Source organism: Mesomycoplasma ovipneumoniae (assembly GCF_024758565.1).
Classification (GTDB): Bacteria; Bacillota_I; Bacilli_A; order Mycoplasmatales; family Metamycoplasmataceae; genus Mesomycoplasma; species Mesomycoplasma ovipneumoniae_B.
The window spans coordinates 833529-948871 of sequence record NZ_CP079199.1 but is presented as its reverse complement, the minus strand read 5'-3'; the positions used below and the strand labels follow the sequence as shown (position 1 = coordinate 948871).

70 protein-coding genes (2 of these 70 cut by a window edge) are annotated in these 115343 nt (G+C 28.8%); 27 read left to right on the top strand and 43 right to left on the bottom strand.

What is annotated here, in order from left to right; translation table 4 throughout:
• From lpdA to KW512_RS03445, 7 genes are all read right to left on the bottom strand, one after another.
• Positions 1 to 1018, bottom strand: partial view of a dihydrolipoyl dehydrogenase gene (gene lpdA, locus KW512_RS03480; protein WP_258841405.1) — the 5' portion only. Its footprint begins 827 nt before the window's first position; 1018 of the gene's 1845 nt are visible here — the first part of the coding sequence; its start codon is at positions 1016 to 1018; its stop codon lies off the left edge, out of view.
• Positions 1018 to 1947, bottom strand: coding sequence for a 2-oxo acid dehydrogenase subunit E2 (locus KW512_RS03475; RefSeq protein ID WP_258841404.1), 930 nt, complete (start codon positions 1945 to 1947; stop codon positions 1018 to 1020). Before KW512_RS03475 ends, lpdA begins: the two co-directional genes overlap by 1 nt.
• Positions 1948 to 2751: 804 nt before the next feature.
• Positions 2752 to 5088 (bottom strand): ATP-binding cassette domain-containing protein, encoded by a 2337-nt coding sequence (locus KW512_RS03895; protein ID WP_309509540.1) that lies wholly within the window; start codon positions 5086 to 5088, stop codon positions 2752 to 2754.
• Positions 5088 to 6128 (bottom strand): ABC transporter ATP-binding protein, encoded by a 1041-nt coding sequence (locus tag KW512_RS03460; protein ID WP_069097827.1) that lies wholly within the window; start codon positions 6126 to 6128, stop codon positions 5088 to 5090. Before KW512_RS03460 ends, KW512_RS03895 begins: the two co-directional genes overlap by 1 nt.
• The gene (locus KW512_RS03455; protein WP_258841403.1) at positions 6128 to 7285 is read right to left on the bottom strand and encodes an ABC transporter permease; all 1158 of its coding nucleotides are present in this window, start codon (positions 7283 to 7285) and stop codon (positions 6128 to 6130) included. The genes KW512_RS03460 and KW512_RS03455 overlap by 1 nt, the downstream gene beginning before the upstream one ends.
• A complete protein-coding gene (locus KW512_RS03450) occupies positions 7272 to 8318 on the bottom strand; it encodes an ABC transporter permease (RefSeq protein WP_258841402.1) in 1047 nt (348 codons plus the stop codon). The genes KW512_RS03455 and KW512_RS03450 overlap by 14 nt, the downstream gene beginning before the upstream one ends.
• Positions 8319 to 8320: 2 nt before the next feature.
• Positions 8321 to 11134 carry an OppA family ABC transporter substrate-binding lipoprotein gene (locus KW512_RS03445; RefSeq protein WP_258841401.1) on the bottom strand — a complete coding sequence of 938 codons (2814 nt, stop codon included), beginning with the start codon at positions 11132 to 11134 and terminating at the stop codon, positions 8321 to 8323.
• A gap of 394 nt (positions 11135 to 11528) precedes the next feature.
• Between KW512_RS03445 and KW512_RS03440 the strand changes: the two genes are divergently transcribed.
• The 8 genes from KW512_RS03440 (at position 11529) to KW512_RS03405 (ending at position 18957) form a co-directional block, all read left to right on the top strand.
• Positions 11529 to 11654 carry a hypothetical protein gene (locus KW512_RS03440; protein ID WP_258841400.1) on the top strand — a complete coding sequence of 42 codons (126 nt, stop codon included), beginning with the start codon at positions 11529 to 11531 and terminating at the stop codon, positions 11652 to 11654.
• 808 nt (positions 11655 to 12462) lie between these two features.
• Positions 12463 to 13131 (top strand): 3-keto-L-gulonate-6-phosphate decarboxylase UlaD, encoded by a 669-nt coding sequence (locus KW512_RS03435; protein WP_258841399.1) that lies wholly within the window; start codon positions 12463 to 12465, stop codon positions 13129 to 13131.
• Positions 13106 to 14002: an L-ribulose-5-phosphate 3-epimerase gene (locus KW512_RS03430; RefSeq protein WP_069097831.1), complete on the top strand. Its 897-nt coding sequence runs from the start codon at positions 13106 to 13108 to the stop codon at positions 14000 to 14002. The genes KW512_RS03435 and KW512_RS03430 overlap by 26 nt, the downstream gene beginning before the upstream one ends.
• Positions 13986 to 14708, top strand: a complete 723-nt coding sequence (locus KW512_RS03425; RefSeq protein WP_069097832.1) for an L-ribulose-5-phosphate 4-epimerase — start codon at positions 13986 to 13988, stop codon at positions 14706 to 14708. The genes KW512_RS03430 and KW512_RS03425 overlap by 17 nt, the downstream gene beginning before the upstream one ends.
• Positions 14692 to 15570, top strand: coding sequence for an HAD family hydrolase (locus KW512_RS03420; protein WP_258841398.1), 879 nt, complete (start codon positions 14692 to 14694; stop codon positions 15568 to 15570). Before KW512_RS03425 ends, KW512_RS03420 begins: the two co-directional genes overlap by 17 nt.
• The gene (locus KW512_RS03415; protein ID WP_258841397.1) at positions 15563 to 16087 is read left to right on the top strand and encodes an MPN499 family protein; all 525 of its coding nucleotides are present in this window, start codon (positions 15563 to 15565) and stop codon (positions 16085 to 16087) included. The genes KW512_RS03420 and KW512_RS03415 overlap by 8 nt, the downstream gene beginning before the upstream one ends.
• Before the next feature lie 99 nt (positions 16088 to 16186).
• The gene (locus KW512_RS03410; protein ID WP_258841396.1) at positions 16187 to 17725 is read left to right on the top strand and encodes a hypothetical protein; all 1539 of its coding nucleotides are present in this window, start codon (positions 16187 to 16189) and stop codon (positions 17723 to 17725) included.
• Positions 17726 to 17730: 5 nt separating this feature from the next.
• Complete coding sequence (locus KW512_RS03405) at positions 17731 to 18957, top strand: YbhB/YbcL family Raf kinase inhibitor-like protein (RefSeq protein ID WP_258841395.1); 1227 nt, start codon at positions 17731 to 17733, stop codon at positions 18955 to 18957.
• Positions 18958 to 19724: 767 nt separating this feature from the next.
• Here the strand turns inward: KW512_RS03405 and KW512_RS03400 are convergent.
• From KW512_RS03400 to KW512_RS03380, 5 genes are all read right to left on the bottom strand, one after another.
• Complete coding sequence (locus KW512_RS03400) at positions 19725 to 21497, bottom strand: hypothetical protein (RefSeq protein ID WP_258841394.1); 1773 nt, start codon at positions 21495 to 21497, stop codon at positions 19725 to 19727.
• A complete protein-coding gene (locus KW512_RS03395) occupies positions 21448 to 22458 on the bottom strand; it encodes a hypothetical protein (protein WP_258841393.1) in 1011 nt (336 codons plus the stop codon). The genes KW512_RS03400 and KW512_RS03395 overlap by 50 nt, the downstream gene beginning before the upstream one ends.
• Before the next feature lie 842 nt (positions 22459 to 23300).
• Positions 23301 to 24554 carry an IS256 family transposase gene (locus tag KW512_RS03390; protein ID WP_258841392.1) on the bottom strand — a complete coding sequence of 418 codons (1254 nt, stop codon included), beginning with the start codon at positions 24552 to 24554 and terminating at the stop codon, positions 23301 to 23303.
• A 519-nt stretch (positions 24555 to 25073) separates the two neighbouring features.
• Positions 25074 to 26189: a tRNA 2-thiouridine(34) synthase MnmA gene (mnmA, locus tag KW512_RS03385; RefSeq protein ID WP_258841391.1), complete on the bottom strand. Its 1116-nt coding sequence runs from the start codon at positions 26187 to 26189 to the stop codon at positions 25074 to 25076.
• A gap of 17 nt (positions 26190 to 26206) precedes the next feature.
• Entirely contained in the window at positions 26207 to 27079 is an 873-nt protein-coding gene (locus KW512_RS03380) for an MAGa3780 family membrane protein (protein WP_258841390.1), read from the bottom strand.
• Positions 27080 to 27489: 410 nt separating this feature from the next.
• On the opposite strand from KW512_RS03380, the gene KW512_RS03375 reads away from it, so the two are divergent.
• Together KW512_RS03375 and KW512_RS03370 are read left to right on the top strand one after the other, a co-directional pair.
• Positions 27490 to 27807, top strand: coding sequence for a DUF3899 domain-containing protein (locus tag KW512_RS03375; protein ID WP_258841389.1), 318 nt, complete (start codon positions 27490 to 27492; stop codon positions 27805 to 27807).
• Positions 27808 to 27961: 154 nt separating this feature from the next.
• Positions 27962 to 29824, top strand: coding sequence for an Mhp366/Mhp367 family surface (lipo)protein (locus tag KW512_RS03370; protein WP_258841388.1), 1863 nt, complete (start codon positions 27962 to 27964; stop codon positions 29822 to 29824).
• Positions 29825 to 29842: 18 nt separating this feature from the next.
• Here the strand turns inward: KW512_RS03370 and KW512_RS03365 are convergent, their stop codons facing one another.
• Together KW512_RS03365 and nadE are read right to left on the bottom strand one after the other, a co-directional pair.
• Entirely contained in the window at positions 29843 to 30571 is a 729-nt protein-coding gene (locus KW512_RS03365; RefSeq protein ID WP_069097839.1) for a YebC/PmpR family DNA-binding transcriptional regulator, read from the bottom strand.
• Positions 30572 to 31312 carry an NAD(+) synthase gene (gene nadE, locus KW512_RS03360; protein ID WP_258841387.1) on the bottom strand — a complete coding sequence of 247 codons (741 nt, stop codon included), beginning with the start codon at positions 31310 to 31312 and terminating at the stop codon, positions 30572 to 30574.
• A gap of 93 nt (positions 31313 to 31405) precedes the next feature.
• On the opposite strand from nadE, the gene KW512_RS03355 reads away from it, so the two are divergent.
• On the top strand, positions 31406 to 31876 hold the full coding sequence (locus KW512_RS03355; RefSeq protein WP_258841386.1) for a hypothetical protein: 471 nt from the start codon (positions 31406 to 31408) through the stop codon (positions 31874 to 31876).
• A 912-nt stretch (positions 31877 to 32788) separates the two neighbouring features.
• Here the strand turns inward: KW512_RS03355 and ptsP are convergent.
• Positions 32789 to 34525, bottom strand: a complete 1737-nt coding sequence (gene ptsP / locus KW512_RS03350) for a phosphoenolpyruvate--protein phosphotransferase (RefSeq protein ID WP_258841385.1) — start codon at positions 34523 to 34525, stop codon at positions 32789 to 32791.
• 71 nt (positions 34526 to 34596) lie between these two features.
• Entirely contained in the window at positions 34597 to 35511 is a 915-nt protein-coding gene (locus tag KW512_RS03345) for a lactate dehydrogenase (RefSeq protein WP_258841384.1), read from the bottom strand.
• 263 nt (positions 35512 to 35774) lie between these two features.
• On the opposite strand from KW512_RS03345, the gene KW512_RS03340 reads away from it, so the two are divergent.
• The 7 genes from KW512_RS03340 to KW512_RS03310 all read left to right on the top strand — a co-directional run bounded on the left by KW512_RS03340 (position 35775) and on the right by KW512_RS03310 (position 44318).
• Positions 35775 to 37430, top strand: coding sequence for an ABC transporter permease (locus tag KW512_RS03340; RefSeq protein WP_258841383.1), 1656 nt, complete (start codon positions 35775 to 35777; stop codon positions 37428 to 37430).
• Positions 37430 to 38146, top strand: a complete 717-nt coding sequence (locus tag KW512_RS03335; RefSeq protein ID WP_069099788.1) for an ABC transporter ATP-binding protein — start codon at positions 37430 to 37432, stop codon at positions 38144 to 38146. The genes KW512_RS03340 and KW512_RS03335 overlap by 1 nt, the downstream gene beginning before the upstream one ends.
• Positions 38146 to 40203, top strand: coding sequence for an aromatic motif membrane protein (locus tag KW512_RS03330; RefSeq protein WP_258841382.1), 2058 nt, complete (start codon positions 38146 to 38148; stop codon positions 40201 to 40203). Before KW512_RS03335 ends, KW512_RS03330 begins: the two co-directional genes overlap by 1 nt.
• On the top strand, positions 40190 to 41131 hold the full coding sequence (locus KW512_RS03325) for an aromatic motif membrane protein (RefSeq protein WP_258841381.1): 942 nt from the start codon (positions 40190 to 40192) through the stop codon (positions 41129 to 41131). Before KW512_RS03330 ends, KW512_RS03325 begins: the two co-directional genes overlap by 14 nt.
• Positions 41132 to 41270: 139 nt before the next feature.
• Entirely contained in the window at positions 41271 to 42128 is an 858-nt protein-coding gene (locus tag KW512_RS03320) for a hypothetical protein (RefSeq protein ID WP_258841380.1), read from the top strand.
• 33 nt (positions 42129 to 42161) lie between these two features.
• A complete protein-coding gene (trmB, locus tag KW512_RS03315) occupies positions 42162 to 42767 on the top strand; it encodes a tRNA (guanosine(46)-N7)-methyltransferase TrmB (protein WP_258841379.1) in 606 nt (201 codons plus the stop codon).
• A 177-nt stretch (positions 42768 to 42944) separates the two neighbouring features.
• Positions 42945 to 44318 carry a M17 family metallopeptidase gene (locus KW512_RS03310; RefSeq protein ID WP_069097849.1) on the top strand — a complete coding sequence of 458 codons (1374 nt, stop codon included), beginning with the start codon at positions 42945 to 42947 and terminating at the stop codon, positions 44316 to 44318.
• A gap of 155 nt (positions 44319 to 44473) precedes the next feature.
• Here KW512_RS03310 and KW512_RS03305 read toward each other — a convergent pair whose 3' ends face one another.
• The 3 genes from KW512_RS03305 to KW512_RS03930 form a co-directional block, all read right to left on the bottom strand.
• The gene (locus KW512_RS03305) at positions 44474 to 47518 is read right to left on the bottom strand and encodes a DUF262 domain-containing protein (protein WP_258841378.1); all 3045 of its coding nucleotides are present in this window, start codon (positions 47516 to 47518) and stop codon (positions 44474 to 44476) included.
• 17 nt (positions 47519 to 47535) lie between these two features.
• The gene (locus KW512_RS03300; RefSeq protein ID WP_258841377.1) at positions 47536 to 48729 is read right to left on the bottom strand and encodes a DNA cytosine methyltransferase; all 1194 of its coding nucleotides are present in this window, start codon (positions 48727 to 48729) and stop codon (positions 47536 to 47538) included.
• A 266-nt stretch (positions 48730 to 48995) separates the two neighbouring features.
• A complete protein-coding gene (locus KW512_RS03930; RefSeq protein ID WP_258841376.1) occupies positions 48996 to 49106 on the bottom strand; it encodes a hypothetical protein in 111 nt (36 codons plus the stop codon).
• 275 nt (positions 49107 to 49381) lie between these two features.
• On the opposite strand from KW512_RS03930, the gene KW512_RS03290 reads away from it, so the two are divergent.
• Positions 49382 to 50500: a hypothetical protein gene (locus tag KW512_RS03290; protein ID WP_258841375.1), complete on the top strand. Its 1119-nt coding sequence runs from the start codon at positions 49382 to 49384 to the stop codon at positions 50498 to 50500.
• 433 nt (positions 50501 to 50933) lie between these two features.
• A complete protein-coding gene (locus KW512_RS03285) occupies positions 50934 to 51881 on the top strand; it encodes a hypothetical protein (RefSeq protein ID WP_258841374.1) in 948 nt (315 codons plus the stop codon).
• A 187-nt stretch (positions 51882 to 52068) separates the two neighbouring features.
• Here the strand turns inward: KW512_RS03285 and KW512_RS03280 are convergent, their stop codons facing one another.
• Positions 52069 to 52536 carry a hypothetical protein gene (locus KW512_RS03280; RefSeq protein WP_258841373.1) on the bottom strand — a complete coding sequence of 156 codons (468 nt, stop codon included), beginning with the start codon at positions 52534 to 52536 and terminating at the stop codon, positions 52069 to 52071.
• Between the two features lie 93 nt (positions 52537 to 52629).
• Here KW512_RS03280 and KW512_RS03275 point away from each other — a divergent pair, with 93 nt between their 5' ends.
• The 3 genes from KW512_RS03275 (at position 52630) to KW512_RS03265 (ending at position 55792) form a co-directional block, all read left to right on the top strand.
• Positions 52630 to 52965, top strand: a complete 336-nt coding sequence (locus tag KW512_RS03275; protein ID WP_258841372.1) for a hypothetical protein — start codon at positions 52630 to 52632, stop codon at positions 52963 to 52965.
• Positions 52966 to 53488: 523 nt separating this feature from the next.
• Positions 53489 to 54484: an IS30 family transposase gene (locus tag KW512_RS03270; RefSeq protein ID WP_258841371.1), complete on the top strand. Its 996-nt coding sequence runs from the start codon at positions 53489 to 53491 to the stop codon at positions 54482 to 54484.
• 129 nt (positions 54485 to 54613) lie between these two features.
• On the top strand, positions 54614 to 55792 hold the full coding sequence (locus KW512_RS03265) for an IS3 family transposase (protein WP_258841370.1): 1179 nt from the start codon (positions 54614 to 54616) through the stop codon (positions 55790 to 55792).
• Positions 55793 to 56057: 265 nt separating this feature from the next.
• Here the strand turns inward: KW512_RS03265 and KW512_RS03260 are convergent, their stop codons facing one another.
• Genes KW512_RS03260 through KW512_RS03225 form a run of 8 tightly spaced genes read right to left on the bottom strand, consistent with a single transcriptional unit; the run spans position 56058 to position 62461 of the window.
• A complete protein-coding gene (locus KW512_RS03260) occupies positions 56058 to 58001 on the bottom strand; it encodes a transketolase family protein (RefSeq protein ID WP_258841369.1) in 1944 nt (647 codons plus the stop codon).
• Complete coding sequence (locus tag KW512_RS03255) at positions 57976 to 59496, bottom strand: PTS ascorbate transporter subunit IIC (protein WP_258841368.1); 1521 nt, start codon at positions 59494 to 59496, stop codon at positions 57976 to 57978. The genes KW512_RS03260 and KW512_RS03255 overlap by 26 nt, the downstream gene beginning before the upstream one ends.
• Before the next feature lie 16 nt (positions 59497 to 59512).
• Positions 59513 to 59788, bottom strand: a complete 276-nt coding sequence (locus KW512_RS03250) for a PTS sugar transporter subunit IIB (protein WP_010321201.1) — start codon at positions 59786 to 59788, stop codon at positions 59513 to 59515.
• Positions 59778 to 60233: a PTS sugar transporter subunit IIA gene (locus tag KW512_RS03245; RefSeq protein ID WP_258841367.1), complete on the bottom strand. Its 456-nt coding sequence runs from the start codon at positions 60231 to 60233 to the stop codon at positions 59778 to 59780. Before KW512_RS03245 ends, KW512_RS03250 begins: the two co-directional genes overlap by 11 nt.
• A complete protein-coding gene (locus KW512_RS03240) occupies positions 60220 to 60534 on the bottom strand; it encodes a hypothetical protein (protein WP_258841366.1) in 315 nt (104 codons plus the stop codon). The genes KW512_RS03245 and KW512_RS03240 overlap by 14 nt, the downstream gene beginning before the upstream one ends.
• Complete coding sequence (locus KW512_RS03235; protein WP_258841365.1) at positions 60534 to 61202, bottom strand: hypothetical protein; 669 nt, start codon at positions 61200 to 61202, stop codon at positions 60534 to 60536. Before KW512_RS03235 ends, KW512_RS03240 begins: the two co-directional genes overlap by 1 nt.
• Positions 61195 to 61818, bottom strand: a complete 624-nt coding sequence (locus tag KW512_RS03230) for a hypothetical protein (protein WP_258841364.1) — start codon at positions 61816 to 61818, stop codon at positions 61195 to 61197. Before KW512_RS03230 ends, KW512_RS03235 begins: the two co-directional genes overlap by 8 nt.
• The gene (locus KW512_RS03225) at positions 61805 to 62461 is read right to left on the bottom strand and encodes a ribulose phosphate epimerase (RefSeq protein WP_258841363.1); all 657 of its coding nucleotides are present in this window, start codon (positions 62459 to 62461) and stop codon (positions 61805 to 61807) included. Before KW512_RS03225 ends, KW512_RS03230 begins: the two co-directional genes overlap by 14 nt.
• 340 nt (positions 62462 to 62801) lie before the next feature.
• Here KW512_RS03225 and KW512_RS03220 point away from each other — a divergent pair, with 340 nt between their 5' ends.
• Entirely contained in the window at positions 62802 to 66812 is a 4011-nt protein-coding gene (locus tag KW512_RS03220; RefSeq protein ID WP_258841362.1) for a ZmpA/ZmpB/ZmpC family metallo-endopeptidase, read from the top strand.
• 855 nt (positions 66813 to 67667) lie between these two features.
• Here KW512_RS03220 and KW512_RS03215 read toward each other — a convergent pair.
• Positions 67668 to 68315 carry a hypothetical protein gene (locus KW512_RS03215; protein WP_258841361.1) on the bottom strand — a complete coding sequence of 216 codons (648 nt, stop codon included), beginning with the start codon at positions 68313 to 68315 and terminating at the stop codon, positions 67668 to 67670.
• Positions 68316 to 68374: 59 nt separating this feature from the next.
• A complete protein-coding gene (locus tag KW512_RS03210) occupies positions 68375 to 68866 on the bottom strand; it encodes an Mbov_0400 family ICE element protein (RefSeq protein ID WP_258841360.1) in 492 nt (163 codons plus the stop codon).
• Between the two features lie 359 nt (positions 68867 to 69225).
• On the opposite strand from KW512_RS03210, the gene KW512_RS03205 reads away from it, so the two are divergent.
• Positions 69226 to 70698 (top strand): hypothetical protein, encoded by a 1473-nt coding sequence (locus tag KW512_RS03205; protein WP_258841359.1) that lies wholly within the window; start codon positions 69226 to 69228, stop codon positions 70696 to 70698.
• Between the two features lie 12 nt (positions 70699 to 70710).
• Entirely contained in the window at positions 70711 to 72168 is a 1458-nt protein-coding gene (locus KW512_RS03200; protein ID WP_258841358.1) for an LlaJI family restriction endonuclease, read from the top strand.
• Between the two features lie 1003 nt (positions 72169 to 73171).
• Here KW512_RS03200 and KW512_RS03195 read toward each other — a convergent pair.
• The 5 genes from KW512_RS03195 to KW512_RS03175 all read right to left on the bottom strand — a co-directional run bounded on the left by KW512_RS03195 (position 73172) and on the right by KW512_RS03175 (position 84440).
• On the bottom strand, positions 73172 to 74380 hold the full coding sequence (locus tag KW512_RS03195; RefSeq protein WP_258841357.1) for an Mbov_0400 family ICE element protein: 1209 nt from the start codon (positions 74378 to 74380) through the stop codon (positions 73172 to 73174).
• Positions 74381 to 74674: 294 nt separating this feature from the next.
• Complete coding sequence (locus KW512_RS03190; protein WP_258841830.1) at positions 74675 to 75139, bottom strand: restriction endonuclease subunit S; 465 nt, start codon at positions 75137 to 75139, stop codon at positions 74675 to 74677.
• Between the two features lie 40 nt (positions 75140 to 75179).
• A complete protein-coding gene (locus KW512_RS03185) occupies positions 75180 to 75806 on the bottom strand; it encodes a restriction endonuclease subunit S (RefSeq protein ID WP_258841829.1) in 627 nt (208 codons plus the stop codon).
• Positions 75807 to 75883: 77 nt separating this feature from the next.
• Positions 75884 to 77908, bottom strand: coding sequence for an HsdM family class I SAM-dependent methyltransferase (locus tag KW512_RS03180; protein WP_258841356.1), 2025 nt, complete (start codon positions 77906 to 77908; stop codon positions 75884 to 75886).
• A gap of 529 nt (positions 77909 to 78437) precedes the next feature.
• Entirely contained in the window at positions 78438 to 84440 is a 6003-nt protein-coding gene (locus KW512_RS03175; RefSeq protein ID WP_258841355.1) for an SGNH/GDSL hydrolase family protein, read from the bottom strand.
• A gap of 342 nt (positions 84441 to 84782) precedes the next feature.
• On the opposite strand from KW512_RS03175, the gene KW512_RS03170 reads away from it, so the two are divergent.
• Positions 84783 to 92711, top strand: a complete 7929-nt coding sequence (locus KW512_RS03170) for an FtsX-like permease family protein (RefSeq protein ID WP_258841354.1) — start codon at positions 84783 to 84785, stop codon at positions 92709 to 92711.
• 1361 nt (positions 92712 to 94072) lie between these two features.
• Here the strand turns inward: KW512_RS03170 and KW512_RS03165 are convergent.
• The 8 genes from KW512_RS03165 to KW512_RS03130 all read right to left on the bottom strand — a co-directional run.
• A complete protein-coding gene (locus KW512_RS03165) occupies positions 94073 to 96061 on the bottom strand; it encodes an Eco57I restriction-modification methylase domain-containing protein (protein WP_258841353.1) in 1989 nt (662 codons plus the stop codon).
• Positions 96062 to 96813: 752 nt separating this feature from the next.
• Positions 96814 to 100911, bottom strand: coding sequence for an Eco57I restriction-modification methylase domain-containing protein (locus KW512_RS03160; RefSeq protein ID WP_258841352.1), 4098 nt, complete (start codon positions 100909 to 100911; stop codon positions 96814 to 96816).
• Positions 100893 to 101840 carry a hypothetical protein gene (locus KW512_RS03155; RefSeq protein ID WP_258841351.1) on the bottom strand — a complete coding sequence of 316 codons (948 nt, stop codon included), beginning with the start codon at positions 101838 to 101840 and terminating at the stop codon, positions 100893 to 100895. Before KW512_RS03155 ends, KW512_RS03160 begins: the two co-directional genes overlap by 19 nt.
• 833 nt (positions 101841 to 102673) lie before the next feature.
• On the bottom strand, positions 102674 to 103630 hold the full coding sequence (locus KW512_RS03150) for a HaeIII family restriction endonuclease (protein WP_258841350.1): 957 nt from the start codon (positions 103628 to 103630) through the stop codon (positions 102674 to 102676).
• A gap of 13 nt (positions 103631 to 103643) precedes the next feature.
• Positions 103644 to 104666 (bottom strand): DNA cytosine methyltransferase, encoded by a 1023-nt coding sequence (locus KW512_RS03145; protein ID WP_258841349.1) that lies wholly within the window; start codon positions 104664 to 104666, stop codon positions 103644 to 103646.
• 1053 nt (positions 104667 to 105719) lie between these two features.
• Positions 105720 to 106340: a hypothetical protein gene (locus tag KW512_RS03140; RefSeq protein WP_258841348.1), complete on the bottom strand. Its 621-nt coding sequence runs from the start codon at positions 106338 to 106340 to the stop codon at positions 105720 to 105722.
• 749 nt (positions 106341 to 107089) lie between these two features.
• On the bottom strand, positions 107090 to 112693 hold the full coding sequence (locus KW512_RS03135; protein ID WP_258841347.1) for a P97 family adhesin: 5604 nt from the start codon (positions 112691 to 112693) through the stop codon (positions 107090 to 107092).
• A 227-nt stretch (positions 112694 to 112920) separates the two neighbouring features.
• Positions 112921 to 115343 carry the final stretch of a P97 family adhesin gene (locus tag KW512_RS03130; RefSeq protein ID WP_258841346.1) on the bottom strand. Its footprint extends 3049 nt past the window's final position, so the window shows 2423 of its 5472 coding nt (coding positions 3050-5472); its start codon lies off the right edge, out of view; the stop codon is at positions 112921 to 112923.

Sequence of the window (115343 nt, the reverse complement as noted above, 5' to 3'; positions counted from 1 at the left end):
CACCACCACCAATTATTACAATTGAATTAATTTTTTCTTCAAGATTAATTGCTTCTTTTGAAGTTAAAATTTTTCCGGATTGGTAACCTTGTTCAAAACCAGGTAAATTCAATTTACGGTCACGTGATCCAGTTGCAAGAATAATGTGTTTTCCACGATAAACTTTATCTTCAACTGCAATTTCGTGTGAACCTAGGAATTTGGCTTCACCAAAAATGCTTGTAGCTCTTGCTGATTTTACAATGGCCTTAACTCCGCCAACTAATTTGTTAACAACTTCAGTTTTTCGTTGGTGCATTTTTTCTCAGGAAACTTTTACATCAGTTTTTCCTTCAAGACCATAGTCACTAAAGTGAGTTACATAATCAAGAACTTCGGCAGTTTTTAACATTGCTTTTGTTGGAATGCAGCCAACATTTAAACAAACACCACCTCAGTATTCTTTTTCAACAATTAAGGTTGATAAACCACTTTTACCAGCCTCAGCAGCTGCAAGATAACCACCAGGCCCTGAACCAATAACAATTACATCAAATTCTTGATCAATTTTACCTTGGTAAACTTTACCAGTATTTACAGAAGAGCTAGGTTTTTCAGCTGGTTTTTCAACTTTTGGGGCAGCAGTTTTTGCTGGTTTTGGTGTTGATTTTTTTGGACCAAAATCAAAACTTAAAAGATCATTGCTTACTTTTACTTCACCAACAACACTTGCTCCGCTTGCTTCTTCCTTTTTCTCTTCAGTTTTAACTTCGGCAACATCTTCGGCAACATCGCTATCACCTGATCCATCATCAATATAATAAATTTCTTGACCAACGTGAATTGTATCACCTTCAGACATTAAAACTTTAACAATTTTTCCGGATTTTGGCGAAGGTATATCAGCGGTAATTTTGTCAGTTTCAACTGAGAACAACGAATCACCTTCATTTACTTGGTCGCCCTCTTTTTTGTAAATTTGGGCGACAACTCCTTCATGGAGTCCTTCACCAATGTCAGCAAATTTAAATTTATACATTATAAAATTCCTAAAATTTCTGGTTTTTCTAATAATTCTTTAACTCTTGCGGCAAAACGACCAATTGTAGCTCCATCAATTCAACGGTGATCAGCTGCAACTGTTAAGTGCATAATTTTGGCTGCAACAATTTGTCCATCTTTAACTTCGGCTGAATCAATAATTGCACCAACACCAGCAATTGCTAGTTCTGGATAGTTAATTACCGGAACACCATAAAGAGAACCAACAGATCCATAATTAGTAATAGTGAATGATCCACCTTGCATTTCACTTGGTTTGATTTTACGCTCACGAGCTGCTTTGGCTAGTCGAACAATTTCACTAGCAATTTCAACGATTGAAAGAGTTTGTGCATTTTTTATTACTGGAACCATAAGACCAGCTTCAGTATCAACGGCCAAACCTAAGTTTATAGTTTCAGGATAGACAATTTCATTTGCAGCTTCGTCGTATTTTGCAGCAATAATTGGGAATTCACTAAGTGCAATTAAAATTGCTTTTGCAATAAAAGCTAAAAATGTTAATTTTATACCAGTTGTTTTTTGAACTGATTCTAAAACAGATTTACGAAGTTTTCAAAGATCTGTTACGTCAATTTGGTTTACTAAATTAACGTAAGCCACAGAATTTCATGAATTTGTCATTGCTCTTGCAATCGCTTTTCGAATTGGAGCAATTTTTTCACGTCTTCCATCTAGTTTTGATGCTGGACTTACTGCGGTTGTTGAGGCTGGTTGGGTTTTTGGAGTAGGAGCCTCAACTTTTGGAGCTTCGACTGCAGGAGCAGGCGAAGATTTTAGAGAATTTAGATAATTCTCAACATCGGATGACTCAATTTTTCGTCCTTCAATTTTAAGATCAGCAAGATCGATATTTGCTTGCTTAGCCATCGCTCTTGCTTTTGGGGTTGCTAAAATTTTTGACATATAATTTCCAAACTAATAATTTAAAATATAAAGATTTTCGGGTTGTCTAGATAAAAAAATAAGGATACTTAATTAAAAATACAACAATTAATTATACATTAAAAATAGGCAAAAAAAAGAATTTTCTTAATTTTTCCTGCATAAAAGTTTTTTATCAACAAAAAAGTTTAGTATTTTAAATTTTTAGACTAAAAATTACTTATTTTACCTTTTTAGTTAAAACGCTGACAAAAACATGAAAAAATACAACTACTATTTAAACTCAATGTAAATAGAAAACTCGTTTTATTTGCAATGAGCCTAAAAAAATATGTGAAGTTTTGAAAGAACAATAATTAAAAGCCATAAATTTGTAGATTTCTAAACGGTCAAATTTAAGGCATTCCATCATATTTAAAAATATAATGGATAATTCGCATTTTTTGATTTTTTTATGGCAAAAAACATAACCAATTCCTCCTTAATTCAATTTCAAAATTTATTAATTATTCTTAGGTGTTTGTAATTATAACAGATTTTTTTCTTAGACCAAGCATTTTTTTTTTTTTTTTGTAAAAGGTTGATTTTAAAAAAATAAAAACCCCTTTGGTCAAAACTCAAGGGGTAATTAATTTGTTTAATCAATCTGTTTATTAAAGTTTATTTAAGGTTGCTTTTTTGTGAATGTTGAATTCTTTGAAGATTTTTCCAAAAGCACTGTTAGTAAATCCACGGTCGCGGGCTTTTTTAAATCAAAATGATCGGGGATAATATTGCCAAAATTTAGTATTTTAAATTTTTAGACTAAAAATTATTTATTTTTGGTTAGTTTTGGCTTTTATTTAAAGTTCAATTATCAAGTTGCTTTTTTGTGCCATAGACAAAATGGTTTTGGCTTAATTTTAATTCTTCAATAACATTAGGAAATTTTTGCTCTTCAAGATAAACATTATTAAATAAAATTGGACTAAAAGGGATGTGAGCATTTGAAATTTTCGGGATTGAATTTAATAAATTAATTGTATAAGGATGAGTTGGATTTTGGAAAATTTCGTCAGTTTTACCTTTTTCGACAATTTTGCCAGCATGCATAATTAAAACTTCATCAGCAAGATATTCAACAACAGAAAGATCGTGGGCGATAAAAATTAAGGAAAGGTCTTTTTCTTTAACTAATTTTTTTAACAAGTTAATAATTTGTGCCTGAATTGAAATATCAAGCGAAGCAATTGGCTCATCGGCAATTATAACTTTTGGCTCAACTATTAAAGCTCGGGCAATGGCAATCCGTTGACGCTGACCACCAGAAAACTCGTGAGGATAACGGTAGGCAAATGAGCGTAAAAGTCCAACATTTTCAAGTGCTTCGTAAATTAGTTCGCTGAGAATAAATTTCTTAATTGAACGCTTTAGCAAGAAAAATGAAGGCGCTTTTTTGATTCCATAAAAAAGTTGAATGTTTTTATAAACATTCCTAATGTTGACTTTTTCAACATTAAGCGTCTTAATTATTGCGATTTTTTCACTAAAACGGGTACTTATGTTGCCAATTTGGTCACTAAATTGGCCGACAGATTTAATTTTTGCAATAAATTTTTGGTGAATTGCATGAACTTTTTTCTCTAAGAGCGAAATTTTGCTAAAAAAATCAGTTTGGGCTTGTCTTTGAAAACTAATTTCTTTCATTTGCTCGCTGTGTCAATTGTTGTAATTTTGAATAAATTCGTTTTTAATTATATCATATTCAGCTTGTTTTTTTGCCAAAATTTCTTCTAATTGCGCAAGTTTTTTAATATTGTCAGCGTTAGAATTTCCTCTTTCTTTATTAATAGTATAAATATGTTTAAATTGGAGATATTTTGTTTTAAAGTTGACTTTTTGAGCAAAAATTTGCTTATTTTTCTTTGCAGTCTCAAGATAAGTATTTAATTCAATTTTTAAAAGATGACTAGAAATTTTAGCACGAAAATCTTTTGTGCTGAGGTAATTTTTTACGTTAGTTTTGTCAAAAATTACGTCTTTATAATTTTCAGAGATTTCTTTTTTAAAATTATTTAAAGTTTCGATAATTTGCTCAATTTGACTAATTTCCAAAAAGGAAAATAAATTTTTTTCCCAGATTTTTCGATTGTGATGGCGCAAAAATTTACTAATTTGGCAATTAATTATTGCTTGTTTTTTAAAAAAGGAATATTTTTCCAAATCTCTTGAAGTTAGAGCATTATTGTTTGCAATTTTGTACTCGTAGAAAAATTCGGCAATATAAGATGAAACTAAATTGTTTTGATCTGTGAATTTAGACAGTTCTTGACTGGCCTCTTTTTTTAAATTAAGTCCTGATTCATTGAGTGTTTTTTTGAAAAATGATTTTTGTGCTTTAATTAGTGACCTTAGATCTTCAACATCTTTGAGTGCTTGACGATATTCAGCCTCAACTTTTGCCTGCTCTTTTTTACGGTAAATTTTTTGGATTTCGTAAAAATAATCATGTAATTTTGCCACATTTTCATAAGCTAAATTATAAATACTGCCAAAAAGTTTTTGTTTGCGTTCAAAATAAAGTAAATACTGACCAAAAAATTCGTTATTTAAATTTTGATCACCAGTTTGTGGACTAAATTTTTCAAGTTCATCTTCAATTATTTTGATTTGCTCTTGTCAATAGGCAAAAAATTGCTCAAGTTCGTGATTTTGACCTTGAAGCATTAAAAGTTCAATTTCAAGATATTTTTTTTCAAGAGTGCGTTTAAAATGAAAAATTAGATCATTTCAGTCAAGAAAAATATCTTTGATTTTGGCTTTAATTACGCCGTTAATTACGAGTGTTTCTTTTAAAATTGAGTAAATATTTTTTTGCTGATTAAGTGAAGAAAAAGGATCTTGAAAAATCATTTGCATGTTTTTTCGTAAAAATAGGTTTTGCTTGCGTGAGAGTTTTTTGCCTGAAATAATTTGACCCAAAAGTTGAACTTGACCACCAAAATTTTCATAAAGACGAACAAGGCAGCGACCAATTGTGGTTTTTCCTGAACCTGACTCTCCAATAATTCCTAAAATCTGACCTTTTTTTAGCAATAAATTAATCCCATCAACAGCTTTGACGGTTGCAAATTTGTTTATAAAATATTTTTCTAATTTTTTTGTCTGTAATGCAATTTCCATTATAATACTTCTTTAAATAATTTTATTCTCATTTTTAATTCAGGATTTAGTTCAACTTTTGGCGCAGAAGGATGTAAAAGTCAAGTTGCAGCATAATGGCTCTCCGAAATTTTAATAAGTGGCGGCTCTTTTTCAAAATCAAGTTCAAGAGCATATTCATTTCTTGGGGCAAAAGGATCGCCAGCTGTTAGATTTCTTAAATCAGGCGGGGAACCACTAATTGTATAGAGTTCTTCTTTTTTTGAACCCTCCGGAATTGCCGAAATTAGCGCTCAAGTATAAGGGTGTTTTGGGTTGGTAAAAATATCTTGGCGAGTTCCTTTTTCAACAACACGGCCAGCATACATTACATAAATATAGTCACAAAATTTCGCAACTATTGAAATATTATGGGAAATAAAAATAATTGAAACTTTATATTGATGGCGAATTTTATCTAAAAGTGCCAAAACAGAAGACTGAACTGTCGGATCAAGTGCCGTGGTTGGCTCGTCAGCAATAATAATTGAAGGCTGAGCGGCTACTACCATTGCAATTACTACCCGTTGTTTCATTCCGCCAGATAAGGTATGTGGATAAGAATAAAAGCGATTTTTGGCATTTTCAAGTCCAAAAGATTCAAGTAGCTTAACTAAAAAGTCAATTTTTTCTTGTTTTGACTTAAAGCGTTTATCGTTTTTGAGGCCGTCAAGCAATTGTTTGCCAATTGTCCGGGTTGGATTTAGGGCAACTAAGGGGTCTTGGGGAATATAGCCAATTTTTTGACCACGGATTTGTCGTCACTGATAGTCTTTTTTGAAATTTGAGACATCAATGCCGTCAATTTCCATTTTTGTTGAACTTGTTTTTGCAAAATTATTGATTCCTAAAAGTGATCTTGAACAGACAGATTTTCCCGAACCTGACTCGCCAACAAAGGCAACAATTTGGCCCGAATAAACACTCAGATCAATACCTCTTATAACTTCAAGATATTCTTTTTTGCCAGTTTTGAAACTAACACGAAGATTTTTTACGTCTAAAATTCGTTTTTTTTCCATTATTTTCTGCCTCCAACACGAGGATCAAGCGCATCATGAATTCCGTTGGCAATAAATCGACTTGTAACTGCTAAGGCAACCAAAACCATTGAAGGTAAAAGCAGCGCAATTGGATTTTTGTCGGCCAAAGGAACTGATGAATTAATAATTAGTCCTAAATTAGCTGCTGAATCAGGACCTTCTTTTAAAAATCCAAGAAAAGCAAGTGAGGCTATTGTTGAAATTGATGAAAAAATACTTGCAATAAAAGTTGAGAGTAATTTTCCGAGAATATTTGGCAAAATGTGTGAATAAATTTGTCTGAATTTTGAAGCTCCAATTACTTTTGCTGCATAAATATATTCTTCGTCTTTAACAATAACAGTATAAGATCGGGCTTGATAAGTTGGAACTGTTCAGCCTGTAAGTGATAAAAGAATAATAATTGTGATTGTATGAGGTCCTCAAATTGCAATAAAAATAATAAAGATTATAATTCAAGGAATTGAGCCAAAAATGTCAATAATTCTAAGAACAATATTGTCAATTCAGCTTCCGATATGATAACCAAGATAAGTTCCGAGCGTAATTCCAATTAAAAATTGAATTAAAGCAATAAGAACAGAAATTCCAAGCGCATTTAGAGTTCCTTGTCAAGTTCTAAGTCAAATATCACGACCAAATTGGTCTGTTCCAACTAGTGAAATAAAATTCTTACCATTTTCAAGCGCACTCATGACTTGATAAGGATTGACGTTAATTTCTCAACGGTTTGGGAATAATTCTTTTGTTGTACCTTGAATTAGGCTAATATTTTTTTCAACTTCAATTGCCCGGATTTTTTCAAGAATATCGGTGGAAATTGTCGTTTTTATTGTCCCTAAAGTGCTCGGAAGTTGTTCATAGACAAGCGAAGGATCAGCGTTTGAAATTGGTTTATCGACACTATATGGGCTAAAAATTATTGTAAAAATCGCAATAATTAAAACACTAAGAAATAAAAACGTGGAAATAAGTGAGATTTTTGACTTGAAAAATTTTTGGACTGTATCTTTTCAGAGCTCAACAATTTTTCCTGTTACTTGGTAGTTTTTTTCCGAAAAACTAGCTAATTTTAGGAGTTTTGTCTGGTTTTCTTTGAGATTATATTTTTGGTTAAATTCTTTAGGATCGAGCATTTTTTTCCTCCGCGGCGCGATAATTACGTGCTTTTCAATTTTTAATTCGCGCTCAGTAACTTATTGGTGAGTCTTGACCAAAAGAAATTCGCGGATCCATAAAAACATAACTTAAATCACCAATAATATCAACAACTAATGACAGTGAAGTAAAGAAAATAATTGAAAACATTGAAATATTAATCTCACCATCAAAGGCAGCATTAACTAAAACGGTTGAAGAACCGGGAATTCTAAAGAATTGCTCAAGCACAATTGAACCTGAAAGGAGAATAATATAAGAAAAAATTAATGATCTTACAAGCGGAATTGCGGCATTTTTTAAGACATATTTGACAAAAATGTCTAACTTTGAAAGCCCTTTTGCTTTTGCGATCAAAATATATTCAGAAGACAAAACGCTAATAACTTGGTTTCGAACTAAAAAAACATAACCAGCAACCGAAGTAATACTAAAGACAAAAATTGGCGGTAAAAGTGAGGCAAAAGAAGTTAGACTCCCGTAGGTTTCGGCATCTTTAAACTCAAAAGGTAGTCCGATTTGAATTGCAATTAAAACAACAAAAGGTGCTAGGACAAACGAAGGAATTGCAACAAAAAAAGTTGAAATTCCCGAAATTGCTGCATCTTCAAGTCGATCACGCCGATAAGCAGCAATTGTTCCAAGAATCAGTCCTAAAGTGCTACTTATTAAAAAAGAAGGCAGCGAAACTAAAATTGTATAGCGCAAAGGCATGAAAAATAACTCTGGAATTTTGCCATCTTCACCGGTTTTGAACCGTGCGCCAAAATTTCCTTTGAAAATATCGGCTGTATAATAAGCTAGTCTTGTCAAAGTTGGCTGGTCAAAATAATATTTTGCATGTAAATCAGCAATTTTTTTAGCCTGGTCAGATCCTTTTGCGCCTTTATCGATAATATCGCCAAAAGGATCAGGCGAAAAATTAGCAAGTAAAACAAAAACTAAAATATAAATTGCAATAAAAGTTAAAAGCGCAAGTGCTAGACGTTTAAGAGTATATTTTAAAATCATTGCTAATTTGTTCCTTTTTTAGTTAATTTTTGGTGTTTTTCCTTTAGTGGAATAATCGAAATCATGTCAGGCGGAACATAACCTGAATAAGTGTTATTTGCATAAGGAATTGAAATATTTGGATTTTCTAAAAATGCATAAGGAGTCGAAGATGGTACATTCAAAAGATCATTAAGTCCAAAACCTAAAAGTGAACTTAATTCGGCGCTTAATTGAATTAGTTCTTCATCGGTATGTTCTTCTTGGTAAGATAAATTGAAAATTGCTGACTGGGCGTGAAAGTCAAAAGACGCTTTTTCTTGGTTGTTTTTTTGGTTTTCATTAATTGTATCGACAAAAGTTTTGTATGCCATAATTTTTTTAGTTGCATCATTTGGATCAGGAACTTCTTTGACTTCACCAGTAAAAAAATAGGTAAGATCTGGAGCCAAGTGTTGGTCATGAGCGCCAAAATCAGGTGAATTTGTGCCATCTTTTCAGTCTTTAAACTCTCTTATATAACCTTTTTTGGCAAATTTATCAAAAAAATCTTTAACTCCAAGAGCATAACGATACACGTGCGGATAAGATTTTGCTATTTTTGACTCAGGACCTTGGGCATAAATAGCTGATAACATTGCATAACCCACTCCGTTTCGCTGAATTTTACCGTCTAAAACCGATCCAATTCCGTCATAATCATAGCCTCAACCACCAAAATCAACCCCGCCAGTTCGAGTTAGTAAATAATTTGCCCGGCGAGTTCTGTCTGTTATTGGCCAAATTACGTTAATTTTGAGTCGTGGATCAAGATCCATTATCGCTTTTGCACCGTTAGTAACTGCGCCAATTTCTTTGTTTCCAGCATTTACAAAAAAACTGTGGTTGGTTCATTCGACTTTTTGGTCAGCAGGAATGTTATTTTTGGCATAAAAATCATCAAGTAGCGCTTTCATTCGCGCTTTTAACATCTCAAATTGGGGTGCCTGGAATTGTTTAGTTGCATCATTGACATTTTCAAAATTTTTCTTCTTTTCATCTTCAGGGTTTTTGGTGTAATAGATTTCCCCGGTTTGGTCAACAAGTTTAATTGTGTTTGCTTCTTGATAAAAATCTCGCGGCGTTTTTGAATCAGGTTTTGAAGTGATTTTGTTATCAGGAGCAACAAAATTGTATCAAGGCAAACTTGAGTTAGAAATTGATTGGGCTGTTGTGTATAAATTTCAGGCATTTGCGATTATTAGCCGAAATTCAAGACTTGGACCTGAGACAAGATTTTCGACAACTTTGGCATTTCCTTTTGCAATATCAGCAAGCGAAGCGCCAAAATTTAATTTTGCAAAATTATCGTTGAATCCATAGTATTTTTCATCAAAAGTCACACCAACTTCGGCTCTAAAATTTTGCTTTAGCGAACCTGGGACAAGTGCGGAATAATACCATTTGTGTAATTGGTCTTTATCTTCGGCTTTTTTGAGTCTTCAACCGTATCTTTCTTGATCACTTGAGACTAAATTTTTAATTGAATCATTTAGCGAATCAAAACCGATAGCCAATATTGTCTGTTCGCGATAAGAATTAAATTTGGCATTTTCAAAAGCAGAAGCGCTTGGATACTTTGAATAAAGAGTTGTAATTTTGTTAAAAACATAAGGTAATTGATCTTTTCAGCCAGTTCGCGGGTAATATTTATTGATTTTTCAAGTTTCGCGATTAGTTTCCTGACTAAGTTGGGTATAAGGTGAGACAAAAAGCTGATCTTTTTTAAAATCTTCGCCATACCAATAGGCTCCGTATTTCAAGGCCTCGCCAGTTTCGCCAAAACGGCCTGTTGGTTTTCCGTCTTTTATAGTTTGAGTGTCGCTGTTTCGTTTGTCGATAAATTCAGAAGGCGCCGGGAAAAGCATCCCACCAAGTAATGACTTTTGGTAAAATCCGTTAAAAAATACTTTGTCTTTTGAAGCGCCTTTGTAAAAACTTACCGATTTTTGCCCTTGAAAATTAGCGTTTTTGCCTTTGTATTGTTCAATATATTTATTTTCATCATCCAAATCAGCCAAGTCAAGTCCAAAAAGATCTAATAAATATCAGTTAATAATAGTATTTGTAAAATATGTTGACTTTGGATCAAAATTAGGAATTTTTTTCTGTGCTTCTTCGTCAATTTCTTTGCTTCCGCCAACACTTGCCCGATATTGTGGATCAGAGAGTCTTTGGGCTTTAAATCCGTAGTAATAATCTTCAGGTTTTAGAGTATATTGGCTTGGATTTCCTTGATAATCTACCCATTTTACGTCATTTTTTAAGAAAAAATGAATTGATTCAGCCTCATCAAGCGCCTGAACAAAAAAATCAGAATTAATTGAATTTTTTTGGTCTGATTTTAATTTAATAACAAGCGAATTGGTTGTCTGACCAGGTTCAAGATAACCTTTTTCATGAGCATCACTGTCAAAAACTAGCTCAGTACCGTCTTTTTTTCGTACTACAATCGCAGCGGCATTAACAAAAGACTCGTAACTATATGTTGGCTTTGTAATCGAATAATTAAAACTTTTATCAAGTTTTTCTTTTGATTCATCGCTAATTCCATCTTGTTTGATCTCAACACTATTTTCATAAACAGTTTGGACTAAATAAGAAGCCGTATAATACGAACTAGCGATTGTAGGCGAGGTAAAAGTGTTAGTTCAAGTTTTAAATGCGCCAGGAGCCGAAGTGGCAGAATTAACAGTCGTAATTCATTCCTGCCTTTCCCAAGCAGGTTGAATTGAGCATGAAGCTAAAACCCCTGCTGAAAAAACGCTAAGTACTGAACCGATAAAAAGTTTTTTCATTTCCCTCCTTTTTTAAAACAAAAGCTACTATCTTTTTTGATAGTAGCTTTTGTTTTTATCCTATATAACTTAATGTTATGAACAAATTGAGTCAAAAACTACTATTTCAAAAAAGTGGCAAACTTAAAATTAACATTGGAGTTAATAATGTTAATTTGTTTTGCTTTTTTAATAGAGTTTTTTGATTGCATCATTTTTTACCTGTATGAAATTATACACTTTTTTTAAAAATAAAGAAACAAAAAAAAATTATTTTTGTCAAGCATAAAATTTAGATACATATATAATAAATATAAATTATATATGTAATATTTTACTTTATTGTTTAGTAAATCTTCCTGTAAAAAATTAGTTTAAAAAAACACTTTAGCCAAAAAATTAATTAGCATTTTTAATGATTGATAAAAAATGATCTAATATTTCAAAAATTTCAATCATGATCGATTATTTTCCTGAGTTTGACAGTTTGATGGCAAAAATTCACTTTTTAGTGAATACAAATATGCAAAAATACCGCTAAATCCGTGTTTTTTGACGCTAAAATCCTAATTTTTATAATTTTGAAATTAACCTTCTGCAAAAAAAAAAAAAAATGCTTGGTGTAAAATAAAATTATGTTATAATAAAATTCACTTAAGAATAAATTAATAAATTTTGATATTGAATTAGGAAGGACTTGATTATGTTTTTTGCGCAATAAACTCAGATAATGCCATTTTTTCCATTATGGCTTTAAATATAATGGAATGCCATAAATTTGACCGTTTAGAAATCTACAAATTTATGGCATTTAATTATTGTTCTTTCAAAACTTCATATGTTTTTTTAGGCTCAATTTAAATAAAAACGAGTTTTCTATTTGCATTGAGTTTAAATAGTAGTTGTATTTTTTTATGATTTTTGTTATTGTTTTAAACTAAAAAAGTAGTTTAAAAATTTCATAATTTTGCTTTTTAAGTTAAAATTTTAGCTTTTTTAGTTTGCTTTATTTGATTAATAAGTAGATTTTTCCCTCATGATTGCTAGATTTAAAATTCAGTGTTTTTACCTTGATAGTTATTTTTCCTGAGTTTGCCAATAAAGTTAAAAAAGCGCCCAAAACTAAACCAGGACACTTTTTTAAGGTATCTCATCAAACTGGGAACTCGGGAAATTAGTTTAAAAAAAATACTTTAGCCAAAAAACTAATTAGCATTTTTAATGATTAATAAAAAAATGATCTAATATTCAAAAAATTTAAATCATGACCGATAATTTTGCCAAAAATGATCTAAAAATCTTAAAAAATTGTATAATTTATATATAAATTTATAAGGAAAGGAACAAACATGGCACTCCCACTTTTACAAATTGCACTCGATAATCAAACTATCGAAGAAGCAATATTAGTTGCTAAAAAAGCAGAAAAATATATTGATGTTATCGAAGTTGGAACAATTTTACTAGCTGCTGAAGGTAAAAAAGCTATTTCTGAACTTCGGAAAAGTTTTCCCGATAAAATAATTGTAGCTGACGGTAAAATAGCTGATGCCGGGAAAGTTTTTGGAAAAATGTTCTTTGAATCAGGCGCTGATTTTACAACTGCAATTTGCGCAGCTGAAACTCCGACAATTAAAGATTTAGTTGATCTTTCGCACGTTTATTCTGAAAAAAATGGAAAAAGTACTGAAATTCAAGTTGAAATGACAAATAATTTTACTTGAGATCAAGTTCAAGACTGAAAAAAAGTTGGAGTGCCACAAGTAGTTTGGCATCGAGCTAGGGATTCACAAGCAGCAGGGGTTAAATGAGCCCAAAAAGATATTGATATTGTAAAAAAACTCGCTGATTTAGGCTTTAAAGTTACAATCACTGGCGGAGTTGAAGTTGAGGATATTAAATTATTTAAAGATATCCCAATTTACATTTTTATTGCCGGCCGTTCAATTCGTGATGCCGAAAATCCTGAAGAAAAAGCAAAGGAATTTAAGGATGAATTTAAAAAATACTGACATTAATTTTCCTTTAGGAATTTACGAAAAAGCAATTGATAAACGTTTGACTTTTGTCGATAAAATTAAAGTGGCAAAAAAAGCCGGATTTAATTTTATCGAAATGTCTGTTGATGAAAGCGATGAATTTGCTGCTCGTCTTGATTTTTCTAAAAATCAAATTAAAGAAATTCGTGATGCTTTATATGAAAATGATTTTTATATAAATTCAATGTGTTTGTCTTTACACCGAAAATTTCCTTTTGGCGCAAAAGATGAAAATGTCCGCCAAAAAGCGCTTGAAATTATGGAAAAAGCGCTAATTTTAGCTAAAAATCTCGGAATTAGAATTATTCAACTTGCTGCATATGATATTTATTATGAGCAACCTCATCCTGATTCTGAGATTTTTTTCATTGAGACAATGAAAAAAATTGTTAAATTAGCAAAAAAATATAGCATCACAATCGCTTTTGAATCAATGGATACAAAATTTGCCGGAACAATCTCAAGACTGCTTTATCTTCAAAAACAAATTGGCTCAGGTGTGCTTTTATACCCGGATTTAGGTAATTTATCCCGTTTTTCTAATGATTTAGAAGCAGAAATCAAACTAGGAAAATCAGAAATTGTCGCCTTTCATTTCAAAGATACTCTCCCTGGAATTTTTAAAAATCTTGAATTCGGACAAGGCGATGTGGATTTTGTTTCTGCTTTTAGCTACATTTTAAAAGCACAAATTAGTGTGCCTTTTGTAATTGAAATGTGGCACAAAGAAGAAAATTTTGACCAAAGTTTGCCACTTTCTGAGAATTTGGCAAAACAAAGCCAAATTATCGCAAAAGCACGTGATTTTTTTATAGAAAAATTAAGGATTGCCTATGAAAATCAAAGATAGAGACGAACTAATTTTACTACAAAAGCAAGTTTTAGAAGCAAATCTTTTATTATATAACTCAAAATTAGCGCTTCATACTTGAGGAAATGTCTCAGCAATAAGTTCAGATCGATCTTATTATGTTATTAAACCTAGTGGAATTTCCTATGAAAAAATGAAATATTCAGATATGGTTCCCGTCGATCTTGAAAACAATGTTCTTGAGACAAATTTAAATCCATCAAGCGACACGCCAACTCATTCACTTCTTTATAAAGCCGACCCAAGAATTAAGGCTATTGTACATACACATTCTCCTTTTGCGGTTGCCTGAGCACAAGCAGGTAAAGAAATTCCTGCACTTGGAACAACGCATGCTGATAATTTTTATGGTTCAATTCCCTGCACTAATTCCTTAAGTGATGAGCAAATTAATGGTCAATACGAACATAACACTGGCGTTGTTATAGTTGATCATTTCAAAAAAAATAATCTCGATTTTATAGCCACTCCTGCTGTTTTAGTCAAAGAACACGGGCCTTTTTGCTGATCTAATAAATCTGCTGACGACGCTGTTAAATTAGCAATGACTTTTGAAGAAGTTGCCAAAATGGCTCTTTATACAAAAATAATAAATCCTGATCAAAGTCAAGCTAATTTAACACTGCAAAAAAAACACTATAACCGAAAGCATGGTAAAAACGCATATTATGGACAAAAACACTAATGAAATTAAAGTTGTTTTAAAAGATATTGATAATTTTATTTTTGATCTTGACGGAACTTTGCTAAAATCTAATCACGAAATTAGCCCTAAAACTGTTGAAGCAATAAAAAAATTGCGTGAAAAAAACAAAAAAATAATTTTTTGTTCAGGTCGCCCTTGATATTTTATAAAAAAATATTACTTTGCACTAAAGCCTGATTTTCCAATAATAAGTTGCAATGGTTCATTAATTTATGATTACAAAAAGGAAACTGTTGTTTTTAGCAAGGTTTTCTCTGGAGATCAAGTTTCACAAATTTTTCAAATTTTAGCCCAAAATCAAGTATTTTTCTTAATTTACACAACTAAAAATATGCTTGCTTTTAGCCAAAAAGATACAACTTGCCCTTGATTTGATTATCTTAAAAATCAAAATGAAATTTTTTCAGAAGCCGAACAGTTACCGCTAAAATTTTATGACTATCAAAGTTTGAATGATGATCAAATTTTCAATCTTGATGTAGTTAAATTTTTACTTATAAAACGTGATAGTGATCCTGTGCTTTTTGAAAAAGCCATTAGCCAACTTGAGAATGTTGAACAAATTTATCTAGTTCAATCCCAATCATCAGTAATTGATATTATGATTTCTGGCTCAAATAAAGGTCAAGGACTTAAATTTCTAGAAGAAAATTATCATTTAGATCTCAAAAAAAGTTTAGCTTTTGGTGATGCTCGAAACGATATTTCTATGTTTGAACAGGTTAGACTAGCAATTGCCATGGGACAAGCTAGCCAAGAAGTCCAAGATAAGGCTAATTTGGTTACCGACTCAAACGACAATGATGGTATAGCAAACTTTTTTGAAAAATATTATGAATAATTTGCGTCAAAAAATTTCTAATTTTAATAAAGTTAAAGTCAACCATCTATCAGATGGATATTGACTTGTTCCTAGTTTTTTCAAGATTTTTTCGCCGAAATTAACTGGATATGTTATAAAAAAAGCAAAAACTCTTGAAGAACTTGTTAATTTTAATGATTTTCAAAAAAAAGAATTAATTTTTAATTTTAACGGTGATCATAATTTTTATAATTTCAATATCCTAATGAAATTACGCCAAATTGATTTTCGTCTTGATATAAAAACTGTTTTAAAAAAACCAGATGATGCTATTTTTATTTTTTTCCCTGTTCAAAATTGTAAAATAGTTTTAGACAAACAATCGTTAAAACTAATTTACGACGGAATTATCCCATTTTTTTCAAAAGAATACTATTCAAATTTAGCTCATTATCAACGTGAAACATCCGCAAAACTACAAAATAATGATGTGTTTAAGGGATTTTTTTGAAGGCGAAATGGTTTTGAAGAAATTTATGTAAAAAGTGACTCATAAATTGAAAAATATGGTATCATTTTACAAATGTGAAAAAACTAAAAGAATAATCTTTGGTTCTTTTAGTTTTTTATTTAAGGCTTAGAAGTAGGTGTAAAAATGAAATGAAAATTTAAAAAATCTTTGGCTTTAATTCCTTTGTCTTTCCCACTTGTTGTTGTTTCATGCATCGAAAATCAAGGCCAAGATGTAAAAAACCCAGAAAAATATAATTTATTAACCGAAATTTTGAATATGCCCCTGCCAATTGAAACTCAAGAAATTGCAAATACTGCCTTTGCGGATGTAATTCACGCATTTAGCTCTGAGTTAGATTTTCAAAATTTTATTCCAAATGAACCTGATGATGTAATTAAAAAGAAACTTGAAAAACTTGCTAAAACTCCTAATTTTCCTGAAATTGTTAAAAAATATTATCAAGGTACCTCTTATTTAACAGCTTCTGAGTTTTTACAACGATGAAAACAATCACAAGAAAAATACTTAAAATCTGTGGATTTTAAGGCATATCCTGAATTTTTACCCGAAAATTTTGGATCAGGTATTGCTGTAAATAATTTGGAATTAAGAGAAGAATATTTATACTATAAAGTAATCCAAGAGCTTGCTAAACTAACTATTAAAAAGAAAAGAGAGGAAGAAGCTAAATCCCAAAACCAGCATTCAGGCCGAAAAGATGAAAACAAAACACAAGAAGATGAGCTAATTGCAGTCGGTTTTGCCTGGATTAAATTCATCGTTGAGTCGATAGAAGCAGCAACCAGACAACCTGTTTCAAATTCCTTTTGATGAAATTATAATTATAAAATCTTGAATAGACTTAATAAAAGTATTCAAGATACTTTCGAAGCTAATTTGGATCTTCCGATTCTTAATGATAAAGATTACCAAAAAAAAGTAGAACTAACAGAGAAATTAGAAAAATATTCAATAACAGGAAAAGATGGCCGAAAATATAAAGTTCAACCGCGTGCTTTTTTTCTTAATGACCAAAAAACTCATGCAGATGAGTCAACTAATACAATAAAAGATGCAATTTACCGTATTTATTGAATAATTGACCAAAACCCTGATACTCCTGAAGATAAAAGTCAATCTGAAAATCAAAGTCAAAATCAAAATGAACCTAAATCTACAAGCCAAAAAAACCTGATAAATCAAAAACCAAGCCTTTTTTCACAAAATTCATCCCAAAAAGTCGTAACTTTCCAACAAAATTCGCCTTCGCCAGTTCAAGGTCCTCAAACTAGAGAAGAAGCAGAAGCTCAACAAATTGGTTTAATTGATGATTTTGATAAATATAAATTAACTGACAAAATCGAAAAATATCCTTTTATAAATTCTAATAATTTCCATCGAGGTGGACTTTATAGTGCAACTTTGCTTGAGCTTGAAGATGAAATTAAAAAACAAGACCCTAAAAATCCAAAAATATTTTACGTTGAAAGACGAATAAATATTAGTGGTTTTCTTAAAAGTGGTAATCTTTTGCCTTTCCAACCTATTGATCTTGAGCAAAATTTAAAAAAATTATCACAAACTGAAAAATATGTCCAATTTGTTCGCGCACTTCGTCCCGTAGGTTCACGAACAAACCAACTTGTAATAGTTAATCCAAAAAATATTGATAAAGACTAATAAATATGATAAAAATTTATATTCCCGATGTTAAAAACGGCGTTTTAGACACCCAATTTGGTAATGGCAATTTAGGCAAAAAATACCCTAATTCAGTAAGTTTTCCTATAAAATGAGACAAAGTTAAAGGCGCAAAATCATATGCCCTTACTTTAGTCGACTATGAAGCAACTGCAGAATTAGGTTTTGTTTTTATTCATTGAGTTGCGGCCAATATTAAAAAAAACAAGCTAAAATGAGATGATTCTTTTTCGCGGCAAGATAAAATGTATCAATTTGAAAATTCAATGACGCGCCATGCAAATAATTATTTGCTTGATTCATTTTATCGACCTCATCCTGATGGAGTTTATTTTGGACCACTACCGCCAGCTCAAGATCATAACTATCGACTTGAAGTTCTTGCCCTTGATGTTGAAAATATAATTCCAGAAGATTTAAAAAATAAACCTTTATTTTACGATGATTTTCTTGATTTAATTAAAAATCACGTTATTGACTTTGGAATTACTTCGTTTTTATACCGTTCACATGGAAAAGTTGAAAATAATTTACTTGTAAAAAAACAGATTTCCAAAACCGAATTAAATGCACCGTTGCCCAAAGAGCAAGAAAATTTTTTTCTTGATTTTTTACCGATAAATTTTAGCTCATCAGCACTAATTGCCAGAGAAAATGATTATCATCTTTTAGATATTGAATTTTTAGGCAAACAAGGAGCTAGCCCATTTTTTAGCGCCCGAAATTTTGACATTGAAATTTATTCTGATTCTGATAAAATTAAGGAATATGTAATAATGGTAACTAGTTTTGCCGAAAATTTCTCGCTTGGCGTTGGACTAAATGTCTGAAATCGGGTTGGAATTATCAAACAAACTAATGAATATAAAACTATTTTAAATGCTGGAAAAAATAGTTTTGATCTTTTTGATAGCGAAATTCCTGTTTATAATAGTTTTGGTTCTTTTTGTGCTGATTCAATTGCTAAAAAAATTAATCTAGATTCTTCAGAAAAATTTGAATTTATTAAAGCAAAATACGGCGTTATTTATCTTCCTGGTCTTACAAACGGCCAAGGGAAATATCAACTTGAAATTTTTGGTATTGATCAAGTAATTGATTGGAGTCAAATTGCGCGAAATTTAACTAAACCTTTGACATCATTTGAAGTTCTTAGCGCAATAAAAGGAAAAGTTGTTGGCTATAATCGTACTTTTTTTAAATTAATTTAATTTTTTTAGGCTAAATAATCAAGTTTTTCCGGAATTTGTCAGTTTGATGGCAAAATTTGCTTTTAGTGAATATAAATATGCAAAAATACCCGTAAATCCGGGTTTTTTATTTTAAAATCTTAATTTTTATTATTTTAAAATTACCTTTTGCAAAAAAAAAAAAAAAATGCTTGGTCTAAGAAAAAAATCTGTTATAATTACAAACACCTAAGAATAATTAATAAATTTTGACATTGAATTAAGGGGGAATTAGTTATGTTTTTGCCATAAAAAACTCAGAAAATGCGAATTTTCCATCATGTTTTTAAATATGATGGAATGCCTTAAATTTAACTGTTTAGAAATCTTCAAATTTAAGGCTTTTAATTATTGTTCTTTCAAAACTTCACATATTTTTTTAGGCTCAACTTAAATAGAAACGAGTTTTCTATTTACATTGAGTTTAAATAGCAGTTGTATTTTTTTATGGTTTTTGTCAGTGTTTTAAGCTAAAAAAGGTAGTTTAAAAATTCATAATTTTGCTTTTTAAGTTAAAACACTAGCAAAAATTAAGACAGAGGGTTGAATTTAACACTTCAAACTAGCAAATGATATTCAAAAATCGCCCTCATCAAACTGGGAAACTCGGGAGGCACATTTTTGCAAGTAAACATAAATTCAACTGACAAAATTGCTATTTTTAAATAGATAAAAATGAAAAACAAGTTAAGAATTTTAAAAGTTAACTTGAATCTTTTATCTTTAAATTTGTTAATTAACCAAAAGATCTACGATTCACCTTCTATCTCAAAATATTTTTTGCTTTTATAACCGCGAAAATCTACTCTTGCAATTTCATTATAATATTCTGTTCTATCATCATTATCTCAAGAAAAGAGAAGGTGTTGTTGTAAAATTAATTCTTTTTCTTGTTGGCTATATAAATTAGTATTTTCTATAAAGTGTCTAAAAAACCCAAATTCATGGTCTATTTCTTTTAGATATTTATTCAACGCATCCCGATATAAAATTAATTCTTCCATAGATGATTCAATCACATTTTTATCTAAATCAATTTGCCTTGGTGATCTAGAAACGAAGAAGGCCGGATCATTGCCATCACGCAAAAAAATATCTTGTTCAAGTTTGACCAATTTTTGTTTGAAATAATATTTTAAAATTTCGTATTTACCTTGATAAATATCATCATATAAATTTGAATGTCCAAATCAGTAATAAATTTTTTGACCATCAACATACAATAAAATGAAATTTTTCAATGCAATTGGCAAAATTCATGCATCGCCATCCCCATAGGCGGACTTGTAATAAGGTTGAAATCAAAAAACTGGCTTTTTTGAGTCAAATTGGGAAATTATTTCATCAAAAAGGCCATATTCTTGTCCACCAAGGTAAAAAATTTCGAAATTTTCAGGTTTTAATTTTGCTCAGCTTGGCAGAATAAGAAAATCAGGTTCATCAGGATAATAAAAATCTAGATCTTCAATTCAATATTTTGGACCAAATAAAATTTGCAACAAGTAGATTAATTCAATTTTGTTTGTCCAATTATTCGCATGATCATAATAAATTTGGCCAACTTTAGCAAAAAGTTTGATGCAATACTTTCGATATTCTGGACCAAATTTATCAAATCAACTAAGAATAAATTTATCACGATTTTCAATGTTTAAATTAAGCTTTTTAATCCCGTATTTATCAAATTTTTTAAGCAAATTTTCATAAGTTTCAAAAGTAAATACATTTTGAATTGGTTCGATTTGGGTTTTTTCACCAAAATTATAATTCTCTTTTAATAACAAATTGTAGATATTTTCTACATTTTGTCCTAAATATGCTTTATTTATATCTACAAACTCTGCGCCATATTCATATCTATTTGATAAAAAATCAAAGATTTTTTCATGGTAATTTGCTAAATTTTTTGGCTTTGCATAAGGAACACTTTCCAGAATTTCCTTAATAATTAAAGCTTCAATTTCCTTTAATTCGGTTTTTGATTTAAATATTTTTCAAAAAATAGCCGGATAAGAGATTGAAAATTCGCATTTTACAATATCATCAAAGTTTTCAAAGACAACAACAACCTCTTCAAAACCTTTACCATCGTATGAATCACATGAAGAATAAAGTTCAGAGATAAGACGAAGATTTTCTTTTCCATTTTTTTCACAATATTCAATGTTTGCTCAACCGCCAATTAAACACCTAATATCATTATAAAAATGAAAATTATTGAGTTTTTTGGAAAAAAACGCACTTTTTGGGATATCTTCTAGTTTTAAATTATAAACATAATCTTCTTGTTTATAATTTAAACTAATAATTCTTTCAATTGGATTAGGATTGAAGCCGTTGCAAAGGTAATTGTATAAAAAAATTGGAAATGGAAAATCATCATATTTACAATCAAACGATAAATCAACATCGTCCTCAATCATGTTTGGAATTGAACAGCGACTTTTAATATTAATTTCTATATATTTTAGTTTAATTAATTGTTTTTTTGCCTTGGTTACTAAATCTAATCGCTTCTCCATATAAAAAATGCACCTTTTCAACATTTAACATTTTTTCTCTTAGTATAAATTCCTTCTTATCGAATTTTCCCTTTATCATTCTCGCTCTCCTTACATGATAACTGGGAAAATATATTTTTATGTATGATGGTATATTTTGATTTTTATCTTTATCTTTACTTGTATCATCAATATCAAACACATTTTTAGGGTCAGTTCAATCAATAGCATCACTAGCTAGACCTTCTCCAACAACAAAGTGATCTTTAGTAAAACCGATATCTTTATTTAAATTATTAGTTGGATCTCATGATCATCTATTTCTCACTATCAAATTTGCTGTATATTTTGTTTTTTCAGCCAAATTTTCCATAACTGATCTATTATATGAATAAAAATCAATAGGTGAATTTAGTTTCTTATCCATATTTTCACGGTCTTTTTCATCCATTTTATCATTTAGTGAACTAGGCAACAAGTTTTTAATAATAATTTTGGTTAATTCTGATTGGGCCAGCAAACTTCCAACCGCTAAAAGTCAGGCTGCAGGTTCTGGAATTGCTTGTTTACTAATAACAAAATGAGGTTCTAACTTTTCACTGTGAAAATTAAAAAATCAGGCAGGATGGATTCCAGTATATTGTTTTAATTTTTCCTTTTCTTTTGCTTTTACAATAGAAAGTTCTAAAGTTGCTGTATTTGCTATTTCTTTAATGCTAGGCTCACCTTTTGCTTTTGGTAATTTATCTAAGTCAACCACAATTGAGCTTTCAGTTCTTCAAGTAATAGGGTTATTATCAGCTGGCGTATGAACAGGGCTATAATCAGCTGGCGTATAGTAACTTTCACGGTTCCCAAATCATCTACCTACATCATCAACAACCTTTGGAAAAGTTTCGACAGCTACCGCAGCAGCTGTCGAAACTGCTACTGCGGCAATGGCAGCTGCGACAGCATTTGAAATAAATGGAATAAAAGGCAAGAGGAAAAAGAAGGTTTTTTCAACCCGTGTTTGTTTTTGAAGCTCTCTAAAGTCAAAAACATAACCTTCTAATTTTAGTTTTGGTACGCCTTCTTCAAAATAGATTTCAGCTTTTTTGTTAACAAATTCAAGTGAAGCACTATTTAAAATTACCTCACCTTCTTGATTAATTTGAATTTCAATATCATCTAGATTAGGATAGTCTGAATTAGTATTTGTTTTGTTTAGATGTGTTTTGGCATTTTTAATATTTGCATTAATAACAAGCGAATTTTGTTGGTTTTTTGCTGAAATAATTTGGACTAAATCATCAAAATTTACCGGTTTTTTTGAATTTAATAGATTTATATCTCGTGTTTCAAGTTTAAAGTCTGAATAGGTTTTTGTATTTTGAAAATGTCAAAGTGGACCAAAAACGCTTAGTGTCAGCGAAGTGAAAGCGAAAATATTAGTAATAAACTTAAAAAACTTTAACTTTTTTTCATGTTCTTTCCTTTTTTCGATAATTTTTTGTATTAAAATTTTAACATATATTAAAAAACTTTTTAGGAAAAATGCCTAAAAAAATTGTTTTTTAAAAGAATAAGTTATTATGTTAATCAATTGCTAAAAATAAACTGCACTAAAATTCAGGTATATTTTTCTGAGTTGCCCAGTTTGATGGCAAAAATTCATTTTTTAGTGAATACAAATATGCAAAAATAGCCGTAAATTCGCGTTTTTGAGGTTAAAATCTTAATTTTATTATTTTGAAATTAACCTTTTGCAAAAAAAAAAAAAAAATGTGGGAGTGTTCATAATCTTGTGTTTTAAATTTTTATGGATTTTTTTTAAATTGAAATCTAATTTAATTTTACATCATTTAACCGATTAGGAAAAATAATTTCTAATTGTTTTTTAATCATGAATCAATTTCTTACCTTTTGTCATTTTGTAGATGCGTTTTGGAGAGTTAAATAAGTTATTTTTGAAAGGTAATTTACACTTTGAATTCCGCCTTTTGTTTTTGTATTTTTCCTAATTATTCTATTCATTGATTCAATTGAATTTGTCGTATAAATTGCTTGCCTCAATTCATATGGATATTTAAAAAATGTCGTTAATTCAACGAAATTTGTATACCAAGACTTGATAATTGAAGGATATTTTTGACCTCATTTTTCCGCAAATTTATCAAGATTTTGCATTGCAAATTCTTGATTAGGCGCTTGATAAATCTTTTTCATATCAAGGACAAACTCTTTTTTGTCTTTGTTAGAAACTTTTAAAAGCGAGTTTCTAATTTGGTGAACAACACATTTTTGAATATCTGCTTGCGGGAAAACCGCTTCAATTGCTTGACTAATTCCGCTTAGATTATCGCAAGAAATTATTAGAACATCTTCCAGCCCGCGAGTTTTTAGTTCGCTAAAAACATCAAGTCAATTACTTGCTGATTCGGTATTTTTAATCCAAAATCCCAGTGCTTTTTTATTTCCGTCCCAATCAATTGCAAGAATAAGATAAAGTGATTTTTTGACAAAAATACCGTTTTCTTTAACATTAAAAAACATCCCATCAATGTACAAAATTGGATAGGATTTCTCAATTTTTTGCGATTTTCACTTTTCAATTTCAGGCAATAATTTGTTAGTAACTGAAGAAATTCAGGCATTACTTACTTCTTTTTTATAGATACTTTTTATTGTGTTAACAATATTTTCATATGACATTCCTGATGCAAAAAGTGAAAACACTTGTTCTTCGATATCAGCTAAACTTGTTTCGTATTTACCGAGCAATTTGTTCTCAAAAGTGCCATTTCGATCTCTTGGTATTTTTAGACGAAAACTATTATGATTATAATTCACAGTTTTGTCCGAAAATCCGTTTCGCTTATTCGGTTTATGCACGCCTTTTTTGCTTCGGTTGCTTTTTTCATAGCCTAAATGTTGGCTTAATTCCGCCCTTAAGAGCGCTTCAGTAAAAGTTTTAAACATATGCGAAATTTCGTTGTGAAAATCTTCTTTTTTTAATTTTTTATAATCAGCGTATTTGTCAACAATTTTTTTAGCTTCTAACTCAAATGGGGATAATGTTTTTTGCTGTTTTTTCATATTTTGGTCCTTTATGATAAATTTTATCAAAAAAATAAATTTACTTTAAAAACACAAAATATTTAACATTACCAAAAATGTTTGGTTTAAAATAAAATTATGTTATAATAAACATCACTTAAGAATAAATTAATAAATTATCGATATTGAATTAAGGGGGGATTAGTTATGTTTTTTGCCATAAAAAAATCAGAAAATGCGATTTTTCCATTATATTTTTAAATATGATGGATTGCTTAAATTTAACTGTTTAGAAATCTATAAATTTATGGCTTTTAATTATTGTTCTTTCAAAACTTCATATATTTTTTTAGGCTCATTACAAATAAAAACGAGTTTTCTATTTGCATTGAGTTTAAATAGTAGTTGTATTTTTTATGATTTTTGTCATTTTATCAATAAATTGATTTTTGCAAGTGTTTTAAAATAGGTAATTAACTTTTGCCAAAAAAGTTAAAAAAGCGCCCAAAACCAGATTTTTTAAAGATTATCTCATCAAACTGTCAAACTCGGGATTTTTTAACCTAAATAATCAAGTTTTTTACCATCACGAAAAATAAGTGATATTTCACCAGCTAAAACAACTTGATCTTCAAAATAAATCACAACTTGTTGACCAGGTGTTACTGCACTATAATTTTGATAATAAACATAAAAAGAATTTTGGTCAATTATTTTAATATTAACATCAACAGATTCTTGGCGGTATCGAAATTTGGCCTTTAAATTTTCAAGGGGAAAATTTTCTGTCAAAAAATTAGCATTAATTGCTAAAAGCTCATTTGATTCAAGTCAAATTTTTTGGCTTGAAGGAGCCGCGTACAAAATTTTTTCTTTAAGATTGTGGCCAACAACAAAATAAGGTTCATTCATTCCGCTTAGACCAAAACCTTTTCGCTGTCCGATTGTAAAATACATAATTCCAATATGTTTTCCGATAATTTCATTTGTGCTAATATCGACAATTGGACCGGGTTGAGCAGGAATATAATTTTGGAGAAAATCAGTAAATTTTCGTTCACCAATGAAGCAAATTCCGGTTGAGTCTTTTTTTGTTGCATTCATTAGCTCTAAATTTTTGGCAATTTCTCTAACTTCAGTTTTTAAATAATCTCCAAGCGGAAAAATTGTTTTTTTTAGCTGATCTTTTGAAAGTTGCCCTAAAAAATAAGTTTGATCCTTATTTTTGTCTTTTGGAGTAAATAATTTTCCGTTTTTTGTTTTTGCATAGTGACCCATTGCAATAAAATCGGCTTGATGAACATTAATTGCATAATCAAGAAAATGTTTGAATTTTATGTTTTTGTTACACAAAATGTCAGGATTTGGAGTTAAACCGGATTTATATTTTTGAATTAGATCGCTAAAAACTTCATCTCAATATTGTTTTACAAAATCTACTCGGAAAATTGGCAAATTTAGTTGCTCTGCAACTTTTTTTGCATCTTGCCAATCTTGCTCTTGTGGACAAATATGATTGTCAGCTAAATTTTTCTGACCTAAAAAATCATTGTTAAGGTCAGAATCTCAATTTCTCATAAAGACACAAATAACTTCATGCCCTTGTTTTTTTAGAAGGTATGCACTAACTGCAGAATCAACGCCACCAGATAGACCAACAACAATTTTAGCCACTTTTTAACAAATTACTCCTATTTTTTTGCTTTAGGTACTCAGAAAAATGTTTTTAAACGTTTAGAAATAGACTTTATTTCTCGGGTTAAACGCCAATTTGTTGCTTTAATTCCAAAAATATTAATATAAAAAAGTGAAATCATATATGGAAGAAAAACTACTGAAGAAGCCATTAACAAGTTTAAAAAAATTACGACTGAGTGGTTACCTCCTGAATAAAAAAATGGATGTAAAAAATTTATAAATGGATAAATAGTTAAACCTGTGTAAAAAAATACCATATTTTTTATCTCTTGAGTTCCGACTTTTTGAATTTCAGGCGCAACTCATTGTCTGAGTGTGAAAAAATACAGAAGCACACAAAAAATATAATAACAAACTGAATAAATAACCCCAAAACCTAAACCTAATTTACTAACTGAAAATTGTTTTCGATACCAAAAAAGCACAAATATTGCAAAAACTGGATGAAAAAAATGGACAGTTGATGTTGTTGCCAAGACTGATCAGGTCATATTTAAATTTCAAGCCAATACAGTTCAAAAAACAATTAAAACAATTGTTAAAATTACTGTAAAAACAAATAAAATTTGAAATTTTCGTTGAGTTGCATTAAGGACAAAAGTAAATAAGGTAATTCCATAAATTAGGTTTGACTGGTAAGTTAAGTAAAAAAAGGCACTAAAATTTTGGAAATAATTAGTAAAACTTATAAAATAATATTTGTCAAGAACAAATTCGCTATGGTTTTTAATCATCGAATACCCGATTAGCGAAATTGTAATTGAAAGAATTAGTAAGGAAAAAATTAATGAAATCTTTCGTTCTTTTTTTCAATTGGAAAAATGATCAAATTTTGTTGCTAGGTAAGTATCGTTATTTTCTATCATGACTAAATAATACATAAAATTATATTATAATTACTAAAAAATAGTTAAAAATTTTTATAATTTTTTAGCATATTATGAAATTATAAAATTTGTTATTGTTTAAACTATGAATGTATAAAATGTATAATTTTATTCAGTATTTTCTAAAAGACTGACTGCTAAAATTAAAATGGTAGAGTCATTGTAATAAAAGATGGCAAAAAAATAATTTATCTATTAACCGTTTAAAAATAAAAAAATAAATTTTTAGTATATAATATATTTAAAATTATTTTACTTGAATTCGACGGTTTATTATGAAGTTTATTTTCTCGTTTTTTTTCAGTGCTATTTTCAGACGGCAAATCCAGAAACGTTCAATTTTGGCTTTGATTCTTTGAGCGTTATTTTTAGCTGCCATTGGTTTTGTCATGGCCTTTGTTCAAAAAAAAGTTTGATATGATATAGTTTCAATTTTGGGACTTTTATCAATTTCAATTTCAGTTCTTGCAACGGTGTTAAGACTTGGTTTATTTAGTAGTTTTTCAGTTTCCTACCATAAATGGCGAATTCAATCCCAAAATAGGATGTTAGAAAAACGAGGATTTAAACCTGTTAGTCCAAAAATTGATTATAATTTTGTTAAGCAAAAACAAAAAGAACTATCTATTCTGCCAATTTTTCTGGGATTTGTTGTTGGTTTTGTGCTTTTAATTATCAGTTTACCGTTTCTAATTATTAACTCTTAAAAACTTAAAATATTTTTTAATCATTTTTAACTAAATATTGAATAATCTTGCCTTAGCATAAAATATAATAATATTTATTTTTTGAATGCGTTTTTTGTTATAATTTATATATTATAAAATTAATTATCAAAATAAGGAGAAGGGTGGTTTAGTTATGAAATCTAAATTTTTCAAATCTTTAGCTCCTTTGCTTTTTGTTAATTTTTTTATAGTTTCATGCGCTAATGTTATACCTTTGCAGCATAGAAAAAATAATGATGAAAGTGCTAAAAATCAAGTCATTACTGAAAAAAATGACTCAAAAAATCAAATTTTACCAAAATTAGGAACTCCAAACAATGATTTGGTGCAAATTGATGAAAATTTGAGCCCAATTGGAAATATCAAAACTATAAATGATTTAAATAATGATTTGTCATTAACCAATGAAAATAATAATGATGTCGTTGAAAATTATGCTCCTAAAAATAATCATAATTTAGCAAATTCATCAATATCAACAATTCAAAACCCGTTTTTAGATAAAGCTCAAATTGAAAATTTGAATCTTTTTTCTTTAAAATCTTTAGTCAAATCAAATCAACCAAAGCCAAAGCCTAAACCAAAACCTGAGCCCAAAATTGAACCTAAACTTGAGCCTATACTTGAACAAAATCCGGTGGTAAGATCAGAAATAAACCAACTTGTTGAAGATTTACCTATTAAAAAAATACCGATAATAAATGATAAGTTAGATATTTCGAAACTAAGTGATTATGACAACAAGTCCGCACAACAAATCGGATTTGATTTAAATTATAGAGTTCCAGCTAATACTTTTTCATATCAACCTTTTATCATAAAATCAAATGTCATAAAACAAGAAAATGACAAACATTTTCTTGGCGAAAAAAATGAAAACTTGAATATTTATCTACTTGATAAAATAAATACAGGTAGTGTTTCTGAAAACGAAAATGTAAAGCAAACTAATTTCGGTTACTTAAATCCTCGTTTCCGATGAAACTATTTTAAACCAGATTATTTTGGTTTTAGATCGCTTGACTATTCAGATCAAAGATACAAAGATATTTTCCAGAGAAATGTAAGATTTTCAACCGGAACAGCTATATTGCTTGATTCTCACGAAGGTGAAAGTGCTTTTTTAACAAATAATCATGTTCTATATATTAATAAAAAACCATTTTGAGAAACTATGGCCTTTCCTTTAATGCGTTTTTATTATAATGATAAGGTTAACAGTCTTGGTTCTTTGGCTAGTTCTGGAATATTAAGTTTATTTTGAATAAAAACTGAATATGATAGACAAGTTCAAGAATTAAGGACAAGACATGATCGAATTCCAAGAAGTCAGTTAATTTATATTGACCCAATTACGCAAGAAAAATTAACCAAATTTAACATTGATTTGCACAAAAGATATTTTCGAGAAGAACAAAAATTTGATAATTTTGGCAAAGATGTAGCAATATTTTACTTTAACCATGCTAAATTTAGAGAAGATATTAAAGGTATATTTGATTTTTACCAAGAGCATAAAAGATGGCTTTTATCATCATTTCGTTATTCAAATGGTGAAACCATTGAAAACGATATCACTAGATTTGATAGTCAATTTAAAATATTTTCTAATTTCTGAGATCATGTTCAACAGTTTCCACCGCTAAAAATTAGTGAAAAATCATGAAAAGACGGCGAAATTGACTATACAACTAAAATTGGTGGCTTTTGACCTCAGTTTGCATTTTCAAAAAATATGTTTAAAGGCGTTTATATTAAAAACGGTGCCCCTAATTTTTTTGTAACAAACGGTCCTGGTGCTTCTGGTTCTGGTGTTTATAACACAAATGGCGAATTAATTTTCATGAATCAGTTAATTACCGTAACAAAAAATCAAAAAAATCTTTATTATGACCAAAATAATTTAACATCACATATGACTACAGGAATTTTATTTCGTAATGATAAAATCGATTTAGTATCAGAAATTAAAAAATTTTATTATGATAAAAAATAAAATTTTAAAAAATTTTTTCTAAACTTTTAAATTGTGATAAACATTTTGAATATCATCATCTTCAAGAAAATTATCAATTTGATTTAGTATTTTTTCAGTACTTTCTTGATTAAGTTCAACTCAAGAATTAGGGAAATAACTAATTTCAACAGCGCTAAAATTTACACTAAAATTGTTTTCAATCGCTGATTTTAAGTCCTGAATTGCCCGCGGTTCACAATAAATCAAGTAACTTTCTTCATCTTCTTGAAAATCATCACCACCATTTTCAAGAACAAACATCATAAGATCATCGCCATTTAATTGATCAGTTTTGTCAATTTCAAGATAACCTTTTTGTTCAAATAAATAAGGGATTGAGTTTTGTTTTCCAATTTGCCCATTTGCACGGCGGAAAAGCGCTTGAAGTGAAGAAACTGATCGATTAACATTATCAGTCAAAATTGTGACAATTACACTAATTCCGTTTGATAAAGTTCCAGAATAAATTATTTCTTTAAAAGTTTGACCTTCGCCAGTTGCCCCTTGACCCTTGGCAATTGCTTTTTCAATGTTTGCTTTTGGCATTGATTTTGCCCGTGCTTTAGAAATAATTAGTCTTAAAGCTGGATTAGAATTAGGATCAGGTCCGCCTTTTGCTACTGAGACCATAATTTCTTTGGAAAATTTGTTAAAAATTTTTGCTTTTAGGGCGTCTTGGGCACCTTTTCGGTGCTTTATGTTAGCTCATTTTGAATGACCAGCCATTTAAAAATCTCCTAATTTTTTTGCAGGTCTTGGCACTGGATTACGTTTGTGGGCGCTTAAATTGTGTAATTTTTCAATTTTTTCTCTTACTTGATCACTAACTAAATTTGGATCTGTAAAAAATAGATCTAAATCTTTATAAGTAAATCCTAATTCATCTTCATCTTTTTGGTTATCTCAAAGATTTGCGCTTGGGGATTTTTGAATTATTGATTCGGGAATTCCAATTTGCGCACTAATTTGATAAACTTCCATTTTTGTCAAATTAACAATTGGCAATAAATCCACGCCACCATCACCGTATTTTGTAAAATAGCCAAGATACATTTCGGAAAAATTATCAGTTCCAAGAACTAAATAGTCCAATTCTTGGGCAAAAGCATATAAACTAATCATCCGAAGGCGAGGTTGGATATTGTAATTTGCCAGTTGGTTTTTAAGACTAAACAAGTCTTTTAAGTTCTCAAAAGCTGAACTTAAGTTAATTTCCTTAGTGGAAATTTCAAATTTTTTGACTAATTGGTCAATATCAGTTTTATCGCTGCTCATATCACGAATCGGCATAATAAGACCTAAATGTGAATTAGGGAAAGCTTTTTTCCCTAAAAACGCAACAAGTGCAGAGTCAACTCCACCAGAAATACCAAAAATCACGCCTTTTTTATTTGCTTTTTTTACTTCTTGGCGAATTCATTCTATAATATAATTTATATAATTATTTGTTTGTTCTTTATTTTTCATAATTAGAATAATTTCTTGTATAATTATAGCACAAAAATAATTTTTTAATATAAAATTTCATATAAAATATACAATTTTTCTAGGAGGATATAGATGCCGTATCAATACGATGCCGCTCAATTATTAAAATCAACTAAATCATGAGCAAATAAATTATTAATTGTTCGTTTAATTAAATTTGTTTTAGGGACTATAGTAATTATTGTATTTTTTGCTGGATTTACTGGTGCTGTAGGTGATATTGCCTTCAACCCACGAGATACTGGAAGAGCTCTCTATACAGCACTTTTTGTACCAACCACGATTGGAACTGTAACAAGTGTTTTTTATCTTTTATTATCACTTGCTTACTGAATTTTATTAATTATTTCCCCTTTTAAATTACATGATCTACCAAGACGAATGAACCTAAAAAATCCTCACCTTGTTTCAAAGTTTCAGGGAATTTTCGTACTTTCTATTATCGCAATTTTTCTTGGTTGAATTAATATAATTTATCTTATTATGCTTAGATCATTTATTTCAAAGTCAGAAAAAGAAATTATTGAAGATTCTCTTGACTAATTTTTTGTAATACATAAGACAAAAATTTTTTTTAAAATTAAAATAAAAAGGTGAAATTTCACCTTTTTATTTTAATTAAATAATATTGGGAATTATTTATGTCTTATTAAATCTAAATATTCAAGATATTTTACTACTTCAGTTTTGGTATCCTGAGTTTGCCGGTTTGATGGCAAAAATTCACTTTTTAGTGAATATAAATATGCAAAAATACCGTAAATCCGGGTTTTTTGACGCTAAAATGTTAATTTTTGTTATTTTGAAATTAACCTTTTGAAAAAAAAAAAAAAAATGCTTGGTCAAAAATAAAATTATGTTATAATAATTCTCACTAAGAATAAATTAATAAATTTTGATATTGAATTAGGGAGGAATTAGTTATGTTTTTATCATAAAAAAATCAGACAGCATGAATTATCCATTATATTTTTAAATATGATGGAATGCCTTAAATTTGACCGTTTAGAAATCTACAAATTAGGGCTTTTAATTATTGTTCTTTCAAAACTTCATATATTTTTTTAGGCTCAATGTAGGTAAAAACGAGTTTTCTATTTACATTGAGTTTAAATAGTAGTTGTATTTTTTATGATTTTTGTTGTTTTATCCATAAATTGATTTTGCCTGTGTTTTAAACTAAAAAAGTAGTTTAAAAATTTCATAATTTTGCTTTTTAAGTCAAAATTATAGCTTTTTTAGTTTGCTTTATTTGATTAATAAGTACATTTTTCTTTTCTGAGTGTTAGATTTAAAATTTAGTGTTTTTGCTTTGATAGTTATTTTTCCTGAGTTTGTCAAAAAAGTTAAAAAAGTGCCGGGAACTTTTTTAAGATTATCGCATCAAACTGGGAAACTCAGGAAAATAAAAAGGTGAAATTTCACCTTTTTATTTTGATTGAATAATATTAGAAATTATTTATGTCTTATTAAATCTAAAGATTCAAGATATTTTACTACTTCACTTTCGGTATCAAATTGCAATGCTTCATTTGCAATTTTAACCATTTGTTCGTAATTTAGTTCAGAAATTAGTTTCTTTACTTTTAAAACGCTACTTGTTGAAACTGAAAATTCATCAAGACCAAGACCTAATAAAAGTGGAACAGCATTGATATCACCGGCCATTTCACCACACATTCCAACTCATTTTTCGTGTTTATGAGCTGCATCAATTGTCATTTTGATTAATTTTAAAAGTCCAGGATTTAAAGTTTGGTATAAATAGGCAACTTTTTCATTCATTCGATCAGCAGCAAAGGAATATTGAATTAAATCGTTAGTTCCTATTGAGAAAAAGTCAACATATTTTGCAAATTGATCAGCATGAATTGCTGAAATTGGAATTTCAATCATAATACCAATTTTTATATCTTCACGTTTTGCAACTTTCGGATTTTCTTGACTAACTTCTTGATAAACTTGCTCAAAAATAGCTTTTGCTGCAAAAAATTCATCAAGAGTTGCAACCATTGGAAACATAATTGCTAAATTTCCAAATTCAGATGCCCGAACTAATGCCCGAAGTTGAGTTTTAAAAATATCGGTTTTATCAAGTGACAAACGAATTGCCCGATATCCTAAAAAAGGGTTCATTTCTTTTGCAAAATCAAAGTATTTTAAGGTTTTATCACCACCTATATCAAGCGTTCTGACAACAACTTTTTTAGGATTTTGTGTTTCAAGTACACTTTTATAGCTGAAAAACTGTTCATCCTCAGTTGGCCAATTTTGGTTGTCCATATATAAAAATTCAGAGCGGAAAAGACCAATTTCATCAGCATTTACTTTTTTTGCAGCATGTGAATCATCAACTGAACCAATATTTGCAGCAATTACAACTTTTTTTCCGTCAGCACTTTTTGATTCTTTATTTAAATAGTCTTGGAGTTTTGCTTTTTCATTTTCGTATTCTTGTTTTAAAATTTCAAATTCTTTAATTTCACTTTCGTTTGGGTTAAGAATTCCTTGTCCGAGATCACCATTAATTGCTAAAATATCACCATGCTCAACTTTTTCAAGAATATCACCAATTCCTAAAATTGCCGGAATTTCCAAGCTTCGTGCCATTATTGCAGAGTGAGATGTTTTTGAACCAATATTTGTCGCAAAACCTTTAACATATTCATTTAATTGCGCGGTGTCAGAAGGTTTTAAATCATCAGCAACAATAATTACATCTTCATCAATTGCGCTAAGATCAATTATTTCCAAATTTAGGATGTTTTTTATTATTCTTTGTGAAGCATCTTTAATATCAATGGCTCTACCCATTAAATATTCATCACCAGTTTCAAGTAAAAAATTAGTATGATTTTTTGCTGTTTCTTTTAGGGAATATGCAGCTGAATATCCACTTTTTATCATATTTATTGTGTCATCTTCCAAAACCGGATCAGTTGCAATTAAAATATGAGCATCAAGAATTTCAAGTTCTTCTTCAGCAAGTTTAGTTGCTAATTTTTTAATTTTTTCAATTTGTTCGACAGATTTTTGCACTCCGTCTTGAAAAATTTTGATTTCAGCATCAATATCAGTTATTTTTGCATCACTAATTTCAATTTTTTGTTCAGTAAGTTTAAAAACTTTTGCTATTGATATTCCGCTAGAAGCGCCAATTCCTTTAAATTTATATGAGTGAAATTTTGACATTATAGACCTCCTGTTTTAAAAAAGTTAATTAAATTATAAAATATTTTGCCTAAAATGCAAATAAATAAATATTATTGACTCAAATACTTATTAGTTAAGTCTAAAAGTTTATTTTTTTCCCAAATAAATTTAACTAATTTTTCGCGGTCTGCTTGAGTTAATTTAATATCTTTTATTTTAACTTGTCCAAAAATATCGATTTTTACAGGCAGAGAAAAAAAATCATCTCTAATATTATAAAAAGATTCAACTCAGCAATTTAAAAGGTGAAAATTTTGACTCTTATTTAAAATATCAAGCAAAATTTTGGACATAATTAGTCCTAGAAGTCGGCTGTGTGGCGTCTTTCTTATTAAATTTTCGATTATTTCAGCGTTTGTTTGGCTGACATAATCATCAATTTTGCTGATTTTATCAATGTTAGTGTCGTTTTTTTCAATATTGGAATCAATCAAAAATGAATGGCCATGATCGCCTAATACTAAAAAATCATTATCTTTTGCAATGTTTAAATTTAAACCATTAAGAAATAAATTTGCATGCATGTTTTCTAAATTAGGACCAATTCCAAATACTTTTTTGCCAATAAGCCCGCTAGCAAAACTAAAAATTTTACATAAAATTGAATTGTTATAACCTAAGACAAAAGCAATTCCGTTAAAATTAGAGTGTCGAACTAAATAACCAATTTTATAAATTTTTTCTGAATTTTCAAGCGCAAGATCAACCAGACTCATTCCAGGAACTAAATTTTGATTTGGATCAATTATCAAAATATTGGCTTTTTCCAGGGACGCATAATCTTCCAAAAATATTTTATTTTTGTATCCGCCGTGTTTTATTATTAGATTTAATTCCTTAATAATTTGATTTGTCTTTATAAAATTTTCGTCAATTAGTAAAAAATCAACATTTGTTTTTGCCAAAACCAAGTTATAAATTAAATTTACGCTAGTGTTTGTCACTCCGATAAGTGCTATAATCATATTTTATCCTTTTGTAAAAAATATTTTTTATTAGTTTGTGGTATAATATTTTAATATTTAACACAGTCGAGCTTAGACTCTAATTTTAAATTTTCACTATTTTATTATACAATAAATTAGTAGAAAAGTAGAAGAGGTTCGTTTTGCTACAAGTCAGAACAAACATTTTTAGATCAAATCAATATTTTAAATTTTTATTTAAATTAAGTTTTAAAAAGAAAGCAGTATATGTTTTTATAATTCTTTCTTTTTTAACAACAGTAATGTTGTCCTTAATTACAAAATTTTACGCAACTGAGACAAATTTTAGTCTTTTTTCATTTATAACCCTTTTTATAAATCTTTCATTAACGATAATTATATCATCCTATATGTTTTTATCTATTTTTAAAGATTTAGCAACTCAAAGTCTTGATATAATAACTTTCACAAAACCATATTCTCGTCAATATTTTATTGCGACAAAAATCTTGTTTTTAACATTTTTTGGACTTATTTGGTCAGTTTTTATTGACATTTTATTAATAGGATTTTATTTAATTAATTATTCATTCTTTGACCAAGTTAACTCTCCTTTATTATTTGGTTTTTTATCGCCATTTTTTTCATTTATTATTTTTGGTGGAATTACAGTAATTGTTAGTCACAAATTTAGTTCAAAATCATCGCTTGCTATCGCTATTTTTTCGTTTTCACCTTTTATTTTAATTGGTTCAACAACAGCTTTTAATTCAACTTCAAGCATTAACAGATTTGCTGAAATTCTTAATTTAGAACATAAAGGTTATGATTCAAATACAATTGCTGATGTCGAAAAATTTTACCTAAATGATAAACAAGATCGTTTTTTTATAATTCCAAAACAAGTTGACAACCCTAATTTTACCGATCGACAAATAAATTATATTCAACAAGCATGAAATGATTCTTCAGCTGCAGCCCAAATCTGGCAAGTAGCTTCTTATTTATTAATTCCTTATCAATTAATTAATATCTTTGAACCAAAAGACCGTGATGCAATTGAAAATGCTGCCGGAAATCAGGATAGTTTTCTGAAAAATTACATTTATTCAAACAATTTAGAATCAAAAGAAAAAAATTATCTTCTCTCAACAGTCCCAAGTCTACAAAGATACAAACTTTCAAATAATCAAGAGGTAATTTTAGTTCCTGGGGCTCTTAAAAATGATTCGCATTTTGAGGATCTTGAAAATCGAGAAATAATTTATGCTAATGAAGATGCTTCCAATTTTGAAAAAATACTTCCACAAGACTCACAAACTTTTGGGCTTACATCTGATCTTGTTGGTAAATTAAAGTGAAATTTAATAAAAGAAGTTGTTTCATCTAAGGTTTTTGACAAATACGCGCGCACATTTTTTGAAAGCTTTACAGAAGAAAATACCCAAAAAGATATTCTTGAAAAAATTTCTGCGGCAATTTCAACTGATAAAGAACTTTTAGATTTAGTTGATGAACAAACTGTTGTTCTTGCGAAAAATCCTGACATAACACAAATTGAAAACCAAGTTCAAAGAAAAATATATTTGGCTACCTCATTGATTTATTGACTTTATTTTAATAAACAAAATAGCTTTGTTCTTGATAATTTATTAAAAAATGACAAAAATAGTTTTGATCCAGCTCCATTTTTTGTCAAAATTGACCAACAAAATTATCAAATCGGCGGATTTTCTTCATTTAGCGCCGAACAAAGACTAGTTGATAACAAAGTGATAAAAAGATTTAATTTAGCAAAAAGCAACAACTTTTTATTCCAACCAGTTTTACAAATTATGGAAATAAAATCTAATCATCACGTTGTAATCAAAAATTTTTACCCGCTAATTTGAGCATTTATTTCAATAATTTTAGTTTATTTTATCTTTCGAATTTATACTAGAAAGGATTATAAATAATGTCAAATTGAGCTTTGGATGTTAAAAATTTAACAAAAATCTATCCTAAATCCGAAAAAGGTGCAAAAAATGTCACTTTTAAGGTCAAAAAAAACACAATTCATGCCTTTATTGGTGAAAACGGAGCTGGAAAAACAACTGTTATTAAGTGTATTGTCGATGCATACCAAAATTTTTCAGGAACAATTCTTATTAATAATTTTTCAAATAAATTGCCAGAAGCAAAAAAATTTATTGGTTATGTTCCGGAAAATTCAATTTTTCCTCCCGAACTAAATTCATACGAATTTTTGTATGAATTTGGACTAATGTCAAAAATGAACTCTAAGTTAGTAAAGGAAAAAATTGATTATTATTTAAAACTGTTAAAAATTGAAGATTTAGCAAAATTAAAGCCATTTAACTTTTCTTCAGGTCAAAAGCGAAAAATTATGCTTGTTCAGTCTTTAATTCATGATCCAGAACTAATAATATTTGACGAACCTTTTTCAAACTTAGACCCTTCAGCGCGGGCTGAATTTTTAGCAATTATTAAAATTTTACACAAACAAGGAAAAACAATTTTCCTTTCAAGTCATAATTTGCAAGAAATTGATTCTTTGATTGATAGTTTAACACTAATAAATAAGGGACAAATTTACTATTGTGGTCAAAAAACGGAAAATTTGCAAAAAATGTACCAAAAATATATATTAAAAACGGGGACTACTAAATAATGTTAAAGAAAAAATTACTAATTTTAGCTACATTACCAACGTCTTTTTTCTTTATTTCTTGCAGCGGAATTTATAATTTTTATGAATCTCAACCAAAACCCGAGAACAAATCTTTGCTTACAAATGCCAAATTTCAAGAATTTGTCAATTCAGTTTTTTCTACTAACGAACTTCAAAAACAAGACTATATTTCAAACCAAGTTAATCTAAATTTACCAACATTAACTAGCGAATTAAAATATTCTCTTATTTTTTCAAGACCTTATTTTAATATGTCAAGAGATGAATATAGAGAAACACGCCAAAATTCCCGATTTACAATTCATTCATATTTATCAAAAAATTGACTATTTTTACTAGAAAATATTGACAAATTATCTTTTATTTTCAATCCTTATACAGGTCGCTTTGTTAAAAATGCCGATGAAGAAAAAATAAATTTGCTAAAAGATAACAAAATCAGAATTTCAAATAAAAATTTTGATTTTGTTAAAATTGATAGAGAAGCTGATCAATTTGATAAAAATAGTGTTTATTATTTGATTTTTGACAAAAATAAATTTATCAGATTTACTGCTTTTGAAACTAATAATGAATTAAAAACAAAACTTGACTTTAATATGTTTGTGCTTGAAGATCAAATTGCTGATAATTTTTCTTTTGCTAATGCAATCGAAAATTGAGTAAAAACTGAAGAACAAAAGTATTTTAAGGATAAACTCGAAAGCGCACGAGAAAATCTAACCGATGCTTTTGAAGAAAAAAAGGCCGAATTAGAAGAACAAATTGCTAGATTTAAAAGTCAAAGCCAACAATCAGATCTTGGTTCTGAAGATGAAGAGGACGAAGAAAATTTTTGTAGTGCTGAAAATTTACAATTTTGCACGCCTGAGCAAAAAGCTTTCCTAGAAAGTACCAATCGTCGAGCATTTGGAAGAACCAGACGAAACGTTAGTGCCACAAATTTTCAAGACGTTAGTGTCACAAATTTTCAAGACCTACCTGGTGATCAAAATCAAGATCCTAGTTTAGAACTTGCTGAACTTGAAAAAAAATATAACCAAGATCTCTCAAATCTCGAAAACACTGTAAAAAATCAAATTTTTAATGAAAAAAATGATCTAACTGCGGCTAATTTTTTCTCAAACATCACCACTGATATTTCTACTTTTAACTCTCCTTATAAATTTCATAAATACAGTTTATATTCAATAGATTTGGAAAAAGGTAGTGATATTAGCACTAAATCTGAACAATTACCCGAAAAAGATTCGCCTTTTTTAGGTGATTATTCTAAATTTATTGACGAAAAACTTGATATTAAGATAAAAAATGAAACGCCTGAGGAATTCAATAATCGCCGTGTTTTTGAATATATTTTTCAAACTATTTGACAAAACAATGAAAACAAAAAAGTTCAATTTTTCAATTCTTACTATGCAAAAGAAAACATTGAAAAATTAGAATCTCAATGAAAAAATATTCAAGAAAAATTAACTAATACTAATCCAGATTTTGAGAGCGCAATTCAAGAATATAAGAGTTTTGTTGAAACAAATTGACTTTTTATTCTCGAAAGACTTGACAAACTTAGACTTGATTTTTATAAATGATACTCATTTCCCGATCAATTTGATGAAAACGGTAACCTAAAAGTTGCCCATAGTGACGAATTTAAGCAACTTGTTAAAGACCAAGAAGATCTTACAGAACCTTTTTATTATGCAAATAAATTTCTTGAGTCAATTTCTGAAGGAGACACATCAAGATTTGTAAGCAATTATAAAGATCTTTATATATTAAAACAAAATACATTAATAAATTTAAGAGTTGATTATTCAACTTCAGAACCAAAAGTAAGTCTAAATCCTTTTGTATATCATTTTCCTAAAACAAAAAATAAAATTTCGGCCAAAGTTCTTACCGAAATTTTCCACCAAGCACTTTATCATGCTTCTCAGGAAGCTTATCGTGATTTTGAAAATGATTTTGTAAAAAAATTCCGTTATAATTTGCCTGCGCAAATGTTTTTTAAGGAAAAAGATGAAAAAAAATAAAAAATTAGTATTTTCTGTTAATTTATTAACATTTTTATCAGTTGGTTTTTTAGCTAGTTGCACTCAAGCGTCTAATCAGCAAATTAATTATCAAACTAAATACGAAAAATTTGCAACAAATGATATCTCTAGCCCGGAAAAAGCCCAACCTTTTTTAGAAAATAGTATCATCAATCAGCTTTTAGATAAAATTTATGAAGATAGTGATTCAAAAGAGCAACTAATAAACCGAATTTTAACAATTAATTCTGAAAACTATTTGAACGATTTAATCTTTAATTTAAGCTTTTATAACTCAATAAACAACTCACCAAGTGATACAATAATTAGTGGTTTTGGAAGGGGTTCTTCCAACCCTGTTTTGTTTGAAAAAGCTAAATTTAGTATTAATGAATTGTTTGAAAACAATTGACTTTGACTTTTAAAAAATTTGAATTCTGCTGTTTTTGTTCGCGGTCTAGCAAATATCGACCAATTTCAGCAACAAAATGATGAACTAAATATCGGCCTAAGAAATGAAGCTTTAAAAAATAGTTTTTATCAACCTAGTTCAAATAAATTTATTGACATTGCAATTGTAAAATCACCTACTGAAATTGATCCAGAGACAAATATTGAAACCAAAAATTATCAAGTGTTTCTTCTAAATCAGGATAATTTTATTTTTAATTTAACTATTAAAAAACAACTTAAAGACCAAAAAATACTTAGTTTAGAAACCACTTTAAGTCCGTGAATTCAAATTTACCCTAAATTTATAGGTCAAAAAACTGAAAAATTCCCACTACAAGAATATGCAAGAATTATTTCAAACTACAGAAGCGGCGTTGAAGGTGTTAGCGTGCAACTTGTGGAAAAACTAATTTTTGAAGAAAATCTTGGTGGAAATGTTTTATATTATACTCTAGTCGATTTTCAGAAAAAATAAGATAGTTTATTAAAAAAAATTTATTTTTTTATTGCTTTTTTTTATTTTCATGTATAATTTTAAATCGATAGATAAAATTAATTTTTAGATTCTTTCAAGAAATATAAAAATACCTAATTTTTTAAAAAAAGGAGTAAAAATGGCATATTTAGACAAAAAAAGGAAAGATGGCTTATTGCAAAGCGACGCATTTTATAATGAGCTTTTTCTTGGTTTGTTTGGATTTGGTTTTTGGTATTTGGGTAGAATAAGTCTAGCAATTATTAGATTTACATTTACTCTCGTTGGTCTTTTAATGATTTTCATTTCGCAAATGATGTATTTAGGATCAACAGCCCAAGACGAAATTGCAAGAGATGTCCAAATTTTAACAATCACAGGTGGTGTAATTCTTGGCCTTTCTGCACTTTGAAACATAATCACTTTAATTATGATTTTCACCGCTGATCTTAGAGATGGAAAAGGTGTTAAAATTTTCCATTGAGGAACAGAAGTTGAAGATAACCCTGAACTAGAAAACGAATTTGACAATCCTCCAGTTGAACAACCACAACCAGTAACCGTGGCACCAATTGAAGCAGAACCTGTTTTTGAAGAACCATTAGACTTACAAGTTCAAACAACTGAGGAATATGTAGAACCAGAACCTGTTTTTGAAGAGCCAGAAATTTATGTTGAGCCAGAACCAGTTTTTGAGACAACTTACTACGAAGCACCAGCTGAACCAGTTTATGTTGAGCCACAAATAGAAATAGAACCAGAACCTGTTGTTAATTTAGAAGAAAATCTTGATATTGCAAGACAGATTGAAATGATTAATGCTGAACAAGTTCAAGCAAGTCAATTAAACATTGTTCACGAAATGGAAATTCCTGTTGATTTACACAATTTAAAACACATTCATCATACTACATTTACCATTGAAGAAATTGAGAGCGGAATTGTTGATGAGCATTTTGAAATTCGTGGACAACATGATATCAATTGCCATTCATAAAAAAAATAATTAAAAATAGTTTTCTATTTTAATATGCGACTAAGAAATATTCCAGATGCACTTGAAAGAATTCAAAAACATAATTTACTAGTTGAAAATCCAATATTTGTTGATGATTCTTGAATAATAGAAGTAGGAATGGGCAAAGGTCAAATGATTACAAAACTTGCCTTTGATAATCCTTCTAAAAAGTTTTTAGGTGTTGAAAAATTTCCCACAGCTGCTGTTAAATCTTTAAAATATGTTGATACTTATAATTTAAAAAATTTTTTTATCATTATATGTGATGCAAAAAATTTATTGTCAATGTTAAACGGAAAGGTAAGCCAGCTATGGCTTACCTTTCCTGATCCTTGACCAAAGAAAAAACACTATAAGCGTAGACTTACATACAAACTTTTTCTTGATATTTATAAAGAAATACTAACAAAAAACGGTCTTTTAAAATTAAAAACAGACAATCAAAAATTTTTCCAATACTCTTTAGAATCTTTAGAACAAAATGGTTGAAAAATAATTTACCAAACTAATGATTTGTTAAATTCTTCCCGCCATAGCGAAAATGTTTTGACTTCTTATGAAGAAAAATGAGTTAGATTAGGTTATAAAATACAGTATTTAGAAGCCACTTTTAATTAAGTCAGTATTTTTACTAATATTTTTTAGATTACTTTTTATTAAATTAGTGCATTAATTTAAAATAACTTTTTTTATATTTATTTTTTTTCAAAAAAAATATAGTTTTTAGGCTATAATTTGCTATAATACAACTTTTAAGCTATATACAATTAATTTAGTAAGGTTCACATATTTATAATGAAAAAATTTTCAGAAATTTTTGTCAAATATTCCAATAAATTCGAATCAAATAGGATAACAATTGAACCTGTCTTTTTTGACTCACAAATCCCAATGCTATTAAAAGAAGACCTTGCAATCACTGAATATCTTGGCCAAAATAAAGCATATATTAATTTAGGTTCGCGCACAAAAGAATTTACACCTTCAAGATTTCGAAAAATCGCACAAAAACTAGCTAGTTACCCACGAGATATCCAAATTGATTTTGATAAATTTCCAAATAGCTTCCTTCGTTATTTAATTGAAGTTGTTGCTTTTGTTCGTTCTGATATTTTTTCGCTAAGAGCAGAATATGATAAACAGCGAGCAAAATATCGTGATATTTTAGTTGTCTCAAGTTATTTAGAAGAATTGAAACCAATAATCAATAAATACCAAATAATAAATAATGCCGTAAATTATGCTCGATATTACCAAAATATCCCGCCAAACATTGCCTCTTCTGAGTTTTTAGCAGCTGAAATACAGAAAAAAATTTCACAAAACCCTAAATTAACTGTTAAGGTTCTTGGCGAGTCAGAAATTCGTAAATTAGGGATGAATTTACTTTTGGCTGTAAATCGTGGCTCAACTTATGATGCCAAACTTGTTGTTATTTCTTATGAAGGATTGCCAGGAAGCCAGTATAAAACCGCTTTTGTTGGAAAAGGAATAACTTTTGACTCTGGTGGATATAATATAAAAACTGGTATGTATATGAATGACATGAAATACGACATGTCAGGGGCAATAATTTGTGCTGCTGCTATTGATGCGCTTTCAAAATTTAATCCTCTAGCTAATGTTGTTGCCGTTTTACCACTAACAGACAACCGGCTAAATGGTGATGCAAATACACCTGATTCTGTTTGAAAATCAAAAAACGGTAAAACTGTTGAAATTAACAACACTGATGCCGAAGGTCGTTTAATTTTAGCAGATGCAATTACATATGCAATTCGTGAAGAAAATGCAACCGAAATTATTTCAGTAGCAACTCTAACAGGAGCAATTCGTGTTGCTCTTGGCGAAACTTTTACTGGCGCATTTGCTAATGATGATAAACTTTGAAAAAGTTTCAATGAAGCATCAAAAGAAGCTGGTGAATTAATTTGAAGAATGCCACTACATTTAGATTTTGCCCAAAATATTCGTGACTCAAAAGTAGCAGATCTAAAAAACACCGATTTTTCAGGTAAAGCTGGTTCATCATCTGCTGCAATGTTTATTGCTGAATTTGTCGAAGACAAACCATTTCTTCATTTAGATATTGCCGCAACCGCCTTTGTTCACAACCTTCCAACTGGCGTAATGGTCAAAACTCTTGTTGAATATATTTTAACAAAGTAAAAAATCTAAATTAATCTCACTAAAAAAGATAGCGCTTGCTATTTTTTTTATTATTTTTTAACTGTTAAAAATAGTTTTAATTTAAATTATTCGTGCTTAGAAACTGACAACCCCAGTCCAAAAATAGAACTTAACACTCTAAAAAACGCTTTAATTTATTTAGTTTTTTCTCTTTTATTAAAGAAAATTTCAAAATAAATCTCGAATATTTGCTCAGTTCTATTATTAATTAGTTGTTCAATTTTTTCAAAATCCTCTTTATATTTTTCAAGATTTTTAGGATCTTTATCAGCGGGTTCAATTTTATAATAAAGACCTTTAGGCCTATCTTTTGGACAAAGACTTTCTAATTTACTTCCGTTTTTATCAACCGCGCCTTGAATCAAAACATCTTGTATATTTTGGCAGATTGGTTCAGAATTTTTATTTTGCTTTCTTGAATTAGTATCTTTATGAAGAAGTATTAAGTTTCCGATTTTTTGTACTATTTTATTATACTTTTCTTGGTAACTTTTGTCGTTATTTATCAAAAATCCTATATTATAATCCTTGCTAGGTTTTTGTGGAAAAAAGTGATCAACTGAAATAGGATCGTCTGTGTTATTGTATAAATTCGTTAATTGACTTGTAAATTCAGTCTCAAAATGTTTTTTATATTTTGGATGAATTTCTCCATTTTTTCTAAGGCTAATTCGCACTCTCAAAATAACATTTTTTTTTAAATTTTTATCATTTTTGCCTTCTTTATCTATGAAGTTTCTAAAATCATCAAGATTAGCTTCATCACTTTCGTTTGTTAGCGATTCTACTAATTTGTGATAAAGTTCTTTGTCATTTCTTAAAAAACTTGGATTATTTTTTTGCTGTGACATTATCGTATAGATTCGTTTTCTTAATGATTGACCACGAAAATTGCTGTAATAAATAATTTTAGACTTTTCAATTTGAAATAAAACAGAACTAAATAACTCTAAATTTGCTTTTTCCTTTGTCAAGTTTAGACCGTCATTAAAAATTTGAAATTCTTTTATTGCACTTTCGATTATTAATGAATAGGGGTTGTTAGCACCTTTTTTTGAAATCATATTGATTTGTAAATTTATAAAAGCTAGTTCATTTCTATGAATTGTGTCTTTAAATTTTTGGATTAAAACTTTTATGCCATCGTCATTTATATCTGTTTGATTTGATAAAACATTTATATGTCCGACATATCCATATTCAAAGACTAATATCTTTTTAACAAATGTTTGTAACGTTTCTTCAGTTAATGCCTTGTTATTTGTTCATTTATTTAATAAATTATCAAGTTTCTGATATAAAGAAAATAAATTATTTTCTGTATTTTGGGTATTAAATTCATCGTTAATAAAATATTGTTGATTTTGTAAAAATACGCCTAGTTTATCTTTATTTTCCTTTTTTCCGCCATGATAAAAATATTGTCTTATCAGTTTGACATATGGAATTTGTTCTTGTTGGGATTCTTCATTTACCCTTGAAGCAATTAAATCAACCACGTCAATTGGTTTTGATTGAACATTTATACTAATAAAAAGTTTTGCAAATTGCTTATCTTTAATTTCTGAAATTCTAATTAATGTTAATAAAACCTTATCCAAAATAAAATTTGTAAAGTCATTTATTCAGTCTACTGAGTTTTTATTAGTTTTAATTTCATATAATTTTTCTATAATTTTTTGTATATTTTTAGAAAAAATAGGGTCGTCAATTTTTTCATTATTTTCAATAAATTCTAGCAGAGGGGTATATTGGCTATTGTTTTTAGAAAAGTTGTTCAATATTTTGCTTATTGTTTGATAAATGCTCGCCTGTTCTAAAAATATATTTTCGTCAGGATGGCTTGTCATCTTTAGTATACTAATCAAAATTAAGAGAATAGAAACAGTTCTTTGCTGCCCATCAACAATTCAAAACCCTTCGCTTGCTTTTTTTTCTGCAAAAATAATCGTGTTTAAAAATAAAAAATTTTCCTTTGTATCAAACTCCTTGAAAATTAGGTCAAAAAAATTCGCTATTAGACGACTATCTCAAGTATAATTTCTTTGAAAAAAAGGTAAATAGATTTGGTACTCATGAAATTTTTGTAAATATTCTTGTACTGTTATTGTTTCTGAAGACACATTTTTGCTTTTTTCTCTGTCTGAATCAATATTAATATCATTTTTGATATAATTATTTTTTATTTCAGTTTTCATTATTTCATTAATTCAGCTTTTATTTATAGAAGTTTTACTTTTTATTGGTTCATCATTTTCGCTTACATCTTCATCTTCGTCTTCATCTTTCACTTCGACAACTTCAAATTCATCTTTCATATCAAGAACTTCGCTATTATTTTTATTTAGTTTTTCGTCTTTTATTTCTAAATCTTCTGTGTTAATGAATTTAGACTCATTATTTTTTATTTTACTGTTAACTACTAAATTTTGGGGATTATTAATTTCACCCTTTTCTAAAATTTCTATTGTTTTTTGTAGATAATTTTCTATTTTGCTTATGAGGATGTTTCTTTCTTGATCATTTTTTATATCTTCCATTATTGGTTTTCAAAAGCCACCGAAACTTTCAATAGCACCTTTTATAACAGTATCATTTTTACCACTGTTTTTTACTAAAATTTCTTTATATTTGCTATCAAGATACAAAGCATCAAATGATAAAAGTAAATTAAAACAAATTAAATTTAATTTTTTATCAATCGCTTTGCTTGCTTTTTTGAATGAAGATATATATTTTTCAAATGAATTTAAAGCGATATTTTTAATATGATTATGCCTAAAAGTTGAATTTCCATCTCATTCATCACGATTCTGTTTGTAAAAATTGACTAAATCCTTGGTAATCTTAAGCCTAATAAAAGGAGGATAATTTTTTTTATTTATAGATACAATTTTAAGACTTTCAAGTATGGCAACACGTTGTCAAAACGTTGACTTGGCTATGTGTTTTTCTCGCTTTCAATCTTTAGTAGTAATTTTTTTGTGCGCAAATTGTGAGCAAGGAACTATTTTATTAGTATGTTCCACTTTATAATCTAAATGCTTTTTGTTAATTATTTGGCCTAAATCTTCTATAAAAGGTTTGATATATATAAATATAGAAGTACCAATTTTTCATGGAATTAAGTTATTATTTTTTGCACTTTTTCCATTTTGATTAGCTTTTTTCTTCGCCATAATTCTCCTTGTCGATCTTATAAATTAAATTTATTAGCGCTTCTAAAATTGTTACTATAATAGAATTTCCTGGCTTGGCGATATAATGATTCTTTTGTTAATATATTTTTTGAAATTAAAGGTTCTAACTTTTCAAAGTCACTATTTTCAAAACCCATTAATGAAAAAGCTTCACGATTTGAGATAAATCGATAATTAAGTTTTTTTTCTAAATTATTTTCGAATTTAATAATCCCGGTATTTGGATTTCTGTCTTGCTTGGTTGTCAAGGTTCTAATAATAAAATTTTTTGAGTCATTAATTTTTTCAACCTTCTCGACCATCATAATTCGCGATGGAGTAGCATTAATTAAAAAGCCAGCATTTTCACTATTTTTTTCATCAAAGTTAAAAATTGATTGAAAAATTTGTTTCCTTTTATCAAAATCGGTTGAAATGTCCTGACCTAAATTTAAGATATATTTTTTAAATTCTAAGTCGTTGGCAAAAGGTGTTTTTATTTCTTTTAGAAAACTAATAGCAAAAACTCGATTTCTTTTTTGAATTGAACCAAAATTGAGTCCATTTAATGTTGCAGTAAAAGTTTTATAACCTTCTTTTTCCAAAGTTTCTTTTCACTTTTTATATTGATTAATAAATTTTTTTGATATTAAATTAGGCACATTTTCCATTAAAAGATACTTTGGCTTAACTTTCATTCCCTTGATTAGTGAATAAACATTTCAAATAAGAGAACTTGTTGAATTTTTATCAAAAATACCATTAGCACGGCCCATGTTAGCAATCGAAAGACCTTGACAAGGAAAAGAATAAGTGACAAAATCAGGCGCTAAGCGATTAATTTCTTCTACATTTAAATTTATAATTGAACCTAAATTATTGCTTTTTATAATCGAAGCCACAAGAATTTTTTTAAAAGTTAAATCTTTTCTTGTTATTTGTGAAGGTCTTTTTGAATCTAGCGACAATTCAAATTTTCTTAAAAAAAAATTTATTTTTTCTGGTGAACTAAGTTGATTTTTTTTTAAAATTTTATCAACATCAGACAAAACATTATGATGTATTTGAGCATATGTAATAATTGACCGAGCATCTCAATCAACTGTGGCAACAATTTCGAAAAATTTTTTCTTGCCTTTTTGAAAATTAGCGATAGCTTTTGCTTGCGCCCCAATTCCAGAAAAGGTTTCTAATACCTTAATCTTAGACATTAGAAATCCTTTTTGTTTGGGTTTTATTAATGTTAACTATATATATATATATATATATATATATATAGTTCCAAAATTAACAATTTTTATCATATTAGTAAATTATACACAGTATATTAACTTTTTTTGGAAAAATAGCCTAATATCAAATATTTTTTTTATTATGAACTAAAGTTGAGATGTTTATAATTTTGAAACTACAGATTTAATTTCTTGATAAGTATCTAAATCAATAAGTCTAAAAAACGGGGTTAATTTGCCGTTTTTTAATTTTTTACCCTATACAAACCAACAATTTTGTTTTTGTAAAATAGAGGAGAACCTGACGAACCTTGCGTGTAGCTGATATCTTGAATAAAAACATTTTCTTTAGCCAATTCAACAGCTTTGTAATTTAAATAAAATAATGTTTTTAATGTTTTAGGCTTAAAATCTTCGTTTAATTGCGTGAGAAAACCTAGGGCTTATAATACTAAAATATGAGTAAAATAAGGATTTTTTTAAGCATTTGATGTTTGTATAATTCTTATATTTTTATGGTATAATAAATTATACAATTTTCTATAACGGGGGAAAATTAGGGTAAATTAATTAATATTCATAAGCGTATATTAAAAAAAGGCTAAATATTCATTATTTGATTAATTTAAAAATGAACAGAAAATTTAATTATGATAATTCCATAAAATTTATATCTCTTTTTTTATTGTCGATTTTTAAAACAATAATTTTGATTGTAGGTGTTATTTTAACTAGTATTAGCGGTGTTGATGGCGAACAAACAATTGGATCAGATTCGGCAACACCAATTGGAAGATTAAAAAATACAATAAGTTTTATATTTGGATTATTGTTTCTTGCCTCATTGGGTTTGCGTATCTTTTTTGCTTGAAAATTAAGGGATGATGAAGTCTTTAGACAAACTGGGCTAGATGTTAAGCAATATTCGATTGGTTTTGCGCTTATTCCTTTAATTACTTCAATTTTATTAATTACTAAGTCACTTAGAGACAAAATTTCAATTGGTAATGATTGAACTACAAGGCAATTAATACTTAAATGAAAAATCATTAATTTTATTAAGGATTTGGTTGTTCTTCTTTGACTTTCATCGATTGTACTTGCTATTGTTTCCTTAATTCTTCGCTCTGCTACAGATAATACAATGTTTGAAGAATTTAATGAAGTTGTTATTATAACAATCTTTATTGGGATTTTCTATTTTTTAATTCCATTTTATTTTTTGGCTTCCTATTCTCTTAAAATATATAGATTAATCAACAAAAGAGAAAAAACTTATTGGGAATCAGCTAGTTACGTTTTTTTCATGCCATTTTTTTACTTCAATGCTTGAAAAAATGTTTTGAGACTTTCTAAAAAATTAAAAATTGCAGAAAATACACTAGCAAGTCAAAATGAAGTAGAAACACAAGTAATTAATAACAAAATTAGTCGACAATTTTATCAATTTACAATTGTAAAAAATATATTCTATTTAATTTTTCTTATAGTTTTTACAGTAACAATGTGGCTAGCTATAACTAAAAATGAAATTTTTCGTAACACTGGTGTTAGTCTAATTTTCTTTACTTTATTTAATATTTCAACTATGACTTACCTTATATACATTGGACCTCGTTATTTAGCAGATTCTGTTAACATGCATTCCAAACGAGCTTGACTAATTTTATATATTTTAGACATTTTTGTTCCTACAGTTTCTATTTATAACCTAATAAAGTATAAGCAAAACAAGACTATTTTAGTTTAATTCTTATCATAATTTCATATCCTACTATTAATTTTTTATTAAGGAATTGTAAAAAATTATCTTATTTTAAAATACCTTTTTACATATACTGGTTTTACAAACTTAGCGTTTAGACAAATTATACTAACTAACCAACTAAAAAATATCAAATTACCCACCCGGTAAATTTAAAAATAATTGAAATATGACCAATTTAATTAATCTAATAAAAGAAAAAAAATTGAATGATAAAAATTCTAGAAAATTTTGAATTTTGTTTGTTTTGTCAATAATTAAAACAATGTTTTTTCTTTTGTTATTTGTTTTATATAGTAGTTCATATGAACATACCCCTAGATTTAGTCCTAGACTGAGTTCACATAGAGAAAATAATATTGACCTAGACTCTTTAATTGGAAAAGTATCCACGACGATACTTTTAATAGCTATTTTTTTGTTTTTCATTTCATTATTTTTTCGGATTTCTTTAGCTTGAAATTTAAGGGATGATAAAATTCTTAAACAATCTGGTATAAATCTTAAACAATTTTCAAATGCTTTTTTACTTTTCCCTTTAATTATGTCGATTTTATTAATTAACAACTCGTTTAGTCCAAAAAATACAATTGCCAATCATTGAACTACCAGACAACTAATAACTAAATGGAAAATTATTAATCGTTTTGTTTTATTAACTCTATTTTTTACCATATTATTGGCTATAATTTTTACATATGGGTTATCCTCTAGTGGTATTAGGCAAATCGATAATAATTTTATTAGAAATTTTGCAGATGTTCTACGGGCAATATTTGCTTTTACATTTTGGTTTGCGTGAATTTTACTTTTTTCATTAGCTTCTCATTTGTTCAAAATATATAAATCAATTGATAAAACTGAAGAGTCAAATCAAACATCCACTATTTTAGCTTTTTTTGCGAGTTTTTTGGGACGCTACGGTCGGTTGTTTTACAGAAACACCAAAACTGTAAGTTTTGATTCGAACATATCGCTTATAGAAAAAGAATTAGAAACAAAAGAAGAAATAATCACAGAAGAATCCAAAACCAAAACTAATTGAGAATTTTACAAATTCTCAATTATCAAAAATATATTTCATTTTATTTTTATTATCCTTTTTATGATAGCAGCCATAGTTTTACTAGTTGTACCTACTGATCAACTTATTGGTCAAAAAGTGAGTATTGGCATTTTGTTTGGTTTATTTAGTATTGCATTTTCACTTTATTTTTTTTACATAGTACCGCGTTATATTGCAAATTTTTCAAGTCTAACAAAAAATGGTTTTTATATAATTTTGTATATCTTAGACATTTTTGTTCCTATAGTTTCAATTTATAACCTGATAAAATATAAGCAAAATAAGACTATTTTAGTTTAAATTTTAGTTTTTTTGTTTTAATTAATTAGAATAAAATTCAGACAGGCATTGGTGAGCCTGTCTGAATTTCTAATATTTCGAGTTTCCTAGTTTGATGATGTAATCTTAAAAAAGTGTGCTGGTTTAGTTTATTCACCTTTTTATTTTAATTTTAAAAAAAAATTTTTGTCTTATGTATTACAAAAAATTAATCAAGAGAATCTTCAATAATTTCTTTTTCTGACTTTGAAATAAATGATCTAAGCATAATAAGATAAATTATACTAATTAAAGGAATAAAAATTGCAACAATAGAAAGTCCAAAAATTAGCTTAAACTTTGAAATAAAGTGAGGATTTTTTAGGTTCATTCGCATTGGTAGATCATTTAATTTAAAAGGGGAAATAATTAATAAAATTCAATAAACAAATGCTAATACACACCAAAAACCAAACATTACAAGTACAAACGTAGCTGCTTCTAAAATTGCTGAGAAAGCTTTTTTAGCATCTTCTGGGTCAGTGCTGCTCTGACCTGCACCAATAGCACCTCCAGCAAAAAGTAAAATAAGTGTTATAACACCTAAAGCAAATTTAACTATACGAATAATTAATAATATATTTGCTCATGATTTAGTTGATTTTAATAATTGAGCGGTATTGTTTTGATAAGCCATCTATATCCTCCTGGAAAAATTGTATATTATATATGGAAATTTATACTAAAAAATTATTTTTGCACTATAATCATACAAGAAATTATTCTAATTATGAAAAATAATGCACAAATAAATAATTATATATATTATATTATAAAATGAATTGCCAAGACTAAAAAAACAAATAAAAAAGGCGTGATTTTTTGTATTTCTGGTGGAGTTGGCTCTGCACTTGTTTCATTTTTAGGAAAAAAAGCTTTCCCTAATTCGCATTTAGGTCTTATTATGCCTATTCGTGATATGAGCAGCGACAAAACTGATATTGACCAATTAGTCAAAAAATTTGAAATTTCCACTAAGGAAATTAACTTAAGTTCAACTTTACAAAACTTAAAAGACTTGTTTAGTCTTAAAAACCAACTGGCAAAAATCATAAAAAAAATATAACTACTATTTAAACTCAATGCAAATAGAAAACTCGTTTTTATTTACATTGAGCCTAAAAAAATATATGAAGTTTTGAAAGAACAATAACTAAAAGCCCTAAATTTATATAGATTTCTAAACGGATAAATTTAAGGCATTCCATCATATTTAAAAACATAATGGATAATTCGCATTTGCTGATTTTTTATGGCAAAAACATAACTAATCCCTCTTAATTCAATACAAAATTTATTAATTTATTCTTAAGTGAGTTTAATTATAACAGAATTTTTTTCTAGGCCAAGCATTTTTTTTTTTTTTTTTTTACAATGGCTTAATTTTAAAATAATAAAAATTAAGGTTTTAGCGCCAAAAAACGCGGATTTTAAACTAGGACAAGAAAAATTAACACTAACGTGTTGGCTTTTTTGTTCGAGTTTATGGAGAAAGCTAACACGCAAAGTGTTAGCTCCTAAATCGAAGATAAAAATGCAACGTATAGTATAATAATATTATACTTGCATTTTTTTATTTTTGGAGTATCATGGAAAAAAGAAAATTTAAACATTTTAGTTTTGAAGATTTAGTAAAAATTGAGTTTTTATTGCAGCAGAACAAAAGTATTAGATTTATTGCTAGGCAACTCAATGTTGCACCCTCAACTGTATCAAGAGAAATTAAAAGAAATCTAAATGAATATGGAATTTATGAAGCTAATTTGGCAATAACAAAAAGGCGAAAAAGATATTATCATAGGTATTATTTTAGATTTGTTGTGTTAGGAAAATATGAGGAATTTAGCAAAATTTTTGCAATAAAATATGACAAAAAAGTCCATGGAGTTAAAGCGACATATTTTTATATAGCAGAAAATTTCCCGAACATTGAAAGGCCATCTTTAAAGACTGTTTTTAACTGAATCAAAACTAATAAATGGGTATTAGTTAGGAGTGACAGACTCAGAAAATATTACAAAAAAGGTGGAAAAAGAACCAGAAATGCCGTGCAAAGATTAGTTCCAGAAGGTTATGTAAAACCCATTTGAGCACGTGATAAATCCATAGATTCTAGGCAAGATTTTGGACATTGAGAGCTAGATTTAGTAGTTGGGAAAAAGGCCAGCGGACATGATAATATCCTAACTTTAGTAGAAAGAAAAACTAGAAAATTATTTGCTAAAAAAGTGCGAAATAAAAATCCTAGAGCCATCAATAAAGCCATCAAAGATCTTGCAAATGAAAATAATTTACATATCAAAACTATCACTTGCGACAATGGAATTGAATTTGAGGAAATTGCGATATTGGCATATTGATTAAAAGTAATAATTTATAAAGCAGAACCATATGCTTCATTTCAAAGAGGTTCTAATGAGCATGCAAACGGATTAATTAGAAGATTTTATCCAAAAGGTTTTGATTTCAACCTAATTAGTGATGATGATTTACAAAATACAATCAGTAAAATTAACTCAATGCCTAGGGAAATTTTTAATTGAAAATCCGCTTTAGAGGTCTTTAATGATAACTTAGTTATTTAAGATTTAAAAAAATCGCCGTTTGGCGATTTCAAAAATATCTATGTGTTGCATTTATATTTTTAATTTGGGAGCTAACACGCAAAGTGTTAGCTTTTTTAAATTTTCAAATGCAACAAAGGGAGAATAGTAATGTCAAGACACTTTAAAAAAGACGAGTTTGATATGATTTATAAAATTTATAATGAATTTGGATTAAAACAAACAATAAATTATATAAATGATATTTCGCCAGATACAAATTTTATAACCAGAAGTCAACTAGTTCGAAGAATCAAAAAAATTATTAGGTATTATAATAATGGTATGCAAGATCAATTATTAGATAAAAAGGGTGCAAGAAGAAAGCCAGGGAGTGGCAAACCTAAAAAACAAATTGAACCCGATTGAAACGAATTTACAAAAGAAGAATTAATAGAAATAGCTAAGAGATATTACGAAACCAACAAAGATAAATCAAAATCAGGAAAACTTAGTGAAGCCAAAACACTAAATATTCCCTACAGCAAATCTGCAAAAATTTTTAATGTATGCAGACAATCAGTGGCAAAATCTAAAACTAGAGTTATAAAAGTAAAAGAGCACGAAAATGACGCAATAATTAAAAAATCCTTTCTTGATAACAAAGGTAGATATGGTCGCTTAAGGTTGAGTGCTTATATTTATATAAAATATAATATTAACATTCACCCTCGAAGTCTTGGAAGACATTTAAATAGATTGAATTTAGTATGCAAAATTAGAAAAAAAAGAAGAAAGAGCGAAATTAAGAATACCAAATTCGCACTGCCGGATATTGTTAAACGCGACTACAATGATAAATTAAATAGAAATATTTTTGCTACTGATGTTACATATATAAAAGCTCCCAGAGATGTTAAGGAAAGCCACGTATTTTTGTCTGTAATAATTGAGCATAAAACTAAAAAAATCAGAGATTTTAAATTATCTGTAAGCAATGATCTTAATTTAGTTATGAACAATATAAAGACATTTAGGTCTATTGATAAAGATTTTGTTATTCATTCAGACCATGGATTTCAATACACTTCAAAAATCTATATTGACAAAATAAATAAAATGGGAGGAACTGTTTCGTTGTCTCGTATAGGAAATTCATTAGATAATAGGGAGGCTGAATACTGATTTTCAATTATAAAAAGTGAATGCTTAAACGAGTTAGATTACAGTAAAATAACTTTAGAAGATCTGAAAAAAATAATTGCAGATTATATATTTTGATACAACAACTATAGAATTCAATCGATTTTAAATTGAAAAACACCACAGCAATATGCTATGATGTTATAATAATATTAAACTGTTAATTTTTCTTGTCCTAGTTTAAACCGGATGCTTTTTTGAAATTACCTTATCAAACTGGGAAACTCAGGTTTCAATTTGTAACCTAATAAAATATAGACAAAACAAGACTATTTTAGTTTAAATTTTAGTATTTTTTTGTTTTAATTATCAGAATAAAATTCAGACAGGCTAGCTAACCTGTCTGAATTTCTAATATTAATTTAACTTTAGAGAGTTTTATAAACCAAATTTTTTAAAGTTTATTTTAAATTTACTTATTTTGTAAAAATTTTAAAACTTTTTCAAATAAATAATCAACATTGAAACCTTTTAATTCATAAACAATGTCTCCTGGAGCTGACTCGCCAAAGCCACTAGCAAAATGTCCAGAAAATTTTTGGACAGTAGCTAATTTAAATCACAAAGGATCATTTGAAGCCTCAATGGCAAAAATAGGCAACTTTTCTAATTCTAATTTTTTAATCAGTAGTGAATTTTCAACTAAATTTTGTAAAATTGGAACTGAAATCAAATTAGCAAAAATTTGATTTTGCCCTAATTTATCAATTAGCTTTTTGGCAAGCCCAACCTCTGAGCCAGAGGCGAGTATATTTATTTTAGCTGATTCAGTTTTTTGAATATAGTAAGCTGAGTCAATTTTTTCAAGATTTTTGTTGCAAGACTCCAAAGGTTGTCTTGTTGAGATAATTGCAACTGGTTGATTTTTTGAATTTAGGCCGTAGTTAAAGGCAAAAATTGTTTCAAATTCATCACAAGGCCGAATTACTAAAAAATTTGGGATTGATCTTAGCATTGCCAGTTGCTCAACAGGCTGGTGGGTCGGCCCATCGCCGCCGACTTGATAAGAGTCATGGGAAAAAATGTAAATTGGCCCAAGATTCATTAAGCCAGCAAGACGCAAAGCTGGTTTTGCATAGTCACTAAAAACTAAAAAAGTCGAACAAATTGTATAAAAATTAGCATAAAGTGAAATTCCGTTGTTAATTGCGGCCATTGCAAACTCACGAATTCCGTAGTCAATTAGTTTTTGACCGCTAAATTTAGTTTTAGTTGCAACCCCTAGGTCAGCAGATCCACCTAAAACAAGTAAGTCACTTTTGTCAATTTTTTGGATAATTTGCTCAACATAATCCCGAATTGCTAAGTTATTTTTAGCAAAAGTTAGTCCTGCTAAATTAAAAAGTTCTTTATTTTTAAGGAAGTTTTCAAATCTTTGTCCAAGAAGTGGATATTTTTGTTTATAAATACTAAAATTTTTTTCTCAGTCTAAGTATTTTTGATTTTTTGGCTCTAATAAATCAGTGCCTATTTCATAGGCTTTTTGGTCGTATTGAAAAGGATCAAGCTTCTCTAGTCCCAAATTAGCTTTGAATTCATAGCTTTTTTTAGCACTGATTGATCCATGATGACCTTTGTTTGAATTGGCAAATTCTGTTCCAAAGGCAATAATAGTTGGAACTTGGATATAAACAGGTCTGTCCGATTTTCTTGCTTTTTCAAGGGCTAAATTGATATTTTCAACTTGATTATCTTTTAAAATAATTGCATCAAAGCCCATTGATTTAAAAAAATTGGCAAAATCAAGATTATTAACTTGAACAGCGCTTGTATCAATTTGAATGTTGTTAAAATCGTGGACAATTATTAATTTTGACAGTTTATTTGTGCCGGCAAAAGCTAGGGCTTCTAAGGCAACACCTTCTTGAAAATCGCCATCGCCACATAAGACATAAGTAAAATGGTCAATAATTTTTAAATCATTTTGATTAAATTTTTGTCCCAGTCTTTTTTCGGCAAGTGCCATCCCGACAGCCATTGCCACTCCTTGGCCTAGCGGTCCAGTTGAGGCATCAATATATTCTAATTTATCAACCTCGGGGTGAGATGGCGTTTTTGAATTTAGTTGTTTATGATTTTTAATATCTTCAAGGGAGATTAGACCCATTAAATGATAAAGACTATAGAGTCCCATTGAACCATGGCCTGCTGATAAAACAAAGCGATCGCGATTAATTCACTTTGGATTTAGCGGGCTAAAATTTAAATTTTGACCAATTAGGCTATAAAAAATTTCGCTTGCCCCAAGGGCCATACCAATATGACCACCGCCAGCATTATTAATTGAATCAAGGGCAATTGTGCGCATTGTTGCTAAAAAAAGCTTTAAATTAGGCAGTTTTTGCTCGTTTTCCATGGTATTTTTTGATAACTCCGTCGATAATAAAAATCAAATAAACTAAAATGCTAAAAGCTAGAATTACATATTTTCCAACTTTAGGAATTAGCCCAAGAATTCCGGGAATATAGCCAATAAAATAGTCTGTATCGCCTCAGTTAAGACTAATTAGCGATTGTTTTGTGGCTCCGCCGGCGGTAATTAAATCACCAAGTGAGTTTGTCTCAAGCGGTGTTCAATTTCCAAGGGCAAAAAACACCGGAATAAATGTAATAATTAGTCCGCCAACAAAAGGTCCAATAATAGCCCCTCAGATTCCACCTTTTACGTTGCCAAAAACACCAGAAGTTGCCCCTAAAAAGAAATGTGGAACTAGTCCTGGAAGAATTATTGCCGGAATTAGAGCGCCATAGCCAAGTCCTAGTGTAATAAAAAGTCCAATTATTCCTGCTAAAAAAGAGGAAATAAAGCCAATAATAATTGCATTTGGCGCATAAGGAAAAACTACCGGACAGTCAACGGCAACTTTGGCATTTTTAATCAACTTGTCCGAAAAACCTTTAAACATCGGCACTAATTCGCCAACAAATAGCCTAACTCCGGCAAGAATAATTTCAACTCCGGCAGTAAAAGTAAAGGCCGAAATTATCATAGTTACAACTCAGTTTTTTGAAGATAAAATCTCAATTACATTAGCATCAGCAACTGCGTCAAACCGACCTAATTCATAAAGAATTCCTGCGGGTAAAAAGGCAAAAATGTAAAAAAGAAAAACAGTTAGCGAAATTGAAACTAGTGTGTTTCGAAAAAAATAAAGTGACTGGGGAAATTTAATTTCTTCTGTTGAGAGCAGACTTTTTTTGGAAATTTTAGCAATTGACTCGCCAATTAGACCAGAAAGGGCATAACCAAATCCGCCGGTGTGGCCTAGGGCAATTTCGTTTGTTCCGGTAATTTGGCGCATATATCTTTGTTGAGCTGCAGGCGAAATTACCATATAAAGGGCTAAAATACTTGCTCCGGCAATTAGTGCCATTGCAAAATCTGCTGAACTATTTTGAAAATCAAAGCCAGAAGTGTACATAACAGCGGCCAGCATTAAAGAAGAATAATAAAGAACATGACCTGAAAGATAGACATATTTTAGTCTTGAAAAAGTTGCCAGAATAATGTTTAAAAGCATCGCAATAACCATAATTAGCGATCCTAAAGTTGCAATACTTGGCAAACTCTGGGCTAGCGCGCCGGCAAAAGCATCATTATTTGGAATAACTCCGCTTAGATTATAAACTCTTTGGAAAAGCGGCTGGAATGAATTTAGCGAGCTAACTAAAACACCAGCACCGCCACCTAAAATAATAAAACCAACACTTACTTTAAAAGAACTAACAATAATTTGTGAGACTTTTTTGCGCATTGCAACAGCGCCAATTAGTGTAAAAAGTCCAACTAGCAGAGCTGGTGTGCCGACAAAGTCTTTTAGAAAACCTAAAAGTCAAAGACCGAAATTCATCAGTTATCCTTTCATATTAGTTTAGTTTTAAGGCTATTTTTAGTTTGGATTCAAGTTCTTCTTTTGATAAAATGTTAGTTAAAATTACCATTTTTTCTTTATCAAAATCAAGACTCGGGGCAACATCAGCGCCAATAACTACTAAATCAACCCCGCGGGAATTAAAACTGGAAATATTAGTGTGTTCAACTGAATCATAATTGACATTTAATTTATCAAGCACAAATTTTACATTCATCTCTAATAATAAAGATGAACCTAGTCCTGAACCACAAACGCATTTAATGTTCATTTTTTATACCTCGGTATTTATTAATAATTTGATAAAATTCTTTAATTGTTCTAGAAGCATAAATTTCTTTTTTGAAATCTGAATTACCAAAAAAGAGGCCAAATTCTTGAATTAATTCAATATGGTCATCAGAATTTGACGCAGACAAAGTAATAATAATTTTTGCTTTTTTATCTTTTTGGTTGTTAAAAGTGATCATTTCATTTAAGACTAAAATTGAAGTTCCAACTTCTAGACAATAATCGCCAACTGGCGCATGCAAAAGTGCCACACCTTCTTCAAGTACATAATAGGCACCGAATTTTGCTGTTTGTTCCATGATTGCTTTTTCAAGACCAAAAGTTGCTTTTTTATTTTCAACTAAGACCCTTACGCCCTCATGAACTGCTTGTTTTCAGTTTTGAATTTTGCAAAATTTAGTCATTTTTTCGTTAAAAAGTTCCATTATTTCCTCCTGTATTGACAAAAGCGAGTGTCATAAATAATGCAAAAGCAAGTAAAAGAACGCCAATAAAGGCAAAAAAGACAATTCAGCCAGCTTTTGTTGTTGTTTTTGTTTGAATTTCTTTTGGTTTTGGCATTGATTTGATGTAAAAAAATTTATTTGGATTATTTTTTAAAATAATTGCCTCATTTTTGGACTTTTGCAGTAATTTTTCCAGTTCAATTTCGCTTTTATTTTCAAGCTGAGACATTTCAAAGTCATATAATTCAACAAGTTGTTTTTTTAATTCTTTTTTTCTCATTATTTCCCCAATGCGTTAAATTTGTTGATAAAATTCTGTAATAAAAACGGATAAAACAAAAAATACTTCTTTAAAAATGCCAGTTTTTTATATTTAAAATATGAATTTACCATCTTAAATTCGTCCTTTTCTAATTTTGTCAGTAAAATTTGCTTTGATTCTTTATAGGATTGTGAATAAATTTTTTGATTTAGAAAAAAATCCAAAAATACCACAAAAATAGTTAAAATCAAAAAACACAAACTAACAATTAAATAGCTTAAAAATGCAAATAAAAAACTCAAATGAAAATTTATAAGAAAACTGGAAAAAAGAAACATATCAATTTGCAATGATTTTTTGCTCTTTAGGAGATAAAAATTATAGAAATAAAGCAAATTAACTACGCCATAAATGTTATTTTCTAAATAAAAATTAGGAATTTTGATTATTTTTTGGCTAATTCAAATTGGTTTTAAGAAAAAATCTTTAATTAATAAAATTGTGAATTTTTGCTGATATTTACTAATAAAGTCTTGTTTTATCGTTTCAAGATCAAGTTTAATTGGAATTTTTAGCTTAGAATATTTAATTTTTAGATTGACTCTGTAGATAAAAAAGATAAAAAGTTGAACAAGGAAAAAAATAATTCAAACAGCTAAAATGTACCAAGACAGATTTTTAAGCATTTTTCTCCTTGTTAAAGTGATTAATTGAGCTAAAATAATCAATTATTTTTTTGGGAACATAAATTTTTTGACTATTTTGTCTTAGTTTTTTTATAACCTCGCCTTGGCTTCAAATTTCAAATCTAGTTTTGTTATCAATTTGGTTAAAATCAATCCGATCATCAACTAAAATGACAATTTTTGAATTAGAAAATTTCTTATCTAATAATTTAAAAAGTGACTCAAATTGGCTTTTGGAAAAGTAATTTTGCTTTAAAATCTTACCTTTTTTCAAAAAACTAATGTTTTCATCAATTATTATTTTATCAATACCAACTTGATAATTGATAATATTAGAAACGAAAAAAAGGTTTGATTCATTGACAATAAGACCAGGCAAAACTGAATAATTTAGTTTTGAAAAACGATTTTTTAAGAGCAAATTTGTCATAACTTTTACATCCGCAGAGGCATTTATAATTTCAAGTGCATCAATTGTAAATTTTTCTACCGAAATTAGTTTTTGTTGCGATATTTTTTCAGGGGTTTTTTCAAATAATCTTTTGAAAATGAAAAAAATCAAAATAAGAAACAGCAACCCAACCGTTGAATACAAAACAATATTAATTAAGGGCATTTTTTTGATTTCCTCAAAGTCTAGAGAATTCAGAAAAATTTGGATATGAAAAAATTATGCTACCTCCTATTGCAACATCAACTTTTCATTTTTCAAACTCAATTCAATTTTCCTTGCGCAATCCTCCATCAGTGTAAATTTTAATTTTTTTATTTATCGAGCGAATTTGCTCAATTTTTGAAAAAAGTTGCTGATTTAAAGGCTCGCCAACTCCGCCAATTTTATCTATTGTCATTAATAAAATAACCTTTGAACAAGAAATTATTTCACTAAAGTCTTGAATTTTTTGATTGGCCTGAATCATTAAGCCAAAATTTATATTCGAATAAAGCTGATTTAGCCGTTCAAAATCAGTTTTTGAAACTTGTTCAGCTGGTAAAAAAATTGTTTTAAAACCTATTTGAACTAATTTTTCAACTTTTTCAAGCGAATTTTTGCACATTAAATGTGCATCAAATTCAATATTAGGGAATAATTTTATTAAATAATTTGCAATTTGGTAGTTTAGTCCAAAATTTGGAGCATAAATTTGATCAACAAAATCAATATGGCTGTATTTTAAGCCGTTATTTTGCAGTTTTGTTAAAATTTTAATCACTTTAAAAATGTTAAGTGCGCTAATGCTTTGTGAGTATTCCAACATTAAACCCCATTCACGATTTTTGTAGTTAATTAAATTTTACTTTTTTTTTTTTTTTTGTTAGCATTTTTAAAATTTTTTTCATTCTAACCAAAAAAAATTAAAAAATCATTTGTTTTCTACAAAAAACAGGAAATAATGTTTAAATTAGTATATTAATTTTTGGCACTTTCAAAAAAGGTGTGACAAAATGAAACAATACAAATTTACAGCCAAAAACTAAGGGTTTATAATGCAAAATAGCTGTAAAAATAAGGATTTTTTTGACTTTTCATATTTGTGTAATTCTTATATTTCTATGTTACAATTATGTATAATTATTTAATTTTTTTGGGGGAAAATTATGAAACAATTTCTTTTGCTAAAGAAAGTTAGTGCTAGTCTAGTTTTCCTATCATTATCACCAATAGTTATTATCACAGCTTGTAAAAGTGAAGTGGATAAAAAGCCTACTACTTCTAAGAATGAAGAATCTAAAAATGATTCTAAAAAAGATGCTGAAAATGCTTCTAAGAATGATTCTTCTAAGAATGATTCTACGAATGAAGATTCTAAAAATGAAGCTAAAAAAGATGCTTCTAAAAATGAAGAAGCAAAAAATGATGCAGATAATCAAGAACAAGTTATCCCAAGACAAGATAATAATTCAAACCAAGAAAGCACAGAACAAAATATTAATGTCTCTACTATTTTTGAAGATAAAACCTTTTTAGTAAATAAACAAGCTGAAATTGATAGTGTTTCTTCAAAAATAAATGGATCAAAAATTGAATTTAAAAATATAAATTCTGCAAATTTATATCATTTCAACAATCAAGGCAAATATGTAAAGCTACTTTCAGTTGATAATGTAGATTCTGATTTAAAAAACTATAAAATCAAATTAAATTCAGAAGATTTGCTAAAAAATGTGTGATTGAATGTAAAAGCTGTTGAAGATGAAGGTAATTATTATAAATTTGCTGGTGAATTTAGCCAAAATTTCATAAATATTTTAAATAATGGAACAGTTAGTTCTACTTTTGATATTTATATTCCTAAAACTAAAAATGCAACAGGTTTAATCACGACTTTTGAACAATTAATTAGTGAAATTAGTGCAAATCCCTCGGGAAATTTTAAATTAGCAAATGATATTTCTGCAGAAAATACAGAAATAGGTTTCAATGCCAAATCCTATTTAGAAAATGTTTATTTTTCTGGAACTTTAGAAAGTGTAGAAGACAAAAATTTTACTATTTACGATTTAAAAAAGCCGCTTTTTGACAATTTAAATAATGCAATAATACAAAATATTAATTTTAAAAATCTCAAAATTAAGTCATTAAATAATTCACAAAACGAAATTGGGGCCATCGCAAATTTTTCATCGGGTTCAACAGTTAATAACGTTCATCTTTTTGGCGATATTAAAGGTCCAAAAATGGTAGGCGGAATTATCGGTGTGCTGGATAATAATTCTATTATGAAAAACTCAAGTTTTCATGGAAATGTTTATTCTTCCCAATCTGCCGGCGGCCTTAGCGGAATAGTAATAAGAGGAAGTTCAATTGAGAATTCTTATGCAAATATAAACATCACCTCTAAATTAATAAATTCCGATAAACTTGGCGGAATTGTTGGCGAGTTAGGCCAAAATTCATCCTTAAAAAACATTGTAATTGAAGGAAATGTTTTAAATAATGGCCCTGATGAATTTGCTAATTCTGGCGGACTAATCGGTTTGGTTTCCACAAATGGAACCAAGGATCACCCTGATACTGGAAGTGTTGAAAATATTTATGCAAAGATAAATTTTTTCAATGCAAAACCAATTTTTGGTAACTTTTATGAATCAAGTTTTTTTGACTATCAAAAATTGTTTAAAAATATAAACTTTGTTAATAATTCTGTTAATGAAAGTTTTTCTTGACTCAATATAATAAATGAAAATACTTTTAATGAAGTTGCAAAAAAATGGAAAAATTTAAATAATCAAAATATTAAGCTAAAAACTTTAAATTTTTCGTATTTAAAAGGATATCAGTCTGATTTTAGCATTGCTTATTCAAATTTTGCAAAACTTTTGCCGTTTTATGATCGTTATACAATAATGAATTATGCCCATAAAGTTGATAAAAATTCTAACCTTTACAGAAAAAATTTACTTGGATTTGAATTTTATGACAATCAAAATTTAGTAAAAAATCTTGCCAGCGAAAAATCAAAGGTCAACAAACTAAGAATTTACTTTGGCGATGGCCAAAAAGAAGATTTCAAAATAGATAGTTTTAACCAAAACACTGACGGAATTATTGACTTTTCTTTTGAAAATAACGGCGTTAAACTTATTGTGCATCCAAATATTTTAATATCTGATAAAAAAACTGAATTAGTTTCTGGTTTAATAAGTCTTTTAAAAAATATTAATTTATCTGATAATTCAATTTTTGATACACAAAATAATTTTGTTGACAATAGTCCAATAAAAGAACAACTTTTTATTGACCAACATGAGACTGAAGTTAAAAATGACTTGGAAAATATAATTAATTCAGTTTCAAATAATATTGATATTTTTGATTTAAATGACTCTAAATTTACTGAATTTTATAAAAAAGAATTAGAAAAAGAAAAAAATTCTATCTATATTGGTCTAAATTATCTGCACCGTTGATACTCAATTTGGGATTTTAAAGATAAATTATTGTACTCTCTAGGAATTTATGGAAAATCAAATGATAGTCTATCATTGTTAAAAGACATTGGAAAATTGGACTTTATTAATCTAAAAGCTGACAAAACTGCAAATGGTTATCGCGATGTTTTTACAAAATATTTAAAACCAAATTCAGTTGGTGATTTTATTGAATATAATTATAATTTATTTAAGCAAGAAGGCCAAACTATCGACAAATATTTTGATTCACTGACAAAAGCTTATATTATAAAAGTCGAAAGTAAATCCGATACATCAGTAAATAAGCCAATGATCGAAAGATTCAAACAAGAAGAACAAGCTAATAAACTTTTGCCACTTTTGACTGTAAAAGACCCAAATACTCTTTGATTTATTTTTACAACAAATAGCAATATTTCAGGATTATTTTCCAAATATTTTTCTTCAAGTGAATCATTAAAACCACAAATCAGAGAATTTGCTGAGGCGGCTCAAGGTTACTATGATGTTTTATACCGAATTTTAAATGAAAAATCAAAAAAAACTATGCAAAATCATATAGTTGATGTTTATGATACTTTTGGTCCAAAAAATGAACCTGGCGTTAAAGCTTATTCTTTGCCTGTTGGTCATTGATTATCATTAAGAAATAAGAATTATGCTGCTTTTGTTCCGAGTGGAAATAAAAAACTTATGTATTTTGATGGGACAAAAATATTAACAAAATACGCAAAATCGATATTTTCACATGAAAGTACTCATGCTTTTGATAATGATATTTTGCTTGACGGATATGGAAAACGATTTGGTCATCGGGCTGAATCTTTTGCGCGAGGAATGTTTCAGGCACCTTACGGTGGCGGAGATGGAGATTTAGCCTTTAATTTTATTGAAAAATACGGAGGTGGTCAGCAATTAGTCCGTAATTCAAGTCCAGAAAGATTTAGTAATTTAGCTGATTTGGAAAAATACTATAAAAATTTGTTTGACTTAATTTATGTTTTAGACTTAGCGCAAGCTGAGGCAATAATTGCCAAAAAGTCATCAAACACTGATGATTACAGAAAAATCCAACTCGGAAGTGGTGGTTTTACAAAAAATGATATTTTATCTAGAGTCCAAAGTTCTGAATTTAACTCGATAAATTCAATTGATGATTTAGTTGACAAAAATATTGTTGGCGCGAATGTTTCAGGAGACTTGGTTACATCATTTGGACATAATAATTACTATACAGTAAATTTCTTTAACCCATATTTTGGAATACTTGAAAATACAGAGGGGGTCTCTGGTGGGCTCAATTTTAGAAGGGTTGCATTTGAACTTCTTGCCGAAAAAGGTTATTATGGCGGAATGATTCCTTATATTTCTGCCAAATCAAATAAACAAACTAATGTGCCAGAAGGACTTGTCAAAGGTAGTGATACTCATGTTTTAAAAATGATTTTCGGTGATAAATACAAATCTTTTAGTGATTTTAAAAAAGATATGTATAGACAAAGGAAAAATAAACTCAATAAATTAAAGCCATTTAGTTTTGATTTTAATAGTCAAAAGTACGAAATAAAATCTTTTGAAGACTTAAAAAAAGTTTTTATTGATAATTTTGATTTAATAACCACAATAAGAGTTAGAATTCATGTTGCCGTGAATAAGGAAACCAACGAGTATCGCAAATCAATATTTAATGACTAATTAGAAGTGTTAACTAAAATTAAACCAGGACAAAAAAATTAACACTAAGCTGTTGGCTTTTTGTCCTGGTTTATTGTTTTGGGCACTTTTTTAACTTTTTTGGCAAACCCAGAAAAAATAACTATCAAAGCAAAAGCACTAAATTTTAAATCTAACACTCATGAAAGCAAAATCTACTTATTAATCAAATAAAACAAACTAAAAAAGCTAAAATTTTAACTTAAAACACAAAATATTGAATATTCCTGGCAAGAATCAATTTATGACAAAACAACAAAAATCACAAAAAAATACAACTACTATTTAAACTCAATGTAAATAGAAAACTCGTTTTTACTTACATTGAGCCTAAAAAAATATATGAAGTTTTGAAAGAACAATAATTAAAAGCCATAAATTTGTAGATTTCTAAACGGTCAAATTTAAGGCATTCCATTATATTTAAAGCCATAATGGAAAAAATGGTATTATCTGAGTTTATTGTGCCAAAAACATAACTAATTCCTCCTTAATTCAATATCAAAATTTATTAATTTATTCTTAGTGAGTCTAATTATAACCTAAAATTTTTTTAAACCAAGCATTTTTTTTTTTTTTTTGCAAAAGGTTAAATTTAAAATAATAAAACTTAAGATTTTAAGTCAAAAAACACGGATTTACCGGTATTTTTGCATATTTATTTTCACTAAAACTGAATTTTCGCCGTCAAACTGTCAAACCCCGGGATTAGTGAATAAATGCTTTTATTTTGTTTGTTTGCTTAACTGTTTTAATATAAATTTCAAAGCTAGACCAAAAAACTAGTGAAAAAAATCGCGCCAATTAAGTGTGCAAGTTCCCGTATTTTTCTCTTTTTTACATTTTTATTTTGTGTTTTGCAACAAATTTTTTTAAGTCTTCTTCTTTTCTTTTTAGTCCTTCTTCTGCTTCTTGGACTCATTTTTCAGCTTGTAATCTTAAATTTTGATAAGTAAGTTCATCTCTAATTGTCTTTTGATTTTGGATTTGCTGTTGTTTTTCTTTTATTTTGGATATTTCTTGCTTAAGTTTATTCTCTAATTCATAAAAATAGAAAAATTCACCTCAATCTTGCGATTCTTGTATTGATTTACGAAATTGGTTAAATGATTCCATATTTATATCTAAATTATTTTTTTCAAACCAGTCAATCATAAATTTAAAATCAGTTGCCAATAATTTTTCAGATAAAATAAAATCTCATCTATCGTTAGACAGTCAAGAATTTAATATATCGCGTCATTTGTTATCAACTAAGCAAATATAAATTGTATCGGGCTCAATTGTTGCTGGTACTAATGGGCTTGATAACTTATTATATTCATGAATAATTTCAATTGAATTTAACCCTTTTTGGACAAATTTGTTTTCTCTTATTCATTGAAATAAAGGATTATAGACTTTTTCTTTTTTATATTCTCCTCAGGCATCATCCAAAATACCTTTAATTAGATCTAAACTTATTTGGTTCTTTTCCTTGTGCAATTTATCTTTTAATTCTTTTATTTTTTTAGTCTTAAATCAAATGGTTTTATAATCATTATTTAAATGTTGATCACTAGCATATCAAACTTTGGGCTTAGTTTTTTTGTTTTTGAATCATAAGAAACTCTAGAAATTACTATATAAGGTGATTCGGAAGTCACAAATTCATAAATCTTGTCAAACATTTTTTCAGCCTGACTAAATTCTAATTCTTTTAAGTCAAGTATTTCTGTTTTTGGGTGATTTTTAGCTAATTCTTCTAGCTCGCTATCACCAATGTAAAAAACTCGCGAACAATCTAGATAAGAATTTTTTGTAAATAAAGTATTAGGTTTGTGTGATTTTGGAATCAAAATCTCACCGTCAAAAGGGTCATTTAACTTACCATTATCTCAACGGGCATCATGGGCTTTAATATAATAGTAACGATCATTTTCGGTATCATGAAAAATAATTACTGGTTTTGCTTTTATTTCTTGAGCTAAACTATTAAAAATAAGTCCTTTAAATGGACTGAATTCTTTTAGTTTTATTAAATCTTTAACTGTCATGATTTATTCTTTTAATTCAAATTTATTCTTATTAAACATATATCATACCAAAAAAAGCTATTTTTTTTCTAAAAATTTTAATTTAACAGAAAAAATTGAGACAAAATTAAAAAACAGTTAGAAATTACTTTCCCTAATCGATTAAATATTGTAAAATTAAATTAGATTTCTATTTGAAAAATCCATAATAAATTTAAAACACAAAATTATGAACACTCCCGAAAACCACGCCAAAAATGATCAATTAACAATAAAAATAGATTCATTAGGTTATTTTATGGCTAACATTGGACTGTATTCTGTTTGTTGAAAGAATATTGTCGAAAATGCAATGCAAAAATTGTAATTGGAGATATTATATGAATATTTTATATGATAAAAAGAAAAAAGAATACATATTAGGAAATAGAAAATTCACAAAAGACGAATTTGTAGAATATATAAAGAATAATATGTTGGAAGCATCCGTTTCAAACGAAGGCATATCTTTAGAAATGGATAAACAGAGCCAAAATAAAGAAAACAAAAAAGATATGGAAGATTTATTTTACACTCCATATAATAGTTTAATTCCTAGAAATCGTATTATCTTTGGAGCGCCTGGTACAGGCAAAAGTTATACTCTAAATAATGACTTGCAACAGCTTTTAGGAGAAAATAATGAAGATCAATATGAAAGAGTAACTTTTCATCCAGAGTATTTATATGCAAACTTTGTTGGCACATATAAGCCTGTAATGGTTGATGATTCTTTCGAAAATCTTACAGAGACTGAGAAAGATATTGTTTCTGTATTAAGAGACAGAACTAAGTCACCTCAAGAAAAGTATGACTTATTGTTTGATAAATTTAAGGATGGCAGACGCGGGATTACTAGATTACCGGTATTATTAGGCATATACACAGATGGGGACTTTACTACCAGAAAATTAGATGGTTCTCCTGCTGCTAATAATACTGCAGGGCGAGATGTTGGAAAATCTATTAGACAATATCTAAACTTATATAAACCAGAATCTAGAAAAAAAGATATTTCATACCAATACGTTCCTGGTCCATTTATGAGAGTTCTTGTTAAAGCCTTAAAAAATGCGATGACCAATAATCCTAAACCTTTTGTATTGTTAATAGAAGAAATTAATCGAGCAAATGTTGCTGCAGTATTTGGTGATATTTTTCAACTATTGGATAGAGATAGTGATGGTGTAAGTGAATATAAAATTGCAACCACTAATGACATGAGAAGATATTTATCAGAACAACTAGGAGTCGAAGAATCAAAGCTTGAGTCTATAAAGATACCAAATAATATGTTTATATGGGCTACTATGAACATTGCTGATCAAGGTGTATTTCCAATGGATACTGCATTTAAAAGAAGATGGGATTTCACATATCTAGGAATTGATGACAATGATCATGCTCTACATGGAAAATATGTTATGCTTTCTGATAATAAGACACAAAAAGTTGAATGGAACAAATTGAGAAAAGCTATTAATAAATTCCTTGCTGATTGTAAAATCAACGAAGATAAACAATTAGGACCATATTTTCTTTCTAAAGATATTATAATTCCTGAGCAAGGAGATGAAATTAATAGAGAAAAATTTATTAGTGCATTTAAAAATAAAGTGATTATGTACTTATTTGAGGATGCGGCCAAACAAAAACGATCAAAACTATTTAAAGGGTGCTCTGAAGATAGCACGAGATATTCTCAAATTTGCAAAGAATTTGAACAAAAAGGTGTTGAAATATTCCACCCTGATATTGTATCAGGTTGCGATATTGAAGATGCTGAGTCTAAAAATGACAACTCAGATAATTAGGGGGCTTTTTCTATGATCTCCGAAATGATCTCCGAATTTGTAAGGGAACAAATACGTTATACTCAAAAGGAACTTTGTAGCATTTTGAAATGTAATGAAGATGAAGCCGTTATATTGATTAGAAAATTAAAAGAATATGGTGTCTTAAAAGCGGTAAAAGCTTCTGATAAACAAAAGAACATGAATGAACTACTAGATGAAGATATAGAGATATCTGGTGTTGAAGTAGGCAAGAATCAATATTTTTATATATTTACTTTTGTTGGAGTTATTGTTATAGCAGGTAGAGTGCTTAAGTGTTATCCAAAGTATCTATTAAGCAATAAGAATCCTACTAATGAGTTGAAACAAATAATAAAAGTTCTTGAAAAATACAATTCTTCCGAACAGATTATAAAAATGTTTAATGATAGCAGTCAAACTAGTTCATTTAATCTTTTGGCAGTAATCTTGTTTTTATTAAATGATTATTATGAAAACGGAATTTACAACACTGCAGAACAAATCGTTGAATTCAATGGGACAGGAGAAATTCTATGGGATAAAACTATAAATGAATCATTTGCAATTTTATCCAATGAAAAACCATATTATATGGAATTACACACTCGTAAAAGAGTTACCAATGAGTTTGATTATTTTACTCGGCTTCATCAATGCATACTAACAAAGATTTCTAAAGAGTTAAAGAATGCCACTCTTCTTGATTTATTTGAAATCACAGAAGTAGATTTATCTGATGAAAAATTAGATGATTTTGGCGATGAAGATTATATTTTATATAGAATTGAAAAAGAACTAGGTCTGCAGTATAACACGAGAAAACAATTACTTTTAATGACACTATATTCTTATATAGACAAAAAAGGCAGTCTTTATGATCTTGATTGCTTAACTTTGTTTGGGACTAATAATTTTAATTTGGTTTGGGAAAAGATTTGCTCGCACATTATGAACAATCAATTGGAAAATAGTTTGGGCGCTTTGAATCTTCCAGTGCTTTTAAAAGATGGTTATGATAAAAAGAAAAAATTAATAGATTTAATTGAAAAGCCTTTATGAACTATTACAGGCAAAGAGGCAAAAAATACTTTAATACCAGATTTAGTATCCATCTTTCAAAATGATGGTAATTATGAATTTATTATATTTGACGCAAAGTATTATAACGCACATTTGGAATACGGAATTACACCAAGTCGACAGCCAGGAATAGAATCAATTACAAAACAATATTTATATCAATTAGCTTATCAAAAATTTATAAATGATCATGAGTTTTCAGCAGTTAAGAATTGTTTTCTTCTACCTTCAGAAAATGATTATATAGAAAATAAAGGTGAAGTAAAACTTGAAATGCTAGAAAATATTGGATTGCAAAATGTTCAAGTAAGATTTATTCCTGCAGTAATGGCTTATGATCTATATCTGACAGAAAGAAAAATGGATTTTAATCTTCTAAATCTATAAAAATATGTTAGCAAACTGTAAAATAGAGAATCTGTAAAATTTAAGTGTGTTATGCAAACAAAAGTGCTTGCATTTTGCTTGATTCTAAGTTCAAGCGAACACAAATTAAGCTAAAAAATAATTGCGTGGGCAGAATTTTTTTGTTTCTATTATTTTTTTAAAATAAAAAAGAAACCCGAGTTTCCTAGCTTCAAATAAAGTAAACTAAAAAAACTTAAATTTTGACTTAAAAAGCAAAATTATGAAATTTTTAAACTACTTTTTTAGCTTAAAACACTGACAAAAATCATAAAAAAATACAACTACTATTTAAACTCAATGTAAATAGAAAACTCGTTTTTATTTGCATTGAGCCTAAAAAAATATGTGAAGTTTTGAAAGAACAATAACCAAGAGCCCTAAATTTATAGATTTCTAAACGGTTAAATTTAAGGCATTCCATTATATTAAAAAATATAATGGAAAATTCGCATTTTCTGATTTTTTTAGACAAAAAACATAACTAATTCCTCCTTTAATTCAATATCAAAATTTATTAATTATTCTTAGTGAAAGTTATTATAACAGAAATTTTTTTTATACCAAGCATTTTTTTTTTTTTTTGCAAAATCTTAATTTTAAAATAATAAAAATTAAGGTTTTACCGTCAAAAAACCCGGATTTACCGGTATTTTTGTATATTTTATATTCACTAAAAAGCAAATTTTTGCATCAAACTGGGAAATTCAGGGGTGTGATTTTTACTTTGATATTTTAGTAAATCAGTAAAAAATTGTAATTAACTTTTGCCAGAAAAATTAAAAAATCCCCTAAAACCCGAGCCTTTTTAAAATTATCTCGTCAAACTGGGAAACTCAGGATTATTTTTTTAAAATAAAAAAGAAAAAAGCTCCAAATTGGACAGGAACTTCGTATTAATTATAGCATTAAAGAATATAAAAAAACATAGTACAACTATGCTTTAATACACATTACATACGTAACGTTTTTGCTTGTTTTTTAACTATTGCTTCTGTTCTTCTTCGGGTTTTTGTGAATTTTGAAACAAAAGATTTCTGTTTTTTAATTCTTCATCGATGATTGATGTATTTTCAATACGAAATCTGTATTTAATAAATCAAGTAGCTATCTCTTCTTTTGGCCAATCATAGTCTTCAAATCCTTGTTCAATATAATCTCTAAACTCATCATAAAAACAACTATTATCAACTCATTGAGCTAATGTTTGGTTTTCATAAGCTGATTTAAATTCTAAAAGTTGCTTATCTTCTACATTATCGAAAAAATAGTTTTGTTGAATTTTAGTTAATTTGTCTGAATTTATGCGATATTCATCAACAATATTTAAACTTGATCTTCTTTGACCCCAAGGAAGAGTGAGACTACCTCAGACATCACCATCTGATACTTTATAGTCTTTAAATTCTTCGGTGTTAAAAATATTTTTTTTAACTAAATCGATAATTTTAAGAACATTAGTGCCTTTATCTAATAGTTCATTATCATATATATAATGATAAATTGGAGTATAAACTCTATCAACCATTAGTTCTTCTTTTGCTATATCTATTCCAGCATCAACTGGATTTAATTCTACTTGTGTGTGTTCTTCGCGATGATAATTAACAACAAAAGCATTGGCTTTTCTAATTGTTTCAGAATCTCTATTTTTTGATAATTCTCTTCATCATCCTTTTTCTTGGTCAAAACTAGCTTTGCTTGCATATAACAGTTCTGGTTCAATAATAGGTTTTTGTTTATTATTATATCCAGTAATACTTAGATTCATCAGTGAGATGTGGTCATTTTTAAAGTTTTTTTCTACTTGACTGATAATTTGCATTGCATAATTAAAAGGCAGTTGGTCAATGTCTGGAAAGTCAGTTCTTCCATAAGCAAATTCAAAATCTTTTTCCCGCATTCCAAAAATTTGTCAGCAATCAAGCAAACTATCATTAAAAAATAAAGAATCAGAATTTGTCGCACTTGCCGGAATAAGAATTTCTGTTGGTAATTTATCCATTAGTATTCCATTTTTAGAAGCGCTTCGTGCTTTGACAAAATAATGCATATCGTCGTTAGCACTATATCAAATAACAACGGGATATCCTTTAATTGGTTGGCCATAAACATTGAAAAGTATATTATGTTTTGGCATATAAGGTGTGAATTTTGCTCATTTACTATTTTTTATTCAATCTTTAATTGCCATGATTTATTCCTTTAATTCAAATTTATTCTTATTAAAGATATATTATAGCAAAAAATGGATAAATTTTTTTAAAATTTTAATTTAATAAAAAAAATTCCTGATAACTAGTTTGTTATCAGGAATTTTGATTGTACACTTTTGTTAATTTTTTTCATGTTCATTTTAAAAAATTTGGACAACTAATTTACCTCATATAAAAACTTGGGCTTTTATATGATAAACAACTTTGAAGTCTTTTATTGTTATACCAATCAATATTTAATGAACAATTAGAAGTATTAAACTAAAACTGATTTATTTTAGATTTGCAATGCAAATTAAAATATTTTTAACCTTTTCATTATAATGATCAATTATCTCATTAAGAATTTTTTTCATAATGAGAAATGTAAATTTCTCTATGAAGTCAAAATCAATTTCGTTTTGATTGTTGACTGGAAGAGTGATTAATTCATCGCTAACTCTGTTTCAGGTGGATTTATTATCTCAGGAATATTTTTGAAAAACCTTATTTAAACTTCCAAGAAAAAATAGGTAAAATTGCTTTTTATTACTTATTTTATATTTGAAATTAAAAGCATAAGAATCTTGTAATATTGTAAAGGGTTTTGGTTGGAAAAATACCTTACCATTTCCATTTGCAGTTGCTGAAAATACATTTTGCAAAATAGTTGCACCTTTAGGGCTAATATATCTTCCTAGTTGATTATTTGTCGAAATTGCAGTTGTTGCCGGTAAATCACCAGGGCCATTTGTGATAACATTTTTTGTTTTTATTTGCTCAAAAATGTCTTTAATTCTAAATTCTTTCCAAACTGTATTGAGGTATAAATTCTCTATTTCCGCTTGAGAAGCGGCTCTCTCTCTCTCTCTCTCTCTCTCTCTCTCTCTCTCTCTGTGTGTGTGTGTGTGTGTCTTGTTTGTAATTAAAATTATTCTGAGTAAATTCTGATGCGATTAAATAGGCTTCAAGTTCTGCTAAGTGAGTGGCTTCAAGTTCTGCTAAGTGAGCCGATTCAAGTTCTTTGATAAATTTTTCTATAAAATCAAAATTAATTTGGTTTTGATGATCAATTGGTAGAAGGAATTTAGTTTCTAAAATACTTTCTTTTGAGGAATTTATTCCCCAACTTAATTTTGCAATGGCTTTTTGAATTGCAATTGAGATAAACATTAATGATTTTTGTTTGATTGTGTTTTTTCCTTTGTATTTTAAAACTTTAACATTATTGCCGGTAAAATATTTTTGTTTTTGAAAAAAACTAAGAAAAGTATCTTGCGCAAAACTAATTGTGTTTGCAGGATTTAAGAATTTTAAATTTTCCTGAATATACCCTTTAATTCCGTTATTTTTACTTTGTCTTACAACATAAGGATAAGTGTTTGGAATCTGTGTATCATAGATTTTAACCTTATTAGCATGAATGACTTTATTTGAGCTTGAAACATCAAAAATATCTTTAATTCTAAATTCTCCCCACTGAACTGCTTGTAATTTCTCAATTAGTGGGGCATATACTTTTTTATTTGGTCTTGTTTTTTAGCTCCAATTTCGGTATCTTTTATAATTTGACTAACTTCTCAAGCTAGAAAATCAGCAATTGAATTTTTAAAATCACTGATTTCCGGTTTTAAATCAGCTTGTCTTGTCTTATTCCAATCACCACCATTTAAAGGGTCAATTACATCGGTAAAATAACATTTTTTATCAATTAAATTCAATTTATGATTCCCAAGATGAACTAAATCAACGACTTCTTGATAACGTGCAGCGGCATTATCGCTATCGACTAAATTAACACTCGCTTTCTTTCGATTAGTTCTTTTATAACCATCTTGGCTAAAGTCAATAAATTTAACTAAATGATCTTTATTATGAGTTTTTCCAACTTCAAATACATAAATGTGTGTCTGCACACTTGATTTACCTAAAAATAAATCGATTGGCATTTTAATACTTGCCAGTAGCGTATGGTTTTTTAGAATTTTTTTATTAAAATCTTTTGCTTTACCATAACCTGCCGAAGATTGAATAATGATAGCAGCATAACCATTTGTCATCATTGAAAGGGCTTTTTCAACAAAATTCATCCCATTTCCAGGTGCAGAATAAGGGGGATTTAAAACAAAAGCATTTGCTGGAAATGCGCCACCGTCATTGTTAAAGTCTTTTAATGAATCTTTATTTAGCAAATTAGAAGAGCCATCGCCCATAATAATCATATTTAATATTGCGAGCATATGAATTTTAGGTAAAATTTCTATTCCTAATAGTTGTTGTGTTTTGATTTGTGCAATTTTTCTTTCTAATTCAGAAGGTGATTTTGCTTTTTTAGTTGCATCAGCTATCATTTCATTCATGGCCGCAACTAAAAGTCCTCCTGATCCGGTAGCAAAATCTCAAACATAAGAGTTTTGGTCAACCCGAGCAAGTTTTGCAAGTAATTTTGCGACATATGGTGGTGTTAAAACAACATCATTATTTGTATCCTCGCTATAACCAAGTCAAGAATACATTTCATTAAAAAGTTTTCCGGCAAAGTCGATTTCTAAACCGTTTTTGAAAAAATATCCAATATCATCAACAACTTTTCCAAAAATTCTTTTGATTCTTGACTCGCCGTTTTCTGGGGCATTTAGCCTTTCGTCTTTCAGGCTTGGTGATAAAATATTAATTAAAGTTTTCTGTTTTTCGGTTGGTATCTGTTTATGTCTTAGGAAATTAATAATTTTATACAGTATTTTGTCCCCATCTTGACTGTTTTCTTCTTTGGATGATTTAAGTTCGGATTTATTAAGTGGGGCAACTTTATAAGGAATTCCTAAACTTGCAATTATACTAGCTACAATTAAATATAGTTTTGTATCGGGTTCGATATTATTTTCATTTTTGTAAATATCATTATTAAGTTTTTTAAGTGCAGCTATCATTTCGGCTTCTGATCTTTGCCTTAATTTATCTCTTTCCTCCTCGCTTAAAAATGATTTTTTTGCTTCTTTAATAAATTCATTAAAGTGTTTTTTGTCTAAAAAACTAAAATCGCTATATTCGCCTATTAATTGACCTTTACCATAATTATCATTTGAGACTCACCAAACCTGAACTTCGCGTTCAAGTTTACCATTGGTATTTTTCTCACCAACAGCACCAATTACAATAATATCGGTATAATAAGTTGCTTGCTTTATTCCTGTAGCATAATGAATAGCTCCATTTACTGCATAATTTTTAATGTTATTTCATTGCGTAAGGTCAGGATATCCATTTGAATCTAATTTTACCATTTTGTTAAGACCAACTTTATATTCGATCAAAATAGGATAACTATTACCTAGTTCATCCTCTAAAAGCATTTTGCAATCAGGGCGATTTCCGCCATTTTTCCCATTTTTGGATAAATATTCCTCAAGCGCAGAATTAATATCTTCATTTAACCATTCATTTTCTAGTCAAAAATCAAGACCCATATTATTAAGTTCAGAATTGAAGCTTCCTGCAATTGTGGCTTCTGAAATATTAGATTTCATTATTTGCTCTCCTTTTTGAAGTTTTTTTAAATTAGAAAAATAAAATTAGTTTTGACTTTGGGGGTAAACCGATCCACTCTGAGAATCAACCGGTTCACTCTGACGGGAAACCGGTAAGTTAGCACACTAATTCAGACTTTTAATTGGGCTAAATTTTTTTAGTTTTAATCAATCTTTAATTGCCACGATTCATTCCTTTGATTTAAATTTATTTTTATTAAAGATAAATTATAGTGGAAAAATGGCTAAATTTTCCTAAAATTTTTGTTTTTTTAAAAAAATTTTTAATATAAAATGAAAATTTTTTACCATCTAAGGAAAACAACTTTAATTAGTGATTTAAACTTGCCGATCAAAAACTAGTGAAATTTAAGATTATTTTCAAATATTTGTTATTAGAGCACAAAAAAACTTCTAAACACCTTTAGAAGTTTAATGATTAAATATATAAGCAAAGCTCAATTATAAAAAGAATATAAAATTAGTTAGCGCTAAAAAATATTAATATTAACTCAAATTTTATATTCATTTACCTTTTATTTTTTGGATTTTGATAATTTGTAGGATAAGTTCCATCATGAATTTGTTGTAAAATTTGGTCTTTTAATTTAGGTTGACCAGTGTCTTTATGAAAACGATTTGCTTCTTTATTATAATAAATCATTGTTAGCATATCGTTTAATTTAACATCCGAAGCTGAATATCAATTCGTCCAAAATTGCAATCAACTACTTTTAGGTTTTGCTGGGTCACCTATTATTTTGTCAATGAAAGTTTTATAATATTTATCATTTGTATTATTTCTATTAGACTGTTTTCCACTTTGTAATGAAGCGCGGATTATTTCAGATGCGGTTCAAGAAGAAATTACCCCGCCATAAAATAATTGACTTCTTAATCAACGGTTTTGTGAAATTCTTGATTCATATGTATAAAAAAGAAGAATTAACACTAATCTATAAAGAAATCTTCCTTTTGGAGTGTTTTTAAAGTTATCAATTGATATTTTTGTCTTTGCACTCTCAGAATATCATATTTTGTGAAATAACTTTGAAATCGCCTCTAATTGCGGATCTTTTTGGTTGGATCTAAAAAGCGTCTCAAAAGAAATTCCGGTGTATTTTATGTTATTTAATTGATTTAGAATTGGAGAGTTACTATTTTTGTTAGAACTATTTCAATTAGGCGAGGTGAGGAAAAGTGTATCAAAAAATTGGGCAAATAAATCTGTTGATATTTTTTTGCCTGTTGGTGTGTTTATTGATAAATTCTTCTCATCTATCAAGTTATTTGTGTCGATTTCCGGACTTTGCTGGGCAGAGTCATCAATTTTTGGCTCAATATTGACAACTAAATCAAGGTTAAGTAATTTTGACAAGTCTAATTTATTAAACAATGTTTCAAAAAAACTTTTTGCTTGTTGAGTGGTATCTGAGGTTTTAATTGAATCAACAATTTGATCTAAAATACCAGAAATTAGCGAATTTTCAAGACCTAAACCAATAAATCCTTGTAAAAATTTTTTTAGTGATTCTCTTGGATTTCCAGCATTGAGATTAGAAAAATTTTTAGTGTCATCTAAATTTAGTTTTAAATATGTGGCAATTACATCAATAGCTAAATCTGCAAATTCATCATTTGTTGCTAAAAAATTAACCACATATCACAAATATGATTTTAAAAATTGGCTATTACTATTTGCTGAATTTGAATGTTGACCTTGGGCAGTTTGATGAGACGGCTTATCTTTTAAAAATGTAGCTAAAAGTGCTGAAAAGGTTTTTACATTTGTAAAATCAGATGAATTTTGATTTATATATCTCAAAATTCTAAAAATAAAAACTTTGTTTGCAGAATTTGGTAGAAATTCCAGTAACAACTTTTTTAGTAATGGTTCGATTTTTTCCTTTTTTTCTGCTGATAAACCACTAAATAGCGAAAAAGTGGACACATCGCCAATATTTAACAGATTAATTTTGTCTTTGAAAAATGATGAAGTAAAAATTTTAACGATGATTTTTCAAAGATTGTCTCTTTCAGTTTCGGAAATTTGGTTATAAACTGTTGCAATTTGTTTGATAAGGTCAATGATAAACCCTTCGTTTGCAATTTCGGATTCTAAAAGTGTTTGAACATTTGAAAAAGAAACCTCACCTTTTGTGAATTTGGTTAAAATTAATATAAATTTTGTTAATAAGGCATTTTCTTTAGAATAATTTGCCGGGATTTTAGGTGAGTTTGTTTCTTGAGGGGTTTCAGGTAATGAAGTGTTTTGGTTTTGGTTTTGGTTTTGGTTTTGGTTTTGGTTTTGGTTTTGGGCAATATCATTAAAAGGTTGAGCATTGACTAATACTTGGGATAGATCCTGACTTACATTAACAGTAGAGGTCTCGTCTGCAAAAAGTCCTTTTGGATCAATTTCTTCTTTGTAAAAATTTTCAAGATTGTTTTTTATTATTTCTTTTATTAGTTTAAAAAACGGCTGAAATTCAGCGTTTTCAAATTGAGTATCAAGCATTTTCCCAACTAGTGTTGAGAAATTATCAGTTAAAGTGTTGCTTTTTTCGTCTAGTGCAACAATAAATTCACCAATAATTTTGTTAAAATATTGCTTTTCAAATAGTGATTTAATTAATGAAAGGTTATTCAGTGGTTGTTTAATTTGGGTTTTTGCAACTATTTTAAAATATGAATTAAATAGATTTTTTAGTGCCGGTGATTGTAAAAATCAATCAAAAATTGGCATAACACTGTCAAGATATTCTTTTGGAATATTTGCTAAACCTGCCCGAATCTGTTGAGAAATAGGTTCGCTTCTAATAACTTCTGAAATCAAAGTTGCAATACTATCTTGGGAAATTTTAGCCTGAGCTTGAGCATTTGTTGCCTCAGTTGAATAATAATTATTCGCAATATCAACGCTAAAACTGTCAAATAAAGTCTCAAGAACCGGCTTTTGAGGGGTAGGATTGCCTGAAATTGCATCAAATATAATTGAAATTATTGCTTTTATTATTAGCGGCGAATGAGTTTTTGGCTCTTGATCAAAATCTAAAGTTGAGTCTTTTAGTTTTGAAAAAATATCACGAACTAAATCCAAAGTTGTCTGAATTGAAGCTTCAGTTAAATTTAATTTATATTCTTGCAAAATTATTTTTAGAAATTCAGAAATTGAATCTCAAGTTGAAGAATCTCCTAAAAAAAGGGTAAAAACTCGCTCAATTAGTTGAGTGTTTTGCCTGAGAAAATTTTTAACTAGTGAATCAAAATTTGGATGTGCTTCAAATTGTTTTTTGTCAAAAAAATAGTCAATAAGTCCTGAAAGTAATTGTTCAACTTGCTGTGATTCAAAAAAGGTTGTTAAAATATTTAAAAGTGAATTTTGAATATTAGGCTTACCAAAAAAACTATTTTGGTCTAATTTACCAAGAAGTTGATTCTGTAAAAAAGACTGGCCAAAAAGGTTTTTGAAAAATAAAACTAAGTCTTCATTTGAAATTTTACTTTGAAAATCAAGACTTGCTAGATTTTTTAAGAATTTATAAATTGTATCTTCAGTAAAGAAATTATTTAAAAAGTATGAAGAAAAATTTTGAAAGGATAATTGTTGATCAATTAAAGCAATTTTTTGCGAATGTTGCTCAATTTCTAGTGCATTTTGTTGTTTCTGTGCTTCTTCTAAAAGTAATTTTTCTGAGTTATGCCGGTCAGAATTTTCTTTATAAAAAGCTTCAAAATTTTCTAAGGCTGCTTTTACAAAGGCAAAAATTAAATTATCAGTTGGAGCTGATCTATCTTGTTTTCAAAATTGATATTTAACTCGGAAATCTTGAAAAATTAGTTCAATTATTGATGTAAAAGTCTTAATTGATTGTTCATTTAATCCTTGTGAGCTTAATGAACTTGAAATTAAACTAGTAAGATTAGTTAAAAATTGCTCTTTTTCTACATTTATAGCGATAAATTCGTAAATATTTTCTTCAAGTTTTGGCAAATTGTTAGCTAAAAACTGAAAGCCAAAACGATTTAAGTTGTCAATTTGTTGGTATTTGTTTTTATTTACTAAAAAATCGTTAATCGCTTGATTTACAATGTCAGCAAGTGGTTTAAATGAATTTGAAGACAAAAAATCTTTAAGCGAGTCAAAAAAGAATGAAAAACTAGCAAAATTTGGGGTTGAAGTATCAATAAAATTACTTAGGTCAAATTTTGTTAAAATTGGGTAGAATTTATTAAGTAATTTTTTTAGTGAATCAATTTGGTTTTGACTTAAGTCAAAACTTAGAAGTTCGTGAAATAAATCAAGTAAATTTTTGGAATCTTTAAAAAAAGTTGAGTAATTTGTATAAATTTGCTCTGAAAAAATTGAAGCAATATTTTCAGCAATATCAGTAGTTTTGATTTGTTTAATTGCGCTTAGGAAATTTTTTGCTGCCTGATCATTTAATTTAGCCCAAACATTAGTGCGAACAACAGCATCGGCAAGTGAAACTAAAAGACTAACAATCGAAGTTTGATCTTCCTCATTCAAATTAAACTCAAAATTATCGTTAATAATTGTTACTAATAATTGAACAGATTCATGATGTTTTAGTGTTTCAGAGATAAAATTTCGAATAAAAACAACATTATCATTGTCATTATCAGGATTTTCTAAATAAGTACGGATTATTTCGTGAAAATTCTGTGAATTTTTATAGTCTTTTGACCGAAGATGGTAGTCAGTAATTATTTTAGAAAATAATTTTCTAATTGAGTCAAAAGTAAAAACAATTTTTAAATCTTCTTTATTTTTAAGGTCAATTTTGATAATGTTATTAATTAGTAAATCTTGGACTATTGTTTGGCCAAAGATGGATGCAAAAATTAAATCTTTAATTTTTTCAGGATTTTTATCTGCAAATTCTGAAGTTACAACGGTATTTAAAACATCAATTATTTGTTTTTCGTCAAAATCAGCAAAAATATAGCTAACAAGGCCAGAAATTGTTGCTTTTTCTCAATTTTTGTTATTAGTTACATCTTGGACATAATTCTGGAAGCGGTCAATTATTTTACTAAAAAAGCCACTTGAGAAAATTTTTTGCAAAATTTCGGTAAAAGAAGCACCAGCTTGTTGGTTTTCTTGTCAAAAATCAGTTAAAATTTTTTCAACACTTGGATTATTTTGAACGGCTAATTGGATAAAACGGTTTAAAAACGCACCAAAATTATTATTTAGTATCACATTTACAAAATTTTCTATTGGCGAGTTTTCGGCTTTTTTAACATTTTTAGTGGTTAACTCTTCAATTTCAGAATTTTCTGAAATAAATTTTTCAGGCGAATTGTCTACCGTTAAAGCGTCAAAAATTTCTGTATTTGTACCTAAATTTAGAATTCGGCGGTAAGAGTTAATGTCTTTTTGGACATAATTTTCGTCCCATTGTAATTTAGTATTTGCTTCTTGTTTGAATTCTAGGTCTTGTTCAAAAGCTAATTTAAATAGCAAATCCTGAGCCATTTTTTTATAGCCCTTAGTTGATGGGTGAATATCTAAGTCGTTTGTAGCAAATTCAGACGTTTTATTTTGTCAAATTGATTCATTGTATAAGTCAACATAATTTACTTTTTGGCTTTTTGCGGCTTTTTGGATTGTTGAATTCAAATGCCGTATTATTAAATCAGCATAATTTTCTGTAACGCCAATTTCGTTTGTCAGCATTTTTTCAAAAAATTTAATAATTTTTGAAGACAAAGAGTTATAGCCAACTAAAACTATTTGTAAATCAGGGTTGATTCTTCGCAGACTTTGAATTAATAGTTGTAAATTTCTGTAAATTTTTTGAGTTGCAATTTCAATGTTTTGGGCAAATTCAAAATTTGCCTCAGCTTTTGAAGCAAGTTTTTGCATTGGCTTGGCGATTGTGCGAAAATCAATAGCTTCGATTAAATCATTTGCACCTAATGAAAGAGTTAGCAAATTAGAATTTTGAATTTTTTCATATAGTTTTGGGTAGTTATTTGAATTAAAATCGCCAAAAACTTCGCGAATTTGCTCGCCATATGGTGAGTCTAATTTTTTGTCTAAATAATAATTAAAATGAAAATGTGTCTTATCAGAATTTTTATAGACTTCATTTTCGGGATTAAGTAAATAAAGTCAATCAGCAACTGTTGTTCAAGAAAGAGCCAAATTATCAAAGGATTTAAGCGCATTTGGTTTTATTTTTTGAATAAAACTAGCAAAAAAGGCTGGATATGAGAGTCCATTAATTTTGTTATTTCCGTCAATTTTTCCACGGAGATCAAGTGAATAATCTCAATTAAAACCTGCAGAAATTGAATCACCTATTGATAAATAGTTAATTTGGTCTAAAAGTTTTTCAGTTTGTTGATCTGAATGGGTTACTGGTATATTAAAGTGCTCGGTTTTATCGCGATTTTTTATACCTATCAATGTAATTCCAGAAATGGTCAAAGATAAAGTACTAAAACTTAAAAATATTTTGAATGCTTTAGAAAAATCAGGTTTGGAGATATTTTTTTTCATTATTTTACCCCGCTTCTTTTTGTTATTCCAGATTTTTTTTAATACAAATCGATTAGATTGGTCCAATTAGATAAGGAGCAAACTAGAAAATAAAAATTAAATTATACAACATTTTTAAACAAAAAAACTTTTTTTAAAAATTTGATAATTTAAAAATGCCTTTTTAAAGTTAATGGCAACTAGAACCTTTAAGAATTTAAATTGAGCTTTTTGACTATATAATATTATTTATTATTTATATATATGGCAGATTTGTCAGAACTAATTTTTAATTTTAATTTATTTTTTTGTTGCTATTTTTATTTTTTAAACTATAATTTTAAGTTTTAAGGTAGGTAGCCTATGAAGAAAATTTTTAAACACATATTTGCAATGTTTTTAAAAACTAAAGTTATTTTTGTTGGACTAATAACTTTAGTTTTCTTTACCGCCGTAATTTTTACTACTTTATTTACAACAAATCGGGCCTATGAAAGCCGGCTGGATGAGTATAAAAATTTTTCTGGCCTTCATGATGCAACGATCAATACTGAGTTTAATTATTTTGGAAACGCCCAAAACGAAGGATATGATGAACTCAAACCAGAAGTCTATCAACCACTTGAAACCGAAAAAAGCAAAAAACAACTAATAATAAAAGATAATTTTATTAGTTTAGGTTCAATTTCGCCTAATTTAAGTAATGATGAATATGTTCTTTCGACCGAATTTAGTCGCGAATTTTACTTTAATGCAACATTAAATGATGACAACACATTTTCGTTATCAAAACAGGCATTTTTACCGGTTTATATAACAAATGATGGTAAAAATTTTCAGAAAAAAGTAAAATCATATTCTGTTACAACTGCAGATACAATAACCTTAGATAGAACAACTTACAAAGCTAATGACATTCTTGTTTATTACAAACAAGGGGATAAAATTATTATCAATTTTGCTAATCCACTTGTCATTAACGGTATTACAAAACAAGCTACTTTTGATCCTATTTTAGGCTCAAGTTGACAAAGACAAGGAATTGGCTTTGAATTAAAAGGGGCCGATTTATATTCACTTTTAAAAATTAAGCAAAAAGTTGAAGGTGATTTTGAGATTGAAAATAATAGCGGACCGTTTGTTAGTTTTACTCAGAATCCTGATTCTATTAGTGCGCGAATTACTTCCAAAACTTTTAATTTAACAAAAGATATAAATTGAAGCTCTAATGAGTTTAAAATTTTAGATCCAGGTCAAAACTACCGACTATTGCCAAACTGAGTTCGTGATCTAAGATCTAGAATTGAGTATATTAATCACAAATATAAACTTAAAGAAATTGATGAAAATAGTCAAAATTTCACTGGGTTTATTAAGGAATATTTAATTTATTTAAAAAATAATGAACCAAAACAATTTCAAGAATTACAAAATATTAACTACTGGGAAAAACGGATAATAACTACAGAAGGTGATCATGAAACTATTGTCTCTGCTGATCTTTCAATTTCAGATTTAACCGTTGAATTTCAAAAAAAAGGTGAGCCTTCTTTTGTAAGTACAATTGCCCAAATTGAAAATTTAAATAATAACAATTTAGCACTTGTTACAAATGAAGAATTAAATAACTTATCAAATTCAAATATTAAAAATGCAACCTTTTTAAAACTTTCCCAAAATGTTCAAGAATATGCAAATATTTACTTTTATAATTATTTGCAAAATTATTCACAAAAAGTTAATGGAAGAGATACAAAAGTAGTTGATTCAATTGGAACAAGACAAACTTTTACAATTGACGTTCAACAAAAAGGTCAAGATTCAACAACAAACCAAGTAATTCATTTTATTAATTCCGGAATTAGCCCTGAGATTTTTAATAAAATTAGTTTTCAAAATCAAAGTTTAGACCAACAGCAACAACTTGGACGTCTATTTAACGAAATTCAAGATTATAAATCAAATAGAGAAACTAAACTATTTCCGCAAGTTGGAAAAATTTTAGATAATTCAAATACAAAAATTCCGGCAATTTTTCAAGCTAAAGTAATTGCTGCTGCTCATGAAAGTTACGGAATTGATCCAAACCTAATTGATTTAAAAGTAACTTTTGGTAATGTTGAATTTCAAGATGATCAAAAATTGCTTTACCAAAACATCTTAAATACAAAAATTGTCTTACTTAAAAAAGTTCAAGACGAAAATCCAATTGCTACTACAAATACTTCGGCAAACCTTGATTTTCACGGAATAATTTTGTTACCAAATTACCAATTTGGCTATGTTTTTAAAAACCTTGGCGAGATTAAATGAACCCTGCTACCTGAAAATATTATAAAAACCGGCAATACAAATCCGGGAAGTCGTGAGCAGAGAACACAAGCTTTACTGGCAAATTTCTTGGAAAGTAAAAACTTTGAAATTGATGCAAAAATTTCTGACAGTGGTTGATTTAAACGGGTAGATAATTTTTCAAATACAGCAACAATTCCGTTAATTTACTATTACTTTTCAACTAATGTTCAAAATGAAATTGACACACAAAAATCAGCGCGTTCTTTATTTTTACAAGCTGCAGATGCGCTAAATAATTCTGTTTTAGTTGATAATGGCTTTTTCTTAAAACCTGATGTAGATGCAATTTTTAATGCGCTTGCTCTTGCTGCTGATGAAATTAAATTAGTTGATATTCTTGCTTTTCGAATTAAAAATTATAATTTACTTTCTGAATTGCTTGTAAAAGCCGGTCATATTTTAACTAAAAATAACCGCCCAACAATTATTAATGATGTTCTTGCTAATTTTGTTGACCAAATAATTGCTAAAACTGAGCAATCAGCTACTACTAATTCAGAGCGAAGTCTTTATCTTGTTAGACAAATTTTTTCATTAAACTCAATTTTATCTACTTTTGGTGTTGATATTTTTGATCAAATTCAACGACTTGGTGGCATCGAGGCACTCGCGAAGGCAATTAAAAATCCAATAAATCTATTAAATGGATTCCAAAAAGTCATTTATTCAATTGACTTTGAAAAACTCCTTGATAAATTAAATAATTGATTTGAAGAAGCTAACAAAAATAAATCAAACTTAATTAGTCTTTTTTCAGGTGTTGATTTTATTAAAGAATTTTTAGCCTCAATTGACCAACAAAGAATAAAAGCAGGTTTAATTGATATTGTTAATGAAATTGATTTCAATGCAATGTTTTCAACTGTTGTTGATGAAAAAACTAAAGGCTTTTTTGGATTTTTAACAAGACCAATTGTTGAAAGATTTGCAAAAAATAAACAAGCTGAAATTATTAAAATTCTTACAAAATTAAACGGCAAAGGTCAAAATAATCCTTATTCAAACATTAACGAAGGTCTAATTGAATTAATTACTAATTTTGACATCCCAACTTTTGTAAAAAATCTTGATTACTTAACAAAAACTGTTCACTCAGATGATTATGATAAATATTTAAAATTACCAGAAAATTTGAAAAAAGCACAAGAGAACAAAGTATTTTTTAAACGAACTGAACTACAAGTTAATGATTATTTAATTGCTCTTGTTGGAACTTTTCTCAAAGATGAAAAAACAAGACAAAGCACAATAAATTCATTAATTAAAATAATTAATGCATCTTCAAAAGGGCAAGATTCAGGAAGTGGACAAGTTGGTCTTCGTTATTTCCTTCCTGGAGTTGATGATCAAAAAATTGATATTTATGACTTACAATTTTTTAGTTCTAACTGAAATTCAGTTGCAAATACTGATAATTTACAAAAAAGTAAGCAAATTGATGTCTTAGCAAGTTCAGTTCTGACAAAACTCAGCGAAAATCCTGAACTAAAAATTACAAATTTAACATTAAATGAGCGAATTTTTCTAAATAGATATTTAAGAATCGCTAATCTTGATAATGTTGAAGATATTAAAAATAGACTTCAAGAAATTAAAGACATTTTTGAAATCTTTAATTTTAAAAATTATACAAAAACCGGTAATATTATCACAAATATTAAACCACCAAGTCTTGATGATGCAAATATTTTTGCAAATTATGAATCTATTGGTGACATTCTTTACTTTTTAACAAATTCAATCAAAATTCCCGCTCAAATTGAAGATGATGGTAAAGCCTCACCGGCAACTCCACTAAGACTAAAGCCAATTTATATTTCAGCCTCAGCAGATTTAATTGATAAATTACAAAGCTCAATTATTGCTGATCCTAGTTCAATTATTTCGCTTGGGGTTCGTAATTATCGTTTTTGAATTCGTTTTGTTGCTGAAAACAACCTTCCAAATTTAGAACTCCAACAGGCATTTAATAAATTATATTCTTTTGCCAATTCTTCATCAACAAATGCAATTTTAAATGAAACAAAACTTTTTGGTGGAATTAAAAATCTAGAAAACCAAGAAGGACTTTTTGCCGGTCTGCCTGCTGCATCAAGATCAATTTTACAACCTTATCTTACAAGTCTAAATTTAAACAACAACACTGAATTTAGAAATCTTTTGAATGACCCAGTTTTTGCCAAACAATATACCGACCAACATGGTAATACAAAAACTATTAAAAGTTGACTAACTGAAAATCAAACTGAATTAGTCGAAAATTTAGGATATTTGGCTTATTATGCACAAAATTATCCTTTTGAAGCAAACTTTAACAAATCTGTTAAATACATAATGGATAATTTTTTGCTTGAGAATAAATTTTCTGATTCACCTTTCAAAAAACGCTTTCTATCAACGCTTGTTAGCCAATATGCCACTTTAAATCCTTTACTTGTTGGGCTAAATTTAGAGTCTCTTGGACTTGGACAATTTTTTTCAGCCCAACTACCACAAATTCCGTTATGATTCTCAACAAATCCTGATGCCCAAATCGAAACTGAAGCAAACAATTTTAATCTTGCCTTTATTTTACAATCACGAATTCCGTCTATAAGACAAGTTCAAGGTGATCCTTCAACTCAACAATCACAACTAATTGATCTTTTATCATCACAAATAAGAAATAACGAAGAAATTCCTCCTTTTATTTATAGCAATTTGGCAAGCAGTGTTTCGCTTGATTACTATAAACTAAAAGACATTTCTGCTTTAATTTTCGAAAAATCAAAAGATAATCCCGAATTTTTTGGTATTAATATTTACAAATTTTACGAAAAATTCTTCGAAAAAATTATTGTTACCCGTATTGCAAGCAACTCAATTAACATTGACGATAATCGTGCATATGTTATCAAAGTCAATAATTCTTATTTAGAAAAAAATCAAAAAGAAATCTACCAAGGACAAATTCCTGACAATGCTAGTGATATTGAAAAATTAATTGATCAATTAGATGATAAATACATTTTAAATGCCGCTGGTCTTAAATATATAATTGTTGGTTCTGATTTTAGTATTGATTATTTATATCCAGTTATTGACGAAAAAAATATTAAACTCGATCCTTCAAATCAGGCTTTGGCCTATGTAAATAAATTCGGTTTTGATAAGGCTCGATTTTCATATCGTTCAAATCCAGTAAAAAATTACTTATTGGTCAAATTAAAACCCGGAGGGAATTTAGAAAAATTCAAGCAAGATACTGATGACTTAATTGCCAAAAATTTTTCCTTAAATCGTCTCCAGCGAACATTTAGTGCTGATGAAATTGACTTTTTAAATCCCGAAAGGTCACTGAGAATTTCAGTTGGAACAAATATAATTTCTACTTTTTCATCAATAAATATTTATATAACCTTATTTTTATCACTTCTAGTACTTTTTGCTGTTGCCTTTATTATCAAACGTTATATTTCAACAAACAATAAAGTTCTTGGAATTCTTCGGGCTCAAGGATATACACTATTTGAAATTGCTTCTTCATTTCTCTCAATTGGTTTAATGATTTCATTTATTGGTGGACTGCTTGGTTATTTAGTTGGATTTTTTGTCAAAATTCCGCTTGTTGGCTTGATTTCACAGTTTTGAGAATTTGATGTAAATCTTTATAGTTTTGAGCCAATTTCATTTGTATTTTCCTTTGTAGTTCCATTTATTGCAATTAGTGCCTTAATTTATTTAGTAATTCTTTGAAATTTAAAACAAAAACCAAACCAATTATTATCAGGAATTAGTGAAATTAACACTTCAAAATTCGCCCAAGGAGTGGCAAAACTATTTCGAAAAACCAAAATTGTCAACAAATTTTCAATTTCACTTGTTATTAATTCAACTTGAAAAATTGTCTCACTAATAATTGCAATTATTATTGTCCAATTTGCGCTAATTTTCTCACTGTCTTCACATAATATTTTCCAAAACACAATTACAAAAACTTACTTAAATCGTCATTATACATACAAATTAAATCTTTTTAGTCCAACGCGTGAAGGTGGACCGTTAGTTGTTTATAATCCAAAAAATCTTGAGAAAAACTTATATGTTCCAATTGGATCAGGTTCTGAGATTAACACTAATTCACCAAATTACTTCCGGCCAGGAAATCCTTCAGTTTTTGGCGATACCAACCAAAATGGTGAGATAAATATTAACTCAAAAAATCCGGTTGTTCTTTCTCGATCAGGATTAAATATTAAAATTAGTGAATCAAATAACCTTTCAATTTTTGATATTGTTCTTTCAAACCTTCCTGAATCATTGCGAAATAATATTTTTTCAATTTCCAACAAAGTTGTTCACCAAATGGAACAATCACAAAATATTGAAGAAAAAATCGCTAACAAACAACCATATTTTAAATATTTAGCCGATCCGGGGAATGTTAATTTAGGTAGATTTTGGTACTTCAAGTTCGATCCTATAAAGAATGACTACCTGGCTCATGAAGTATCAATTTTTGGCCAAGTCAAAAATCGTGATGAATACCGGAAATTTTTAGTCGAGTCATATTTGAACGCAAATGTTGAAAAAGACTTTACTGTTTCCTTTGCTGGAATTTCCCTAAGTGCTAATGCTGATAAAAACGCTCCGCAAAATCAAGTCTATACTTACATTGACACTTCCTATAATAACGGTTCATCAATTGAAAATGGTCTTAAAATTTACGGTTATAATACCCAAAGCCAAAATAACCCAATAATTGAAATTAAAGATGAATCCAACCAAGATTTACTAAAAACCATTAATGATTTCAAAATTGAAAATGATATCTATCCATTAGTTGTCAACCACGTTTTTGCCAAAAAACACAATTTAGGGATAGATTCAATAATTGAAATGCCAATTATTAACACTATTGATCGTTATTTAGCAAAAATTCGTGATATTCCACAAAAAACTGCTAAATTTAAAATAATTGGTATTTCTGATACTTATATAAATTCAGAATTAATTACCTCACAAGACGTGGCAAATAAACTTCTTGGTCTTGATATTTATGACTCAGTCTTAGAATTTTACAATTTAAAACCATTTAACGGACTAATTCTGGCCTCACCTGATATTGAGCAAATTACTAATTCCTTTACTTTATATTCACCTTCTGGATACTGGGCAGGTAGTTCAGAGATTAACGTTGATTCACTAAATAATGATGATACAATTGGTTATTTTGCTAACATTTTTGCTTTTAGTCAAGACGAACAAGGCCAAAAAGGTGCCTTACAACTTGCTGGTTACTCAAAAGACGAAATTTTAAAAATTATTAACCTCAAAAATCAGCAACAAAACGCAACCTGAGTCAACCAAAATTCAAACTTAGATTTCCAATCACTCACTGATCCAACTTTTGTCAACCAAAACCTTTCTTCAATTAAACAGTCACTCAAAAATTTCAACGAAATTTATGGTAATACAATTTACCAAATTGCCGCCCAAGGTGTTGAGGCTAAAAATATTGAAACAAACTTTATTTCTAATTTTGCTAATCTTTTTGGAGCCGGAATTAATATTGTTGTCATTATTTTCCTAGCGGTTTCCTTAATTATTTTAATAATTATCGCTTCTTCAATCATTAATGAAAACCAAGAAAACATCGCGATCCTAGACGTTCTTGGCTATTCAAATCGAACAAAATTAAGACTTTTCTATAGCATTTATCTCCCAATTTTAATTTTAGCAACTCTAATAAGCGTTCCTTTTGCAATGCTCGGAATGGGAATATTTAGCTCGTACATTCTTGCTTCAAATTCAATTTTCCTTGCTTTGGCAATATCAGTTCCTGTCTTCTTTATCGCGTTATTAATAATTAGTGTAATTTTCTTTAGTGTGCTTGCAATTCTTTGGCGCTTCTTAACAAACCGTAAATCTGTTTATGTAATTAAAGAAAAAGTATAATTTTCATTTATTCACTAATTTGTTTGAATTAAAATATAAGTCAAAAATAATCTAAAAACTTGGGGTCACCCAAGTTTTTTATTTACTCTTTTTTTGATAGTTAATTTGCCAATTTTGGCGTTAAAAATAACTATCAAGGCAAAAACACTAAATTATCAAAGGCATTCAAAAGGACGAGTCAAAATGAAAGAATTAAAATAATTGACTCAACAAAAACAAATTAAATACAACAAAAATCACTCAATCAAAAGGCTTAAAAATCTCATTTGCATTTTACAAAAGAATTTTTAAGCAAATTTACAAAAACAGAACGGCAACAAAAACTTAAACAAAAAAAGATAAACAAAAAATCAAATCAACCTAGAATTTTTTATTCCGTTTTGCATCCAGAATTAATCAATATCAAAGGCAAAATTTTGAAAATGTAACTATCGCTTACCAAAAAATAAATTATTATGGAATGGTAAAATACTCAATACTTCAAAGCTGTCTGTCATATAAAAGTCAAAATTTTTATATGAACTAAATTATTTTGCAGATTTTCTGGGAATATTAATCTAACACTCACGAAAGAAAAATCTACTTACTAATCAAATAAAGCAAACTAAAAAAGCTAAAATTTTAACTTAAAAAGCAAAATTATGAGATTTTTAAACTACTTTTTTAGTTCAAAACACTGGCAAAAATCACAAAAAAATACAACTACTATTTAAACTCAATGTAAATAGAAAACTCATTTTTACTTACGTTGAGCCTAAAAAAATATATGAAGTTTTGAAAGAACAATAACTAAAATCCATAAATTTGTAGATTTCTAAACGGTCAAATTTAAGGCATACCATCATATTTAAAAATATAATGGATAATTCGCATTTTTGATTTTTTTACAGCAAAAACATAACTAATTCCCCCTTAATTCAATATCAAATTTATTAATTATTCTTAGTGAGGTTATTATAGCATAATTTTATTTTAGACCAAACATTTTTTTTTTTTTTTTTTTGCAAAAGGTTAATTTTTAAAATAATAAAAATTAAGATTTTAGGTCAAAAAAACACGGATTTACAGGTATTTTTTTGGATATTCACATTCACTAAAAGTGAATTTTTGCCATCAAACTGTCAAACTCACGGGTTAAAAATTTAGGCTGATCTAACTAATTTTTTTAGATTTTTGCTCTAAAAAAATAAAGAAAATTAAAAATAAACTCGGACAAAAAAAGCTAACAGTAAGGTGTTAGCTTTTTTTCCGGTTCAGCCCACACAATTAATTTTTACCTTAATTTGTGTTGTGCTTGAACTTCAATCAAGCATAATGATTTCAATATATCATTATCTCTGTTCAACATTCAATTTCTCCTCTTACATATTCTTAATTGATTTTTTTATATGCTGCCTTTCTTCTGTTGACAAGTTATATTTATCAAAAAGTTGTTCATCGATTTCTACAATAGATTTTGTCCAATCTATATCTGATTTTTCTGTAAAATCTTGCATAGGAACAAATCTATAAACTATCTGAGTTGTATTTTGCGAAGATTTTACTAATGAAATCATATATCTAGAAAATTTGGTTTTTAAATATTTTTGTAAACTTTCGGCTTCAAACAAATTATCAAATTTCCCTATTGGGATTAAAGAATCTGTGCAAGCACTCTTTAATCCGCCAATATACGGCTCTCCAATTACTTTTTTATCTGTATTTGGAGCTCCAGCAGATTTTGATATAAAGACTTTATAAGAGTTAAAAATATCTATGTTTTTAGTAACTTTATCTTCGGTTATGTAGCGAACCAAATTATGTTTACATCTAAGTTCGCAAGCATTTTCAAAAATATCTACCGATGAAACTGTCTTTACAATACTTTCTTTTCCTGTTATCCCAAAAGCATTTCGCCCTGTGGTAATTTCTGTCAATGAAGAAAATTCTTCATCCCTAACCTTATTCAAGACACTGAATTGTATTTCATCAGTTAGCACTATATCTAAACCTTTTAAGAATAAATTTCGCTTCGTTGAGATTTTTTCCCCTTCTAAAACCTTTACAAAATTAATATCTCCAATATGATTTGAGGAAGACAAGAAGTGGCAAATCCCTCCCTTAATTTCTACATGATGAAAAATACTATTTGTATCTTCATAGTAATATAAATCTGACAATGTATTCTCATCTTTTAAAAATTCTCTTAATTTTAGAAAAGATTTATCTTGTGCATCCCCTGTAAACCATCTTGCTGGTATTATCAATGACGACAGATTGGAAGATATTTTCATAGATAAGATAGTATAATAAGGAAAAAGTTGCTTTGACAAAGAAGAATTTGATTTTTCTTTACTTATAATTTTTTGATATGGGGGATTTCCTATTATTGCTCCAAAATTCACTTTTTTATCACCTGCCTTTACTTCATCTTGTAATGTTATGTTGCTAAATTTTTTATTTTGCTTTAATATCCCACTTATTTTCTCATAATCAACTTCATCTTTATCATTTTTTACCTTAATCAAATCATAGGCATTAAACATCGCTGCTATATTTTCAACATTTAAGTCCAAAATTTCATAAAATCTTCTTGTAAATGCATATGCAATAGATGATGTCGGAATAGAGTAAATAATATCCTTAACATTTTCATGTGAATACCCAAGTTCAGATGTCAATCTCTTATATAAAGCAACTGCGTATTCTCCAGATTTACTTGCAATATCTAAAAGCTTATCTTGATTAGATACAATCTCTTTTAGACCCTCTTCAGGTAATAAACCAACCATTTCATCACACACCTTAGATGGTGTAATAACCTCTGATTCAGACATTCTATTAAATTTTTTGATAGATGTCATTGCTCTTTCAATAGGCTCAATAGATTCATCACAAGCAAGCATTGATATATTTTGTATTTTATAATCAAGTCTGCTTCGCTTAAACGGATCCATTGACTTGCTTATCTTTTGAATGATAGCTTTATCCAAAAACAAATTTTTAGATAAGCTAATATTTTCATCTCTTTCAATCACGCTTAAAATATCATCAAGTGAAGCTACTTTATCCTTAGTCAAAAAAGAAAAGAACAAAATCCTCTGGTAATATGTTTTAATCTGACCTTCTAATTTCTCTAGTTCTTTATCGCTTTTTTCTTCGATAGAATCATTATTCTCTGGTTTATCTTGTTTTTGTTCAGATTTTTTGTCTTCCTCAAGAGCTTCATCGATATCAAGTTCATCACCTTGACCTTGGTTTGGATCTATTGTTAGTCCTTGCTTAGAATTAAATTCAGCTTGCTGTTCAAAACCAGGACAAAAAATTAACACTAAGGTGTTGGCTTTTTGTCCTGGTTTAGTTTTGGGCACTTTTTTAACTTTTTTGGCAAAAGTTAATTACCTATTTTAAAACAATGACAAAAATCAATTTATGGACAAAACAGCAAAAATCATAAAAAAATATAACTACTATTTAAACTCAATGCAAAAAGAAAACTCATTTTTATTTACATTGAGCCTAAAAAAATATATGAAGTTTTGAAAGAACAATAAAAAAAGCCTTAAATTTATAGATTTCTAAACGGTTAAATTTAAGGCATTCCCATCATATTTAAAAATATAATGGAAAATTTGCACTATCTGATTTTTTTAAACAAAAAACATAACTGATTCCCCCTTAATTCAATATTAAAATTTATTAATTTATTCTTAAGTGAAATTAATTATAACCTAAAATTTTTTTAAACCAAGCATTTTTTTCTTTTTTTGCAGAAGGTTAATTTTAAAATAATAAAAATTAAGATTTTATGTGAATAAACATGGATTTGCCGATATTTTTGCATATTTATATTGACTAAAAAGTGAATTTTTGCCATCAAACTGCCAAACTCAGGAGTTAAAAATTTAGGCTAATCTAACTAATTTTTTAGATTTTTGCTCTAAAAAATAAAGAAAATTAAAAAATAAACTCGGACAAAAAAGCCAACACCTTAGTGTTAGCTTTTTTTTCCGGTTCAGCCCACACAATTAATTTTTACCTTAATTTGTGTTGTGCTTGAACTTCAATCAAGCATAATGATTTCAATATATCATTATCTCTGTTCAACATTCAATTTCTCCTCTTACATATTCTTAATTGATTTTTTTATATGCTGCCTTTCTTCTGTTGACAAGTTATATTTATCAAAAAGTTGTTCATCGATTTCTACAATAGATTTTGTCCAATCTATATCTGATTTTTCTGTAAAATCTTGCATTGGTACAAATCTATATGTGATTCTTGTTCCGTTTTGATTAGCTTTAGCTATGCTGATCAAAAATCTTACAAATTTAGTTTTTAAATATTTTTCAATATTTTTACAAGAATTAATGTCAAGGTCTAATTCGCCACCGATAACTAAATATGTTTCTGTGACTATTGAATTTGGTTCACTAATAATTGTATTTAAATTATCATCTGGCAAATTCGTACCTATATTATTTGCAAAAGGAGTTATAACTTTCCACTTCTCAACTATGGCTTTATTTTTAGGGATATCATCATATTCAACATATCCGATTCGTCCTTTACTTGCGTATATTTTCACAGGATTTTCTAAAGTACTTTTATCCTTTTGAAACTGATCATTTTTTGCATATTTTGTTGTAAATCCAAATGGATTTCTTGTTGAAATAAATGTAGCTAACATATCTTCAGAATTATCCTTCAAAGAAATATCACCATTTTTTACCATTTTATTTATTATGTTATATGCAACATTATTAGTAATAAAAACATCAATATTTTCAATTTTTTTATTCCGGATTTGGTCACTAACTATTTCTCCGTTTTTAACAATTCTGATTCGAATTCCTGAATAGTCATTATCGTACATTTTGTCAAAAAGGAAATAGTTAACTCCTCCTCTTAAATTTACTTGAGGAAAAACATTTTGCGGTGTAATAAAATTTGTTATTTGTTTTAGTCCCTTTAGATTTAGCATATATTCTCTAAAATCATCTAAACCCTTTCCACCAGTAAACCAAACACTTGGAACAATCATTGTAATAAGGTTTGGATTTACGCTCATAGAAATCATTGATAATTTATTATATATTGGCATTGCGCTGCCTTTTCCGCTATCATTATCGCTTATTTGATATGGAGGATTACCTATTACTACTCCAAAATTCACTTTTTTATCACCTGCCTTTACTTCATCTTGTAATGTTATATCACTAAATTTTTTATTTTGCTTTAATATCCCACTTATTTTATCATATTCAACTTCATCTTTATCATTTTTTACCTTAACCAAATCATAGGCATTAAACTTTGTTGCTATATTTTCAACATTTAACTCCAAAATTTCATAAAATCTTCTTGTGAATTCATATGCAATAGATGATGTCGGAATAGAGTAAATAATATCCTTAACATCTTCATGCAAATACCCAAGTTCAGATGTCAATCTCTTATATAAAGCAACTGCGTATTCTCCAGATTTGCTTGCAATATCTAAAAGCTTATCTTGATTAGATACAATCTCTTTCAAACCCTCTTCGGGTAATAAACCAACCATTTCATCACACACCTTAGATGGTGTAATAACCTCTGATTCAGACATTCTGTTAAATTTTTTGATAGATGTCAGTGCTCTTTCAATAGGCTCAATAGATTCATCACAAGCAAGCATTGATATATTTTGTATTTTATAATCAAGTCTGCTTCGCTTAAAGGGATCCATTGACTTGCTTATCTTTTGAATAATAGCTTTATCCAAAAGCAAATTTTTAGATAAGCTAATATTTTCATCTCTTTCAAGCGCGCTTAAAATATCATCAAGTGAAGCTACTCTGTCCTTAGTCAAAAAAGAAAAGAACAAAATCCTCTGGTAATATGTTTTAATCTGACCTTCTAATTTCTCTAGTTCTTTATCGCTTTTTTCTTCGGTATAATCATTATTCTCTGGTTTATCTTGTTTTTGTTCAGATTTTTTGGCCTCATCAACAGCTTTGCCAATATCAAGTTCATCGCCTTGACCTTGGTTTGGATCCATTGTTAGACCTTGCTTAGAATTAAATTCAGCTTGCTGTTCAATCGCTTTTCTAATATCATCATCTTTTAAAATTGAAAAATCTATTGGTATATCCAAAACTTCATCTGATACACTTCTTTGATTGTTATATTCACTGATTGCCTCTAATATATTAGTCGCATCCACCACTTTTATTTTATTATGATTCATCATAATAACTGGAGATATTCTAAGCTCTTCGGCAATTCTTTCTTTTAATTTGCTATTTCCATTTTCTTCTGTGTTTACGTTATAAATCAAGGACTTTTGTTCCTGCATTCTAAACAATCTATCTGGATCAAAATCAACAAGTAGTGTTTGTGGTTTTAGATTTTCTTTTATGACACCACTAGCACTAGACAATGTTCTAACATATTGATTTTGTAGTCTAAAAATAGCCTGATCATATTCTTGCGGAGAAGATGTATCTTTAAAATAAAGCATTGTATCCCATTGCTCAACAGTAGAACCAGTAAGCATTCTGTTAACTGTTAGAGTTATCGTCTTTTTATTTAAATCTTCACATTGCTTTATTTTATTCTTTATATCACTTGGTTTTTTATATATCTTTCCTGCATCAACACCAGAGATATTTATAATCTCATACTCACCAAGATTTTTAAAGATCTCTTTTTTAGTATCTAAAAGCTCTTCCATAGCATCACAAGAGGCACAATACGGAAGCACCATTACCATGTGACGGCACATCTTACCTTTTTTGATTTTGTCATAATCTAAAAAACCAAGTAAATTCTCATCCTCTTTACTGCCATCTATAACCTGAAGCAAATCTAATATTTCAGTCTCGTTTATGAATTTCTTATGTCGATTATTTACTGTATCTTTTTTTATTGACTCGGGTTCAAATAATTTGGAAAAAGCAAATGTAATTCCACTTCTTTTAAGAGCTTCCATTTTTTCACGGGAAGACTTGTTAGGATTAAATGCAAATCGAACCATTTGTGGAAAACCATAATATGGATTATCCCATTCGTTTATATCATCCTTATTAAGATTATTTTTATCCCATTCTTCCTGTTCTTTAACTATATCTGAGAATTGCACAAAAGAGATAATATCCTCTTTTTCAAACTCGCTTCCCATCAAGATACGATAAGGTGTTCCAGATAAGTGCAGTCTAATTTTGGCATTTATTTGTTTTAGTTTTTCCTCTGCTACATTTACATCAATATTCTCATCATCAAGTTTATCAATATTGGTCTTGTCGGATTTTTTATACCCTGCATTTTCTAAAATTTTTCCAAAAGATTCTGCTCTTGCTCCGAAATGAGTTTCATCAATAATAAGCAAATCAATCTGTTCACTAAAAAGTTCTTTATGCTTATCTTTAATTGCATCACCCTGTAAATCCTGCAAGGTTAAAAATATTACAACTTTTTTATTTTCTTCCCTATTTGCCTTAATGGCATTTTCATTTGAAGTTAGATCATAAGCATCTAGGAACACATACTCCCAAAAGTTGCCTGCTCCCTCAACATTTTTTTTTCATTCATCTTTTACATCAGCTTTTGCCGATACCACCAAAACGATATTTGCAGAGATTTCTAATGCACAGCAAAGAGAAGTAAAAGACTTTCCAAAACGCATAACGGCATACATAAGCAGGTTTCTTCTACCATTCTTTACAGCCCTAATAAAGCTATCTACAGCTGATTGTTGATTTGGTCTTAAAGTCCATTGTTCTCCTCTTTGATAATGAAAAGTCTGTGGAAGCCTATTCTTCGAACTATAATATTCATATTTACTTGAATTTGCGTGATAGTTTTCTTTTATATCTTCAATAGCATTATTAATATCATCCATTTCTGTTTCCTTAAAAAATTCTCTACTGTAATAAACCCCATCTTCCAATTCTTCTGGTTTTAGTCTTTTCTTATTTAAATCATTTTCAAGGTATTGATGAATAGCATAATCTCTAAAATAAGTTTCTCCATCAATAATAGTTTTATTTTCATATTGTTTTTCAAGATCGGGGAAAAATGCTCTTCACTCGTTTAATCTTTGTGATACTGGTCTATATGTGTCACCAACCTTTAAATAATTTGGCACTGTGTTTGTTGTAAAAGCATATATATGTGGATCTACACGTCCTATTATAATTCTATCAAGCACATCGATTGCTTCTATTTTTGTTTTTTCCATTTTTTGCGACCTTTGTTTACTAAATCTTGGAATGTATGAATTTTTTTTGTTCTCCAATCTTTAATAATACATAAGCTTTTCTTTGTTTTTTCTCGTACATCAAATATTTCTGACTGCTGAAATTGTTCCGTAGCTTCTTCATAAGGAATTTTAAAAGTCAGACCATCCATCTGCCATATATTCCACGAAATTATTTTTGCAATATTGATTAGTTCTTTTTCGGTTGGTTGTCTATTTAGATTTTCTTCCATATACTCACAATATGAAATAAGTAGATTTTCTCTTGCGATAAGAAGGCTATCTCCTTGAAATTCAAATCCATATATACTTTGGAATGCTCTTTCAGATCATTTAAGCCATTCTTCCTCACTAGAGGTATTTTCACCTACAATTCTCATTTTCCTATCTAGCATACCTATTCTATCCTTTAACTCAAATGCTTTTCCAGTAACTGTATCATATCTACTAACTAAATAGGGGGCTTCTCCACAAGTAATCTCAAGTCTTCTCTCGTCAACATAATTTTGCCAAGTTTTATTTTTTTTATTTGGAAATTTGATTTTTTCTGTATTAGTTTCCCAACTTTTTTCAATTTCTCTATTAAATATATTTTCGCTCTCAAACCAAGCATTATCCACAAGATTATTTTGTGCATTACAAACCCAGCTAGGTGTAAAAACTTCAGCTTTACCCTTTGTTCTATTATTTTGTTTTTCTTTTGTCTTTAATATCCTAGGTTTAATCACACCTAAATTTTGTCCGATTATAGATTCAAATAAAATTTCATAGTGTGAATTATATTTTTCCCCTAGTGAAATATAATCATCAGTCGCTCAAATTATATTTCTATTTGTTGTTCTATCAATCAGAAGGGTTTTAAGAACTTTTTCGCTCCATTTACCTTCATCTACATTTATTGTAAATTCCATTTATTTATCTTCCTTTATTTTATGCTATGATGTTAAAATAATATTAAACTGTTATTTTTTTTGTCCTAGTTTAAAATCACAAAAAAATACAACTACTATTTAAACTCAATGTAAATAGAAAACTCGCTTTTACTTACATTGAGCCTAAAAAAATATATGAAGTTTTGAAAGAACAATAATTAAAAGCCATAAATTTCTAGATTTCTAAACGGTTAAATTTAAGGCATCCCATCATATTTAAAAATATAATGGATAATTCACATTTTCTACTTTTGTATGACAAAAAACATAACTAATTCCCCCTTAATTCAATATCAAATTTATTAATTATTCTTAGTGAGTCTAATTATAACATAATTTTATTTTAGACCAAGCATTTTTTTTCGAGTTTGGCAGTTTGATGAGATAATCATAAAAAAGCATCGGGTTTTCAGTGCTTTTTTGATTTTTTTGGCAAAAGTTAATTAGCTATTTTATTAGTAATTTATTAGATATCAAGGCAGAAATCATAATTATTTCAAATATTTGGCTCTCTAGAAACACCAGTGCGATTTTTAAATATCATTCGCTGATCTTAAATGTTAAATTCAATCTTTTTATCTTTATTTTTGTAACAACGTTACAGAACCCGCCCTTAGTCAAGATTTAATTGTTGCATTTGCTCCTGAAATTGCCTCAGGGGCAAAAAAAGATTTACGAGAGTTTCGAACGACAGCTAAAAAATTAAATTTAGCTAACACCGGCGCATTGACTCTTAAGCCAATTTCAACCACAACTGTAAATCTTAGTGTAAAGTTAAAAAATTAAATTAGTAGTAAAAATTCAGACAATTACTATTTCCATCTGCAATCTATCGAAATGATAGTTGTTGGCATACCTATTATTTGTATATCAAACTTCAGGCTCGGTTCGACCTTTGTAGATGTATTGTGAATTCTAAAGCTGAATTGCCAACCACCATCAAGATATAATTCCAAGGTATTTTTACTGTCTGGTTTATATTCTAAACTTACAATTCGTGTTGGAAGTGTTGATATTGGTAATTCAATGCTTCTTTTAAGGTTGTTTCCTTGATTGTTTAAAGTGCCTCTTAAGTTATAACTTTGAATTTGAGTTATTCGTTTGCTATCAATTCCAATAACTTTATAAAAATCAAATTCTCCAAGTAAATACTCCACCATAAGTTTTGGTATGTCTTTTCCAAACAAATGATTTTGTCTTTCCAATTCACCTTTGAAAGCATTTAACAATGGAATATATACATCATCTTCTTTATTAGGTAAATCACTCCACTTAGATCCCTTTTGTTTCTCAACATCAAGATATTCAAATATAGGCTTAATATCTTCCCAATATTGTTCGGAACAATCTACCCCATACCATTTTCTACCAAAATCTAAGTTCTTAGATAGCCTACTATGCTTAACTGCAAAATGATTATGCTTAACACTTAAGCCTATTTCCCATTCAATCCCTCGTCTGATAATCAAGATATCTCTCACATCACCCTCTTTCCCTTTATCATCTGATTGAATTTTTAGTTCAAGATCATCATCCCCATCATCTAAAATCAAAGGTTCAAGATCAAATATAGTCTTAACTCCTGCCAAGGCACTAACTTTATATATTGTTTTTTCAGAGTCAGTTAAAGTATTCCATGCTCTTTCTGCAGCAAAGTAACTACTATTTTCTTCTATCTTTGCTGGTCTTATTTTAGATATTTCTTCAAATAATGTAATCAGGTAAGCGAACTCATATGCTCTTCCTTGATTATTACTTTTATTGCTCATGATTAACCCGCAATTAATTATCTGTTCCAGTTTTTAATAGATTACTATTTACACTTGAATCATCCAAAGCAGATAGAATTGCTTTAGCCATTTCAAATGCAAGATTTACTGGCACAGCATTGCCAATCATTTTATAGGCATCATTTAAGTTCGTATAGTAAAATTTAAAATTGTCCGGAAACCCTTGAATTCTTGCACATTCTCGCACAGTTAGTCTCCTGTAAAGTGTTTCTTTTCCTGGTGCAAATATATTTTTATTTTTTTCTACTTTAGGCATTACTGGTGCCTGCGGATGTAACTGACATTGCCTTCCTGAAGCTTGAACTGTAAATGCCTGTTCACCCCACTGTCTCACTCTATTTCTACTCATAAAAATAGGTGAGTATGAACCAATGAAATACTCATGATTCAAAACTTTGCAATTATCTCCATTAGTTTTATTTCCTTCTAATGCCGGTATTGCAGAGTCTTTCAAATCGAAAATTGTATCTTTAAAAGTTAATTTAGTTTCATAGGATTTTGGCGGTTCAAATTTAACTTTCAAATCTTTCCTAAACCCTACATAAAAAACTCTTTTTCTATCTTGTGGAACACCATAGTCACTTGCATTTAACAAATGAATAAAGACATCATAACCAGCCTCTTCAAATTGAGAAACTATATTCTCAACAGCATCATTATGCCTTTTAGCCATCATTCCTTTAACATTTTCGGCAAGGAAAAATTTTGGTTGTTTATCCTTTAAAATGCGTATATATTGATAAAACAATTGCCCACGAGGATCTTCTATTCCTTTTAATGAACCAGCCTCACTCCATGATTGGCATGGCGGTCCACCTATAATACCATCACATTTAGGAAACATATCTGAAGGAATATCACAAATATCTCCTTTTATAAGTATTGTATCATGATTTTTTTCATATGTTTCCCAAATGGTTTTATCATATTCATTTGCAGCTACTACATTAAATCCAGCTTTTTCAAAGCCTAAGTCTAACCCTCCAGCTCCTGAAAACAAACTAATCAAATTCATACTATATTTCCTCCGAAGACTCATTAACACATTCTACAATTTCTGAAATATCACATTCCAATACATAAACCAGGACAAAAAAAATTAACACTAAGGTTGGTTTTTTTCCTGGTTTATTTTAGGGATTTTTTTAACTTTTTTGGCAAAGTCAAAAAAATAACTATCAAGGCAAAAACACTAAATTTTAAATCTAACACTCATGAATGCAAAATCTACTTATTAATCAAATAAAGCAAACTAAAAAAGCTAAAATTTTAGCTTAAAAAGCAAAATTATGGAATTTCTAAACTGCTTTTTTAGTTTAAAACACTGGCAAAAATCAATTTATGGATGGAATAACAAAAACCAAAAAAATACAACTGCTATTTAAACTCAATTTAAATAGAAAACTCGTTTTTATTTAAATTGAGCCTAAAAAAATATGTGAAGTTTTGAAAGAGCCATAATCAAAAGCCATAAATTTGTAGATTTCTAAACGGTCAAATTTAAAGCATTCCATCATATTTAAAAATATAATGGATAATTCGCAATATCTGATTTTTTAGCCAAAAGCATAATCAATTCCCCCTTAATTCAATACCAAAATTTATTAATTCTTCTTAGTTAGTCTAATTATAACATAAATTTTTTTTAGACCAAGCATTTTTTTTTTTTTTTTTGAAACGATTCAATTTAAGGTTTCCACCATACTTAAAAACACAGTGCAAAAATTGCCATTATCTAAGTTTATTGTGCTTAAAAACATAGTTAGCCCTCCTTAATTCAAGTCAAAAATTTATTCTTGTATTCTTAGTGTGAGTTTTATTGTAGCATAAAATTTTTTTAAACCAAGCATTTTTTTTTTTTTTTTTGCAAAGGGTTAAAAATTTAATTTGCTAGCTTTAGATTCTCTGGTTCCAATGGTTAAAATTTATTTTTTTATTCTTAGTGTTGAGTTTTATTATAACTTAATTTGTGGTAATTAAATCAAAAATCTAAAAATATTTTTAAAATTAAAAGAAAAACCCCTATTGAGACCAATAGGGGGTTTTTGTTGACTTGTTTAAAAATTAATTAGTTTTTTCTCTTATCCGGACGGTGAATGTTAAATTCTTTAAAAATGTTAGCAAAGGCATTATTAGTAAATCCACGGCCACGGGCTTTTTTAAGATCTAAAGGATCATGGACAATATTACCAAAATAACGGTCATCAACTACATATTCAGTGTCAACAATTGGTAGTCATTTTAGTTTTTTATCTTCTTGTTTGAATATTCCGACAAATCTAACATTTGTTGAGAAAAAATGATCAGGAATTACTGCTTCAAATTGAATTCAACCTTTGTCCTGATAGTGGGGATTGTTTGACCCATTAGTTAGCATATTAGCTTTGAGCATTGCAATTTGATTATTGTCGTTTTGGAAAACAAAACGTCAGTCATCACTGGCTTTTACATCTTGATAGTAGTCCTGAGTTGGAATTGGCAAAATTGTTGTCAGTGTAAAAGTACGTGTGTCGCGGTTAAATGCGGTTTTTTGCACTTTTAATGGATAGCCACCATCATGAATTTGGGTTCAACCTTGGGGTAAAAGGTTGACTTGTTCTCATGCTTTTTGATTATGTTTTGTACGAATTTCGGCAACTTCTGAATTTTGGAAATTAGGTCACCAATTTACAAAATTCGGGGCTATCATTTTACGGTTTTTCTCTAACTCATCAGGATCAACGAATAATAAATCAGTTAAATTAGCAGTTATTATATTTGATTGTTCTTGAATGACTTGTCTTGGATACCAAAGGTTAAAATAAGCACTTCCCCAATTAGCAGCATTAGCTCCAACTTTTTCTTTAATATTATCAGTGTATTTATCTTTAATGTCTTCTGGTTTTTGATCAGGATCATTAAATAAATCGGTGATAAAGTAGGTACTCTTGCCAAAAAAGTTAAAAAAGTATGGAAAACTCGGTACTTTTTTAGGGCTGCTTCGCCAACCTGGGAAACTCGGGTGAAATTTTGAAAGAACAATAATTAAAAGCCTTAAATTTATAGATTTCTAAACGGTTAAATTTAAAGCATTCCATTATATCTAAAAACATAACGGGAAATTCGCGTGATCTGGGTTTATTACGGCAAAAAACATAATTAATCCTCCTAATTCAATCTTTAAAATTTATTCTTTTATTCTTAGCGTGAGTTTTATTATAGCCTAAAATTTTTTTAAACCAAGTATTTTTTTTTTTTTTTTACAAACGGCTAAAAATTTAATTTGCAGGACTGAGATTCCTTAGCTCTATTGTTAAAATTTATTCTTGTATTCTTGGCAGGAACTTTATTATAACTTAATTTGTAGGACTTAAATCAAAAATGTAAAAATATTTTTAAAATTAAAAGAAAAACCCCTATTGAGACCAATAGGGGTTTGTTTGATTTATTTAAAATTAATTAGTTTTTTCGTTTATCGGGACGGTGAATATTAAATTCTTTAAAAATGTTAGCAAAAGCATTATTAGTAAATCCACGGCCACGAGCTTTTTTTAGATCTAAAGGATCAGAGATAATATTACCAAAATAACGGTCATCAACTACATATTCAGTGTCAACAATTGGTAGTCATTTTAGTTTTTTATCTTCTTGTTTAAATATTCCAGTAAATCTAACATTTGATGTAAAGAAATGATCAGGAATTACTGTTTCAAATTGAATTCAACCTTTGTCCTTGTAGTGGGGATTAGTTGACCCAGGTTGTAACATATTAGCTTTAAGCATTGCAATTTGATTATTGTCGTTTTGGAAAACAAAACGTCAATCATCGGTTGGCTTTACATCTTGATAGTAGTCCTGAGTTGGAATTGGTAAAATTGTTGTTAAAGTAAAAGTACGCGTATCGCGATTAAATGCGGTTTTTTGCACTTTTAATGGGTAGCCCCCATCATGAATTTGGGTTCAACCTTGGGGTAGAAGGTTAACTTGTTCTCATGCTTCTTCATTATGTTTTGTACGAATTTCGGCAACTTCTGAATTTTGGAAATTAGGTCATCAATTTACAAAATTCGGTGCTATCATTTTCCGGTTTTTCTCTAACTCATCAGGATCAACAAATAATAAATCAGTTAAATTAGCAGTTATTATATTTGATTGTTCTTGAATAACTTCTCTTGGATACCAAAGGTTAAAATAAGCACTTCCCCAATCAGCGGCATTAGCACCAACTTTTTCTTTAATATTATCAGTGTATTTATCTTTAATGTCTTCTTCTTTTTGATCAGGATCATTAAATAAATCGGTGATAAAGTCTGAAGCATTATAAAAAGTAACTTTTGTTGGTTGATTGGAAATAATATTTAAATAATCATCAGGCAAGGCAAAATTATCAGTAGAGAAAATTGACTGATTTGGGTGTTGGTTAGTTCAACCTTTACGAGTTGATTGTTCTTTTGTCTTATTAAGACGATAAGAATAAAGATCAACATCAGTTCCTGATTTAGAATATAGTTTTTGGTATAAATAACCATCAGGATCAAAAACTTTAAATGACAAACTAGTTAGACTTTGAACCTGAGGTATAGGAAACATATCAACTAGCGGGTCAAAACGCGGTTGGACTTGGAGATAGGGGATTTGTCACTTTTTATTTTCAATATCTAGGGTAAACAAACGTCAACCAGAGACAAAAGCTGACGAATCACCACTACTAGAAGTATCAAAATTTGTTGGATCATGTAATTTTTTTTTAGTTTTAGAATCAAAAACTACTTCAGAAGTACTTCATGGTGTACCAACAGTTCGCTCGACAATAAATTTTGGTTTAATAAAAGTAATTGTTGAATTTTGTTTTGCTTCTAAAGCTGGATCCTCTTGACTTTGAATGTTATGAATATTGCTTGATTCACGATCAAAATCCTCATCAGAAAGTTGTGAGGCTATTTCAATTGGCGCATTAATTAGCCTTTTAATATTTGAACTCTCTAAATCAAAACTAAGAGTGTTTCCGTTAACAAGTTGGAGATTTCCAACTTTAACTTCTGGGTTTGAATTTGTTAAAGCATTTAGTGATAATTTAATTGGTGAATGATTTTGATTTGGAATATGGGCAAGGGAAAAAATGTGAGACTTTTTAGTTGTGGCTCGATGAAATGCATTAACAACTGGGTCTATTAACTCTGAGGTTCATTTTCGGAGATTAGATTTAACTTTTTCGATCGTGTCTTTGGCTTCTGGCGGCGTTAGTTCTTGTTGTTGTTGTTGTTGTTGGCGTTCGAAGAGCGGTTTTAAAGCTTCTTCTAAAACTTCAGTTTTGGGATCCTGGATGAGGTCAGTAATATTTAATCGTGAAAGAATTTGATTAAATAAATCTGGAGTTAGATCATCAAGTCGGGGAGTAATATTAATCAAGGCCGGATGAATTGTCACCGGCACTGAAGACAACCACTGGCTTGTTGGCCGACCACTGGCATCAACCGGTATTGGGTTTTTAAATTCAAGAGTTATTGTTGTTGAATTTGCTAGTGGTTGATCAGGATTGTATTGTTTTGCCCAACTAGTATTTGAAACCTCAGGAGATTTTGCCAGTTCAGGAATATTAGTTTGTTGTTTGTGTACTATTAGTGTTAGACTGTTATCTGATTTAACTTTGGTTGTTTTATTGCCATCATTAATAGTTTTTACTAATGAAAGACTAACACTGTAGACTTGTGGTGAGATTTCTTTAACCGAATCAATTTCAAAAGTAAGATTTGGATCAAGTTGACTAAAATAAGAACTAAATTCTTGACCTAAAAGAATTTCCAATTTTTGTTTTAGTGTTTGTAAATCTTCGTCTTCATTTTGACTTGTTGAGTCTGAATTCTGACTGTTTTGGGAATCATCTTGAAATGGACTAGCAAAATAAGGACTCTCTTCGAGGCTGGCAAAGCTTGATACCTGTACTGCAACTGGTTTTAGTTTGTCTTTAAAAAATTCATCTTGATTAGGCTGAGTATTTTGAACTTCTGGACGTGGCTCAACAGGAACTTTGTCATCAATTCAACGGAATTGTGATTTTCTTGGAGGTACTACTTCTGGTTTTGGTTTTTTCTTGTCATAAATTGAATTAGCAAGAATTTGTAAATGACCAAATTTTTCAGCATCAAGAATTAATGATTGACTTGAAAGTGGAGCATCATCAATCATTTGGTTTAAATTATTTCTTTGTTTTACTTGTGCCTCAGATTGTCCTGATGTACGAATAAAAATTGTTTGCGGAGTTGATGAAATTACATCATCAACAAAATTACCAGCATTATCATCAAAGCCAACAACATATTTGATACTTAGACCAATTATGTTTGAATCTTGACTGTTAGAAGTTTGGGCATCATCTTGAATTTCAAATTTAATTGAAGGACGTGCTCCTGAGTCTTGATATTCATTTCAATTATTAGTTAAAGCTGCTTGGGTATAAAAGGCAAAAACTAAATCACTTAGGGTTGTAATTTTACTAAATTGAGTATTTTTAAAAGGAACTTGAGATGAATTACTTTCAAGAGTATTTCAAAAAGCTGGTTGTTTAGCAATTCTAACTGCTTCTTGGTAATTTTTAAGAATTTTGAATGTTAGTTTTTGACTGTTGTCTGTTGCTTTTTCTTGGCCAATAATTTTATCCCAAATTGCAAAAGGTAATTGGGCTAATTGGTTTTTATCACTATCAAGTTTATTAGTAATTTCAGTTTTTCAGTCTGGGGCTGGAGTGGTTGAAGTAGCACCTGAACTTGGTTGACCTGAAGTTGACTGAGTTTGATTAAAATCTAGACTTGTTGGTAAAAATAAAGCCATTCCTTGATTTGGGCTTGTAATATCATTAGTAAAATAACCATTAAAATCAAGAAGTTTGAGACCAAATGTTGTTGGTTTAACTGCAGAGTCCGTAGCTGAACCCCCTGGATTTGAGTCAATTTCTTGTTGGTTAACAAAAGCTTGGGTGTGTTGGTAGTTATCAAATTGAGTACGAATTTTTACTTTTGCTAAATCTGCCAGAGTTGGATTTAGCGGTAAGTCTTGGTAGCCTTCAAATTCAAGACCAATTTGGGATCCTATATCAACAAGTTTTTTGACTGCCTCTTTTGGTTCTAATGATAAAAGATGACGAAAATAAGCAAATAAAGAAGCACGATTTTTAAATGCTGAAGTTGAAACTGAATAAATATCAGCATTTTTTAATGCCTGAGCTGAGTCAATTGTTACATTTAAATTAGCAATTTCTGTCTCACTAGGAACTTGAATACTTTGGTTTGCTAAAGTTGAACCTAATTTAAAGTCAATATTATAACTATTTGTAGCACTTAAGAGTTCAATTAGTTTTTTATAGTCTTTTTGATTAATTAATTGTTGAATTTCGAATTTTGAAAGTAAATAAGACTCAGGTGCACCTTGACTGATATCATAAGGATTTTCTTTAGTTGCCCCAAGGGTTTTGCCTTCTCATTGAGACTGAATTGGCGAAGTATCAGCAAGTTGCTGAGCTTGTTGGCCGCTTTGAGCCTTTTTAAGTTCTTTGAGTTGCTGACTAAGTTCAGGATAAAGGCTAGCTAAGGCATCTTCGATATCTTGATCACGGAAATTATCAAGTTTAAAACTTACAGTTTTTTCTAAAACAGTTTTGATGTTTTGGCCTGTGTCGCCAAAAATTGAAGATTTAAGTTTAATTTTGATTGGCAGTTCAATAAATAATTTTTTTGAAACTGAGTTTTGACGAATTTTAGCATTTGAAACTAAAAAGTCATAATCAAGATGTTGGCGTAAATTATCAAAAAGTAAATCGTATTTACCAAAAGAAAATGTTAGACCGCGACTTAGGCTTGCATCAACTATATCTTTAATTGCTGCTGGCTTACTTACAAGTTCTTGAAGTTGTTTATAAAAATTAATTGCATCATAACGAAACAAAGAAAATTTACCAACTGATCCAGACTCTCTTAATGAATCGCGTTGGAACAAACTAAGTGATGAAGGAAGTAAAGGATCAGGTTCTTTTAATGGATCAGTCTGAGGCTTATCTGGATCAAGATAATAATCAGAAGCATCAAGTAAATTAACATCGAGTTGATCGCTTAGATCTTTGGTATTAGCAAATCAAGTAGACTTATCTTTGCCAATTAAGTCAATTGAAGTTAAAAATGACTCATCTTTATTTTTATAATTAGCCAGTGTTACTTTTGCTTGACTAGTAAATTCGGTTTTTAAATATAAACGAACAGAAGGAACTTCTTGGTTGAGACTTGTTGCTCACTCATTTTGGTTTTGGGGATTTTTAACAAAACTAAATACAAAAGAATCTTCTAAGTCACCTTTGGCAAAGCCAAAGCCTTGGGCTTCAAGACGAATTTTTGCCTTAATTGCCTGGATATCAAAAAATTTGCTTAAATGAGACTCAAAATCCTCAAGTGAGTCAAGTTGATTTAATGTTTTTGCAAAATCATCAGCACGAGTTAGCCCTAAAGGTCTAACTGATGTTGATGAAAAATGAGAAAGCGGACTTGGAACTAAATTAGCAAAATTTGAGTCAACAATATCACTAAATTGAGCCAAAGCTGCCTTAGGGGCATCAACTACCGAAAGGAAAATTGATTTTGTTGCAGAGCGGGCAACATTTTTGTCTTCAAGAGTTTCTTCAAGGTGAAATGAAAGGAAAAAACGTTGTTGTTCGTCTTGGGCTTCAAATTTTTCAATAACTACTTTATATTTGTTTGGAATTGCTAAAACACTACGACCATTGTTAGTTAAAAAGTTGAATTTACTTGCAAAATCGCTAAACTCAGTACTTTGAGCATTAAAAGTTTTGCCACCTAAAAGTGCTTGTTTAACAGTTTTATAATCACTTGTAAAGTGAGCCACAGTTGGCTTAAAGCTTACTGAATCAATTAGTCCAAGTTGACTAACAACACCTTGGGTAGGATTAACTCCGCGATATTTAGTTTTAGCAGCAAGGCCAGCAACAGTTCCAAAGACACTCGACATTATTACAACTGCAGCGGCACTACCAATTAATATTTTTGCCTTATTCTTTTGCATAAAACCCTCCAGGTTTTTTCCTTTTTCATTATTTTTATTATTTTGAACAAAAAGAATTATACTAAATTTAAAATTTATTTTTAGTTAATTTTAAATTTTTTTAATTATTTAAAGTTTATGATAGTTTTAAATATTGATTTTTTGTTCTTGATAATTACTCTTAGAAGACTTAGATTTAGTGTTGAATTATTTTTTATCTTTAGATCTTAAGATAATTCTAAAGTATTTTAGTTAGTTATTTTTGGCTTATGAATGTTAAATTCTTTAAAGACATTACCAAAAGCATTGTTAGTAAGACCACGGGCATTTGCATTTTTAAAGTCAAGTGTATCACTGGTAATATTTTCAAAATAACGATCATCGATAATGTATTCAGTATCAATAATTGGTAGTCATTTTAGTTTTTTATCTTCTTGTTTAAATATACCAGCAAATCTAACATTTGAAGAAAAGAAATGATCAGGAATAACTGTTTCAAATTGAAGTGCACCGTTATTTTTGTAGTCAGGATTACTTGATTTGTCAGTTACTAATGTTGCCTTAAGCATTGCAATTTGCTTATCTTCATTTTGGAAGACAAAACGCCAGTCGTCAGTATCTTTAACTACTTGTGAATAATCTTGGGTTGGAACAGGGATATTTGTTGTCAAGGTAAAAGTACGGGTCTCACGATTAAATGAAGTTTTTCTTACCCGAAGATTATATCCGCCATCTTGAATTTTAGTCCATCCAATTGGATTTTGAAGAACTTTGGATTTTGCAGTCGAATTTTCAGTTGTTTGAATAACCGCTGTTTCAGAATTACGGAAATTTGGCCATCATTGAACTAAATTTGGGGCAATCATTTTTTGGTTGTTTTCAAGTTCATCAGGATCAACAAATAATAAATCAGTTAAATTAGCAGTTATTATATTTGGTTGTTTTTCAATTATTTCTTTTGGATACCAAAGATTAAAATAAGATGTTCCTCAATCAACAGCATTTGATCCAACTTTTTCCTTAACGGCTCAAGAATATTTTTTAATGTCTTCATCTTTTGAATTAGGATCACTAAAAAGATCTCTTATAAAGTCACTTGAATTATAAAAAGTAACTTTAGTTGGTTGATTTAAAATAATATTTAAATAATTATTAGGAAGTCTTAAATTACTACGTACATTAAGACTTTGACTTGGATGAACGTTAGTTCATCCTTTTCTTTCATTAGTCTCAAGTGTTTTATTTAGACGATAAGAATACAAATCTAATTGTGATTTAGGGCTGGTTGAACTAGAATCACTAGTAGAGGTATTAACTTGTTGGGGATTTTTTGACTTTGCATACTTAGATATGAAATTACTTGGATCATATACTTGGAATGATAAAGCTTGGAGGTTGTCGGCAGGATCACCAGAAAGCAAACTAGTTAGAGGGTCATGATCATTTTTGATTGTCATGTAGACATTATTGCCAAGAGATAAGGTATCTTCAGGTTTGGTACTATTGTAGAGACGGTTAAGTTGTGTATTTCTTGATTTTATTGCATTTCTATATCAGTTGGGGTCTCTATTTAAATCTATAGATTTTGAAGTTGTTGGCTTCTTAATTGTTTGCCATGGTATTCCTACAGTTTTTTCAACTACAAACTTAGGTTTTATAAAGGCAAAGTTTGAATGTTGATTATTAGTTAGACTTAATTGATTGTAGACTTCGTCGGTGGTAAGACTAGAAGCTATTTCAATTGGAGCATTGATTAGTCTTTTTATATTAGTACTATCTAAATCAAAGCTTAAAACTTTTTCACTAACACGCCGAAGATTTTCAACTCTTACTTGAGTTGAAGTGTTAATTTGTTGATTTAGAGATAAGTATATTTTAGATTGAAACACAGATGGCGGGAGATCGGGTTCGTTAGTGGGTTTTAGTGTGTCGGTTAGGGTTTTTGCCGCATCTTCGAGACCTTTTTTCTTAGTAGTTTTGTCTGCTTGTGCTTGAACTCTATTTTTCTTGAACCCACCTGCTCATGTATCTTGGTTTGTTTTTTTTGCTAACTCTGCATTAGTACGCTCTCAGGGAATATCAAGAGCTCGTTCTACTTGAGTTAATAATACTGGGTGAATTGTCACCGGCACTGAAGATAACCACTGACTTGTTGGCCGACCACTGGCATCAACCGGTATTGGATTTTTGAACTCTAAAGTTATTGTTGTTGAATTAGCCAAGGGCTGATCAGGATTGTATTGTTTTGCCCATGAAGTATTTGAGACCTCAGGAGATTTAGCTAATTCAGGAATATTAGTTTGTTGTTTGTGTACTATTAGACTTAGACTTTTATCTGATTTAACTTTGGTTGTTTTATTTCCATCATTAATAGTTTTTACTAATGAAAGACTAACACTGTAGACTTGTGGTGAGATTTCTTTGACTGAGTCAATTTCAAAAGTAAGATTTGGATCAAGCTGACTAAAATAAGAACTAAATTCTTGGCCTAAAAGAATTTCTAGTTTTTGTTTTAGTGTTTGTAAATCTTCGTTTTGATCTTGACTTGTTGAATCAGAATTTTGATTATTTTGACTATCATCTTGGAATGGACTAGCAAAATAAGGGCTCTCTTCAAGGCTGGCGAAAGTTGAGACCTCAACAGCAACTGGTTTTAGTTTGTCTTTGAAAA